Origin of the sequence: Shewanella livingstonensis (genome assembly GCF_003855395.1) — a bacterium.
In the GTDB taxonomy this organism is placed as follows: domain Bacteria; phylum Pseudomonadota; class Gammaproteobacteria; order Enterobacterales; family Shewanellaceae; genus Shewanella; species Shewanella livingstonensis.
In genome coordinates this window covers 687,672-803,014 of sequence record NZ_CP034015.1, presented here as the reverse complement: position 1 = coordinate 803,014, position 115,343 = coordinate 687,672, and the positions used below count along the sequence as shown (strand labels likewise).

At 41.2% G+C, this 115,343-nt stretch carries 97 protein-coding genes, 1 other RNA gene and 1 pseudogene (1 of these 99 only partly in view); 30 read left to right on the top strand and 69 right to left on the bottom strand.

The features are described from left to right. Positions 1-34: 34 nt before the first annotated feature. Positions 35-1,342 carry a polyamine export protein PaeA gene (gene paeA / locus EGC82_RS03580; protein WP_124729539.1) on the bottom strand — a complete coding sequence of 436 codons (1,308 nt, stop codon included), beginning with the start codon at positions 1,340-1,342 and terminating at the stop codon, positions 35-37. A gap of 366 nt (positions 1,343-1,708) precedes the next feature. On the opposite strand from paeA, the gene EGC82_RS03575 reads away from it, so the two are divergent. The 4 genes from EGC82_RS03575 to EGC82_RS03560 all read left to right on the top strand — a co-directional run bounded on the left by EGC82_RS03575 (position 1,709) and on the right by EGC82_RS03560 (position 9,868). Further along, positions 1,709-3,232 (top strand): YifB family Mg chelatase-like AAA ATPase, encoded by a 1,524-nt coding sequence (locus EGC82_RS03575; protein WP_124729538.1) that lies wholly within the window; start codon positions 1,709-1,711, stop codon positions 3,230-3,232. A 79-nt stretch (positions 3,233-3,311) separates the two neighbouring features. Further along, a complete protein-coding gene (locus EGC82_RS03570) occupies positions 3,312-4,208 on the top strand; it encodes an acyltransferase (protein ID WP_124729537.1) in 897 nt (298 codons plus the stop codon). A gap of 6 nt (positions 4,209-4,214) precedes the next feature. Then, positions 4,215-5,129 (top strand): acyltransferase, encoded by a 915-nt coding sequence (locus EGC82_RS03565; protein WP_124729536.1) that lies wholly within the window; start codon positions 4,215-4,217, stop codon positions 5,127-5,129. A gap of 275 nt (positions 5,130-5,404) precedes the next feature. Then, the gene (locus EGC82_RS03560; protein WP_124729535.1) at positions 5,405-9,868 is read left to right on the top strand and encodes an EAL domain-containing protein; all 4,464 of its coding nucleotides are present in this window, start codon (positions 5,405-5,407) and stop codon (positions 9,866-9,868) included. 56 nt (positions 9,869-9,924) lie between these two features. Here EGC82_RS03560 and EGC82_RS03555 read toward each other — a convergent pair whose 3' ends face one another. Next, entirely contained in the window at positions 9,925-11,016 is a 1,092-nt protein-coding gene (locus EGC82_RS03555) for a branched-chain amino acid aminotransferase (RefSeq protein WP_124729534.1), read from the bottom strand. A 256-nt stretch (positions 11,017-11,272) separates the two neighbouring features. Beyond that, positions 11,273-11,626, bottom strand: a complete 354-nt coding sequence (locus EGC82_RS03550) for a RidA family protein (protein ID WP_124729533.1) — start codon at positions 11,624-11,626, stop codon at positions 11,273-11,275. Positions 11,627-11,798: 172 nt separating this feature from the next. Here EGC82_RS03550 and EGC82_RS03545 point away from each other — a divergent pair, with 172 nt between their 5' ends. Beyond that, positions 11,799-12,020 carry a cell division protein ZapB gene (locus EGC82_RS03545; protein ID WP_124729532.1) on the top strand — a complete coding sequence of 74 codons (222 nt, stop codon included), beginning with the start codon at positions 11,799-11,801 and terminating at the stop codon, positions 12,018-12,020. Here the strand turns inward: EGC82_RS03545 and EGC82_RS03540 are convergent. From EGC82_RS03540 to EGC82_RS03510, 7 genes are all read right to left on the bottom strand, one after another. Continuing rightward, positions 12,017-12,229, bottom strand: coding sequence for a DUF1107 domain-containing protein (locus EGC82_RS03540; protein ID WP_124732548.1), 213 nt, complete (start codon positions 12,227-12,229; stop codon positions 12,017-12,019). The two genes, EGC82_RS03545 and EGC82_RS03540, sit on opposite strands and share 4 nt — an antisense overlap. 499 nt (positions 12,230-12,728) lie before the next feature. Continuing rightward, positions 12,729-13,346, bottom strand: coding sequence for a thiol:disulfide interchange protein DsbA/DsbL (locus EGC82_RS03535; protein WP_124729531.1), 618 nt, complete (start codon positions 13,344-13,346; stop codon positions 12,729-12,731). A 130-nt stretch (positions 13,347-13,476) separates the two neighbouring features. Next, positions 13,477-14,478: a serine/threonine protein kinase gene (locus EGC82_RS03530; protein ID WP_124729530.1), complete on the bottom strand. Its 1,002-nt coding sequence runs from the start codon at positions 14,476-14,478 to the stop codon at positions 13,477-13,479. A 10-nt stretch (positions 14,479-14,488) separates the two neighbouring features. Further along, the gene (locus EGC82_RS03525; RefSeq protein ID WP_124729529.1) at positions 14,489-14,791 is read right to left on the bottom strand and encodes a DUF3630 family protein; all 303 of its coding nucleotides are present in this window, start codon (positions 14,789-14,791) and stop codon (positions 14,489-14,491) included. A 26-nt stretch (positions 14,792-14,817) separates the two neighbouring features. After that, positions 14,818-16,299: a protein adenylyltransferase SelO gene (locus EGC82_RS03520; protein ID WP_124729528.1), complete on the bottom strand. Its 1,482-nt coding sequence runs from the start codon at positions 16,297-16,299 to the stop codon at positions 14,818-14,820. Then, positions 16,289-16,621 (bottom strand): hypothetical protein, encoded by a 333-nt coding sequence (locus EGC82_RS03515; protein WP_124729527.1) that lies wholly within the window; start codon positions 16,619-16,621, stop codon positions 16,289-16,291. The genes EGC82_RS03520 and EGC82_RS03515 overlap by 11 nt, the downstream gene beginning before the upstream one ends. A 107-nt stretch (positions 16,622-16,728) precedes the next feature. Beyond that, the gene (locus EGC82_RS03510; RefSeq protein ID WP_124729526.1) at positions 16,729-17,688 is read right to left on the bottom strand and encodes a hypothetical protein; all 960 of its coding nucleotides are present in this window, start codon (positions 17,686-17,688) and stop codon (positions 16,729-16,731) included. Positions 17,689-18,046: 358 nt separating this feature from the next. On the opposite strand from EGC82_RS03510, the gene EGC82_RS03505 reads away from it, so the two are divergent. From EGC82_RS03505 to EGC82_RS03495, 3 genes are all read left to right on the top strand, one after another. Continuing rightward, positions 18,047-18,439 carry a nitrous oxide-stimulated promoter family protein gene (locus tag EGC82_RS03505; RefSeq protein WP_124729525.1) on the top strand — a complete coding sequence of 131 codons (393 nt, stop codon included), beginning with the start codon at positions 18,047-18,049 and terminating at the stop codon, positions 18,437-18,439. A gap of 64 nt (positions 18,440-18,503) precedes the next feature. Beyond that, positions 18,504-19,439, top strand: a complete 936-nt coding sequence (locus EGC82_RS03500; RefSeq protein WP_124729524.1) for a hypothetical protein — start codon at positions 18,504-18,506, stop codon at positions 19,437-19,439. 153 nt (positions 19,440-19,592) lie between these two features. Continuing rightward, positions 19,593-20,174, top strand: coding sequence for a lipid-binding SYLF domain-containing protein (locus EGC82_RS03495; protein WP_124729523.1), 582 nt, complete (start codon positions 19,593-19,595; stop codon positions 20,172-20,174). Between the two features lie 787 nt (positions 20,175-20,961). Here EGC82_RS03495 and EGC82_RS03490 read toward each other — a convergent pair. From EGC82_RS03490 to EGC82_RS03475, 4 genes are all read right to left on the bottom strand, one after another. Then, on the bottom strand, positions 20,962-22,206 hold the full coding sequence (locus EGC82_RS03490; protein ID WP_124729522.1) for a hypothetical protein: 1,245 nt from the start codon (positions 22,204-22,206) through the stop codon (positions 20,962-20,964). Between the two features lie 657 nt (positions 22,207-22,863). Further along, positions 22,864-23,466 carry a hypothetical protein gene (locus EGC82_RS03485; protein WP_208646923.1) on the bottom strand — a complete coding sequence of 201 codons (603 nt, stop codon included), beginning with the start codon at positions 23,464-23,466 and terminating at the stop codon, positions 22,864-22,866. 194 nt (positions 23,467-23,660) lie between these two features. After that, positions 23,661-25,976: a YgiQ family radical SAM protein gene (locus EGC82_RS03480; protein WP_124729521.1), complete on the bottom strand. Its 2,316-nt coding sequence runs from the start codon at positions 25,974-25,976 to the stop codon at positions 23,661-23,663. Positions 25,977-26,178: 202 nt separating this feature from the next. Beyond that, positions 26,179-26,574 carry an MAPEG family protein gene (locus tag EGC82_RS03475; protein WP_124729520.1) on the bottom strand — a complete coding sequence of 132 codons (396 nt, stop codon included), beginning with the start codon at positions 26,572-26,574 and terminating at the stop codon, positions 26,179-26,181. A 164-nt stretch (positions 26,575-26,738) separates the two neighbouring features. On the opposite strand from EGC82_RS03475, the gene EGC82_RS03470 reads away from it, so the two are divergent. The 3 genes from EGC82_RS03470 (at position 26,739) to EGC82_RS03460 (ending at position 32,244) form a co-directional block, all read left to right on the top strand. Continuing rightward, a complete protein-coding gene (locus EGC82_RS03470) occupies positions 26,739-27,959 on the top strand; it encodes a threonine/serine exporter family protein (protein ID WP_124729519.1) in 1,221 nt (406 codons plus the stop codon). Positions 27,960-28,204: 245 nt separating this feature from the next. Next, positions 28,205-29,878 (top strand): ShlB/FhaC/HecB family hemolysin secretion/activation protein, encoded by a 1,674-nt coding sequence (locus EGC82_RS03465; protein ID WP_124729518.1) that lies wholly within the window; start codon positions 28,205-28,207, stop codon positions 29,876-29,878. A 212-nt stretch (positions 29,879-30,090) separates the two neighbouring features. Next, on the top strand, positions 30,091-32,244 hold the full coding sequence (locus EGC82_RS03460) for a TonB-dependent receptor (RefSeq protein WP_124729517.1): 2,154 nt from the start codon (positions 30,091-30,093) through the stop codon (positions 32,242-32,244). A gap of 90 nt (positions 32,245-32,334) precedes the next feature. On the opposite strand, the gene EGC82_RS03455 is transcribed toward EGC82_RS03460, so the two are convergent. The 6 genes from EGC82_RS03455 to EGC82_RS03430 form a co-directional block, all read right to left on the bottom strand. Beyond that, positions 32,335-34,470: a TonB-dependent siderophore receptor gene (locus EGC82_RS03455; RefSeq protein WP_124729516.1), complete on the bottom strand. Its 2,136-nt coding sequence runs from the start codon at positions 34,468-34,470 to the stop codon at positions 32,335-32,337. Between the two features lie 655 nt (positions 34,471-35,125). Further along, complete coding sequence (locus tag EGC82_RS03450) at positions 35,126-36,073, bottom strand: hypothetical protein (protein ID WP_124729515.1); 948 nt, start codon at positions 36,071-36,073, stop codon at positions 35,126-35,128. A 67-nt stretch (positions 36,074-36,140) separates the two neighbouring features. Next, complete coding sequence (locus EGC82_RS03445) at positions 36,141-36,656, bottom strand: helix-turn-helix domain-containing protein (RefSeq protein WP_124729514.1); 516 nt, start codon at positions 36,654-36,656, stop codon at positions 36,141-36,143. A gap of 167 nt (positions 36,657-36,823) precedes the next feature. After that, positions 36,824-37,159, bottom strand: coding sequence for a hypothetical protein (locus EGC82_RS03440; RefSeq protein ID WP_124729513.1), 336 nt, complete (start codon positions 37,157-37,159; stop codon positions 36,824-36,826). Beyond that, entirely contained in the window at positions 37,153-37,464 is a 312-nt protein-coding gene (locus tag EGC82_RS03435; protein WP_124729512.1) for a hypothetical protein, read from the bottom strand. The genes EGC82_RS03440 and EGC82_RS03435 overlap by 7 nt, the downstream gene beginning before the upstream one ends. Positions 37,465-37,661: 197 nt before the next feature. After that, positions 37,662-38,288, bottom strand: coding sequence for a recombinase family protein (locus tag EGC82_RS03430; protein ID WP_124729511.1), 627 nt, complete (start codon positions 38,286-38,288; stop codon positions 37,662-37,664). A 315-nt stretch (positions 38,289-38,603) separates the two neighbouring features. Between EGC82_RS03430 and EGC82_RS03425 the strand changes: the two genes are divergently transcribed. After that, positions 38,604-39,443: a hypothetical protein gene (locus tag EGC82_RS03425; RefSeq protein WP_124729510.1), complete on the top strand. Its 840-nt coding sequence runs from the start codon at positions 38,604-38,606 to the stop codon at positions 39,441-39,443. Positions 39,444-39,538: 95 nt separating this feature from the next. Here the strand turns inward: EGC82_RS03425 and EGC82_RS03420 are convergent, their stop codons facing one another. From EGC82_RS03420 to rsmI, 4 genes and pseudogenes are all read right to left on the bottom strand, one after another. After that, entirely contained in the window at positions 39,539-40,756 is a 1,218-nt protein-coding gene (locus EGC82_RS03420; RefSeq protein WP_164839083.1) for a tyrosine-type recombinase/integrase, read from the bottom strand. 72 nt (positions 40,757-40,828) lie between these two features. Beyond that, positions 40,829-40,975 (bottom strand): annotated as a pseudogene (locus tag EGC82_RS21830) (hypothetical protein); the annotation flags it as partial. Between the two features lie 38 nt (positions 40,976-41,013). After that, positions 41,014-41,369: RNase P RNA component class A (gene rnpB, locus EGC82_RS03415), an RNA gene on the bottom strand. 54 nt (positions 41,370-41,423) lie between these two features. After that, positions 41,424-42,266 (bottom strand): 16S rRNA (cytidine(1402)-2'-O)-methyltransferase, encoded by an 843-nt coding sequence (gene rsmI / locus EGC82_RS03410; protein ID WP_124729508.1) that lies wholly within the window; start codon positions 42,264-42,266, stop codon positions 41,424-41,426. Between the two features lie 89 nt (positions 42,267-42,355). Between rsmI and EGC82_RS03405 the strand changes: the two genes are divergently transcribed. The 4 genes from EGC82_RS03405 to EGC82_RS03390 all read left to right on the top strand — a co-directional run bounded on the left by EGC82_RS03405 (position 42,356) and on the right by EGC82_RS03390 (position 45,794). Beyond that, entirely contained in the window at positions 42,356-44,179 is a 1,824-nt protein-coding gene (locus tag EGC82_RS03405) for a penicillin-binding protein activator (protein WP_124729507.1), read from the top strand. Next, positions 44,179-44,505 carry a YraN family protein gene (locus tag EGC82_RS03400; protein WP_124732546.1) on the top strand — a complete coding sequence of 109 codons (327 nt, stop codon included), beginning with the start codon at positions 44,179-44,181 and terminating at the stop codon, positions 44,503-44,505. The genes EGC82_RS03405 and EGC82_RS03400 overlap by 1 nt, the downstream gene beginning before the upstream one ends. A gap of 129 nt (positions 44,506-44,634) precedes the next feature. Beyond that, complete coding sequence (locus tag EGC82_RS03395; RefSeq protein WP_124729506.1) at positions 44,635-45,228, top strand: phosphoheptose isomerase; 594 nt, start codon at positions 44,635-44,637, stop codon at positions 45,226-45,228. After that, positions 45,225-45,794, top strand: coding sequence for a BON domain-containing protein (locus tag EGC82_RS03390; protein WP_124729505.1), 570 nt, complete (start codon positions 45,225-45,227; stop codon positions 45,792-45,794). Before EGC82_RS03395 ends, EGC82_RS03390 begins: the two co-directional genes overlap by 4 nt. A gap of 36 nt (positions 45,795-45,830) precedes the next feature. Here EGC82_RS03390 and EGC82_RS03385 read toward each other — a convergent pair whose 3' ends face one another. Further along, entirely contained in the window at positions 45,831-46,706 is an 876-nt protein-coding gene (locus EGC82_RS03385; RefSeq protein WP_124729504.1) for a DMT family transporter, read from the bottom strand. Between the two features lie 141 nt (positions 46,707-46,847). Between EGC82_RS03385 and EGC82_RS03380 the strand changes: the two genes are divergently transcribed. Beyond that, positions 46,848-47,717 carry a LysR substrate-binding domain-containing protein gene (locus EGC82_RS03380; protein ID WP_124729503.1) on the top strand — a complete coding sequence of 290 codons (870 nt, stop codon included), beginning with the start codon at positions 46,848-46,850 and terminating at the stop codon, positions 47,715-47,717. Between the two features lie 40 nt (positions 47,718-47,757). On the opposite strand, the gene trpS is transcribed toward EGC82_RS03380, so the two are convergent. From trpS to rpe, 3 genes are read right to left on the bottom strand one after another with little or no spacing between them, the layout of a single operon-like run. Further along, on the bottom strand, positions 47,758-48,756 hold the full coding sequence (gene trpS / locus EGC82_RS03375) for a tryptophan--tRNA ligase (RefSeq protein WP_124729502.1): 999 nt from the start codon (positions 48,754-48,756) through the stop codon (positions 47,758-47,760). A 40-nt stretch (positions 48,757-48,796) separates the two neighbouring features. Next, positions 48,797-49,483: a phosphoglycolate phosphatase gene (locus EGC82_RS03370; RefSeq protein WP_124729501.1), complete on the bottom strand. Its 687-nt coding sequence runs from the start codon at positions 49,481-49,483 to the stop codon at positions 48,797-48,799. A gap of 29 nt (positions 49,484-49,512) precedes the next feature. After that, complete coding sequence (gene rpe / locus EGC82_RS03365; RefSeq protein WP_124729500.1) at positions 49,513-50,184, bottom strand: ribulose-phosphate 3-epimerase; 672 nt, start codon at positions 50,182-50,184, stop codon at positions 49,513-49,515. 268 nt (positions 50,185-50,452) lie between these two features. On the opposite strand from rpe, the gene EGC82_RS03360 reads away from it, so the two are divergent. Both EGC82_RS03360 and EGC82_RS03355 read left to right on the top strand, forming a co-directional pair. Then, on the top strand, positions 50,453-50,830 hold the full coding sequence (locus tag EGC82_RS03360; protein WP_124729499.1) for a hypothetical protein: 378 nt from the start codon (positions 50,453-50,455) through the stop codon (positions 50,828-50,830). Continuing rightward, on the top strand, positions 50,830-51,009 hold the full coding sequence (locus EGC82_RS03355; protein ID WP_124729498.1) for a DUF2970 domain-containing protein: 180 nt from the start codon (positions 50,830-50,832) through the stop codon (positions 51,007-51,009). Before EGC82_RS03360 ends, EGC82_RS03355 begins: the two co-directional genes overlap by 1 nt. 24 nt (positions 51,010-51,033) lie before the next feature. Here the strand turns inward: EGC82_RS03355 and EGC82_RS03350 are convergent, their stop codons facing one another. From EGC82_RS03350 to EGC82_RS03310, 9 genes are all read right to left on the bottom strand, one after another. Next, the gene (locus EGC82_RS03350; protein WP_124729497.1) at positions 51,034-51,870 is read right to left on the bottom strand and encodes a Dam family site-specific DNA-(adenine-N6)-methyltransferase; all 837 of its coding nucleotides are present in this window, start codon (positions 51,868-51,870) and stop codon (positions 51,034-51,036) included. 132 nt (positions 51,871-52,002) lie between these two features. Beyond that, entirely contained in the window at positions 52,003-53,406 is a 1,404-nt protein-coding gene (locus EGC82_RS03345; RefSeq protein ID WP_124729496.1) for an ATP-binding protein, read from the bottom strand. A gap of 50 nt (positions 53,407-53,456) precedes the next feature. Beyond that, a complete protein-coding gene (aroB, locus tag EGC82_RS03340; RefSeq protein WP_124729495.1) occupies positions 53,457-54,533 on the bottom strand; it encodes a 3-dehydroquinate synthase in 1,077 nt (358 codons plus the stop codon). Positions 54,534-54,541: 8 nt separating this feature from the next. After that, the gene (gene aroK, locus EGC82_RS03335; protein WP_124729494.1) at positions 54,542-55,057 is read right to left on the bottom strand and encodes a shikimate kinase AroK; all 516 of its coding nucleotides are present in this window, start codon (positions 55,055-55,057) and stop codon (positions 54,542-54,544) included. Positions 55,058-55,504: 447 nt separating this feature from the next. Further along, positions 55,505-57,553 carry a type IV pilus secretin PilQ gene (locus EGC82_RS03330; protein WP_124729493.1) on the bottom strand — a complete coding sequence of 683 codons (2,049 nt, stop codon included), beginning with the start codon at positions 57,551-57,553 and terminating at the stop codon, positions 55,505-55,507. Positions 57,554-57,574: 21 nt separating this feature from the next. Then, a complete protein-coding gene (locus EGC82_RS03325) occupies positions 57,575-58,093 on the bottom strand; it encodes a pilus assembly protein PilP (RefSeq protein ID WP_124729492.1) in 519 nt (172 codons plus the stop codon). After that, a complete protein-coding gene (locus EGC82_RS03320) occupies positions 58,093-58,710 on the bottom strand; it encodes a type IV pilus inner membrane component PilO (RefSeq protein WP_124729491.1) in 618 nt (205 codons plus the stop codon). The genes EGC82_RS03325 and EGC82_RS03320 overlap by 1 nt, the downstream gene beginning before the upstream one ends. After that, the gene (locus tag EGC82_RS03315) at positions 58,707-59,291 is read right to left on the bottom strand and encodes a PilN domain-containing protein (RefSeq protein WP_124729490.1); all 585 of its coding nucleotides are present in this window, start codon (positions 59,289-59,291) and stop codon (positions 58,707-58,709) included. Before EGC82_RS03315 ends, EGC82_RS03320 begins: the two co-directional genes overlap by 4 nt. Beyond that, entirely contained in the window at positions 59,279-60,358 is a 1,080-nt protein-coding gene (locus tag EGC82_RS03310; RefSeq protein ID WP_124729489.1) for a pilus assembly protein PilM, read from the bottom strand. The genes EGC82_RS03315 and EGC82_RS03310 overlap by 13 nt, the downstream gene beginning before the upstream one ends. A gap of 186 nt (positions 60,359-60,544) precedes the next feature. Here EGC82_RS03310 and EGC82_RS03305 point away from each other — a divergent pair, with 186 nt between their 5' ends. Next, positions 60,545-63,130, top strand: a complete 2,586-nt coding sequence (locus EGC82_RS03305; protein WP_124729488.1) for a penicillin-binding protein 1A — start codon at positions 60,545-60,547, stop codon at positions 63,128-63,130. A gap of 77 nt (positions 63,131-63,207) precedes the next feature. On the opposite strand, the gene yjjG is transcribed toward EGC82_RS03305, so the two are convergent. From yjjG to EGC82_RS03290, 3 genes are all read right to left on the bottom strand, one after another. Further along, positions 63,208-63,918 carry a pyrimidine 5'-nucleotidase gene (gene yjjG / locus EGC82_RS03300; RefSeq protein ID WP_124729487.1) on the bottom strand — a complete coding sequence of 237 codons (711 nt, stop codon included), beginning with the start codon at positions 63,916-63,918 and terminating at the stop codon, positions 63,208-63,210. A 143-nt stretch (positions 63,919-64,061) separates the two neighbouring features. Beyond that, positions 64,062-65,132, bottom strand: coding sequence for a phosphotransferase enzyme family protein (locus tag EGC82_RS03295; protein ID WP_124729486.1), 1,071 nt, complete (start codon positions 65,130-65,132; stop codon positions 64,062-64,064). A gap of 76 nt (positions 65,133-65,208) precedes the next feature. Then, the gene (locus EGC82_RS03290; protein ID WP_124729485.1) at positions 65,209-66,495 is read right to left on the bottom strand and encodes a DUF805 domain-containing protein; all 1,287 of its coding nucleotides are present in this window, start codon (positions 66,493-66,495) and stop codon (positions 65,209-65,211) included. Positions 66,496-66,857: 362 nt separating this feature from the next. On the opposite strand from EGC82_RS03290, the gene gmk reads away from it, so the two are divergent. The 3 genes from gmk to spoT are packed head-to-tail and all read left to right on the top strand — an operon-like array spanning position 66,858 to position 69,942. Beyond that, a complete protein-coding gene (gene gmk, locus EGC82_RS03285; RefSeq protein WP_124729484.1) occupies positions 66,858-67,481 on the top strand; it encodes a guanylate kinase in 624 nt (207 codons plus the stop codon). 60 nt (positions 67,482-67,541) lie between these two features. Beyond that, positions 67,542-67,820, top strand: a complete 279-nt coding sequence (rpoZ, locus tag EGC82_RS03280; protein ID WP_011635854.1) for a DNA-directed RNA polymerase subunit omega — start codon at positions 67,542-67,544, stop codon at positions 67,818-67,820. A 13-nt stretch (positions 67,821-67,833) separates the two neighbouring features. Further along, positions 67,834-69,942, top strand: a complete 2,109-nt coding sequence (gene spoT, locus EGC82_RS03275; RefSeq protein ID WP_124729483.1) for a bifunctional GTP diphosphokinase/guanosine-3',5'-bis pyrophosphate 3'-pyrophosphohydrolase — start codon at positions 67,834-67,836, stop codon at positions 69,940-69,942. A gap of 52 nt (positions 69,943-69,994) precedes the next feature. Here the strand turns inward: spoT and EGC82_RS03270 are convergent, their stop codons facing one another. From EGC82_RS03270 to EGC82_RS21700, 3 genes are all read right to left on the bottom strand, one after another. Continuing rightward, positions 69,995-70,801 (bottom strand): hypothetical protein, encoded by an 807-nt coding sequence (locus tag EGC82_RS03270; protein WP_124729482.1) that lies wholly within the window; start codon positions 70,799-70,801, stop codon positions 69,995-69,997. Continuing rightward, positions 70,798-71,811, bottom strand: a complete 1,014-nt coding sequence (locus EGC82_RS03265) for a hypothetical protein (protein WP_244212527.1) — start codon at positions 71,809-71,811, stop codon at positions 70,798-70,800. Before EGC82_RS03265 ends, EGC82_RS03270 begins: the two co-directional genes overlap by 4 nt. A gap of 63 nt (positions 71,812-71,874) precedes the next feature. Beyond that, complete coding sequence (locus EGC82_RS21700; protein WP_279630021.1) at positions 71,875-72,006, bottom strand: hypothetical protein; 132 nt, start codon at positions 72,004-72,006, stop codon at positions 71,875-71,877. 252 nt (positions 72,007-72,258) lie between these two features. Here EGC82_RS21700 and EGC82_RS03260 point away from each other — a divergent pair, with 252 nt between their 5' ends. Then, positions 72,259-72,642: a RidA family protein gene (locus EGC82_RS03260; RefSeq protein WP_124729481.1), complete on the top strand. Its 384-nt coding sequence runs from the start codon at positions 72,259-72,261 to the stop codon at positions 72,640-72,642. Between the two features lie 72 nt (positions 72,643-72,714). Here the strand turns inward: EGC82_RS03260 and exeM are convergent, their stop codons facing one another. Continuing rightward, complete coding sequence (gene exeM, locus EGC82_RS03255; RefSeq protein ID WP_124729480.1) at positions 72,715-75,330, bottom strand: extracellular exonuclease ExeM; 2,616 nt, start codon at positions 75,328-75,330, stop codon at positions 72,715-72,717. Positions 75,331-75,909: 579 nt separating this feature from the next. Between exeM and EGC82_RS03250 the strand changes: the two genes are divergently transcribed. Beyond that, positions 75,910-77,349, top strand: a complete 1,440-nt coding sequence (locus EGC82_RS03250) for a methyl-accepting chemotaxis protein (RefSeq protein WP_124729479.1) — start codon at positions 75,910-75,912, stop codon at positions 77,347-77,349. Positions 77,350-77,538: 189 nt separating this feature from the next. On the opposite strand, the gene EGC82_RS03245 is transcribed toward EGC82_RS03250, so the two are convergent. Together EGC82_RS03245 and pmbA are read right to left on the bottom strand one after the other, a co-directional pair. Next, positions 77,539-78,906, bottom strand: a complete 1,368-nt coding sequence (locus EGC82_RS03245; RefSeq protein ID WP_124729478.1) for a hypothetical protein — start codon at positions 78,904-78,906, stop codon at positions 77,539-77,541. Positions 78,907-79,098: 192 nt separating this feature from the next. Then, a complete protein-coding gene (pmbA, locus tag EGC82_RS03240) occupies positions 79,099-80,478 on the bottom strand; it encodes a metalloprotease PmbA (protein WP_124729477.1) in 1,380 nt (459 codons plus the stop codon). A gap of 159 nt (positions 80,479-80,637) precedes the next feature. Between pmbA and yjgA the strand changes: the two genes are divergently transcribed. From yjgA to EGC82_RS03220, 4 genes are all read left to right on the top strand, one after another. Continuing rightward, positions 80,638-81,171: a ribosome biogenesis factor YjgA gene (yjgA, locus tag EGC82_RS03235; protein ID WP_124729476.1), complete on the top strand. Its 534-nt coding sequence runs from the start codon at positions 80,638-80,640 to the stop codon at positions 81,169-81,171. A gap of 28 nt (positions 81,172-81,199) precedes the next feature. Continuing rightward, a complete protein-coding gene (locus EGC82_RS03230; RefSeq protein WP_124729475.1) occupies positions 81,200-83,680 on the top strand; it encodes an Ig-like domain-containing protein in 2,481 nt (826 codons plus the stop codon). Between the two features lie 271 nt (positions 83,681-83,951). Then, on the top strand, positions 83,952-84,353 hold the full coding sequence (locus EGC82_RS03225; protein ID WP_124729474.1) for a YajG family lipoprotein: 402 nt from the start codon (positions 83,952-83,954) through the stop codon (positions 84,351-84,353). 279 nt (positions 84,354-84,632) lie between these two features. After that, complete coding sequence (locus tag EGC82_RS03220) at positions 84,633-85,523, top strand: LysR family transcriptional regulator (RefSeq protein WP_208646922.1); 891 nt, start codon at positions 84,633-84,635, stop codon at positions 85,521-85,523. Between the two features lie 38 nt (positions 85,524-85,561). On the opposite strand, the gene EGC82_RS03215 is transcribed toward EGC82_RS03220, so the two are convergent. Next, a complete protein-coding gene (locus tag EGC82_RS03215; protein WP_208646921.1) occupies positions 85,562-86,143 on the bottom strand; it encodes an aspartyl/asparaginyl beta-hydroxylase domain-containing protein in 582 nt (193 codons plus the stop codon). A 475-nt stretch (positions 86,144-86,618) separates the two neighbouring features. Between EGC82_RS03215 and EGC82_RS03210 the strand changes: the two genes are divergently transcribed. Then, positions 86,619-87,131 (top strand): hypothetical protein, encoded by a 513-nt coding sequence (locus tag EGC82_RS03210; protein WP_124729473.1) that lies wholly within the window; start codon positions 86,619-86,621, stop codon positions 87,129-87,131. A 188-nt stretch (positions 87,132-87,319) separates the two neighbouring features. Here the strand turns inward: EGC82_RS03210 and EGC82_RS03205 are convergent, their stop codons facing one another. The 22 genes from EGC82_RS03205 to EGC82_RS03100 form a co-directional block, all read right to left on the bottom strand. Further along, positions 87,320-88,465, bottom strand: coding sequence for an ABC transporter permease (locus tag EGC82_RS03205; protein ID WP_124729472.1), 1,146 nt, complete (start codon positions 88,463-88,465; stop codon positions 87,320-87,322). After that, positions 88,462-89,634, bottom strand: coding sequence for an ABC transporter permease (locus tag EGC82_RS03200; protein ID WP_124729471.1), 1,173 nt, complete (start codon positions 89,632-89,634; stop codon positions 88,462-88,464). Before EGC82_RS03200 ends, EGC82_RS03205 begins: the two co-directional genes overlap by 4 nt. Positions 89,635-89,646: 12 nt before the next feature. Then, positions 89,647-90,636, bottom strand: coding sequence for an HlyD family secretion protein (locus EGC82_RS03195; protein WP_124729470.1), 990 nt, complete (start codon positions 90,634-90,636; stop codon positions 89,647-89,649). Beyond that, positions 90,626-92,065 (bottom strand): TolC family protein, encoded by a 1,440-nt coding sequence (locus tag EGC82_RS03190; RefSeq protein ID WP_124729469.1) that lies wholly within the window; start codon positions 92,063-92,065, stop codon positions 90,626-90,628. The genes EGC82_RS03195 and EGC82_RS03190 overlap by 11 nt, the downstream gene beginning before the upstream one ends. A 221-nt stretch (positions 92,066-92,286) precedes the next feature. Further along, positions 92,287-93,735, bottom strand: coding sequence for a metalloprotease TldD (gene tldD / locus EGC82_RS03185; RefSeq protein WP_124729468.1), 1,449 nt, complete (start codon positions 93,733-93,735; stop codon positions 92,287-92,289). Positions 93,736-93,800: 65 nt separating this feature from the next. Continuing rightward, complete coding sequence (locus tag EGC82_RS03180) at positions 93,801-94,631, bottom strand: carbon-nitrogen hydrolase family protein (protein WP_124729467.1); 831 nt, start codon at positions 94,629-94,631, stop codon at positions 93,801-93,803. Beyond that, a complete protein-coding gene (locus EGC82_RS03175; protein WP_124729466.1) occupies positions 94,555-98,841 on the bottom strand; it encodes a YhdP family protein in 4,287 nt (1,428 codons plus the stop codon). Before EGC82_RS03175 ends, EGC82_RS03180 begins: the two co-directional genes overlap by 77 nt. Beyond that, the gene (rng, locus tag EGC82_RS03170) at positions 98,841-100,331 is read right to left on the bottom strand and encodes a ribonuclease G (RefSeq protein WP_124729465.1); all 1,491 of its coding nucleotides are present in this window, start codon (positions 100,329-100,331) and stop codon (positions 98,841-98,843) included. The genes EGC82_RS03175 and rng overlap by 1 nt, the downstream gene beginning before the upstream one ends. Before the next feature lie 82 nt (positions 100,332-100,413). After that, entirely contained in the window at positions 100,414-101,001 is a 588-nt protein-coding gene (locus tag EGC82_RS03165; RefSeq protein ID WP_124729464.1) for a Maf family protein, read from the bottom strand. 56 nt (positions 101,002-101,057) lie between these two features. Next, the gene (mreD, locus tag EGC82_RS03160) at positions 101,058-101,549 is read right to left on the bottom strand and encodes a rod shape-determining protein MreD (RefSeq protein WP_124729463.1); all 492 of its coding nucleotides are present in this window, start codon (positions 101,547-101,549) and stop codon (positions 101,058-101,060) included. Next, positions 101,546-102,544 carry a rod shape-determining protein MreC gene (mreC, locus tag EGC82_RS03155; protein WP_124729462.1) on the bottom strand — a complete coding sequence of 333 codons (999 nt, stop codon included), beginning with the start codon at positions 102,542-102,544 and terminating at the stop codon, positions 101,546-101,548. Before mreC ends, mreD begins: the two co-directional genes overlap by 4 nt. Before the next feature lie 63 nt (positions 102,545-102,607). After that, positions 102,608-103,657 carry a rod shape-determining protein gene (locus tag EGC82_RS03150; protein ID WP_124729461.1) on the bottom strand — a complete coding sequence of 350 codons (1,050 nt, stop codon included), beginning with the start codon at positions 103,655-103,657 and terminating at the stop codon, positions 102,608-102,610. Positions 103,658-103,850: 193 nt separating this feature from the next. Further along, the gene (locus tag EGC82_RS03145; RefSeq protein ID WP_124729460.1) at positions 103,851-108,767 is read right to left on the bottom strand and encodes a DUF6701 domain-containing protein; all 4,917 of its coding nucleotides are present in this window, start codon (positions 108,765-108,767) and stop codon (positions 103,851-103,853) included. Positions 108,768-108,807: 40 nt separating this feature from the next. Further along, positions 108,808-109,263: an MSHA biogenesis protein MshP gene (locus tag EGC82_RS03140; protein ID WP_124729459.1), complete on the bottom strand. Its 456-nt coding sequence runs from the start codon at positions 109,261-109,263 to the stop codon at positions 108,808-108,810. After that, positions 109,253-110,080: a PilW family protein gene (locus tag EGC82_RS03135; RefSeq protein ID WP_124729458.1), complete on the bottom strand. Its 828-nt coding sequence runs from the start codon at positions 110,078-110,080 to the stop codon at positions 109,253-109,255. The genes EGC82_RS03140 and EGC82_RS03135 overlap by 11 nt, the downstream gene beginning before the upstream one ends. After that, a complete protein-coding gene (locus EGC82_RS03130) occupies positions 110,080-110,610 on the bottom strand; it encodes a type IV pilus modification PilV family protein (protein ID WP_124729457.1) in 531 nt (176 codons plus the stop codon). The genes EGC82_RS03135 and EGC82_RS03130 overlap by 1 nt, the downstream gene beginning before the upstream one ends. Further along, positions 110,600-111,079 (bottom strand): type II secretion system protein, encoded by a 480-nt coding sequence (locus tag EGC82_RS03125; protein ID WP_124729456.1) that lies wholly within the window; start codon positions 111,077-111,079, stop codon positions 110,600-110,602. The genes EGC82_RS03130 and EGC82_RS03125 overlap by 11 nt, the downstream gene beginning before the upstream one ends. 236 nt (positions 111,080-111,315) lie before the next feature. Further along, entirely contained in the window at positions 111,316-111,840 is a 525-nt protein-coding gene (locus EGC82_RS03120; RefSeq protein WP_124729455.1) for a type II secretion system protein, read from the bottom strand. A gap of 84 nt (positions 111,841-111,924) precedes the next feature. Continuing rightward, positions 111,925-112,530 carry a pilin gene (locus EGC82_RS03115; RefSeq protein WP_124729454.1) on the bottom strand — a complete coding sequence of 202 codons (606 nt, stop codon included), beginning with the start codon at positions 112,528-112,530 and terminating at the stop codon, positions 111,925-111,927. Positions 112,531-112,639: 109 nt separating this feature from the next. Beyond that, positions 112,640-113,224: an MSHA biogenesis protein MshF gene (locus EGC82_RS03110; protein WP_124729453.1), complete on the bottom strand. Its 585-nt coding sequence runs from the start codon at positions 113,222-113,224 to the stop codon at positions 112,640-112,642. 32 nt (positions 113,225-113,256) lie between these two features. Beyond that, a complete protein-coding gene (locus tag EGC82_RS03105) occupies positions 113,257-114,471 on the bottom strand; it encodes a type II secretion system F family protein (RefSeq protein ID WP_124729452.1) in 1,215 nt (404 codons plus the stop codon). A gap of 2 nt (positions 114,472-114,473) precedes the next feature. Then, a protein-coding gene (locus EGC82_RS03100; protein WP_124729451.1) for a GspE/PulE family protein crosses the window boundary here: on the bottom strand, positions 114,474-115,343 show its 3' end. 891 nt of this gene lie beyond the right edge of the window; the window shows 870 of its 1,761 coding nt (coding positions 892-1,761); its start codon lies off the right edge, out of view; the stop codon is at positions 114,474-114,476.

Sequence of the window (115,343 nt, the reverse complement as noted above, 5' to 3'; positions counted from 1 at the left end):
GCGTCCGGTTATAATAGAGGCTAGGGAAATAGACTTAAGGCAGTGGTGGCATCTCAATGTCTAAACGGGTAACCAGTAACTGGTCTACTTTATATGAATCAATATCGACCACTTCAAATTTATAGCCCGCATAATTAACAAAGTCGGTTCTCTTAGGAATTTTTCGTAGCATATACATCATAAAACCAGCAATAGTTTCGTAGTTTTGGTTATGTGGAAAAACTTCAATATTAAATGCTCGCATTACGTCAGTAATCGGCGTAACTCCATCAACTAACCAAGAGTTACCATCGCGGGCAACTATTTGTTCTTCACTTTCGTGTAATGACCACGCGCCCATCACAGCACTTTGTAAATCATTGGTCGTCACAATGCCAACAACCAAAGCATACTCGTTCATCACCACCGCAAAGTCAGAACGATTATTTTTAAAATACTCCATCGACTCAGACAAGGTTAACGTATCAGGAATAATCAAACAGTTATGGACTAATGTACTGCCCTTTAAGGTTATTTTTTCACCGTTAATCACTCTTATTAATAGCTCTTTAGCATCAACAAAGCCTTTGACGATGTCTAGTTGACCATCGCAGACGATAAACTTATTGTGTGGATTTTTAGCTATTTTTTGTTTAATTTCTTCTTCACTATCTTGCAGTAAAAAATACACTAAACTTTCACGTGCTGTCATTGCAGAGGTCACCGACACCGACTGCATTTCAAACACGTTTTCCATCATTTGTTGCTCACCTTTATCCATGACTCCAGCTTCGGTACCCGCACTCATCATGGCGTAAATATCATCGTTAGTGACTTGATCGTTACGTGCGGTAGGCACTTGTAATAGCTTAAAAATCGCATTAGCTAAACCATTAAAAATCCACACAAACGGTTTTAACACTTTGATACACAGAATAATTGGCATCACAAAAGTAACCGCGACTTGTTCTGGGATCACCATCGCAATTCGTTTTGGCATTAAATCAGCGAATAGAATAAACAACGATGTGACCGTCACAAATGAACAGACAAAACTCAACTGCAAACCCCATTCATCACCTAATAAAGGTAACAATAGTTGTTCAAAATGAGGTCTAAAGGCCGATTCACCCACAATACCGCCCATGATCGCGACCGCATTAAGCCCTATTTGTACCACGGTAAAAAAACTGCCTGGCTGAGCCTGCAATTTCAATACTTTGGCGGCACGTAAATCGCCCTCATCAGCCATTAATTGCAAGCGTATCTTTCGTGATGCCGCAAGGGCAATTTCAGACATAGAAAAAAAACAACTAATGCCGATCAGACATAAGATGATCAATAAATTATCAGAGAGGCTCATAGTTTACCTTTACCTGAATACTAGCCAAAATATCAGGAATGTATGGACATATCATTGTTGCAAAATGGGCAAATGCAAGACCTTAGCCATTTATTAATATTAAAATTAACAGGGCTAATGATTCAATACAGATAGAAATAACGCGTGATGGAATATCATTATCGTGTTTCACGGCAAAAGACCTATAAAAAATCGATCCTCGCGTACGCTTAAGCGACGGTATTCTACTCAACAACAGTGATTTAAACTAGCGTGCAAGCATAACTTTATCTGACTTATTTAGCCTAGATCACGCAAAAAAACACATCACTGCTAGACTATAACCATCTCTTAATTTGTATATTATTCAAACAAAAGGAATTGTTAATGGCAATAGCCTGTGTATTTACTCGAGCAAGTTGCGGTGTAGAAGCGCCGAGAGTGACTGTTGAAGTACATTTAAGCAATGGTTTACCGGCATTTAATCTAGTAGGACTACCAGAAACCTCAGTTAAAGAAGCCAAAGAGCGCGTTAGAAGTGCATTAATAAATGCAGGCTTTGAGTTTCCACAAAGGCGAATTACTGTCAATCTAGCACCTGCAGATTTACCTAAGCAAGGCGGCCGCTACGATTTACCGATTGCAGTAGGTATTCTGGCAGCATCAAATCAAATTCCAGCTAAAGCATTACACCAATGCGAATTTGTGGGTGAACTGGCTCTTTCTGGGCAAATTCGCCCTTGTAGCGGCTTATTACCGGCCATTATTGCGGCACGTAATGATCAACATCATTTCTTTATGCCCATCGAAAATCGCCATGAAGCAGAACTCGTTGGCTACAATCACAGTTATTTTGTCGCCCACTTACAAAACTTGGCAGCATTTCTACACGGTCAGGCACAACTGCCCTTACTCGATACCTTACCCGAGTGGATTGATGAAGAACCTCAATTGCAGTCATCACTTTGTATGAGCGATGTCATCGGCCAATATCAAGCTAAACAAGGACTGGAGATTGCGGCGGCTGGCGGGCATAACATGCTATTTATAGGTCCTCCAGGTACCGGAAAAAGCATGTTGGCCAATCGCATAATTCCGTTACTACCCAAACTTACCTACGACGAAGCCATTGAGGTAGCAGCTATTCACTCTGTTGCTGGATTACATATTAAACCACAAAATTTCCTTAACCGCCCTTTTCGCTCGCCGCATCATACTGCTTCATCGATTGCATTGATTGGCGGTGGTAGTCAACCAAAACCAGGGGAAATATCATTAGCCCATCGCGGAATATTATTTCTTGATGAAATAGCCGAGTTTCCACGGAAGGTTTTAGATTGCCTTAGGGAGCCAATAGAAACGGGTCAAGTTGAAATTTCACGCGCAGCCGCTAAATTAACGTTTTTAAGTCGATTTCAGCTCATTGCAGCAATGAATCCTAGCCCCTGTGGCGATACAGAACGGGCGCGTTCGACCCCAGATCAAATTCAACGTTATTTATCGCGTTTATCCGGACCATTTTTAGATCGTTTTGATTTGACCGTGGATGTACCTAAACTTCCTGCAGGCACCTTAACCCAACAGCACAAGCCAGGTGAGACCAGCGTTGAAATAGCTAAGCGCGTTAAACAGGCCCGCGATCAACAACTCAGCCGTGCAGGTGTATTAAATAGTGAGTTAACCCCAAAGCAACTCAAGCAAGATGGTGCGATTACTCAGCCTGATCTCGAGTTTTTAGAACAAAGCGTGGTGAGCTTAGGCTTGTCTGTTCGCAGCTTTCATCGTATTCAACGCGTATCACGAACCATAGCCGACTTGCAGCAATCACCTACTACCGAGCGTAGCCACATTGCTCAAGCACTTGGTTATCGGGCAATGGATCGATTACTGGCAAGACTGAATCAGCAATAAACGTAATTTAACCTATCGTATTGATTGAGCAAAACAGCGACTACGAGTAACATAGCCCTCCGTTTAATAGGAGAGAAAAATGTCGCTGCTTTCTAAAACCAAAGGTTCAATCGCATTCTTATGCTATTTAATTAATACCATTTTTTGGACCATCCCTATCTTGGCGTTCAGTGTTGTAAAGTTGATCCCAATTGGCATTTGCCAAAAAGGCTGTAGTTATATTCTCGATAACTGCGCAACAGCATGGATAAGCATTAATACCGTGATAGAAGCCATTTTTCATCCGATGTGCATTAACGTTACCGGCGATCAATCATTTTCTGAGCAAGAATGGTATATGGTTATTGCTAACCATCAGTCGTGGGTCGACATTCTGATTTTACAACGTGTATTTAACCGTAAAATTCCTTTTTTAAAGTTTTTTCTCAAACAAGAACTTATTTTTGTACCAATACTTGGCCTGGCTTGGTGGGCATTAGATTTTCCATTTATGCGCCGTTATAGCACGTCACAATTACGGAAAAACCCTAAATTAAAAGGTAAAGACATTGAAATTACTCGTAAAGCGTGCGAGAAATTTAAAACTAAGCCAGTGAGTATTATGAACTTTGTCGAAGGGACACGTTTTACTGCCGCTAAGCACGACAAGCAAGCGTCACCTTTTCAGCATCTTTTAAAACCCAAAGCTGGAGGAATGGCTTTTGCGCTATCGGCTATGGGTGAACATATTAATAAACTAGTGAATGTCACCATATATTATCCAGATACAGTACCAACTTATTGGCAATATATTTGTGGTGGATTGACTGAGGTTAGAGTAAATATCAAAATTACTGATATTCCTCAGGATATGCGTGGTGATTACATGAAAGATCGTGAATTTAAAATTAAATTCCAAGAACAGCTCAATCAAATCTGGCTCGATAAAGATTCGCAGCTACAAGAAATTGCCTCACAAGCAAAGCAAGAGGTGTAACAATATATGCTGTCTTTTTTACCAGGCCCAGTACTCTTTATTATCAGTCTGTTGTTATTGATCATCAATACGCTTGTATGGAGCTCATTGTTAACGATTGGCGGTGTCGCAAAATTATTACTGCCTTTTCTACCTGCTAGACGACTATTAACACGGATAATGAACCGTTTTATGTGGTCGTGGGCTACATGTAATGGCGGCATTTTATACTTAATTTCAAATATTGAATGGGACGTAAAAGGATTAGATAAGCTTGATCCTAACGGCTGGTATTTACTGGTTAGTAATCATGTTAGTGGCTTTGATATTGCTGCCCAAACATACTTATTGCGCAACCATATTCCAATGTTAAAGTTCTTTTTAAAAAAAGAACTACTGTATGTGCCAATAATGGGGTTGGGTTGCTGGGCTCTGGATATGCCATTTATGGATCGAACCAGTGCTGCTAAGCTGAAAAAAAATCCAAAGTTAAAAGGTAAAGATCTTCAAACGACTCGCAAAGCTTGCGAACGCTTTAAGCACATGCCCACATCGATTATTAATTATGTTGAAGGCAGTCGTTTTACCGAAGAAAAGCGTCTACGCCAGAATTCGCCTTATCGCCATTTACTCCGCCCTAAAGCCAGCGGCATTGCTTTTACACTCTCAGCAATGGGTGAGCAGTTTACTGGCCTATTAAATATTACATTGGTTTACCCTGAAACCTCGGAAAAAGTACTGGCTAATGTAATGCATGGACGTACCAAAAAAGTGGTAATGCGCGTTGAAACGCTACCTGTGCCGAAGGTAGATTCACAAGTTTACTTTTCAAGTCCGGAAACACGGGTCGAATTTCAGCGCTGGTTAAATCAGCTTTGGATTGAAAAAGATCAGCAAATTGATGACATAATAAAAGCTTATCAACCACAGAATCCGCATTAACGTAGTTAAATTGTCATAAAATCGACAAATGACGATTTTCTGTTGCGTTGAACGTGTAAAACTGTCAGTTTTATAAGAAAAAGAGTTTATCGCTAACTCAATTGATAAAATTAATTAACAACTAAATGTCTAAGCGTTAATTAAATACTTTTTTGTTAACATAATTAATATTTATCACAACTTTTCCAATGAAACTTTATGGGTGAAATTTGAATTTTCGTGCATTCACGCTTTTAACACACTGGCTAATTCTCGTCTTTACATTGAGTTTTTCAGTGGCGGTTTCAGCACAAAAAAATGAACCATATGACGATAGCCTGACCGAAGTAAAATTTGAGCACTTCGATACAAAAGATGGCCTTAATCAAAACTCGATCACTCGCCTGTTTATGGACAGTTCGGGAATGTTATGGATTGGCACCCAAGATGGTTTGCACAGCTATAATGGTGTTGAGTTTAGCTTATACTTAAAGCAGCAAGGAAATAGCCAGGCTATTTCAGGCAATTTTATTACTAACATTTTGCAGTCACCTGATGGTGATTTATGGGTAGGAACCAACAATAATGGCCTTAATAGGTTAAATTTAACTACTGGCCAATTTACTCAGTTTAAACAACCTCAAGGATTAACAGACCTGCAGGTCACTAACCTTGCCGTGATTGGCGATACCCTTTGGGTCGGCACACGTTCAGGCCTATTTATTGTCTCCCTAAAAACTGAAAAAATCACTCCTGTTAGTCTCGGCAACAACATCGCGCCTAATATTACCAGCATTGCCAATATCGATAATAAATACATTGTCGTTGGCACTCAATCTCATGGCACATTTGCCATTGATAGTAATACTATTATTCGGCTTGATATCCCCATTAATATGACGGTAAACCAAGTCAAATCAAGTTCAGTTTATTCAGTATGGTTAGCCATCGACAATCAAATTTGGCGCTATAATCTCGATACTCATCAAAAAGAACTGATATGGTCGAATGATGAGAGTTATGGTAACAACCGCAACATTACAGATTTTGAAGTAATTAATGCCAATCAAATTTTTGCCATTGGCACCAATACAGGTCTATTCAAACTCGACTTTATTGATGGTAAGTGGCACAGCAGGGCTTATAAACATAATCCACAAGCACTCAATACCATCAGTGCCAATACTCTACAAAGCTTAATGCTAGATCAAAATGGTACTTTATGGATTGGCACCGGATATTCGGGTATCGATAAGCTCAGCCTCAGCAATCAATACTTTAAGCACTTTTACGATTACCAAACCAATACGCCAGGCATGGCAAACATGATCCGTACTATTTTTCGGGACAAGCAGCAACGTCTGTGGATAGGTACCGATGGTGCAGGGCTAAAGTATTTGGTTCCTAATGATAACCAATACCACAATATCAATGAGTTATTTGCCAATAAATTAGCCGTGCCAGCAGAACAGTTGTCATTAATAGTGCATGACATTGTGCAAGATAAACAAGGTTTACTATGGTTTGCCACTAATGTAGGCCTGTTTACACTAGACAACAGCAACATATTGGAGCAAGTCAAACCTGAAAATGAGCAGTTTAGAGCAGATAATAAGATCCGCAGTTTAGCCTTTGACGACAAAGATCGCTTATGGATAGCCAGCTCACAAGGGTTGTATTTCATTTCTGAATATACTAACCGTATGATGGCTTACAACTTTGGTTTTCAAGCTGACTTTTCACCATTTAAATATCAAATTATTAAGCTCTATTTTAGCCAAGGTTATCTTTGGTTAGGCACCATGGGAGGGGTAGTAAGGCTCTCTGCAGAAGAGCAAAAGCTAGACTTTCTAAGTAACGATCCTGACAATCCTAACAGCCTCAGCGACAACCGAGTTAGAGATTTTTTATTAGCAGACAATGGTGACTTTTGGGTGGCCACCCATGGCGGTATAGACAAGCTAACAATAGAGTACGGTGCCTTTAAGTTTGAACGAATGGACGTTAATGCTGATGACAGCAGTAATACTGTTTACGCTATTTTAGAAGATGATAAACACGATTTGTGGCTCAGCACCAACTCTGGGATCTCACGTTTTACTCCCAGTGATCAACATTTTATTTCCTATAATAAATTCGAGGGCCTGCAAGCTAATGAGTTTAATGGTGCCGCTAAATTTAAAGAGGCTAACGGTACATTATGGTTTGGCGGTATTAGAGGACTTAACCAGTTTACCCCCTCCACTATTCCAACCCAGAGAGCCGAGAATAAACTGGCGCTGACTAAATACACTATTGGTGAAACCCAGTACCCAATTCGCGACTTAAGCCATGCACCACACATTTTCATGGCGTATGAGCAACAACTCATTAGCTTTGAAATCGGCTCGCTCAATTTTAATTACCCTGGGTTAAGCCGTTTTAGCTACTTTTTAGACGGCTTTGATAACGATTGGCGTGAGCTATCTCATGGCAACGAAATTACCTATACCAATCTGCCTCCTGGTGAATACACCTTAATGGTTCGCCATGCGCTAGGGACTAATAAATACAGTCAATACACCCTAAATATAAATGTCTCTGTTGTACCACCTATTTATATGACTCACATTGCTTATGCATTGTATGTCACCTTTGGGTTATTAATCATTATTTGGATTTTCTCTACCAGACAGAAAAAACTGGCTAAGCAACGAGAGTTTGATAGCAGTATTCGTGCCTCAGAAGAACGCCTAAAATTGGCGCTTTGGGCCTCTGGTGATGGTATGTGGGATTGGAATATTAAAGACGATAAAGTCTATCGAACCAACATAATTGAACCGATGAATTTTTCGTTAAATGATCAATTATTCATTAAAAATATCGATCCCGAAGACAAACCTCGAGTGCAAAAACTGCTTAATGACCATTTAAATGGTGAAAGCGAGTTTTTTGAAGCAGAGTACCGCGTTGAAACTAAGCCAGGAGAATGGGCCTGGGTGCTAGACCGTGGGCAAATTGTTGAACGCGATAGCAATAATATTCCGGTGCGAATGGCGGGTACCCATAAAGATATTACCAGTCGGAAGTTAACCGAAAACGAATTAAAACTGTCATCACAAGTACTATTTAGCATGAATGAAGCGGTTGTCGTTGGCGAACTCGATTACCAAATTCGCTCAGTAAACCCTGCTTTTAGCCGAATTACAGGCTTTAAACATCGTGATGTGGTTGGCAAGCATTTCTTATTTTTAACTATGGGGAAGCAGTCTCGCGAGTTTTATAATTCAGTTGAAGTCCAACTATTAAGACACAAACATTGGGCTGGTGAAACTCATATTAGAACCCGCGATCGCCGCGGGATTCTCGCATGGTTAGAGATAAACCAAGTTATTAATAATAAGGGTGAAACTAGTCACTTTGTTGCGGTTTTCACCGATATTACAGCGCGTAAAAAAGCTGAAGAAGATTTACGAGTATTAGCTAATTTTGATCCATTGACCGGATTGCCTAACCGTACCTTGTTCCAAGATCGTCTCAATCAAGCAGTGACCAAAGCGCAACGCGCCAATAGCATTGTGGCATTGTTATTTTTAGATCTTGACCGCTTTAAACATATCAATGATTCAATGGGCCATCATATTGGTGATTTACTGCTTAAAGCCGTTGCCCATCGCCTACAAAATGCGGTGCGCGATGGCGACACAGTTGCACGTCTAGGTGGTGATGAATTTACGATTATTTTAGAAGGGGTTGCTAAAACTAAAGCCGCCACTATTATTGCAGAAAAAGTGTTACATGCATTCCAAACGCCGTTTTTACTTGACGATAAAGTGCTGACGATTTCACCATCAATTGGGATCAGTTTGTATCCTGAAGATGCTCAAGACACCACATCGTTAATTAAGTATGCCGATACCGCCATGTATCATGCTAAATCTTTGGGCCGGAATAACTTCCAATTCTATACTGAACAATTAAATCAATATGCAACGCGTTATGTTCAACTAGAAGCAGGGCTTAAAAAAGCAATGCAAGAAAATGAGCTATATTTAGTTTACCAACCTAAATACGATGTCAAAACTGAAAAAATTGTCGGCCTTGAAGCCTTGATGCGCTGGGAAAGCCCAGAGCTTGGCTTTATTTCACCGGTTGAGTTTATCCCGCTTGCAGAAGAAACCGGCATCATTAATCAGATTGGTCACTGGGCAATTAATCAAGCCTGTAGCCAACTAGCACAATGGCACCAACAAGGCTTTGAGCATATATCCGTTGCGGTTAACCTTTCAGCCAGACAGTTGAAAGCCGATATTATCTCGACCATAGAAGTCGCATTAGCGGTCTCAGGACTTCCTGCAAACGCTCTAGAACTCGAATTAACAGAATCGATGATTATGGGTAACCCACAAGAGTCCGTGGCTATCTTGGCACAATTAAAAGCGCTAGGGCTTTCTATTGCCGTTGATGATTTCGGCACTGGATATTCAAGCTTAAGCTATTTGAAACGCTTCCCCATTGATACCTTGAAAATTGATCGTGAATTTGTGCGAGATATAACAGAAGATCCTGATGATGCCGCTATCACTAGCGCGATTATTACTTTAGCCCACAGTTTAGAACTTAACGTAGTAGCTGAAGGCGTTGAAACCCAAGCACAGTTGAATTTTTTACGTGAAGGTGGTTGCGATCAAGTGCAAGGTTTCTTGCTCAGCAAGCCATTAAGCGCCGCTGATTGTATGGTCTTATTAACTCAAGACAAAACTGCAATTCGTCATTTTTAAGGCAAAATAAAAGCTCCATCTAGGAGCTTCTATTACCGTACTACCGATGAGGCGAACTATAGAGCAACACGCTCAATACGCTTTACCCAACCCTCTGGGGCTGGTATGTGACCTTTTTGTAGCTCGGTGAAAACTTTATAGATACGTTGAATATTAGGTCCAACGTTGCCATCACCCACAGTGATAATACGTCCATCTTCAAAAATATATGAACTCACCGGAGACACCACCGCTGCAGTACCAAAACCACCAGCCTCAATAATTTCACCCGACTCAACATCGGCGATAAACTTATCTAACATCACCGTTTCTTGTCGCACTTCACATCCTAATAAGTCACCCAATTCAAGCATAGATTGAGACGTTATCGACTTTAAAATAGTGTCAGTAAATGTAGGAATAATTACAGTACCATCTTTCAAAATATGAAAATGGTTCATTGCGCCAACTTCTTCAATTTGAGTATTAGTCGAATCTAAATACAATACTTGTGCGGCGCCATATTCAGCCGCAGCTTTACCTGCGCGCAAAGAAGCAGCGTAGTTACCTGAAGCTTTAGATGCACCCGTACCACCAGACACTGCACGATGAAACTTCGTTGTAATTAACAAGCGAATGCCTTTATTAACCCCTGACGCATAATACGCACCAGATGGGCTTAACATGACACAAAAAGTGTATTGTTGGCTTGGGCTAACAGACAAGCGATCTTCCGTTGCAAAGATAAACGGACGAATATATAAACACGCACCATCTTGTTGCGGAAACCACAAGCGATCGACATCAATAAGGGCATTAATAGCCTTAACTTGCATCGCTTCATCGATATTTGGAATACAAACGATATCGGCAGAACGGTTCATGCGCTCAGCATTTTTGTTTAAACGGAAAGTATAGATCTCACCGTCTTCGTGCATAAAGGCTTTTGCACCTTCAAAAATAGATTGGCCATAATGCAATGTCATTGCACCAGGCGCCATTTCAAACGGACCGTAAGGCACTATGCGCGGATCGCACCATTGACCATCACGATAATCCATTAAAAACATGTGATCAGTACGAAGTCTACCAAAACCCACATCGCCTTCTGGCTTAAATGGTTCTGTGCGGCGCTCTGACGCTGATTTTAAATTATATTTTATGTCCATTGCATACCACCTTAAAAACTGAGCTTGCAGACTATGGAGGCTTGAGATTAATGTCAAGTCGAAGCCATAGATCCTCAATCAAAATACGTCAATTGAACGTAACAAGCATCAATATAATTATTCATATTGCAACAGACAAACTGTCAGTGCATGTCTTATTTTAGTCGCGAACTAATTGCAACGAAGTTACTCAACCGATGCTAATTAACTCAGGATAATCACTCTATATTCACCCACTGCGATCTGTTAATGCAGACTAACTTGTTACAGCGGCAATCACCGATATTTCAACCAGATATTCAGGCTCGGCAATGGCAGCTTGTACGCAAGCTCTTGCGGGAGCATGGCCCGCTGGCAACCAACTATCCCACACTAGATTCATAGCATCGTAATCGGCCATATTTTTAAGGTAAATGGTAGCGGACAAAATATGCTCGCGTCGACTACCAGCTTGTGCAAGCAAGCTATCGACCTCTTCAAGCATAGTGACCGTTTGGGTATTTATGTCGGTATATTTGTCTTTTGCGACTTGGCCACACAAGTAAACAGTATGATTGTGGATCACAATACTGCTCATACGGGTGCCAACATCGAGTCGGGTAATTGTCATAAAAGGTCTTTTACTGTCTTGGTTAGCTGATGAAAATAGCGCGATCCCAGATAAAGTACAATATAGTACGATTTATTGAATATATTTTAGCCACTTAGTTTTAAAGGCTATTCCTATAGGCCTTGTCACTGCTAGAATCGGGGTTCCATCCAGAAACGTATAGGACTCCCCCATGAGCCTTGAATTATTGTCCCAACTGGAAACCAAAATCCAGGCGACTCTCGAAAATATTGAGCTACTAAAAATGGAGCTTGATGAAGAGAAGCAAAAGAACGAAGCTTTGACGTTACAGCAACAAGAATTGACACAAAAAAACCAACAATTGCAGCAAGACCTAAACTCTTGGAGTGAAAAGGTCAACGGCCTTGTTGGTTTATTGAATAACGAAATCTAAATGGATTGATACTGCTGTGATTGTAATTCAATCAAGGCATTTAGTTCACTGATAGCCTGCTTAACTTTTGGCAGGCTTTTTTTCGTCTGTAAAAAGCGACCCTTATCAAACTCAAGTAACCCTAAATCTTTTACCCAAATCACTCCACTCAAAAATATCCTAGCATGCTTAACGATAAGTTTGGGTGCATAAACAGGGAACATTCTCATACGACTTTCTCCAACAAAATAACATACGCAAGGTGCGATGAAATAGCGACGGGAAGCGATGTATATGTCAAAAATGTAAATATCAAAAGCGCATATAAAACCACTATTCACTTTTTTGTTAAACACAACTTCAATGTCATCGGTTTTGACCGTTTGATAGCCAAAGAGTTCCGCTAGTAAGCTATTTTTAATTATACTGATAAATCACATAAAGATGAGTCGGCATTTTAATGCCGCTTGCCAATATTTTGACGCCATGTTAAGATCTTTAATGTTACTCAGGGTAAAAAAGAGTCATTTGACTCATCTCCGTATTGTCTTTTATAGTCATACGGTTTTTTTTTGTCTGTAATAACCTCAGCCCCAAACAACAACTTCAACCAATTAGCACTTTTAATCTAGTCTGCAAATGATGCGCAATGACCAACAGATCTTAATATTCTCAAGGCAATAAAAAAGGAGCCGAAGCTCCTTATTTATTAAACATAAACTAATTAGATTACTTTTTGTTCATTGACGTTAAGTAAAATGCGATATCAATTAATTCGTCATAAGATTTAATCGAGCTAGTTTCTACGCGGTATTTACCATTAACAACTAATGAAGGCACACCTGAAATTTTCGCGTTTTCAGTATCACGTTTCATTTTAGACATCTGCGCATTAACCATAAATGAATTAGCTGCAGCATCATAAGCTTTGGCATCTACACCGTTGGCAATAAATACTGCTCTGATATCGTCTGGGCGAGTAAATTGTTGACGCTTTTCATGGATAGCACTAAACAAAGCAGCGTCCATTTTTTTCTCAACATTAAGCTGTTGCGCAACCGCAAAAGCACGAGACATCTCAACACCCATTTCACGGCCAATAAATTCAACGTGAGCCTGATTAAATGTTACACCTTCAGGCAAAGTCGCTTCTATTTTAGGCACCACTGTTTTTGAAAAATTAAAACAGTGCGGGCAGTAGAATGAGAAGAACTCAGTAATTTCTGGCTTGGCTGTTTCTGGGCCATCATTAATCACAGTGTAATGAACACCTTCTTTATAATCGGCAGCTATGGCAGCCATAGGCGCGAGCAACAATGCTACGGCCATCAGTAATGCTTTTTTCATTTTACTTCCTTCTAAATAGGCAAAATATAAATACGCTGGCTCTATCATAGTCTAGCGTTAGCCTGTAACTCAATCGCTAGCCAATTGTATTTGTAACTAAATACGATTAGGTAGTGATTATGAAATATTGTTAATTAAAACTAGGTAAACTCAATGGTGGTTCATTCAGCGCAGAGAGCTGTTCTTTAAACGCCAGCGTTTGTTGTTCCCAGTACTTTATATCGCCAAACCATGGAAAATTCATTGGAAATGCCGGGTCTTGCCAGCGCTTGGCTAACCACGCATTATAATGCACCATTCTGAAAGCCCTTAACGGCTCAATCAGTGCTAATTGTTTAGCATCAAAATCACAAAACTCTTGATATCCCTCTAATAAAATATCAATTTGTAATAACTGTTGCTGACGATCTCCGGTTAACATCATCCATAAGTCTTGTACTGCTGGTCCCTGCTTTGCATCGTCTAGGTCAACAAAACCTGGGCCATCTGGGGTCCATAAAATATTACTCGGATGTAAGTCTCCATGTAGACGTATAGGGTTAAAAGTGTGTTGCTGCCATATTTGTTTAGCTTTATCTAATACTTGTTCTACTACCGTAAAAAAAGCCGTTTGCATGGAGCTGGAAACCATATCACTGTCACGTAAATAGCGATAAGACTCATCTCCCAAAATAGCAGGGGTCAGTGCTTCACGGTACTTAAAAGGCTGCATGGCTCCATATTGATGAATACGGCCAATAAAACGGCCAACCGATTCAAGTTGCTCAAGGTTGTCGACTTCAAATGCTCGACCACCAATAGAGGGGAAGAGTCCAAAACGATAACCCTGATATTCAAATAAGGTTTTGCCCTCTATGACAACTGGAACGGCAATGGGAATATCTTCGGCCGCTAAGGCTAAGGCGTAATCGTGTTCTTCTTGGATTTGTTCATTGCTCCAACGATGTGGTCGATAAAACTTAACCACATAGCGAATGCCTTGGTCACAACGGAACTGATACACTCTATTTTCGTAACTGTTGAGTGCTAATAAACCCGTCTCAGGGAAGATACCAATACTTTCAATAGCATCAAGAATGAGATCAGGTCTTAGTGCCTGAAAATGAAATTCTGCGCCGGTACGATTATCCATGTTTGCCTTCTTAACTCGTTTGAATATGGGGAGCGAGTAGCGTTAACAAAAACGCTAATACGTCTAACTCTGCAGCGCTATCGGTGGATATCCAACAAATATCACCATAAAATTCATAATGTAGCCATAAAGGGCTACCTTCAAAGTTCAGTAACCATTGGTGGCGATCGGCTCCCCATTGGCGCTCACGAATGTCGCAATCAAGTGCCGCCGCTAGTGGTTCTGCAAATCGTTCAAATTGCTCAAAATCCACTTCAGCTTGAATAACAATGCTTAGTGCTGCGGGATCTAATTGGGCTGACAATAATTTCATAAGTCGACTCGGATAAAATAATTTAATTAACTGCTGCAAGACATAATTAAGCCTTGTCCCCACTCTGGAGGACGTTTGGCAAAGTCTTCCATTTCGGGTTGTTCGTCAAAAGGACGACTCAACAACTGTTGGAGTTGTAATAATTTACGATTATCGCCACTTTCTTCTATATCGATAATGGCTTCTTGCGCGAGGTAATTACGTAAAATGTATTTAGGGTTAACACCATTACGATTTCCTTGCCACACATCCACATCCGCTACCTCACCCACTCGGTCTTGGTAAGCTTTATACCAAGTATCAAAGCCAGCAACATCGATCATGTCATTACGTAAAGCAGAATCTGAACGGTTCGGGTCAACTTGGCCAAAGCGGCGTAAACTATTACTGTAATCCAGCTGATTAGCTTCCAATAAAACTGTTAATTGCCCCACTAGATGTAAATCTTGCTGATCCTGTTTAACTTGAGCGGCTTCACTGAGAATATTTGAGTTACTACTCGGTTGAGGCAGCCCTAACTTAGCGCGCATCAAGCTTAAATACTGTTTCACCAATGCTGCTTGATAAGTATTAAGTGCGACAATTAAATCATTAGATTCAATAATAGGTGCGAGAGCTTGGGCTAAACGTTTCAGGTTCCAAAGTCCAACTGCGGGTTGCTGGCCAAAAGCATAACGACCCTCGTGATCAGAGTGATTACAGACAAAGCCTTCTTTAAAGGTATCTAAAAATGCAAAGGGGCCAAAATCGAAGGTATCACCGATTATCGACATGTTGTCGGTATTCATCACCCCATGAGCAAAACCAACCGACTGCCAATGGGCAATCATTTTTGCAGTCGATTGCACCACTTCATGAAACCACTGTTTATAACCTGCAGCGTCGGCTGATAAATGTGGAAAATGCTGCTGAATGGTAAAATTAACCAATTGAGTCAGTTTGCCAGTATCGCCGCGTTCGCTATGAAAAAAATATTCAAAATGGCCAAACCGAATGTGACTTTTAGCCAAGCGTACCGTTATAGCAGCAGTTTCTTGGCTTTCGCGCCATACCGGTAAATCGGAACCAATAACAGCTAAAGCACGACTGGTAGGCACATTGAGCGCAGCAAGCGCTTCAGAGACTAAAAACTCACGCACCGCAGAACGCATTACCGCCCTACCATCACCTTGACGAGAATACGGTGTTGGGCCACCACCTTTTAAGGCGACATCCCAGGCGCCATTAGGACCAATGGCTTCGCCTAATATAATTGAACGACCATCGCCTAGTCTGGGGGTGTAGCCGCCAAATTGATGACCACTATACACTTGCGCATAGTAACTGGCGCCAGGGGCGGCATAGTTAGCCGATAACTGCATCAGCAATTCATCATTAGGCTTTTGTAAACCAATTAGTTTTGCGGCGTCATCACTCCAACCAAGCCAATGAGGGTTACTAATTGGTAAAGGATAAACTTGCGAATAAAAGCCTACTAATTGTTCAAAAAAATCTTGCTTAAATTGCATTGTGCACAGCCCCAACGACTTGGCTTTTACACTGTAATTGCTGCTTATCATCAATCTGACACTGTTCACCACAAACAAACGCTTTATCTGTGGGCACTGATGATGCCTGTAGGCGTAACATTCCAGCACCTTTAGCTTGGCATTGTTCTAATGAATCGTAATAACCGGAAATATGTTCTTGTTGTGCAATGTGCGTCGGCAGCGGTGTTTGGTCTGCCACATAAAATAAGGTCCATTCAGGAGTGCGAATACACCCGCTAAGTAAAGCTAGCGTAGCGGTTATCAGCAATATTTTGCACAATGTGCGAGTGATTAATGTCATTTTCAACCTTGAAATCATTGGATCTGAAGCAACAAAAAAGCGAACCAAGGTTCGCTTTCCTTTTGAATATCATACCTGATATCCATGCAACAGTATTGATTAGCCTGTTAGCTCACTTTAGCTTTAGCTTTTTCGATTCGTTTTATTCGCCCTTCATACCCAGTAACCGTTCCGTCGGTTAATTGGTATTCAAGCGCTTGCTGGCACACCTTCACAGCCTCATCAAACTGACCCACATCATTTAGTAAGGTTGATAACGGCATAAATGCTGGCGACTTAATTTCGTCAGTACTTTTTTGAGTCATATATTGCTGATGTAATGCACGATAAACCTCTAAATAGGTCAACTGTAAAGCGGCGCCATATTGGCAATAATTATTCTGCTTGCGCATTTTGTAGCAATGATTAATCACATTGACTAAGCCATCGTGCTGACTTGTAAGCTCGCTGGCGTTGTTGGCAGCGTTAACTTGTTGTATAAAGCTCTCACTTGCCCAGTCGCCTTCGACGCTATCTAAATTCAAGGGCTGCCCTTGATAACTGAACACTTCAGCCGTTACATTCTCAATCGCTTTGATCTTAACTTCAACCTGACTAACAGCATCAGCCTTATTCACTAAATCAGCCTTACTGATATCAATAGTGGCTTGGATATCATCTGGCGCACGCTCTGGCTCGGTAATCTCATCAATTTGCAGGCTATCGGCTTGTTGAGGTTTAGGCGTATCAATCGGTTCTGCAGGTATTTTAACGGTTTCGACAGGTTCAATAATGGACTCAACTGACACCTTAGGCTCATCTACCAACACGATTGGGTCGAGCTTATCGACATCAACACTATGAGCAGCGGTTGTATCCACATTGGTATCGATGATGGTATGCGGCTCAGCGTCGGTCTTAGTAGTATCGTCTGCGGTTATCGATGAAGATTGAACGACCTCAGTCGATGATGGATCTCCCGTGGTATTACGATCGGTTTTATCAAGCTCTTGTTTTGCCACCGCTTGAGTACGTCTGTATAGATACAGAGCGATTGCAACCAATATGACAATTAAAATTAACTTCATTAGGCTTCCACCTTGCTGATGATGTGCCGTAACACACGATTTTATCTCACTCACAATGGTATTCATTATGAGGCAATGTAACAGTTTTAATGCTAGCGCTGTTTTTTTTAAGCACCAACCATTATTATTTCAATGTACACTATAAAATCAACTATTTAACTATATTAATCTGTAACAAGTCATAGATCATCCCCAATTTAGCTGCTGTTTCAACCTTTTTTGCGATCTTAACCTCATAAGAAGTTGATTTTGCGGCTAAGGTCAAAGTTAAATAAGCTGAGTTTGTCAGCTCTTATTATCACGCTTACACTACCAATATCCGACTATTTTACTAAGGTATTAAATCAGGGATAACACTATGGCTGAGGCAGAATTATTAAGGGGTCAATTACTCTATGAGTTTCGAACAATGCAAGCTATGGTTGAAATCTATTGTAAAGCGCACCACCCACTCAAACCTTCCAAAGGTGTATGTCAACAATGTAGTGAGTTTTTAAGCTATGCCAATACTCGCTTAGATCGTTGCCCCTACGGCCAAGAAAAACCAACATGTAATAAATGCCCAGTGCATTGTTATAAGCCTCATATGAAGCAAAAAGCACGCGAAATTATGATGTTTGCTGGACCAAGAATGTTGTTACCACATCCCATTATGGCGATTAAGCATTTACTTGCCGAGCGTAAACCCGCACCGGGCTTACCACCAGAAAAAGTATCCAATAGACATTTACGTAAAGCTGAGCAAGGTTAACAATCGTAAACTACTTGCTTAGCTGAAAGTAGGTTAGTATTCACTGTCGTCAAAGAGAGTGAAAATGAACCAATTTAATGATTTATTTATTCAAACATACTGGTGGCTTTCCTTACTTGGAGGTATCCATTGCCTTGGGGTAGGCCTGTATGTTCATTATATTTACCAAAGCAACACTCGCAGCCATAGCCTGCTAGCTGGGATATTTTTACTGATCGGCTGTTATTTCTTAACCGGGTTACTGACTCAAGAAACCACACCTATTCCAATCCATTTAACCCTAACGCTATTCATTCCTATCTATTTTTTACTCATGCCCATGCTGTATTTATACTGTAAAAGCAGCCTAACTGAACAAGACTATCAACCATTATTAATCAAACATTTTGGCTGTGCTATTTTGGTTACCTTAGTCACCAGTTCAGCCATATTATTTCATATCAGTATTGATCCCAAAAGCTCAAACAATACCATTGCATCACTCGCTGAATTAAACAGTATCAGCCTGCTGGCTGTGATCTTACCGATATTATTAATGCTACAAACCATAAGTTATTTCTGGGCGATTTACCGCTTATTGTCTCACTATCGGCCACAATATTTGGCGAGTAGACAGCCTAACTTACAAGTCATTCGTTTTCGTTGGTTAAGCGTATTAACTATTGGTATTTTGATTAATTGGGTATTGCGAATTGTATTAGTCTATTTACCGTTTTACCTAGGTGACTCAGTGCCTTTGTTAATTCAAGCAGTAACACGGTTAAGCTTATTGCTCACAGTATATGTGTTTGCTTTATATGGTATTCAGCAAGTGACGCGATCAGCCTATTTGCGTGGCATACTCAACTCCACCAGCAACGCTGCCACGCCAACTGAATCGACAACTAATCAGTTACTAGATGATGATGAAATAACCTATCTACATCAGTTAATGGCAGAGCAAGATGAGCAAGATACCGCTGATCATTCTGCCAAAAATAGCGCTGACAAAAAAAATTAGTGCAGCCAATACTGCTGTAAGTATCACTTTACAACCTTGTGCTACGGTATATTGGCTTAAGCCGAGTATAAATGTTTATTAACGCACGTCATTTAAGGGTTATGCTACTCTATGGCCAGTTTTATCATGACAATATAGTCACCGAGGTTATTTATGAAACGTTCAATTAGCTTAGTTTTTTCTAGTTTTATCGTGTTATTAAGCTTTGCGTTTTCAGCTCCTAGTTTTGCTGACGAAGAAGCTTATAGCGACGCCATTACCAATTTTAAAAAGGCCAATGAAAGTCGGCATTTATTTCAAACAGCTTATGGTTATGCCATATTCCCTAGCGTAGCTAAAGGCGGTATCGGTATTGGTGCGGCGTACGGAAATGGTCGTGTATTCCAAAGTGATACTTATATGGGTGATTCTACATTAACCCAACTCTCGATCGGTTTTCAGCTAGGTGGACAAGCCTATAGCGAAATTATCTTCTTTAAAGATGCCAAAGCATATAATGACTTCACCAGCGGCAGCTTTGAATTTAGTGCTCAGGCGTCAGCAGTAGCGATTAATCTTGGTGCTAATGCGCAAGTCGGTACCACAGGTAATTCAGCCGGTGCAGGACAAGCAGGCAGTAATCATGCCGCTGCAGCAGCCTATATTAATGGTATGGCGATATTTACCGCCGCTAAAGGTGGCTTAATGTTTGAAGCCGCTCTTGCAGGTCAGTCGTTTACTTTTGATGGTAAGTAACCACTGCGAGTCTTAACACTCGTTAAGTACATAACATTCAGGCTGCCATTGGCAGCCTGAATTCTTTGGAATAATTGGTTTTTTAACGCAGAATCCAAATAATGGTATGCATATACACAGTGGTCAAATTAACCTTGCTGATGTATTTGTGGATAACCTTCTCGTCATCCCGGTAATGCTTTTAGCCGGGATCCAGGTTTATTCTTTTATGTTTGGTATTGATGGCCTGCGGCCACTAACGTCGTGGCGCTTCGCCCACACCAGACTAACATCGCAAGGTTCCACCCTGCACGGGCCAAATACTTTGTCATTCCGGTAATGTTTTTGAGCCGGAATCCAGCTTTTTTATACGTTGTACTTATGGCCTGCGGCCACTAACGTCGTGGCGCTTCGCCCACACCAGACCGAGAGGAAACCAACGGCTGTTCCCTCTTGGAACTCCCAGCCGCCCCGCAACATTTTCTGAAAAGCGAAAAGTCGCCATGGGGTCAGATTTAACTTTGACCTACATTTGCAGGCTGCTTCGGCCTTATTCGAAAATGCTAACGCTTCCGATAGGCCATCCATGGCCAACGAAAGCTAGCCTGACGTCCTGTCAGGCTCACGCTATTTTCTTCAACGGCCTCAAGTTCAGAGTTGAATGTAGACTTTTGCAAGCGTTACTAACTCGTTTTTGGACAACAATGAGTTAGAGCATAAGCCTTAATGCGTTCTAAAAGGAAAAGTTTTTATATCTATAAGTTTCAAGCGAGTATGCTATCGCATTGCGTATTTTGCAGGAAATTATTTATCTGGTCTTTGTTTGATTTTGAACTCTGGAAGCTATAGACAAGTCACATGGTATAGAACCATACTTTCCATGCATGATAAATCCATTGAATTTCTCTTTTAATGTAGAGATAAATTTCTTGGTATTTCCTTCTGTGCATGTTACCAACCAAGAGAACTCTTCAGCAGACATTATGCTTAACTGTATCTCACGCAGAAGTGGATCTGAATTTAAAATACTACGGATTCCATTGTTGTAAACATCACCTTCAAAGGTTTCTGAAACAACAATTACACCGAGTATTTTATTTGGTAATACTGTTTTTCCTTCGATAGTATAAATTGAATTATTCTGTTCTTTGACACTCTTAATATGTTGGCAAAGCTGTTCGGCTGCTGCGTGGATTCGTTTTATTGTTGTATTAATTCTGTTCAAAAGTGTTTCGGCATCACGTAATCTTGGTTTTGTTATTATCGACTTTTCTTGAATAAATATAGAAAAATCGCCGTAAGTTATGAGTTCATCACACAGCTCCTCAGCAGGACAAATACTTTTCATAGGGTTCATAGCATATTTGAACCCACATAAAGCTCTCGCTCCTGTTAACGCTAATGCTTTAAAATGAATCATATCCTCTAATCTTTTACCATGTCCATGAACGGCATCCTCCCCAGATGTTGAAATTTCGGATGCAAGAATATGTAGATTAAGAGGCCCCTGGTCAGAGTCCCTGTTAACAAAACATTCTTGGTCTACAGTCAAAAGAGCTGTGCAGAGAGTTTTGCAATTAACCCCCTCTGTTCTATGCAAGCGCAAAAGCTCGTCTTTTGACAATAGAGTCTTAATTTCAGCACCTTTAAAATAAGGAGGGTTGACTGTCTCATCAATTTCAATGGCGAGGATAGGTTCATTAACCTCATTGATAAAAGATAAATATTTAATACTGATTTGTGAGTCTTTAAGTTTTAATGGAGGAACAAAGTTAGAAATGATTAAATAAGGAGCATTTGCAAGATCATGCACACTAATCATCAAAGCTATAAGTTTACTATTTCTATAAAAACCTGAAATTTTAAAATCTGGATTTTCAGACTGAGTTCTTATGATATGCGATGGTAACTTACAAACAAATATAGGTTCACCTAAAAAATTTACGTCAACACCTATAAAGGTTTTTGCAAACATAAAAGTTTCTACGTTCGCAAGCCCTGCCGAGTCCTGAAATTTATTGGTGTGATTGATGTATGCGATGAATTTATCCATAAAATAACCTCCTTTATTCTTGCTTCATAAACTTTTTTACAGTAATCGATTCACTATTCCAATTTGAATGGAATATCGATCTTAACAGAGAATGAGCTACTTTCTAGTCTAAATGATAATGGGGCAAAAACGAGTTAGTTTTCTTGACTTGGAAATAGACCGATTCAACTCTGAACTTGAGGACGTTGAAGAAAATGACGTGAGCTGGCCAAGGATGGCCAGCTAGCTTTCGAGGGGAAGGGACGCCCCATCGGAAGCGTTAGCATTTTCGAGGGGAAGGGACGCCCCATCGGAAGCGTTAGCATTTTCGAATAAGACCGCAGAACACTAAAATGAAGTTTAAAGCTGGATTAATTTCCGTCGCGACTTTTTCGCTGCTGTTGTTTGGTTAAATAGCGAAAATGTTGCCGGAACGGCAGGGGTGATCCAAGAGGGGATTGCTGTTGATCCCCTTTTGGCCCGTGCAGGGTGGAACCTTGCGATTTCAATTCAAACGAAGTTTGAAAAGTCTGGTGTGGGTGAAGCGCCACGACGTTAGTGGCCGCAGGCCATAAGTACAAAAGTACATAAGTACATAAGTACAAAAGAATAAACCTGGATCCCGGCTCACGAGCATTACCGGGATGACGATTAAATTAGCCTGCGTAAGTAGACAACCTATTTATATCCCCAAGGCACTGGTGGTAATGCCACTGGTTGAGATAAATCAAACTCCACTTTAAAATCACGATTTTCGCGAATTAAACGATAAGTAAAGGTATGCGCTTCAATCATCATCTGCCATTCGTTAGTGACCGATTGCGTTAAGCCATGTTGCTTAAAATTGGCAATAGAGTCATCGTCTACAGGAAAAGTCTGCATATTGGCTGTGCCGGTATCACGGGTATCACCACCATACATTGTCACTTTGTCATCGCTGCCATCTTTATGGCGATGATCATGCTTTAAGCGCAATCCGGTGTCTGTTTGAGTTATCACCCAGGTGCGAGAGTGATCATCGCCAACATGAAATGGGATCCTGATCTGCTTATCAGTACATTCTCTCACGTGCATAATCAGTGTTTTACCACTAAAGCCATCCCCTTCACTGCCACCAGCAGTAATTTTACCTGCAAAAGCTTTACCGCAAAGAGCGCTGATAGTTTCAAAAAATTGCTGTTGTTGAACTGAATTAGCTGCATAAGCAGGATTAACCAACATAGCGCTACCACACAGCAATACACCACTGAGGTAGCCGCTAAGTCTAATTAACGTTGGCATAATGATCATTCCTTGTTTATAAACTATTAGATTATTAAATCGATAAGAAGTCATCGTATAAAACACTTATCACTATTAGATGAAGTATTAACCCAGATTACCTTGTTATGGAACGTTTAGCTGCTAGAAATAAAAACCCGCATAAACTTATGCGGGTTTTCGATTATTGCTTGCCTATTTGCTCACTTATCTACTTACTTAGCGTATTTAGATTTGGTCGCCCAAGTAGTCGCTTTAGCAGGACGCTTGTCACCTTGCGCCTTTGACTGGACAGATTGCGGCACACTCGCTTTAGCTGGTGATTTAGGTTTTTTCCCCGTAGGCTTGGCGCTGTCTTTATCTGCTTTGGTGGTACCTTTACGGTCTTCAAACTGATCAGCAGAAAAACGGGTCATCGCCTTTTGGCCACCTTGTTCTTTCGCTTTAGCAGACGGCTTTTGGCCCCATTTGACCTTAGTTTGTTCATTACGGGTTTCTGGCGGCACTAAATGATTTGGACCATTACCAATTAACGACTCTTTACCCATGGCAACTAATGCTTCACGGATCATCGGCCAGCCCATTGGGTCATGATAACGTAATAAGAATTTATGCAATTTACGCTGACGACCTTTTTTCGGTACTGTCACTTTTTCACTATCATGCTTAACGTTTTTCAGTGAGTTAAGTTCAGTATGATAAATCGTGGTTGCATTGGCCATTGGCGATGGATAAAAGTTTTGCACCTGGTCGAGCTTAAACTTCTGCCCTTTCAACCATAATGCTAAATTCACCATGTCTTCATCGGTAGTACCAGGATGCGCCGAAATAAAGTACGGAATTAAAAACTGTTCTTTACCCGCTTCTTTAGAAAACTTATCAAACAGTTCTTTAAACTTGTCATAGGTTCCCATACCTGGCTTCATCATTTTACTGAGCGGGCCTTCTTCGGTATGTTCAGGGGCAATTTTTAAATACCCACCCACATGATGCTTAGCTAACTCTCTAATATATTCAGGGTTTTCGATAGCCAAATCGTAACGAACGCCCGAAGCAATTAACACTTTTTTAATGCCAGGTACTTCACGTGCCGCTTTGTATAAATCGATGGTGTGTTTATGATCTGTGCCTAAATGGCCGCAAATAGACGGGAATACACACGACAAACGTCGGCAGGTTTTTTCCGCTTTCTCACTGGTACAACCTAAACGGTACATGTTTGCCGTTGGGCCACCCAAGTCAGAAATGACGCCGGTAAAGCCCGGCACTTTTTCTTGGATGTCTTTAATCTCTTTAATGATCGATTCTTGCGAGCGACTTTGAATAATACGTCCTTCATGCTCGGTAATCGAACAAAATGAGCAACCACCAAAACAACCACGCATGATATTGATTGAAGTCTTAATCATATCGTAGGCTGGAATTTTTTCTTGGCCATACATCGGATGCGGAATACGTTGATAAGGTAAATCGAATACCGCATCCATCTCATCGGTATTTAATGGCCATGCAGGTGGATTAACCCACACACCACGGTTAGCATCATGTGGCTGAAACAGCGCGCGTGCACAACCCGGGTTTTGCTCTTGGTGCAAAATACGTGAAGCATGAGCATACAAGTATTTGTCTTCGCTGACTTTGTTGTAAGCAGGAAGCAGCACATAGGTTTTTTCCCATGGCTTTGGACGAGGCGGTTGAACACTAATGGCTTTAGGAGCCTCGTTATCAAAAATCTTTTCGTCTGTCGGGCCAGATAAATTACTGCAACCAACATCATCAGCACCATATGGGCTCGGTAATGGCTCAATTTTATGTAATTGGTCTATTTTACGCGAATCCATGCCACGCCAACCTGGCATTGGCTCTTTACGCATTGTTGCGGTACCACGAACATCGTCAATATCGCCAATGGCTTCACCCGCAGCAATACGGCGTGCAACTTCCATTAATGGGCGCTCGGCATTACCGTAAATTAAAATGTCGGCTTTGGCGTCAAAAATCACACTGCGACGCACTTTATCTGACCAATAATCGTAATGGGCAATACGGCGTAAGCTGGCTTCAATTCCACCAATCACAACGGGTACGTCTTTAAAAGCTTCTTTACAACGTTGGGTATATACGGTTACTGCACGGTCTGGGCGTTTACCACCAATGTCACCAGCAGTATAGGCATCGTCATGACGTAACTTACGGTCAGCGGTATAGCGGTTAATCATTGAATCCATGTTGCCTGCAGTCACCCCAAAAAACAGATTTGGGCGACCTAACTGCATAAAGTCTTCTTTGCTTGACCAATCAGGCTGCGAAATAATACCCACACGATAACCTTGGGCTTCTAACATTCGGCCAATAACGGCCATACCAAAGCTGGGATGGTCAACATATGCATCACCAGTCACGACAATAATATCGCAACTATCCCAACCTAATTTATCCATCTCTTTGCGAGATGTAGGTAAAAAAGGTGCTGTTCCGTAGCATTCTGCCCAAAACTTTGGATAATTAAATAACGTTGACTCAACTTGCATGTATATGACCTACATAATTGGGGAAAATCAGCCTAGCTGATCCGATGGCAACATCAGCCTATAGCTGAATTTAACGGACGCGGAGTATAGCAGTACAGCGGCACTTAGTGTGACTAAAAAAACATCAAAAGTGAAATATTTTTATCCTTTCATACCCTTATAAAATAAGGGGTAATATTGCTATTCCCCTATAATTTCAAGCTTATAAGCCAAGAAAGAAACCCACATTAGCAACCGCTAAAATTAAGAGCACAATCCAGGTCGTTAACACGCCCCAAAAACGACCAAAATGATGACCACCTTGACCTTGATTAAGTCCAATAGCATGTAATAAACGCGCCACAATCCAAGCGGTGCCCAAACAATGTATTAAAAACTCAGGCATGCCATTAAATTCTGCTAGCGCTAATAAAATCAATACTATGGGTGCATTTTCAATTAGGTTACCATGGGCTCGAATTGCAATGGATAATCCTTGGTGGCCACCATCACCAATACCAATTTTATTTGCTCGACGAAATTTAACCACTTTATAAGATAATGCTAAAACCAACAATGCCGTTAAGCCCGCATATAAACCCGATACCATCAATGTCATGTGTTATTCCTTGAGTCGACTATATTATTGTTATTATATCAATCTTTAACATATTGATGCTATACCAACATTTTGGATCAGTTTGGCTGTAAACACACGCCTTAATCGGTTAATATTCGCGCCAAAACTAGATCAATACCCTAACATAGAGTGACTATCGCCCAGTGGATAATCAGGATTTCTTAGAAAAACGTAGATTTATTATTAAGTTAGGAAAGTACTTACATAAGTTTGGTACGCCTGCGTATCGCCTAGAATCCCATTTACAAACGGTATGCAGTACCCTCGGTATTGAAGGATACTTTTTAATATCACCCACATCGATGACGTTTGTACTGCAACACGATACTGAACAAGAATATAACCATGTCGCACGCGTTAAACCGGGTGACCTCGATTTAGGCTCGTTAGCGCGTACTTTTGAACTGGTTGAAGAACTCAGCTCTGGCCAGCGCACCTTGCAAGAAGCGTTAGAACGCTTAGAAGAAATCGCCAATAAACCCAATCCCTATGGCCACAAGTTAACCTTATTAGCCTTTGGTTCAAGTGCTGGCGCATTTGCCATGTTAATGGGTACCGGTTGGCATGACGTTTTTTGGTCAGCTATTTTTGGTTTATTGGTATACAGCTTAGTTTTTTGGGCTGAACGCTCAAAACGCATCGCAGAAATGCTCGAACCAATGGCGGCGGTTGTGTGCGCTATTTTGGCGTCGGGGATTGCGCAATTAGATCCGAGTATCAATTTACCTGTAACCATTTTATCGGGGATCATTATCTTTGTGCCTGGCCTTGCACTCACCCTCGGCTTAGCTGAACTTGCTGCCCGCGATTTAATCTCTGGTACTGCGCGCATTATGGATGCGGTGATGCAACTGTTTAAACTGTATTTTGGCGCGGTGCTTGGCATGACCATAGGCAAAGCCATATTTGGTGATGCCATTTATGTTGAACCAATACCACTACCTCGCTGGGCTATCTGGTCTGCGGTGCCGTTATTGTCTATGTCTTTGGTTATTATCTTTAAAGCACGCTTAAAAGACTCGCCTTGGGGTATTTTTGCGGGCATTGTGGCTTTTTTCTCTGCCATGTTAGGTGGCATTTATTTAGGCGAATCTATCGGTATTTTTGTCGGTGCACTAGCGGTAGGGATTTATTCCAACCTTTATGCACGTTGGATGAAAGCGCCAGTGTCAATTGCGTTATTACAAGGTATTGTTATTTTGGTTCCAGGTAGTAAAACCTATATCGGCTTAAATGCACTCATCTCTGGTGAGACCATGTTAAATCAAGCCCATTTAGGCTCACAAATATTCCTCATTTTTATGTCCTTAATTGCAGGACTCATTTTTGCTAACGTTATTGTGCCTCCCCGCCGTTCGTTGTAAGCGCTTCGCGCTATTTATGTTGAGCAGCATAAGGGTTTGGTAGATACGCCCTTATGCTGTTAACAATCTAAATACTCACATATTGTTAATGACTCAATAAAATATTTATTGAAGCTAAATGTTTGACTATTACGTTATTCAGGTATGATGTAAAACAAAGAAGCAACATAATAATTTCATCTTAGAAACAATTATCTCATTGTTGCAGGCCTCTCAAAAACATAACAATAAAAAAGGACGAAGCTATGCCAATCATATTCATGGCTGTATTTTTTTTCGTCATCCTGCTGATTTCGCCTAGTGTTTATGCAACCGCTATTAACACTGATGCGCAGTTAACAGCCAATGATGACTCTGGCACTAATGCCTCATCGACAACCAATAAACATGAGGTCGATAAGGTCGCTAATATCGTTATTGTTAGTCATCCTATTTTTGATGAATCAGCCCCAGACGCGATCTTTTTACATCGCTGGGCTAACTACTTACACATCAATACTAAAGAGTCGACCATTCTAAACAGCCTGAGCTTTGAAAAAGGCGATAAGATCACCGAAAAAGATCTTCAAGAGGCGCAACGGTTATTACGTTATGAATCTTATATTCGTGATGCCGAAATTAATATTGCCAGAAAAGACCCATTAGCAAGCGACAATGTTGAAGATGTCGTATTAGTTGAAACATGGGATAATTGGTCATTATTACCCACGGTAAGTTTAAGTAAAAACGGCGGCGACACTAAGTACTCGTTTGGTATGAAAGAAGATAACCTGTTGGGCTTAGGGGTTAAAACCAAAATAAAATATCAATCAAGTGCTGATCGTACCGGTTACAAGTTTGCCTTTGATGCCCCGATAAGGTGGGTGAAACACGGTAATGTGTCGGTTGATTTTTACGATAATAGTGATGGTCAAGCGTCTGCTATTGCCTTTAATAAGCCCTTTTATACTCTTGATACTCAAAATATGTATGCCGCGTCATGGTTGACTGATACTCGCATCGATACCATAAGACAAAATGGCCAAGACATTAATGAATTTGAACATATTATTGATTATGCGAACTTGGGTTATGGTTGGTTAGTCGACAAAGAAGTGGATCAATTACATCGTATCAGTGTCGGTATCACCCAAGACCAACATCAATTCAATAATATAGACTTGTACCCACAGACGCCGTTACCGTTTGACCGTGAGTTTGTTTACCCATGGATAAGCTACGAGTACTTGCAAGATCAATACACCGTACTCAATAACATCCACCTAATTAATAACAACGAAGACTTTAACTTAGGCTGGCATCATACGGTGAGTTTAGGGTTGGAAACCAACGACGTTGCCGATAATGCTGCTGTGGGTTATCACTTGACCATGCTAAGCACCCGCGGCTGGCAGCAAGACAACCAATTACTACTAATGAGTATCAATGGCCGGACTGATATTCAAACCGGTCAACAAGACTTTTACAATGTCGGCGTAGGTGCTGAGTTTTTTCACCAAATTAGTCCCAAATGGACCGCTTACTCCAAAGCCCGTATAGCGACTTCGCATAATAATTATCTTGACCAAACATTTGCACTTGGTGATGAGACCGGCGTGCGGGGTTATCCTAATGACTACCAGCATGGTGACAATCAATGGCTGTTCACCAGTGAGATCCGTTATTATCCTAATATCAACTTATACCAACTGGCCGAGTTAGGCTGGGCAGTATTTGCCGATATTGGCCAAGCAACGGGTGGCACCGATGACCAAAATGAAGTTAATGGCCCAATAGGCAGTGTGGGTATCGGCGCGCGAATTTACTCTTCTAAATCCAGTTACGGCAACGTAGCCCATGTTGATATTGCCGTCCCCATAACCACAGGTAATGACATCAATGCTTGGGAATTTAGGTTCCAGGTTAAAGATCATTTTTAAACAGACAGGCCGTTATGTTATAAAAATTTGAGTAGCACGACTGATCATTAACGGCTAAATGGTTTATACTCAGCGTCGAATGCTGCGACCTCAATGACCAACCAAAACTATCTCCATTTAATGCAAAAAAGTAAAAAATGTAAATAATGTGTACTTACTAATGATAATGAATATCATTACGTTTTATTCATTGTTTGTTAATCGGTATCTCTATGTTATTTAAACCTAGCCAATTGGCTATTGCGACACATTGTGCATTATTTTTATCAGTACTGCCCACAACTCATGCCAATGCCGAATCATCGCCACAAAGCCCAAACCACAACGCTTCAATGGAGCGAATGATTATTACTGGCAGCCGCTCCGCTGAACGGATAGACGAAGTTCCATCCTCGGTTACGCTCATTGATCAACAAACGCTTGCACAAGACATGCTTATTACCACTGAGCTGCAAAATTTATTGGCATTTCGCGTTCCAGGGCTTGCCCCAAGTACGGGGACATCAAGTAATTCAGGGCAAAATCTTCGTGGTCGTGCGGCATTAGTGATGATTGACGGCGTGCCTCAATCAACGCCATTACGTAATGGTCAATTAGGCATAAGCTCTATCGATGCTGGTGCCATTGAACGTATCGAAGTGATTAAAGGAGCCACCTCTATTTATGGCAATGGCGCCTCTGGTGGCATTATTAACTACATCACTAAGCGTGCCAGCAAAGACAAAGTACGCATTAATGTTGGGGTATCAAGTAAATTCAGCGCGGTAAAATTACAAGATAGTGCCGGTTATCGAGTCGATACGTCCATAGACGGTACGATTGATGATTTTAGTTATGTATTTAGCGCCATTACTGAAAAAACAGGTTTAGAGCGTGATGCTGAAGGCGATGTTATCGGATTGGTCTATGGTTTATCAGAAACTAAATCGAATAATTATTTTACTAAACTCGGCTATCAACTCGACGACGACAAGTCGATTCAACTGACTTATAACTACTACGAAGCTCAACAAGACGCAGACTTAATTGATGTTATTGGCAGTGTGAACTCTGGCGAAAAAACCTACGCCATTGAAAATACTAGCGGCATAGTAAAACCCGGTGTACCTCAAGGGCCGCGCGGTAATCATAACCTAATGTTAAAATACGTCGACCAAGAGATATTTACTAACACCCAATTAACCGTTGATGGTTATCTGCAAAAAATAGAAAATATGTTTTTCTTCTCAACTGCGTTAGCCAATCCAAGTGAAGGTTACGAAGGCGGTCAATCAATCATCAAGTCTGAAAAGAAAGGCTTACGGATTAACTTTGCTAGCCAAATTGACTGGGATAACATCGAATCAACCGTTATCTACGGCATTGATGCTCTTGAAGACGTTAGCTCACAACCTTTGGAAGACGGTCGAATTTGGGTACCAGAAATGGACATGCGCAACTTAGCGGCCTATTTGCAAACCAAGTTTGTTGTTGCTGATGATTGGGTTTTTAAAGCCGGTATTCGCCAAGATAGTGTCGACTTAAGTGTTGAAGATTATCAAACATTGAAACTATGCAGTACCGCAAGCACTTGCTCAGTACCTTTTGATGTTACAGGCGGCGAGCTTAACTATGACTCCACCACCTATAATGTTGGTTTGCGCTACAATATGAACGCGCTATTTAGCCCTTTTATTAGCTTCTCTCAAGGTGCTGACATATCAGATATCGGTCGCCTGTTACGCTCAGCCACGGTTAATGATATTGCCCTAATCCGCACTGAAGCATCTATTGTCGATAACTACGAAGTTGGCTTTTCAGGTCAGGTCGGTGATGTAAATTATGAAATTGCCGCTTATCGAAGTGAATCAGAACTCGGTACCAGTAATACTTTTGATGCAACTACAGGCGTGTATTTACCGGTTCGTGCACCGCAAAAGATTTGGGGCTACGAAGCACAACTAGACTACCGTGTACAAGATAATCTGAGTACGGGTTTAAGCTATAGTTGGATTGAAGGTAAAGACACCGAAAATGATACCTATCTTGATGGTAGTACTATATCTGCGCCTAAATTTACTGCTTATGTAAACTGGCAACCAGTTGAAGATGCGAATGTCGGCATTAATTATATGTATGTCGGTGACCGTAAACGCTTTGAGCAAGTTAATGGCCAATATGTTGGTAGCCAAGGCCCTATAGAACATTATAACGTTGTTAATCTTGCCAGTAGCTATCAGATCAATAACTGGCAATTATCACTTGGAGTAGAAAACTTACTCAATGAAGATTACTTTTCAGCAAGATCACAAGCTTATACTTACGGGGGATACAATACTAAATCTCTAGGCACCACCATTAATGTGGGCGTAAAGACTAGCTTCTAAAGCTGAAAAGTCACCATAAAAAAGGGCGTAAACAATAAATTGTTTACGCCCTTTTTTTATTCAGCAAGGCGTTACCCTGCTAGTCCAACATTAAAAGTGATGCGATACCTGCAACACCACTTCTCGTAGTGCCCCCGGGAAATGACCATTACGTTCTGAGAAACCGCTCACGGCATATTCTTTATCAAACAGGTTTTTCACATTTAACTGAAACTGGGTATCTTGCCACGTTGTGGTCCAGCTCATATCAAACACGGTATAGGGCTTAACGCGCTGTGCATCTGCACTCATTTGCTCACTGACATAGTCGGCACCCAGTGCAATAGCAGAATTCAGACTATCAATATCATAACGGGTCCACAAACCCGCTTGATGACGCGGTGCATTAACAAAATTGCTGCCATCTGCATAGGTATCGCCAATATCACCTTGAGTAACACGAGCATCGTTATAGGCGTAATTAGCCATAACAGTCCAATTCGGTGTTATATCTCCCACTAAGGTAAACTCAAGTCCTTTACTTTCAACTTCACCTAGGCTTACTAACGCAGGAATTCCGTCATCATTGCCCGTGTCAGCAGGATTATTCATGGCGACATCTTTTTTATTAATTTGATACACAGCTAGCGTGGTCATCATGCTGCCATTAAACCACTGATTTTTTATCCCTAGTTCAACTTGTTCACCCATTTCTGGGGCCAAACCGCCATCTGCACTGGTATCTTCTTGATCACCAATAGAGGTGGGGTTAAAGCTTTCAGAGTAGTTCACATAAAATGAGGTCTCTGACGAGTATTTATACACAACACCAGCACGTGGCGACACATGATCGTCGCTAAATTCAAAACCGCTCTCTTTGTCATAATCATTAAAATGATCGTAACGTAGGCCAACCAGCAGCAACCAGTTATCTGTTAGGTTTATTTGGTCTTGAGCATAAAAACCCATGCGCTCGGTTTTTTCACCATCACGATTTTGATCCGTTAAGGTGTAATCTGCTGGATCGCTTTCACCATAATTTAAATCAAAAATGTTTAGATTAGCGACACCGTCAGCCTCATAACGGGCACGCCAATAATCATAATCGCTGTTTACGTGATGGTAATCGGCTCCAAATAATAAGGTTTGCTCAATACCTGTATCTAATCGATATATAAAATCTGAAGTCACACTGACTTCTTGGTTAGCGCGATACTGTTTACGATATTCACGTTTAATGGTTTTATCATCAATATTGGCTTTACCATCACCATTAACGTCAACCCAACTTTGTGATTCGTGATATCCCTGTACACGCTCGTTATCAAGGTAACGCACTGTGGTATTAACACTTAACTCATCGCTAAAATGATGTTGTAAATCAGCTTGTAATATTGTTGCTTCAAGGTTTTGATAGTCTGACTTTTCATTAGCGTTATAGCTTGGATCAACCAAAAAGTTACCGTCATCGTCAACGGGAACGCCACGTAAACGATTACCGCCTAAATCTTGTTTAATGTAGTCAATGGTGGTGGTTAATGCAGTGTCATCGTCAAGTTGAAATAATAATCCACCTGTTAACTCGGTATTTTCAGAGTCGGCATTATTACGAAAACTGTCTTTTTGTTCATAAAAGCCACCTAAACGATAAGCAATTGAATCTGTTAAACCACCTTTAGAATCAATTGACCCGCCCATACGGTCGTTATCGCCTGTGGTTAATGTCACTTCAGTATCTTGGACAAAACTCGGCTTTTTACTGACATAATTAATCATCCCGCCAGGCTCACCACCACCGTATAACGCAGCAGCAGGACCTTTTAACACTTCAACTCGTTCAATATTAAATAACTGTGGTACACCGAAACCAGAAAAAGGGTCGCCTCTTACACCGTCATAAAACACATTACTGTCATCACGAAAACCACGAAAGGTCACCCCCGAATAACTGTAAGTGCTCACGCCCGCTATAGAGCGGTATAAGTCAGTGATTTCACGTGCAGCTTGATCAACTATCAACTGTTCATTCAACACCTGCACCGATTGCGGTAAATCCATAATATCGGTTTCAACTTTGGCACCCACAGACGTAGAAGATTCACGATAAAAGGTTTGTGCCCGCCCCATTACGGTTATTTTCTCAATCGACTCAGTCGAATCAACGTCGGTACTTTGTTCATTAGCACTCACACTCAATACAGGTAAAAGTAGGCTTAACACTCCAAGATTAATCACGTTCAAATGCATAACAACTTATTCATAGGCAACAGTAAAATTGACCGCAATATAACATCAAATGCTAATAGCAACTATTCGCGTTTGATAATTTACATTTGTGATAGTTTGTTAATGAGAAATGTTAATAAATGACGAGTTATGGTGCATATTTACACTTTATGCCGTTAATAATATGCCCATAATGTAGATAGCACTCTCTGATAGCGCATTAGGTTAGATAACACGCTCACTAATCATTGGGGATTCTAACAAAAAAAAAGGCCTCGCATTGCTGCGAGGCCTTTTCTATAAAGAGGTGAGTTGGCCGATAAGCCGACTCCTCACAGCAAAATTAGTTAGTAAATGGCGTGTTTTATAAAGCTTTAATAAACAATGTGTTCCAGTTTGTAGCACACTATGTAACACAACATAAGTTAACTTAAGCAGATTTATTTGCCAAGCGTTACTTGGTGCTTACTTGGTGTGAATTTTCAAAAAACACATCTAAAACTTTCTCACGTTCCGATACCGATAGGTCATTTTCTTCTAGGACTATCGCTTTCTAGAGGCTCGTTAGGACATCAAATATAAACTTGTATCGTGTTGGGCTGGTTTTATCTTTTAAGTGATTGAGGCGTTCCGTATGAAGCCGGACGCCTCGTTTATGAAGTGGTTTTACTTTTTATTATTTGCTAGTGGACTTGTACTTTGCATTGAATGCTCTTGTTGCTTGCATGCGTTCTTTTACCTTCATTCCGCGTAGGTTTCCAAAGTTAATAAAGCCATACCTTTTACCTGCTTGCTGAGTGCTTAACTCTTTTGACAAGTAATCACAGCTAGCTATGTTTACCGGTACACGTCTTTTAACCTCATTACTCTCTGGTTCACGCCATGAACTTAACCAATACGGGTGTTCTACTCCTTCTTCCGTAGGTAATGCCCCAAACTGTCCTTCTTCTAGCTTTATAAGCTCCGTGTATGGCTGTTTAAAGAGATAATTAGGACTCACTAATACAGCGCTTGAGCTGGTAGGGTTATCTTTCTTTAAAAGCGATTTAAGACGGTTTAAGTTTGATTCAGGCGTTTCCCTTACAATGGTGATGATATGGGCGTGGGTGATTGTTTTAGAGCCTTTACCGCCAGTCTCAAGCACAATACTTGTAGGCTCGCTCCAACCACGTTCTCTTAAGAGCTTTCCATAGGCCAAGGCTGGATTTGATGAGCTGTTAACTTTGAGTTTGGTATTGATTGAAAAACTAACGGTGCCGAATACTATCGTTGCATGATTTTCTTTGATTTGAGCTATATCTTGCAGGACTAAAAAGGCTGTTTCTAAATCTCTTGAGAAGGTTCTTTTTTCTGATTTATCATGAAGCGGTATTAGTGATTCTTTATGCTTATTTACCCCCTTCTTAGAGTGAGTAAATAAGGGCTTTATAACTCTATTAAAAGCATATACTGGTTGACCGTTCATTCCGGCCGCATTTGAATACTCTACAGCCCTAGAGAGCACTGAGCATGCGGGTGATTTAGCAGTAAGAAAAACACTTTTAAAAATCGTTTTTTTTGCGCCTTTTTTTATTGCTGTTTTCAGTGCCATTTCTGATGACATTTCTAGACCGTCTTTAGCCAATTTGGTATACTCTTTCTGTACTGTATTTGTTTAGTAGCACCTCTCGCATGAGGTGCTTTTTTTTACCCTAAGATCCTAGTTTGGCCGTTCTCACTTCCAAGACCTCAACCTCAAGCATTTCCCTTACAATCAATTCTGGTAGGTCTTCATTTACATCTGGCTTATCGCCAAATTTAAAGCTTGCTCTTAGCGTGTCATTAGACAACTTTAAGCTTGAAGCTATACCGGTTAATGCTCTGGCAATTTGAACAGCCTGTTTAGTGTCAGTGGGTTTATCTGGCAACTCATCTAAGAGGCAGTGCAGCTTGTCTCTGAGCTTTGATGCTAAGGCTAAATCATCCATTAACAGTGAAGAGGCTTGCTCTCTGATTGCATTACTTGAAAGGGATACTTTTAGGGCGTTCTGATATTTATCTATCAGCTCTTGTTTCATCGAACCGGCTTTAATACCCGCTCGCTTTTGTATCGATCTGACGGTGTGATAACTCAAATCAAAATGCTTTGAGACTGCAGCCAGCGTATAGCCCGCTGCAATCATCGCTACAATCTCAGCCTGAGTATCCGGTGTGGCTCGGCTACCCAATCATTCCACCATTTGAATCATGTTGTGTTCTAGCTCTTTCCTTAAGGGCTTCTAACCCCTCAACTAAGAGATATTGAACTACGTGACGATACTTAAGGCCTGACTCTTTTGCTATGCCCTCAATCATCGGCTCAAGGCTTTTAGGGACTCTAATTTGCATGGTCATATTAATTCACCCCTAACATGGGTAACGTTACAAGCTTAGCGATATTCACTTCACGCTCAAGGTGTGCGGCATAGGTTGCCTGTGATGCGCCATGACCTCTTGCAGCAATGTTACAGCCGACTAATATCAGGCTTTCTAACGTCTTTAAATCATCTATACCGGTTGCAGCGGCAATATTCTTGATAACCTTATTCACCCCCTCATCACCATTGTTCATTTTGTCTAAAATGGTCTTTAGCGCTTGTAAATTGGCCTTTGCTGATTGCATGTCACCAGTTTCAACTGAATGAATTGCGGTATTAACTAGCTGTGAACAAAAATACATACGTTCTAACATGATTTGGTTTCCTGAACTTGTAGTGAGGTGTCTATATTTTCAAAAGCTGCAGCCATACGGTGCATACCTCCGAGGTGAGCATAGCTTTTTATTTCTTGTTTTCTTTTTTCTGCTAATGCTTTCTGATTTTCTTGGTTAGCGGTATAAAGCGCGGATAGCGGCCTAGTTTGAACCGTCTGTACCTTTGCTTCACCCTTCAATATCTTGAACAGGGTTAAATCACAGTATTGTTCTGCGACATACCTTGGCATTCCCTGATTAGCGAGCTCTTCAATCATTTCTGTTCTATCTAAGGTATTGAACATTATTAATTCCCACCTACGTATAAGGTTTTTCATTGTATTCAAGAGCTTGAGGGGTATATTTTAGCTAAAAACAAACTAAATAGCGACATGTTATGTCGCCATTTAATGTAGGTATTGAGGTGTTTTAGAGAGAGGTAATGCGTAAGTATCAGGTTTTACTCATGTATTAAATGAAGAGAAAAATTAAAATAATTTCTTTAAAATTGGCTTTTTTTGACTCTTTGCACCGTTGACACTGAACAGCCGAGTATTTCGGCAGTTTTACGAAGACTCATCGTTTGTAAATGAGTTAAAATTGCTTCGTGTAGTTTAATGTCTTTGTTTTGACCGCCCCACGTCTTGCCCTCTGCTTTGGCCTTCGCAATGCCTTGAGCCTGTCGTGTTCTTCTTGTCTCATAGTCATCTCTTGCCATACCAGCAGCTAAATCGATCATGAAGTTTGTAAGAGCTTTTTGAATAAATCCCGAGTGTTCATCATTGTTTGATAATGCGGTATGAGTTTGCGGTTGATCTGCGATTACGATAATGATCCCTTTACTGGCAATCTTGGCTTTAAGCGTTTGCCATATTTCCCAAGGTAAACGGCTAAGTCTGTCCATTTTCTCAATAAGCAGAATATCACCGTCACTAGCTTCATCTATCAGCCTATCAAGCTCTGGTCGGTCTGGGGTGCTACCTGATACGTTTTCTTGATAGAAGGTCGTAATCTTTACGCCCTTTGCTGTAGCGAATGAAATTAACTCCGGCTTAGCTCGAGAGCTATCTTGCTCTTTAGTCGATGCTCTTAAATATGCGCGAATGGTTAGGTAAGGTGTATTCAGCATGTGGTATCTCATTCAATGATTAATTGGTGTATTCATTTGGCTCTCTAGGCCGCATTCCTACATTCTACCAAGTGTATTCATTGAAGTATACTTGAATGAATGTAAATATTTTATCATCTCTATATTCATTCCCAATTTAATTTGTAGAGGGTTACAGACTAATGGGTAATTGTTATAACTTGAATTGCTTGGTAAGTTCATAAAGATTAGATAGAAAATCTACAACCAGATTTATTGGAAGTGAATCAAAGTTATTTTTTAGTAAAAGTAACGCACGACTATTCCGAAACGGCTCAATTATAATATGAGTTTAAAATGAAAACAGACGATACAAAAGACTTACTGAAAATATCTATTGTCCAAGTAGATTCTTATCAAGTAGATCTAGGGAAAATGATTTGTGATTGTGGGGCGAAAAGAAATCGTGAAGCGATTCCTGATTTTTCTTGGATGTGCATTCATATGGCTAAAGCCATCGCTTCACATTTTGCACTGCTAAAAAGCACACTAAAAGATTATAAAGCATATTATTCCGCAATCTCTCAACATGCACAATCAGGCACTAGTGAAAATATGTCAAACCTAAGCGGTAAATGGGTTTACAGAAGTAAAAAATTAACGGCTACCATTTTTACATCTTTCTCCGGTGCAGGTAATCATAACAGTGATTTCATTCGAGTTATTGTAAGAGGTAGAGATTATACGCTGTTTAAACCAACTCTCGAATGGTGCCTGAATAGTATGATGTGCTTTCAACCGTTATCTCTAAATGAAAAGCTCGAGCTAGAATCATTCATTCTGGAGAACATAATATTAAGTGTGTATACAAAACTTGAAGAACTAACCATCCCTGACGCAACTAACTTTAAAATAAAAAAATTGAAAAGAAGTGGTCATAAAATAGTCGGGCTTTGTAAGAATAATCCTGATAGCTTTGAAGCTAAAATTCTATTTAGAGAAATAATGAAACCGGTTAGAGTTAGCTTATCCATAGCTGGTTGGGGAAATATAAAAAACTGTAAATCCGCCATGTATGACCCGATAGACAATAAATTAACTTTTAAAAATAGACTATTAGAGATATTTCGACCCCAGCTAGAGCAGTGGTGCTCCTCTTGCTGTGAAATCTACGCTCAGGAAAATCCAGAAATCTAACTATAAAAGTATGTTCAGAAAATCCAGTTGATATTGGATTGTCTGAACTTCACCTTTGTTTTACGTGATAATTACAACATATCAAATATTTTTGCTTACCAGTCAAGACAATCGATCACGCATAACATGTCTTTTAATTCAAAATCATCTATGTACTTTTTAGTGATGCCTGAACCTGAAATTGCATGTCCAACAACTCTCTGAACCATATGTAATTCATTAGTTTTAACAGATTGAGTTATGCAAGAGTGCCGCATACTGTGAAACGAGTACCGCCTATTGTTATAAGTTAGCTTCGGTATATTAAGTAAATCTAGCGAATCTCTAAATTTTGATGTTATGTAATGGTCTGTTTTAAATGAACGAAATACCTTCAAACCTTTAGAATCCTCTGGTTTAGTATTTTCTAAAAAATCTAAAAAACCTAACTCGACCAACCTATTGTGAACAGGAATCAATCTTGTCGCTGCATTTGTTTTGCCCTTTTCAATAAATAAATAATGACGATGACAATCAGTATCAAACAGAACATTTGATATCTTTAAGTTAAAAATATCTCCTCGTCTAGCACCTGAGTACGCAGCTAGTAAAATAATCCACTTATAGTCAGAGCTAGGTTGAACTTCCCAATAACCAACTACCGCAGCCATTTGCTTACGCGACAATGCTGCGTATGATAGTGTTTCAACATCAACGGATACATCTCTAGTTGGAACAACCGATATATGGTCTTTGAGCTTAGCTAAGAATTTAGAAAATAAAGACTGGTAATCCTTTAATGCCTCACCCGCTTGTTTCGAGGCAACTAAATCATGATCAGGAATACTTCTTTTTTTAGCAGCATCAATCCATACTTCCAAACGTTTTTCACGACTATAAGGTAATTGATTCAAACGAGGCATGTTGTCTATAACTGACAGCGTATCCCAAATATGAGTACTTGTTACATGTGCAATGTCTATATCACCAACAACTAAGAGTAGTTTCTGAAAACTAGCCGTTCTAGATCTCAAGGCTTCTTTAGATAAGCCATAACGGTTATTTTTATACAATTCACTTCGCCAAGTAAAATATAGCTCAAAGGATTCCGAAAGAGATATTCCTACACCTGCAACTACTGATGCTTGTTCAGGCTCCACCTTGTGAGGTATATCTAATTTAGCTAAAGCAAGAGAATGCTTCATCGCAGTCTCATTGTCTGCAGCGCTATCTTTAGAGTCATAAGTAGTCGCTCTTTTAGGTTGCCCATTTTCACCGAACTCAACAACTGTAGCAAAATGCGTTATAAATCCTTCGCTTACTTTTCTAGCCATCAATGAACTCCTTAAATCATCAAATTGACTAATAATATTATTAACAATCTTTTTCGCTACTCTAGGGGACTTGGTATGAAGACTTTGTCGAATGACAGGCGGTAGGCTTGTTGCTTCTCTTATGATCTTTGGTACGCGTAACCGTAAGTAGTAGATACCATTACGCTGGAGCGTATAGGGGATTGTTTGTGTCTCAGTTTGTAGCACAGTTTGTAACATAAAAGGCCTCACATCGCTGTGAGGCCTTCTATTTGGAAAGGTTGAGTTGGCCGATAAGCCGGGTCCTGTCGTGGACAGTTATTCATCTAGGCCTGCAATCGCTCACAGGCTCAAGCAACCTACCCGGTCCCAACGCGAGCAGCGCCATGCGGAACCCTATTTGGTCTTGCTTCGGGTAGAGTTTACCTTGCTACGGACTATTGCTAGCCGCACGGTGCGCTCTTACCGCACCCTTTCACCCTTACCATTGTTAGCCTAAGCCAATAATGGCGGTTTCCTCTCTGTTGCACTTGTCGTCGGTTCACACCGCCCAGGCGTTACCTGGTACCCCGCTCTTTGAAGCCCGGACTTTCCTCCCCGTACTTGCGTACGCGGCAACTGTCTGGCCAACTCGGCGCGGATTATAGCCTAAGCAGCGCAACAAACCAATGCCAAAGCGAGCGACTTTTTATAAATCCAGTTCTAAACCGTATTTATACAAGGCATTTTTCTTTAAACCATGGATTTGCCCAGCGATGGCTGCAGCTTTTTTAAGCGGTAATTCTTCACAAAGCAGCTTTAACGTAGCAACGGCAACTGCAGGAATGCCTTCTTCATCAGATAATGTAAAGCCGTGGCACATAATGACCATTTCGCCTTTTTGCTGATTATCATCAGCTTCAACCAGCGCTAATACCTCTGCAGCGGTGCCAGATAAGAAGGTTTCGAAAGTTTTAGTCACTTCACGTGCCATTACCACTTGCCTATCGGCGCCTAAAACGTCAACAATAGCGGCAAGGCTATAAAGAATACGGTGAGGAGATTCGTAAAATATCAATGTCCGAGGATCTTCTTTAAGCAATTCAAGTTTATCGATACGGGCTTTTTCTTTTGAGGGTAAAAAACCTTCAAAGCTAAAGCGATCCGACGGTAACCCAGATGCACTTAAGGCCGTTATCGCAGCACAAGCACCTGGTAGCGGTACGACTCTGTGGCCAGCTTGACGAACATGATTCACTAAATGGTAGCCAGGGTCAGAAATTAGCGGCGTACCAGCGTCAGAAATGAGCGCGATTGATTTACCTTCATTTAACTGTTCAACTATCCATTGTGCTCGGTCACGTTCATTGTGATCATGTAAGGCCGTTTTACGGGTTTCAATACCAAAGTGACTCAGCAGTCTTCCGCTGTGGCGAGTGTCCTCACAGGCGATCAAATCTACCTGTTGTAGCACCTCGATTGCACGAGCGCTGATGTCGCCAAAATTACCAATTGGGGTGGGAACAATATACAGCGCGACCATTTGGTCCATAATTACCTCGATAATGAATCTACCTGATACTTTCGCCAAGCGTAAGAGCAGGTTAAACTAGTAACAGCATCTTACCAGAGTGAAGCCAAGTGTTAAAAAGACTGAATACAACAAAATTCGTGTGCGCGTTGATTTTCTCTGTATTGGTGGTCGGTTGTGCCGCCAAAAAACAGCAGGAAAATATTGACGCAAGTGCATCGCTCGTTGCCGCTGAACATCCGGCTAAAATTTATTTAGCCCAGGCAACGAGTAGCAGTTTACCAGAAAAGCGTGATCGTTATTTATTACTCGCGGCTCACGCATATATAAATGACGGTAACTTTAATTCTGCGGTTAACGTACTAACGTCAATGCAGAAGTCGATGGTGAATGTTGCCTCACTGCAAGCCGAGCATATTTACTTACGCGCGCGCATTGCTGAAAAAACCAATAGCAGCCAAGCGGCATTAGATATTTTACAATACCCTCCTCATTGGCAGCTACCTCGTTGGCAAATGGCGAGTTATCACCAATTTAAAGCTAAGCTGTACAAAAATACTCAGCAGCCAATTGATCAAGTTAAGCAATTAAGCTTATTAAGTAATTACTTACCGAAATCTGAAACAACTGCAGTTAATAATGTTATTTGGAAGCTACTGCAACCTTTACACGAAGAAACTGTACAGTCGTTTATGCGTGATCAATCTAATCCGATTTTTGCAGGTTGGTTACAGTTAACCTTTATAGCGAAGCATTATGCAGTTGAGCCAACGCAGTTAGTGCGTTATTTAGGTGAGTGGCAACGCAATAATCCAAATCACCCTGCAGCAATGAAGTTACCTGCAGATTTAGAAAAAGCCCTCAACGCCAAACCGTTTAGGCCACAAAATATTGCCGTATTATTGCCATTAACAGGTCCTCGCGCAGTGGTTGCTGAACCTATTCGTCAAGGTCTGCTGTCTAGTTACCTGTCTGACTATGACGCGAATGTGTCAATTAACTTTTATGATACTCAGCAAGGTGTTGCTATAGCTTATCAACAAGCCGTTACCAAAGGTGCTGAGTTTATTATTGGACCATTGTTACCCAATGAAGTCGAAGAACTACAGAAAATAAACGATAAACAAAAGAGCACTGTGCCACAGTTGTATTTAAACCAAACAGACACTTTTGTGCCACAGCCAAACCTGTTTTATTTTTCGTTGTCTCCGGCGCAAGAAGCCAGTGATGCAGCACATAAACTGTATAGTGATGGCGTAAAGCAGCCACTTTTACTGGCAAGCAACGATCCTATTGGCAAACGCATGGCTGACAGTTTTAAACAAACTTGGTTAACGTTAACCAGTAATGATGCTGAAGTGTATTTCTATGATGCTGGTGACCAAATGAAGGTGACAGTTCAAGAAGCATTAGGCGTTAAAGATAGCCAAGCACGTATTAGCAGAATGCGAGATTTATTAGGCAGTCGCTTAGCATCAGATTTTCGTTCTCGACAAGATATTGATGCGATATACATGATTTCTGGTTCGCAAGATTTAGCCCTACTAAAACCCTTTTTAGACGTTAATTTTAGTGTGTTCTCTGAACCTGTAACCTTGTATACCACTAGCCGTAGCCGCCTTGAAAATGAGTCTGCGCAGTCGTCACAAGAGTTGAATAACTTAATGATTAGTGATGTCCCATGGTTAATGCAATCTAGTAGCGAAACACAGCTAGTATCAGAGCTCTGGAGTGGTTGGAATAACACCCAAAAACGCCTGTATGTAATGGGTTTTGATGCACTAGAATTAGTCAATCGTTTAGCGCAAATGCGCGCTTTCCCGGGATATCAATTTATGGGTCGCAGCGGTGCTTTATCAGTGAAGCCAAACGGAGTAATAGATCGTCAATTGTCTTGGGGCAAATATACCCAAGGGAAATTAACCCCATTATGATGAATCGCGGACAATTAGCTGAGCAACGTGCGCGAACTTACCTTGAACAACAAGGTCTGATGTTTGTAGAGGCTAATGTTCGATATCCATTTGGTGAAATAGATTTGATTATGCGCCAACAAGATGTGTGGGTATTTGTTGAAGTAAAATTTAGAACCTCAAATCAGTTTGGTGGCGCCATAAATGCACTCACAAGTAAGCAAATAACGCGGATAAGATTAGCCGCGGATCATTATTTACAACGACAAAAATTGAATCCACCTTGTCGCTTTGATGTCATTGCGATGAATATTGATGAAATAAATTGGCTACAAGGCTGTTTTTAAGCGGCAATTGATTACCATAACCTTGATTTATGGCATCATAGGGTCAAATTACCAAGTCTGACTGATGAGCAACGTTAAAAAGGCCAATCAGAGACATACGTAGACATAATTTAGCGTAAGGATTGTTGCATGTTAGAACGTATTAAAGATAGTTTCACCGAATCGATTCAGACTAAAATTGATGCTGCTGAAGCATTACCTGAGTCGATTGAAAAAGCTGCAGAGATGATGGTGCAATGTCTACTAGGCGGTAATAAAATTCTGTCATGTGGTAATGGCGGCAGCGCTGGTGATGCTCAACACTTCTCAGCTGAATTATTAAACCGTTATGAAATTGAACGTCCACCGCTACCTGCTATTGCATTAAGCTGTGATACGTCAACGATTACCGCTATCGCCAACGACTATAGCTACGATGAAATATTCTCGAAGCAAATTTTTGCACTGGGTCAACCAGGCGATATTTTATTGGCCATTTCAACCAGTGGTAATTCTGGCAATATTATTAAAGCCATGGAAGCAGCCTTAAGCCGCGACATGACGATTGTGGCCCTAACCGGTAAGGATGGCGGTGCAATGGCTGGCTTGATGAGCGCAGGTGATGTAGAAATCCGTGTACCGTCAAATGTCACCGCTCGCATCCAGGAAGTTCATTTACTGGTTATTCATTGTTTATGCGATAACATCGATCGCACCTTGTTCCCGCAGGATGAACAAGCATGATAAAACGGGTACTCATCATCTCAGCTCTGGCATTGTTGCAGGGGTGTGCTGGTGCCGTCATGGTTGGCGCCGTTAGCGGAGCCAAGATGGTAAATGACGAGCGTAGCATGGGTACTCAAATCAGTGATACTAATACTGATTTTGTTATTGCTAGCGCATTATCAAAACATGATGACCTGAATAATCAAACTAATATCGCAGCAATTGTGATGAACAATAATGTGTTGATGATAGGCCAGGCGCCTAATTCAATGCTACGCGATAAAGCCATTAAAGTGGTACAAGATTTACAAATTGGCGGTAAAATACATAACCAAATTCGTATTGGTACGCCAACATCATTTACCACTCGCAGCAACGACACTTGGGTTACCACCAAAGTGAAAGGCCGCATGTTAAATGAAAAATCACTCGATATTACTCGAGTGAAAGTGATTACTGAAAACGGCGAAGTCTTTTTACTTGGGCTTATTGACCGCAAGCAAGCTGATTTGGCAGTTGATATCGCGCGAAATACTGCAGGTGTTCGTAAAGTGATTAAGGTGTTTGAATACACTGAATCTTAATCCTCAGAACATGATTACTTAAAGTGATTTAAAAATTCATCCTGCATTTTGCTCGATGAATTTTTTTTGGGATCTTTTTGCTTGTATCCACGGGATAATCAGCGACGGCAACACAATAAACCCAGCCCCAACCAAACTTAAACCATCAAGCCATTCATCAAAAAACAACCAACCAAAAAAGACACAAAATAATAGTCCAGTATATTCCGCCACCACTATTTGGCTGGCTTGTGCTTGGCGATAAGCTAACGCGCAAAACCACTGATACGCCAATAAAAATACATTACTCGACACCGCAATAGCCACTAAAGACCAACTAATCGCCTCTATGCCCTGAGCCAACACCATCACCAAAACTAATGGCATACTGAGCAAATTATAAAGCATTAGCGTGACGATAGGACTTTCTGTACTGGGTAATTTACGTAGCGCTAACTGATTAATCGCAAACATAAATGCAGAGATGAGTACCGCTATTCCAAACCAGTTAATCTCACTTGGGCGTAGTAAAATAATAATGCCAATAAATCCCAAAGTAGCTGCTGACCAATGGGCGGCCGTTACGGTTTCTTTTAAAAATAAAAAGCCCATTAGCACAATCATTAACGGCGCCGAATAAAACAACGAGCTTACAGTGGCGATAGGTAGCGCAATTAAGCCCATAATTAAGCATACAGCTCCAATAGCGCCAGTATTAGCTCGCACTAAGTGCACCTTTATATGGCGACTGATTGGTTTTTTAGCGGCAAACCATAGTGGCAACAGCATTAATATTGATGTGAACTGCCTAACTAATAAAAACGTTGCCGCGCTGCTGCCCTCTGGCAGCCATTTGATAGAAACATCATACATCGCACTAAAAAGGTTTCCGACCACCAATAACATCATGCCAATCGCTATTGTAGATTTCATTGTACTTACAACCCTAGAACCAATAATGGGCTGCATCATATAGCTATCAATTAATAACGAATAATGATGTATTTAATCTATTCATGAGTTAAATTCATACATAAAGTATTTCAAGTAAATAAACTCATATTTAAGGTGTAAATGCGCAAACTACCACCACTAAGGGCATTACAAATATTTGAAGCGGCTGCAAGACATGCTCATTTCTCTCGCGCAGCAACGGAGCTGTGCATTACCCAAAGTGCGGTATCACATCAAGTGAGGCTACTTGAAGCGTATTTTGGTGAACGATTATTCAGCCGTGAAGGTAGACAGCTATGCTTAACCAGTAAAGGTAACGTGCTTTATCATGAGCTGGAACGAATATTTAATGAGCTAAATGATTTGAGTATGCAAATTACTGGCGACAGTAATGACCAACTACGTTTAGCGGTATATAGCTCATTTGCTATTAAGTGGCTTATTCCTCGCTTAAGCGACTTCCATCGGCTGCATCCACAAATTAAAATTCGCTTGGACATGATAACCGACGACCCACTGATGAGTGATAGTACTGCAGACATGTTTATCACTGGACAAAGCGGCCAACCAGGATATGTACATCGGATGTTACACCAAGAACGATTAATCCCAGTAATTAGCCCTGCGTTGTTAATAGCCGATGATTCAGCACACAGTATATTGCGTCAGTATGCTTTACTTACCGTTGATGAAGGGCCTATGGGCTTTGACTGGGAGCGCTGGTTAAACGTCAATAACATCAGTATGCCTGCTACCCAACAGCAACACGTATTTAGTCATGTATTACTAGCCATTGAAGCGGCTATTGCCGGCCAAGGCATCGCGCTGGCATCTGATTTTATGGTAGAACGAGATATTAGTAAGGGAGCACTGGTAGCGCTGGATTTACCTGCGATGTTAACGGGCTTTGAATTCAATTTTAGCTGTAAAGAACGACGGTTAAAGGAACCTGCTATCGCCGCATTTGTGCAATGGTTAACCAAAAAATAAGCCAGCAAGTTGCTGGCTTAAAAGTAAACTGAGTGACGATTTATACAATCAAACCAATTTTTTCATACACTTTTTTAATGGTGACTTCTGCACGAGCTTGAGCTTTCTCAGCCCCTTCTGCCATGACTTGGTTTAGATAGGCATTATCGGCACGATACTCTTTAAAACGAGCTTGTAATGGTTCTAACATGCCAACAACCGCTTCACCGGTAGCCACTTTTAAATGACCGTACATTTTGCCTTCAAACTCAGCTTCTAAAGAAGCGATTGACTGGCCAGTACAACCTGACATTAAACTCAGCAGATTAGATACCCCAGGTTTTTGTTCCATATCAAAACGCACAACTGGTGGCTCTTCGCTATCGGTCATGGCTTTTTTCACTTTCTTTAAAATCGCTTTAGGATCTTCAAGTAAACCAATCACATTATTACGATTGTCATCTGACTTGGACATCTTCTTAAGCGGGTCTTGCAGTGACATCACCTTAGCACCATGCTCAGGAATAAACGGTTCTGGGATAGTAAATGTGTCGCCATAAGCATTATTAAAACGGGTCGCAATATCACGGGTCAATTCTAAGTGTTGCTTTTGGTCTTGCCCAACAGGGATCTCATTGGCTTGATAAAGCAAAATATCTGCTGCCATGAGTACAGGATAACCGTATAGACCAACGTTAATGTTATTAGCATGCTTTAACGACTTATCTTTAAACTGGGTCATGCGGTTGAGTTCACCCATTTGGGTGTAGCAGTTTAGTACCCAACCTAGCTGGGTGTGCTGCGGAACTTGCGACTGAATAAACACGGTACTTTTTTTAGGGTCAACACCGCAGGCAAGATACAAAGCTAAAGTATCCAAACACGCTTCACGCAGTAACTTAGGATCTTGGCGAACCGTAATGGCATGTAAATCAACAACACAATATAGGCAATCATGGCTATCTTGCATGGCAACCCATTGACGAAGTGCACCCATATAATTACCTATGGTTAATTCGCCTGATGGCTGCGCACCGCTGAGTACTATGGGTTTGGTCATGTGTTTTATTGCTCCAGATTATCTATTTAAATTCAAATTATTAAAGTAAGTATTGCTCTATATCAGCAAAGTTTTCGCATACCGCATGGGGATGACTTAGGGCAATATCTTCGCCGTAGTTGTAACCATAGGTCAAGCCAATAGACATAATATTGGCAGCTTTAGCCGCTAAAATATCATTCTTTGAATCGCCAATCATCAGTAATTGCGACTCATCCAATTGCCACTGCTCAAGTAAATGCTGTAACGGCATTGGATCGGGCTTCATTTTTGCTAGAGAATCGCCACCAAGTACTTCGCAAAATAAACCATCGAGACCAAAAGCGCTTAATAATGGCACAGTAAAACGGTAAGGTTTATTGGTGACAATAGCCAGTTTAAAGCCTGCTTGTTTTAATTGTTGTAACGTGACTAATACTCCAGGATACAGACGGCTATGCTTTTGTAAATGCTCACCATAATGATGCATAAACTGAGGCATTGTTTGCTCAAGTAATAACTGTAGCTCTGGGTCATCTTCTGCCATGGCAGACACATAACTTAATGCTCGTTGCATTAGCACTTGAGCACCATTACCCACCCAACTGAGGACTAATGCTTCGGTCACTGGAGGATATTGGCGTTGTACTAATGTAGCATTAGTGGCCGCTGCTAAGTCAGGTACGCTATCAATTAACGTTCCATCTAAATCAAAAGCAATAGCCCGAATTTTCGACCATTTCATCATGTAAAGTCCCAATCAGTCGTGATAAAAATTTATGATACTGTTGCAAGCTCAGTACGCATTTGATCAATAACAACTTTATAATCTGGTTGATTAAAGATAGCTGAGCCAGCGACAAACATATCTGCACCCGCGGCGGCTATTTCTGCAATATTATCAACCTTTACGCCACCATCTACTTGTAAGCGAATATCAAAACCACTGGCATCAATAAGAGCACGAACTTGGCGAAGCTTGTCTAGTGTATGCGGAATAAATGACTGCCCACCAAAGCCCGGGTTAACCGACATCAATAAAATGACATCAAGTTTATCCATAACATGATCTAAATAGTGTAATGGTGTGCCTGGATTCAATACCAAGCCGGCCTTACAACCACATTCTTTAATGAGCTGCAAAGTACGGTCAACATGTTCAGAGGCTTCAGGGTGGAAAGTGATTATTGAGGCGCCTGCTTTGGCAAAATCAGGAATGATACGATCAACGGGTTTTACCATTAAATGTACATCAATATCGGCAGTAATCCCGTAATTACGCAATGCCGTACAGACCATTGGGCCAATGGTTAAATTAGGCACATAGTGATTATCCATAACGTCAAAATGAACAACATCTGAACCTGCGTCTAATACGGCTTTAACATCGTCGCCTAAACGGGCAAAATCGGCGGACAAAATTGAGGGTGCAATTAAAAATGGGCGCATAATCTTCTCTATTGGCAGATCAAAGTGACGACATTTTACCCTTTGCTAGCGCAAGCCTCTAGTCTCACAAGGGAAATAACCCCTTTCTAAGCGGAATTTAATCAGAAACTAGAGCATAAGTCGGATTTGTTATTTTTTATACAAAAACCAGTGTTCAATAACTAAGCTATTTTGCTATAATAAAAAATTGTTATCTTTATGAGCTAACAAAATATCTAATACTTGTTGTAGCATCAATCGAGTTTACACCACGGATAGGGCACACTTTATGGTTAAGCACTTACTACGCAAGCTTTCAGGTCATAATGACAAACTACTATCAGCCCCTATTTTGGCTGTGTTTGCAACGTCAGCATTGGCGCTATTGTTAAGCCAAATATTGATGACCACAGAAAGACATTCAGCCAATAGCAAAGCCTGCGTATGTAGTAGCAGCACAAACTATAATGCTAGCTTGCCAAGTAGCCACCCGACCAATCGTTGCGCAGAGCAGTCAAATGACGTTAGTTGGGGTAATTGGGTTACTGGAAATAGCCGCTCGAGCCAATTTCACTTTATTGATTTACTTGAGCTGATCCACGGCCACAAAGATAAGCCTTTAAATGATATGCCGACCTCAGGCAGTCCAAGTCAGATAAGCCGATAATGTCTATTTGGCGAGTGTTTACCAGTACTGTCGCTGCCTTCTTTGGCGTGCAGACAGAGCAAAACCGTCAAAAAGATTTTCAAACTCAATCTCCACTACCTTTTATCATAATGGGCATTATCTTAGCGATTGCTTTGGTTATTTCATTAATACTGATCGTCAGCCAGGTATTACGTTAACCACTTGCTTATGCGGCAGTATGACTACTCTTCTTCTCGATAATGATGATCATATAAGGCCATAATTTCGTCCACTTTATTACGTGAACCTCCTTTAGGGCTAATATTGCGTTGCACCGAAATCGTTGAACAAGACGCACCACGATATAGCTCTCGCGTTAACGGAATATCATGATTACTGATCAATACCGGAATATTTCGCTCGTGGGCAATCAACCGTGAGTGACGGGCTAGCAAAGCTTGATCATCTAAGCTAAACCCAGGACCTGCATAAGTAGTAAAACTGGCTGTTGTTGATAATGGCGCATAAGGTGGATCACAATAGATAACATCACCGCTGTTAGCCATATCAAAGGCTTGCTCGTAACTAATACATTTAAAGGTCGCTTGTTTTGCTTTTAATGAGAAATAACGAATTTCAGCTTCTGGAAAGTACGGTTTTTTGTACGAACCAAACGGGACATTAAAACCACCTTTGCGATTATATCGACATAACCCATTAAAGCCGTGTCGATTCATGTACAGAAAATATACCGAACGAATAAAGGGATCACTACAGAGATTAAATTCAGCACGAATACGGTAGTAAGCATCTTTGTCATTCATCTCATCAACAAACATTGCTTTTGCCGCTTGAATGTATACATCAGGCTGTTGCTGAACAATTTGGTACAGATTGATTAAATCTTGGTTAATATCACACAACAAATAATCATCAAACTGAGTATTAAGAAATACAGACCCCGCCCCTACAAAAGGCTCAATTAATCTATTTCCAGTTGGAAGGTGTTTTGCTAGCTCATCAACGAGCTTATATTTACCGCCTGCCCACTTTAGAAAGGCTCTATGCTTTTTTATCATGAATAGGAATTATGCCAGCAAAATTAAAGCTGATGATTGTACTCTGTTTAGCGATAATTATCATCGGCTAAAATCGATTAATTATATTGGTTTTTCATATTATTGACTCGGGAGCAATAGAATATGAAGGAGTTAATCTTGTCGCTTATAATCACTTAAGTCTGCCCATTTTCTAACCCAAGGGGCCGCTAATCCATATTCTTTCTGGAGACTTTTAGCTTTTGAGCTAGCTGTAGAAGCCGTTTCAAAATCACCCAGCAATATAACGTAGCGTTGCTTATAGCTCATAATATAAACTTGTGGCTCTTGTACTAGTTTAACTAAAATAGGCGTAAGTGAGTCTTTGTCATTCACACTAGCGAGTTGCAGCGTAAACCCTTTCACCTTTTGGTTAGGGGTATTATCACGCTCAACAATATCATTCGGCTTATTGACCATTTTAACTTGTGCTTTAGGTAAGTTACCTTGAAAAGATAATCCTTTTAATGATGAGTTAACCACCACATCAATATGATTATCGGCAGACATGTTCTCGATAACTTCAGTAGCCTCAAGTTCAACAAGTGAACTGTCGATAGCTATTTGCTGCTCAATGAGTAAGTTTGCTTGTTTATTAGCACTCGATTTAGTTAATACCAACTGCCTTCGAGCAAAGTAAGTCGCCAACGTATTATTTGCATAATCGATAATATATTGTTTTGCTTTAGCACGTACAGTGGACTGCTCGGCGGTTAATGTTGGGGAAGATATGGTTGAAATAGGCGGCGGCAATTGGCTACTAATCCCCCACCACAGTGCCACACTTGCCAATATGGCGACAGAAACAATTAACACTTTAACCGACAGTGACCAAGATGTCCTTTCAGTTTGTGGCGCTTCTAATGCCAACGCTAATAGTTTAACCACTTCAGCCGGTGTACCCTGTTGTTTCTCTAATTGCTTATGGATAATCTCACGCGGAATAAACGGTGTTTGCTGACTCCGAAGTAATAAGCTCTGATAAAGACCATCGCGCTCGGGTACCGATAAGGGTTCAATCGTAACAGGGAGTAATCTAGCTCGAGTGTCATCAGTTAAGTCAGCCACTAAAGTATGCCAAAATCGAGGAGTAACGGTTACAGTGACAGCCACAGGTTTACCAGCACAATGAATTTGACTCAGTAAGATGCATTCTGCCCAAATATCTTTAGGCAATAAATCAGCATCATCAATAATGATGTGCAATGGCTTTTTTAAACTGGATTGAATTCTAAGAACGGTGTCCATTAAAGGACGTTCATCATCAAAAATGGGTGCAGAAATTAGTTGGACTAGAATTTTTCGACGAATTTCAGCACTATCGGCATGTTGAGGACAAATAATTAACGCTGAATTATAGTCGTCTAACTCACTTGCTAAAGCGGCTGTCAGTGTAGACTTACCTGAACCGTTATCACCACAAATAACCAACAACTGCTCGCTATAACTAGCAATATGCTGTAAACGCTGAATCAGCGATTCTTGAGTGGGGAGTAACAATAGCCCTGGAGTCGTCAATGATTCACCACACTATCATTTATATGTAGCATCGTTACACGTAGCATAATTTATTCGCAGTTTATAACCTGTTTCAATAAGTCTTCACTCACATCACTAAAGACATCAGCTTTGCCTATTTTTGTAGGTAATACTAAGCGAATTTTACCACCTAACACTTTTTTATCGCGGCGCATATGCTTAATAAAATGTTCAAACCCCATCGACTCTGGAGCCGTTATAGGTAAATCAAACGCTTGCATCAATCGGCAAATACGCTCGACACTTTGCTCATCTAATAGATTTAGCTTATATGCTGTTTGAGCCGCAAGAACGGTACCAGCAGCAACAGCTTCACCATGTAACCAAACACCGTAGCCCATTTCAGCTTCGATAGCATGCCCAAAAGTATGCCCAAGGTTTAATAACGCTCTTACACCTTGTTCAGTTTCATCTTGTGCGACAACATCAGCTTTAATCTGGCAACATTTTGCAATGGCATAGTTTAACGCATCTATCTGAAGCGACTTTAATGCATCAACATTAGCCTCAAGCCATTGGAAAAATTCTACATCCCAAATAATACCGTACTTAATCACCTCAGCCATACCTGCTGCAAACTCGTTTGCGGGTAATGTCTGTAAGCAAAGCGTATCGATAATCACTGACTTAGGTTGATAGAATGCACCAATCATATTTTTCCCAAGTGGATGATTGACTGCCGTTTTACCACCAACAGAAGAATCAACTTGGGACAGTAATGTCGTTGGTACTTGAATAAAATCAATTCCACGCTGATAACACGCTGCCGCGAAACCAGTCATATCACCAACAACACCACCACCTAGCGCTACTAATACTGAATCTCGAGCAAAATTATGCTCAAGTAATCCTGTAAAAATATAATCTAGATGTTGTAAGTCTTTAAATTTTTCGCCATCCGGCAAAATAACGGTTTCAATGCGCGCGCAAGCGCTCATCGCTTGTTGTATCTGTTGAAGATACAACGGAGCAATGGTGTCATTTGAAACAATTAAGGCTTTTTTGTTTGTTAGGTAGCGAGCAAATAACTCGCTATCATTCATCAAATTCTGGCCAATATAAATGGGGTAACTTCTATCACCTAATTGAACCTGAATCTGCTGCATGTTATTACCTAAAAGCCAAGTTGCTCGATAATTTGGTTTGCGACGATCTTCGCGCTTTGCTCATCAGTCTTAACGATAACATCCGCAATTTCCTCATATAAAGGATTACGGATCTCCGCTAAACTTTCAAGCACTTCACGTGGATCATCTACTTGTAACAACGGACGACGTTTATCGCGCTGAGTACGCGCAACTTGTTTGTCGATTGTTGTTTCTAAGTAAACCACTATACCTCGAGCAGAAAGATAATTGCGGATATCTTTACTCTGAACAGAACCACCACCTGTCGCGAGAACGATACCTTGCCTTTCTGAAAGATCACCAATGACTTGTTCTTCACGTCTACGGAAGCCCTCCTCACCTTCGACATCAAACACCCAGGCAATATCTGCACCAGTACGTTGTTCAATCTCGTGATCTGAATCGTGGAAATCTAAATGCAGCATTTGCGCCAGATGGCGACCAATTGTGCTTTTACCTGCGCCCATAGGGCCTACCAGAAAAATATTGCGTTTTTCAGCCATTTCGTATACGTCTGAATCTTATATGAAAGAATGCCTTACCGACTTAAACTCAAGCCGACCTATAATTTAACCTTGCTCTAATGAGACTTGACGGAGGATTATCTCAGTTAAGGGCTACCGCTTGCAAGTCATCACAGCTATTTATAATGATTTTATTATGTCATTGATGTTAAAAAAGCCAAAATAAATATAATTTTTGCGATTAAGTGTTTGTTAACAAACAGACTATGACCAGAGCAACTCTATTAAATCTAATTAATGTCATTAGCGATAAACTGCCATAAAGTTATCATTATTATCACCTAAAACAGCAGTTTTATAAAATAGAGTCACGTTTATTGATAATGCATTTAATGCGATTGGTTACTATTTACTCATAAACCGCATTCATAAAAAAAGCCAGCGATTGAATAGCTGGCTTTTTATGGTTGCTATGATGCAATAAAATTAACGTTTATCAGCAACAATTTTAGGCGTAACAAAAATTAACAGCTCTTGACGCTCATTGGTATCCGTTGAGTTTCTAAATAAGAAGCCCACTAACGGAATATCACCCAACACCGGTACTTTGCTTACACGGCTAATTAAGTTCTGTTGGTAAATACCACCAAGAACAATAGTCTCGCCATTATCAACCAGCACTTGAGTACCAATACGCTGAGTATCAATAGCAACTGCTTCACCAGTTGCAGTTGCAACAGTGGTTCCTTGAGAGTCTTGTGTAATTTCAAGGTCAAGGATCACCCGGTCATCCGGAGTAATTTGCGGAGTAACACGTAACGATAACACGGCTTTCTTAAAGGTTACTGTTGTAGCACCGCTTGATGCTGACTCCACGTAAGGGATTTCAACACCTTGCTCAATGTACGCCGACTTCTGGTTAGATGTCGTAATACGAGGGCTCGCGATAATTTCACCCTTATTCTCTTGCTCTAATGCACTTAACTCCAAATCGAGAACGGTGCCATCTGCCAATCTGGCCACATGAAACGCGATACTGGTTGCAGAGCTGGCAGCTGCGGGTAGATTCACATTCAAGCGATCGTCAATGCTTGGAATGATGCCGTTAGCAATACTAGTTGCCCCTCCAATAGTACCAGATGTGCCTTTAGAGCCCTGCTGATCGGTTATACCCCAGCGAACACCAAGATCTTCACTGACATCATCTTTAACTGTCACCATACGCGCTTCAATCAACACTTGCTTAATAGGGATATCTAACACCTCAATTAAACGATGTACGTTTTCTAAAATCTCAGTAGTGTCTTTTACCAATAGCGTGTTTGTACGCTCATCAACTGCAACGCTGCCTCGGGAGGATAATAACGTTGAATCAGCAGTTTTAAGTAACTCGGCTATATCAACGGCTTTGGCATAGTTTATTTGTAAGTATTCAGAATATAGCGGCGCTAACTCTTTCACTTCTTGTCGATTTTTCAGGTCATTACTTTCACGAATGGCTAGTTCTTCACTTGGTGCCACCATTAAAATATTACCTTCAATACGCTTATCCAGGCCTTTGGTTTGTAAAATAAGATCTAATGCTTGATCCCAAGGTACATCATCTAAACGTAGGGTAATCTCACCTTCAACCGTATCACTGGTAACGAGGTTGAAGTTGTTGTAATCGGCAATAATTTGCAACACAGTACGAACTGAAATATTTTGGAAGTTTAGTGATAATGAACGACCATTATATTTTTTAGCCTCCTTGGCAACAGAGACTCGCTCAACTTTATCCACGCTAACTTTAAATACATTACCGTCTTGACGATAGTTATAGTCATAGTTACCGTCAACATCGACCAAAATACGGGCTGTCAAATCATCTTTAAATGTTTCAAAACTATTCACTGGTGTAGCAAAGTCTTGTACATCCATAACATAAAGTAAATCGTTACCAATGTCGGTGTTATAAAGTTTTATTTCAAGCTTTGAACCGACTTGCTCAACATTGGCTGCTACAGAGCGATTACTAAGATTAAATAAGATTTCCCCACCACCGGTTTTATTGCGACGAAAATCAATACCGCTAATACTATTAACAAATGGATTGTTGGCTTCTACTGGACCTGACACATCATCATTAATGGTTAATCGATAACTATTACCAACTATTTTCCCTTGATAAGGCTTAACTTTATTCATTGCAACGATGATTTGTAAGTCACCACCTTGCTGCTGGGCAGTTAACTCTTTTACGCCTACAGTGTTTACTGGGATTTTGTTTTTATTTAAATTAGAAATAGTGTCAGAGAAATTCAACATAATTTCTGCTGGGTCTGCCGATAAATCAACAGACGGTGACATTATTGATGATTCAAAAATTAACTCTAATTCTAATTGATGATCAACCATTGCATGATATTTGACGTCCATAAGACGATTAGCAGCTATCGCACTGGGTAGTAAGCCCATTAATAATACTGCGCCTAGAAACGCTCTAAAAAATAATAACTTTGTTATTACTTTTTTTATCGCGGCAGAAGATTCCATTATTCCCTCGTCCTTCGCACGTTATTTTCCTGATAATTCTAAATTGCTGGATCTTTCTGCCCAGCAACCTGAACCATCAGGGATTAATTCTATGATTTCGATAAATTGCGGCGTTACTTTAGCAATTCGGCCATGATAAAGCCCTAAATACTCACCTACACCCATGCGATAAACATTGGCATCACTAGATTCGACTAAAGCCCAAATAGTACTCTCTTCACTCAATGTTCCACGCATTCTTAAATTGTCTAGTGCGTAGGTCTCTAAACGACCTTTGCGACGTTTCAAGTCTGGTTGTAAACAATCTTTAGATGTATCAATCACCTCTTCAGTCAATTCCCTCGACGGTGGAACAAACGGACTACGCATTAATTCAGCTTGATACTCAAAATGTTCAAACTTAGGCGTTTGCTTTAATGGTGGTATACGAGCAACGTGTTGCGCCTTTGTAGTAGTAACAAATAGCTCTAAATCACTACGTTCGCCAATACAACCGCTCAATAAAAGCACCATTGATAACAATAAGAGCAAAAATTTCATTATTTTTGCCCCTTATTGGCCTGTTGCGTTAATTCTGCACCTTCTTTAAAACGATACGTTTTAGCGAGAATATCCATCGATAATCCACCGCTATCGTTCTGCTTTATAACAAAGTCATGCAGACTGACTATTCGAGGTAACTTTGCCACACCACTGACCATGTCACCGATTTTATGGTAATCACCGTCTACCGACATCTTTATTGGAAATTCAATATAAAAATCACGTTCGATTTCATCATCCCAATCAAGACTGTTAATTCGCAGACCAGCGTCAGTTGCAACAAACGTCAAATCATCTAATAAACCTGGCATTTCATTTTCAGAAGGCAGCATTTTAAGTAATTCGGCAAACTGTACTTCCATCACGTCTAACTGTTCACGATACAGTTTAAGATTAGCGGCTAAACGATATTTATTTTCAAAATCTTCACGTAATTGAATTTCTTTCTGCTGTTCAGCTTCCATCACATCAATCGAATCTGAAATAAATAAATAATAACTGGCACCAATAACACATAAGGATAAAAAACCGGCAAATACAATTTTTACCAGTTTGGGCCAACCACCAATATTTTCAAAATCGATATCGTTAAATTGATCTAGGTCGAGATTCATTTTCTCGCTCCTTGGTTCGCATCAACATTCGTAGTTTGAGACTCATCACGAATAGTGACGCGTAATTTAAAACGCTGTAATTGCCTTAATTCTTCATTTTGGGTCACAATCGATTGCATACTCGGATCGTTAAGATAGGTTGATGTTTTCACCTTTCTCATCATATTAGCGACGTTATTATTTGATTCACTACGTCCTTCTATCAATAACACACTACCTTTTTTCTCTATACTTGAGAGATAAATTCCAGGCGGCACTATTCTGACTAATTCATCTAAAACGTGAGTCGGTAAATTACGTGACTGTTGTAAGTTGAGAATTATTTCGGTTCGACGTTCAATATCTTTTTTACGTTCGGTAATTTTTCTAATTTCTGCAATTTGGGTATCAAGCAAGCTAATTTCAGATTCAAGATATGCATTTCGTTGGCGTTGATCATCAGTGACCACGTCTAGAAAACCTAGAAATAAATATACAACTAATGAAGTCACCAAAAAAACTAACGCTAAAATCCCGATAAAATCGCGTTTTTGCTTCTCTCTCGCTTCTTCACGCCAAGGTAATAAGTTTATGTTCGCCATTGAGCATAACTCCTTAGCGCAAGACCGCATGCCACCATATATTTACTCATATTAGGTTGAAGCTGACTTTTCATAACATCATCTGCATGCAAACAACCTTGGAAAGGGTCAGCAAGAATGGTATGAGTACCTAGCTCGTTAGAGAGCAGTTCAACCATTCCCTCTAACTTAGCGGTACCACCACACAACACGATATAGTCAACCTTCTCACGTCCGCTGGCAGTACAATATATCTGTAAGGTTCGTTTAATTTGCTGTAATAATTGCGTCTGAAACGGTGACAATACTTCGAACATATAATTACGAGGTAGCTGGCCTGAAACTTTAGCCCGTTCCGCCTCATCATGGGGCATCCCATAAAATGACACAATTGATTGAGTAAATAATTCTCCACCAAATGCTTGCTCACGTATAAACGTGGTATCACCATTTTCAACCACTGAGAATGTGGTCATATTGGCGCCAATATCAACCATGGCGATTGATTTGCTTTTAGCGCCATCGGGTAACTGGCCATAAATTAATTCTGCTGAGCGCCCTAAAGCATAAGCTTCTACATCAACTACTTTTACATCCAGTTCAATAGCATCGAGCGCGTCCACGCGCGAATCAATGTTTTCTGTGCGGCATGCGCTCAGTAAAACATTTACTTTAGTTGGATCGGTAATATTAGGACTAAGTCTTTCAAAATCAATACTGACTTCATCTAATGAATAAGGAATAAGATTATCAGCCTCAATTTCAATTTGAGCTTCCATTTCCTCTTCATTCAGCGCAGCATCCATATAGATAACTTTAGTCATTACAGCAGAACCAGAAACAGCAACTGCTGCAAATTTGAGAGATTTAGGCAAACCTCTTCTTATCTGTCTTAATGATTCTAGTACAGCTTCAGAATCACGAATATCATGATCGACTACAGCCCCTTTTCTAACAGGGACAGCAGCATGATTTTGAATTTTGTATCCATCCGCAGTCTTGCTCAACAATATGGCTTTTATTTCGTGGGATCCAATATCAATCCCAACCATTTGAGGTGCCTGACGCTTCCATAATTTAGAAATCATAGTCCGTCATCATAATTCTATTATTATTTTGTAAGAGATTAGCACATAATCAACTCGTTATAAGTATTTGTACAAAATGTTTCAACATTTTACAAATACTATTTAGTTATTTCATGTTTTACTTCACCAAAAACTCTCCCGCTTATATACTAACGATACTATTTGTAATTTTTCTGGAATTATCGAGTGAAGTGGTTTAAACGTTTATTAATCGCATTTTTTAGCCTATCACTACTTGGCGTTGCTGCTATCGCGGCCGCTTACTTTTATGTATTGCCTGACTTACCCGATGTTAATTCGCTAAAGACGGTACAATTACAAACTCCGCTGCGTATTTATAGCCGCGATGGCAAACTTATTTCTCAGTTTGGTGAGAAACGCCGTATACCTGTCGAGTACGATGAGGTGCCTGCTCAGTTGATTAATGCCGTGCTCGATACAGAAGACGCACGCTTTTTTGAGCACAATGGTATTGATCCTATTGGTATTATCCGTGCGGCACTTATTTTGGTGACCACAGGTAAGAAAAGTCAAGGCGCTAGTACTATTACCCAACAGGTTGCTCGTGGATTCTTCCTATCTAATGAAAAAACATATATTCGTAAAGTTAAAGAAATCTTCCTCGCACTAAAGATTGAAAAGGCATTGTCTAAGAAAGAAATTTTAGCTCTTTACTTAAATCGTTCATTTCTCGGTAACCGCGCCTATGGCGTTGGTGCGGCAGCTCAGGTTTATTATGGTAAAGAGCTTAGCCAACTTACCTTGCCTGAGATGGCAATGATTGCAGGCCTACCGCAAGCTCCATCTGCAGCTAACCCTATTAGAAATCCAGAACGAGCCATATCGCGTCGTAACTGGGTGTTAAGTCGTATGCTCGAGAAACGTAATATTACTCAAGCAGAATACCAAGAAGCGATTAATAGCATTTCTACGGCAAAATATCATGGTGCTGAAATCGATTTGTATGCTCCGTATGTTTCGGAAATGGCACGCGATTATATGATCCAGAAATACGGTGAAGAAGCAGCCTATACTAATGGTTACAATGTCTACACCACGATATCATCCGATCTCCAATTGATGGCTCAGGAATCATTACGAGATAACGTTTTTGCTTACGATCAACGCCATGGCTACCGTGGCCCTGTTACTGAATTATGGACAGATACTCCGCTAAATAATGAGGAGACGGTCACTATTCTAAAACGCACGTCTTCGATGCAGGGCATCATGCCTGCTGCTGTAATAAGTGTTAAAGACCAACAAGCACAGGTTATTGATGATGAAGGCAAGTTGATTACACTTGAATGGAAAGGCTTAAAATGGGCGCGTAAGTTTATTAGCGACAAACGCCAAAGCTTACCTCCGAAGCAAGCAAGTGACATATTGACCGCTGGTCAACAAGTGTGGATCCGCCATAACGGTAAACATTGGCAATTATCACAAATCCCTCTAGTTTCGAGTGCAACTGTGTCGCTTGAACCCCATGACGGTGCCATTAAAACTCTCGTCGGTGGATTTAGTTTTAGTCAAAGCCAGTTCAACCGAGTCACTCAGGCTAAGCGCCAATTAGGTTCCAATATTAAGCCTTTTATTTATGCTGCTGCATTAGAAAAGGATTACACCTTAGCTACGCTTATTAATAACGCACCCATCAACAAACCCGATACCCGTCAAGGCACTGCATGGCGTCCAAAGAACTCACCAGATATTTACGGTGGGCCTACTCGCTTACGTGTCGGTTTAGCGCAGTCTATTAACGTTATGTCTGTTAGAGCGATGCGATATACCGGTTTAGACGACACTATTAAAAAACTCATCCAGTTTGGTTTTGATCCCAACGATCTACCACGAAATGAATCGTTAGCCTTAGGTTCACCGTCGGTCACCCCCCTGCAAGTTGCCACGGCATTTAACAGTTTTGCTAATGGTGGCTATTTAGTAGAACCTTACTTTATCGATCACGTGACAGACTCATACGACAATATGATTGAACAAACAATTCCTTCAATAGCGTGCAGTAAGCCAGCGCCTTCTATTGAAGAAACCGCTGTTATTGATGATCCATTTGCAGCAATGGCTGAAGAATTTTCTCAGCAAGCTGTGTTGTCATCCGCAGATACATCAGACCAAGAAACGACAATAGATTCAATTACCGCCGAAGAGAACATTTGTACTAATCCAAAGGCCCATTTTGCAAAACGAGTTATTTCTGAACAAACTGCATTTTTGATTACTGAAGCATTAAAAAGTGTGATTTGGGGTGGCGGTGACTGGAGCAAAGGCACGGGTTGGAATGGTACGGCATGGCGAGCATCTAAATTAATTAGACGTCATGATATTGCCGGAAAAACAGGAACAACCAACGAATCTCGTGATACTTGGTTCAGTGGCTTTAATCCTACACTTACTGCAACCTTCTGGGTTGGGTTTGATGATCACGGCCGTCAGCTAGGTCGCTCAAGTTGGATGGCAAATGGCGATCCAGAGCAGATTTCCGGTGCTGAAGCGGGTGCGAAAACAGCAGGTCCTGGTTGGAATGACTATATGAATAAAGCACTCTCAGGTACTCCTGAAGCACCAGTTATTCCACCTAAAGGAATCGTATCTGCACGTATTGATTTAGCTACGGGTAAATTGACTCGTAAGACAGATCACACCACAGAGTTTGAATATTTTGCTGAAGGTACAGAACCTAAAGAATATGTCACTGATATACCACAAAGTGGTGATATCTTTATCGACAATGTTGCTGAAGATTTATTTCAGTAAATTTGCTAGGTTTTAACGAAAAAAAGCCATTCACTTGAATGGCTTTTTTATAACATATCATCCCAACTTAAAAGCATCTAACCTGCTAAAGGCGTATTGGGTGTCAATAATAATTGATGTAGTTCGGTTAAATTACGTACCTGATAACGTGGAGATATATTATCGCTTACTGGTTCGTCATGATGATTTAGCCAACAGGTGTCGATACCCGCATTGATGCCACCTAAAATATCAGAATGTAAGTTATCACCTACCATCAGTACTTGATGCTTTTCAGGCTCTCCCATTAAGCTAAAAGCGTGATTAAAAATAGCCACATCAGGTTTTGCTTTACCCAGTTGTTCAGAGATAACCACTGGATTAAACGCATTTTTAAAGCCAGTACGACTCAAGCGAATATTTTGTAGCTCGGTAAAACCATTAGTAATGATACCTAAGTTTACCTTGCCAGTTAATGAGTCTACTAATTCGCGAGCACCTGGTAATGGTAGACAAATATCGGCCATCGCAGTTAAAAATTGGCTGTTTAAATGTTGTGGCGTGACAGATAATTTAGTCGCCCAATGAGTAAACCGAGTTTGTTGTAAATGCGCTGCGCTAATTAATCCATTTTGGTATTCGACCCATAATGGTTTATTAACCTGCTGATAAGTTAAAAAATCTTCTGCATTAAAATCAACATTAAAGCGCGAAAACATTAATTTTAATCCAGCAAAAGCATCAAAATGAAATAGTGTTTCATCGGCATCAAATAAAATCCATTTATATTTATTGAGCACATTTGACATCAATTAAATCCTTATTTTGTTTAAATTACTCGCTAACCATAAGTTGGGGGGTGATAAACGGATATCAAGTAGATTTTTAGTCTACTACTTGCCTTTTATTGGCTAGCGATAGGCAATACCCTAAAATGGATTATCGATATTGACTAAGCATCAAATAATGGCCTTAACGCTGTTTCTTGCTGCTGTAGGCTTTGATAAATAGTTAACTGATTGATGGCGCGATCAAGATTATGGTTTTGATATTTAATCCCAAAGTAAACATCACCATTTAAATAATCCGTTAAAAATCGCACACCAAGCATTAATGGCATCACTTTAGTCCCTAGCCACAAACTGCGCTTTTCAAGTGGAGTAATAATACCAACAAGGGGTTTAATATAAGCATTAGCCGCGGCAATAATAATCTCAGGTCTAGCATGCACACTGGCTAAATGAGTTGAATCTTCCGCTTCAGGTGAACAAAAGGCACGAACCATATCACCAAAGTCATACATCAAATACCCTTTCATACAGGTATCTAAATCAATAATTGCCAGACTAGACATATCACGCTTATCAAAAAGCATATTATTGATTTTAGTATCATTATGACAAATTCTGATCGGTAGCTCGGCTTCATATTGTGCCAACATGGTCAATATGTCGCTTTGTGCCAAACACAAATCGACCCATTTTTCACAATGGACTAATCGATTTTGAGTATTATTAATTTTTGCATCTTGTAATTGAAAAATACGTTGAGGCAAATTTAAAAAATTAGGGATTACATCAATAATATCGTCCGGGGTTAAATCACTCAATGCCGCGGCAAAATGACCAAAAGCCTCGGCCGCCAGCATAGCTTGCTCGGCGCTATTAACCACTTCAATCGTATCGCTATGGGGCAAGTAATCTATGGCTCGCCAAAATCCTTGTTCACCTAAATCCAAATAAAGTGCCCCTGACACTGTGGCAATTGGGCTAACCACTTGCAATGGATATTGCTGTTGTTGACGCTTAGTCAATAAATGCTGGCTAATGGTAACGGCATTTTGAATAATAATCTTAGGATTGGTAAATATTTGGGTATTAATCCGTTGCAATACCATAGATTTAGATTTATCAGTTACCAAAAAGGTCTGATTAATATGGCCATTACCCAGTGGATGAAGCGAACTCTGATCGCGGCTAAATCCAAACTGAGATAACACATTTGTGTGGATAAAATTAACCAATCTAACACTCCAAACTCATGTTCATCAAAGCAGAAGACAAGCAAAAAATTCCTTTTCTGGTTGTCTGTCTAAATAGCTATTGGCTTAGTATCATTTCAAATTGAGGGTTTTGCATCAGCGTTGCCTGGCTACCCTTTAAGTTAAATTCATAACCGCATAGCTTAAAGCTGCCTCGAAGCGCGACATGATTCACAATGGCATCTTTATCTAATGGCGTAAATCTAGCCTCGCTGGCACCATCTTTTAGCAGATCAACGGTTATTGGCCGATAACGACTACCATCATTAAATTCAAGATTGGTACAGGTTTTATCACCTATTGCGGTAGCTAAACGCCACACATTCTGTACATCGCCGCTATCACCTAACCAACGTACAATCAGGATATTGCCTTCTAACGCTAACCAAAATCCGTCTGGAAGTTTTATCATCTGTCGAGTGCTAGTTTGTTGTTGGTGGCTCATACCATCGGCATGTTCCGTTTGTTCGGTTTCGTCACTCGAAAAAACATTAACCAATGCAAAAATCACATAAACAACCAAACAGACAGCAATAATAGCCGCAGTGATTTTGCCGATTAAAATAAGCTTTTGCTGATGTAGCTTTGCGATATTAAACCAAGATTTAGCCAGCTCAGTAATCGACCCAGATTGCAGCGCATCTTGATCGACATAAAGAGGCTGATTATTGCGAGCTGACGTTGTTGACAATGATATGATTTGTTCATCAGTAACATCATATTCATGATCTATGTGGGCATCAGTTTGAACGAAACGAGTCTGTGGTAGAGCATCATCATTTAATTGATGTATATTGCTTGCGCCAGAATGTGGATCAGTAGAGCTGGTAAGAACCGCTTCATCATCGGTCATTTCTGTCGATAAAAATCGGTTTTCTGCCTTAGCATGAACAGGCGCAACCTGTCCTTTCATTACCGGCTCTTGTCGATTATATACTGCGCCCGGAGAGGAGGTTAGCACCATACTGGGCCCATTATATCCTTGCAGGTAATTAATGGTATTTTTAGCAGGTAGAAATGCCAAGTAGCCACCACATGCTAGGCCGAATAAAAACACACCACCTAGCGCACCTAAGGGCGCCATAAAGTAAGTCAGCACACCAAAGATCAGTACTGGAACGACACAGATCATCATCAATTTTTTCGATTTATTGGCGTCATTTAAGCGACGGACCGCAGACAAACCAACAATAGGCATGACCGCTAGCGTCACAATCCAATTAATCATACTTGCGGGAAAAACAATAGCAGCGACAGTTAGCAGCAAAAATGCTGCTAATATAATTGCCATTAACCTTACGCCTGTGTCACGACCATCTCGGCATAGTAGGGTTTTTACAGACATCAATCATTCCTATTCATTTACAAAAATATCAAAAAAAACAGCTGGCTACATCACAGAACTTGTCGGTGACTCTATACCGTTACTACAACACTAATGGATTGTTCTCATTATCAAAATCGATAACTGCCGTTAATAGCGCAAAGCCTACAGAATTTATCCTATAAAGCCATACCAAACCTAGGTTTTGCATTACTTTTTATTCACTTTTTTCAAGCCTCTGATATTAATCTTAGACCCGCTCTTATTAAACTAATTGCAATAACGAACATCAGCAATTGCTATGATTGCGCTAGCATAACCTTACAGTTAACGAGTATAATATTAAGCTTTCTTAATGAATAATCGGATGAAAAACCCTATTTATGAGCACTCGTGGAAATCTTTTTATTGTGTCAGCCCCTAGTGGCGCAGGTAAATCATCACTTATAGCAGCACTATTAAAAGATAAACCCAGCGATAAACAGGTTTCAGTGTCACATACAACCCGTGAACCTCGCCCTGGTGAAGTCGATGGCCAACATTATCATTTCGTTACCGTTGAACAATTTAAAGCATTAATTAGCCAAAATGCTTTTATAGAATGGGCTGAAGTGTTTGGTAATTTTTATGGCACTTCAAAAACGGTAATAGAGCAAACTCAAGCTAACGGTATCGACGTATTTCTTGATATCGACTGGCAAGGTGGTGAGCAAGTAAAAAAACTGATGCCAAATGCGATTGGGGTATTTATTTTACCACCATCAAAGGCTGAGCTCGAACGCCGTTTAACCGGACGAGGCCAAGACAGTCAACAAGTTATTGACTCTCGCATGGCACAGGCTGTTTCTGAAATGTCACATTACGCTCAATATGAATTTGTGATAGTAAATGACGATTTTGATAACGCACTAGCCGATTTATACGTCATTATTCACAGTCAAAGACTAACCTGTGCTAGTCAGCAGCATACCCACAATGATATGCTTGTTGATCTCTTGGCAGATTAATTGTCATAGTGTACAATTTTGCGTCATTTTTCCCCATAGATAACACTGGAGTTTCAACACATGGCTCGCGTAACTGTAGAAGACGCCGTAAATAAAATCGGCAACCGTTTTGATATGATCCTGGTTGCAGCGCGTCGTGCACGCCAAATCGCTGTCCAAGGTAAAGAACCTATGGTTGATGAGATGAATGATAAACCAACGGTTGTCGCATTGCGTGAAATCGAATTAGGTTTAGTCACCTCAAACACTTTAGATGCTGATGAGCGCCAAACTGTCCGTGAACGTGAAGCAGCTGAAATTGCCGCTGTCGCAGCCATTGCAGAAGGCCGCGTTTTATAAGGAGTAGCGCCACTTGTATCTGTTTGAAGGTCTAAAAGAGTCAGCATCCAGCTATCTAGAGCCGGATCAAGTAGAGTTACTCAAGCAGGCCTATTTGGTTGCGCGTGATGCCCACGAAGGGCAAATGCGCACAAGTGGCGAGCCTTACATTACCCATCCTGTTGCGGTTAGCCGCATCTTGGCAGACATGCGTCTCGATCACGAGTCGCTCATGGCTGCCTTGCTTCATGACACCATCGAAGATACACCCGTTACCAAAGAAGAACTCACAGAGTTATTTGGTGTGGCGGTTGCAGAACTGGTGGAAGGTGTTTCAAAACTTGATAAAATCAAGTTTCGTGACAGAAAAGAAGCACAAGCGGAAAATTTCCGTAAAATGATGATGGCAATGACTCAAGATATTCGAGTTATCCTGATCAAATTGGCGGACCGAACTCACAATATGCGCACACTGGGCTCACTTCGCCCTGATAAACGCCGTCGTATTGCTCGCGAAACCTTAGAAATCTACGCCCCAATTGCCAACCGATTAGGTATTCATAATATCAAAATCGAACTTGAAGACTTAGGTTTTCAAGCTTATTATCCTATGCGACACAGGGTGATCCGCGACGTCGTAAAAGCGGCGCGAGGCAACCGTAAAGAACTCATCAATAGCATCGAAGTTGCCATCGAAACACGCCTTGAAGAAGCAGGAATACCGACAAAAGTTAAAGGCCGTGAAAAGAATCTCTACTCGATTTATCGAAAAATGCGCAGCAAAGAGCTGCAATTTCAAGAGGTCATGGATATCTATGCATTTCGTGTCGTCGTTGACTCTATCGATACCTGTTATCGTGTTTTAGGTGCTATGCACGGACTATATAAGCCGCGTCCTGGACGATTTAAAGATTATATCGCTATTCCAAAAGCCAATGGCTATCAATCACTGCACACGTCATTATTTGGGCCTCATGCGGTTCCTGTTGAAGTACAAATTCGTACTGAAGAAATGGACCAAATGGCAGACAAAGGTGTCGCCGCACATTGGATGTATAAAAATAATACCGACGCCGGTCAGCAAAATACCACTCAAGTGCGGGCTCATAAATGGATGCAAAGCTTGTTAGAATTACAGCAAAGCGCCAGCAGTTCATTTGAATTTGTCGAAAATGTTAAAACAGAGCTTTTTCCTGAAGAAATTTATGTGTTTACCCCAGAAGGCCGTATTTTAGAATTGCCTGTCAATGCCACCGCGGTCGACTTTGCCTACGAAGTGCATACCGATGTAGGCAATACCTGTGTTGGAGCAAGAGTTAATCGAAAAGCTTATCCTCTCAGCCAGCCACTGATATCGGGGCAAACGGTTGAAATTATTACTGCCAAAGGCGCTAGGCCTAATGCAGCGTGGTTAAACTTTGTGGTCACCGGTAAAGCTCGAGGTAAAATTCGTCAGGTATTGAAAAGCCTTAAAGGTGATAACGCTATTGCACTAGGTAAGCGTTTATTAAATCATGCCTTAGGCGATACCAAGCTTGAGACAATTCCAGCAGATCTACTCGAAAAAGTGATTAAAGAAACCAAACATAATTCACTCGACGCATTACTTGCCGATATTGGCTTAGGTAATGCTATGAGTATTGTGATAGCTCAGCGCTTATTAGGTCAGCAGCTCGCGCCGCACGACCATAATAAAGAAACATCACAAATGCCAATTCGTGGTGCTGAAGGTATGCTGGTTACCTATGCTAATTGTTGTCGTCCTATCCCTGGAGATGCGGTAATAGCCCACGTGAGTCCTGGCAAAGGTTTAGTCGTCCACATGGAAAGCTGTGCCAATATTCGTGGTTATCAAGGTGAACCAGACAAGTACATTTCAGTGCACTGGGACAACGTAGAAGGTGCTGAATACCAAGCCAATCTTCGTGTTGAAATTGTAAATCATCAAGGTGCTCTCGCGAAAATTACGTCGATTATTGCCTCTGCAGGTTCCAATATTCATAACCTCAGTACCGAAGAACGTGATGGCCGTGTGTATTTGATTAATTTACGTATTTCAGTTAAAGATCGTGTTCATCTTGCAAACGTTATGCGCAGAATACGTGTTTTACCTGAAGTGCTACGTACCTCACGCAATAGATAGAAATGATATGAGATGTGCAAAATTGGCATCTCAGGAATATCCACATCAAAATTTAAACGTTACTTTCCAATAAGTTTTGCGGCGGCTCATCCACATAATCAGTTAATGACACCCTCTCCATCACTCGTTGTTGGGTTTGATTGGCCGCCTTACGCCACTTTTTATGCTTGTCAGAACGATCAACTTGATGATTAAAACGTACCACTAAATAATGTCTTTCATCTAAACCTAAACAATACATGTCGGTGCGACTGCGTGAATGAGGTTTTACGAGTTGATGAAATACCCATTCAATACCATTTATTTTTACCGTAGTAGCATCGGGAATTTTTGGGTAACCACCATTGTTTATGGCTGCTTCTAATTGAATAGCCATTACCTCATCTGAAAGAGTTTTATGTTTACTCATTTCTTGCCTTATCCTAGTATTACTACCTTTAGCTTTCTCACCAGGCTCAGGGTGATTATAATATTCATCATATTCTCTATTGAGCGATGCGCCAAGCGCTTGCTTATCTAGAGCATTTATCCCTTCAGGGTTTTTTTTTATTCTAAATACACTGCTTAACATGCCATACTCACTGCTGGGCAGAATACCAATAATGGGTAAATACATCCAAACTCGAGAATAGATATGCACATAAGTTTCATGGGTGTGAATCTCTTGCTTCGTATTAAACCAATGCCTATTTCTATATGGATAATTAACCTCTTTAGGTAACTGTCGAGCAACTATGTTACTGATAGGGATAGTTACTTTCAACAGCTTATCTTCTAAAATAAACCGCTCAGTGACTAGCTGAGTAAAGTCTGCACCGCCAACAAAACCTCGCCATAACGCTATGAGTAATTTCTTCATAATAGTTGATTCATTTGTTCTGCTTGATTGATATATTTTTTAACATATGCAGCTCGCTTATCATCACCTAGCATCACTAGCTGCTGGTGATAGGTTTTTACCCCTAAAAATGGCAAGGTATGCGGACTTACACCTGGCGAGCCTAGCAATGCTCTGGCAAATTTTAACGACCGCGCAAAACTACTTTTTGACAGATCATTTTGACCGGCAATATTGGGCACCACATCAAACGGATTATTTCGTGGTTCATGAGTTTTTAACCCAACTAATTTAGCGGCTTGTTGTAACTCTGCCACATTAGCACCACTACCATGAATAGCTAGCTCTTGACCCGTTAACGATCCTTGGTAGTTAACTCGATAATATTGCAACGCAGATAAAAATATAATCGCCCCTTGGCTGTGGGCGACCCATTTAACCTTTTTACCCAATTGCTGATTTTGTTTCAGCACTGCCGCCAAATGCTGGGCGTTGTGAGAAGTATTACTCTGACTTTTATCAAAAGTGCATTCAATGAGATCCCGCACAGCTTTATCACTGGGATTATGAAATAGAGTATAAGATTTAATTGCATCATTTTGATAGGCTGTATCTAAATGGGTACCCATAAGCCACTGCGCTTTAGTAAATTCATTTAACATACCATTAACTGCTGCATGGCCAGTATTCACTTGAGTAGTAGGCTTTGCGTCCCCCCATTCGGTAGCTAGTTTTATAATTTCATCTTCCGTTTTTACCCCATCGTATTTCGCTCCTGAGCCAATTCTTTCTACTCGATATAACATGGTGCGCTCATCTGTATGGCAATCTTTCTTACCATATAATTGTTGAACAAATAATATATCGGTGACTTGCACTTGGCCGTTATCGGCTATTTTGTAGTCAATAAAATAATGATAATTACGGAAGGGAATATTGGTACAGCGCATATGCCTAAATGGATTGCGGCTTTGTTTTACTGACGAGGCTGCTGTTGGGTGCAGGCTAATAAATTGAATCTCTTTAATCACCTGCTATCGGTCATAATCATTAAGGCTTTGCAGCATGACAAATGCTTGATAGGCAAATTCAACTTATTGGTAATTAAAGTCAACCGGTAGCCGTCGTCCACGCTCTAATGCTGTTTGATGGTCTAAACCCATTAAACTATGAGGGGAACTCGGTTGTAATGCATTTTTATTTGTACCGCTATTCTTCCATGTCATGCTAGTCATCCTTGATATATAAATTGTGTATCATAAAATGGATTGTCTATTTTATATATAGCGACAAATGACTGGTTTTATTAAAGTAAGTAATACTTGATGATAATGAGTTAACAATAAGCTCATGTATATCAATTTAGGTCTGATGTTAGTCATTGTATTTAAACTGTTTAAGGTGGCTTGCTCAAACAGCGCTAAGTAGATATATTAACTAGTAATTTTTACCAATCAACACAATAAAGAGAACACAACATGGCTGAAAAAATTATCATCGCAACAGATAAAGCGCCACAGGCTATTGGTACTTATTCTCAAGCAGTTAAAGTCGGCAGTACCGTTTATCTTTCAGGTCAGATTCCGTTAGACCCAAAAACCATGACCATGGTAAGCGATGAGTTTTCTGCGCAAGTCGTGCAAGTATTTGAAAATTTAACTGCGGTGTGTGAGGCCGCGGGCGGAAAAATGAGTGACATCGTTAAGTTGAATATCTTCTTAACCGATTTATCTCATTTTGCAACTGTAAACGAAATAATGAGTCGTTACTTTCAACAACCTTATCCAGCTCGTGCCGCTATTGGCGTCAAAGAGTTGCCAAAAGGGTCATTGGTTGAAATGGACGGAATAATGGAAATTTAACTGCAACCAACAATATGTTTAAAAGGCGCCTAGGGCGCCTTTTTGATTTTGTATCATTAAATCACGCGATAACTAGCTACGACGGCGTAAACCTAACGCACCTAATAACATCAACGCGAAGTAACCTAAACTACCACCATCACTGTTTTTTACTGGCTCAACTGGATCCGGTAAAGGAGTCACGACCGGTGCAGGATAGCTTAATGCAATGATCACAGGATCATGATCAGAAGCAGAGAATGGCCCCTCTGACTTAATTAGATCACCTGTGTACTTGCTGCCATATTCAAATAAGTTAGACTCAACAGAGTTGATGTGCCAATCGTCAATATCCACTAACTTAGCTGCTAAACTTGCATTACCTAAAGCATGGTCTAAGTTACCTAACTCGCCGCTATAGCTATATGAGTAAGTTGACGCGCCGTGTGCTTGAGTATTTAAGTTAATTAAGCCATACCCTTTATCAATTACACTACCTTCGCGCTCGTACACTTTACCGTTTAAGGTAGTCCAAGATGCGGTGCGGATAACATGATCAGTATTTGATGCGTCATAATCAGTTAATACTGCAACTGGATCTTCTTTGCCATAAGCATTTAAGTCACCTATAACCAGTACATCACCGTCAACATCTTTTATTGACTCACCTAATACTTTGGCCGCTGATACGCGGAACGCGTTACACTTACCTTGTAAATCTGTCGGCTCAGCATCTTCATTAAATTCAGCCCAGTCTTCAATACAACCTGAACCTTTCGATTTCAGGTGATTAACAACGATGGTTAGTTTTTCATCATTAATGCTAAAGCTTTGCACTAAGCTGTGACGTTGGAACTTGTCATAACTAGGGCTTGATTCAACCACGCCATCTTTCTCGCGAGTGGTTGCAGCTTCAGCAGCATGCTGCTCTGGTGTAGCAATAACAGATGCAGCACCGTTTAGAGTGATACGTGCTGGACGATATAACATGCCTACAGTAATGGCATCAGTGCCTATGTATTTACCTTCATACTTATCTGCATCTGTAATTTCAACAAAGCGATATGCTTGATCATCGGTTAATTCAGCATTAAGTGCGTCAACCAAGTTTTGTAAAGCACTTAACTCACCAAAGCCATTGTTAGCAATTTCCATTAAGCCAACAACATCAGCATTCATGGCCACCAACGCATTCACAATTTTAGTACGTTGTAATACCATTTCATCTTCGGTTAATGCACCGCGGTTGCTGTTTGATGGGTTAGCATCGCCGCCAACAGCGTCATTAAAGAAGTTCAATACGTTAAAGCTAGCAACACGAATATCACCCATCTCAGCCACAGTAGGCGCATCGGTACGATCATTGACGCGGATAAAATCACCGGCAGTAATCGTATTCGTCGCTAAAAGACGGTATGCGTTGTAGCTATAACCAATAACACCTTCTATATTGGTTAATTGGTCACCAACACGGATATAACCTGTTTCAGCATTAAAATCTGGGAAATAAGGGACTTCGCCGTTTTTAGCTTTATTGTCAGATTCAACAAATAGTTGGTTTACCGCATTGGCTTCACTTAATGCCACTGACTCAGCAGAGTTTGGTTCAAACATTTGTGTCGGCTTCATTAATGGCGCTTTATGAGACAACATCATGTTGTTACGATATGAATCATAATCGAAACTAAAAGTACGAGAGATTTTCATCTCACTACCAGCATCTAGCTTCACTTTCATGCCTTCTACGCGCTCTAACGCTTGTGCTAGTGTTTCACCATCGGCAACATAAAATGCAGTTGCAGCAGGTACTTCACCTAATGCGCCAACTTCAAATTTCTGATCGTCTTTAATATCAATCTGAGTTGAGCCGTAATACTCGTTAACTTTACCTTGCACACACACTTCAGCACCTGGCTGAATCGAGTCTGGCGCCGCTTCATTCATGAATACAAAAATACCATCAGAGGTATAAGGTGAGTTATCACCTTGCATGTCTTGAATAAAGAAACCTTTGTATAAACTGTCGCTTCTAGAAGTAACAATACCTTTAACTGTTACTTCGTTAGCCGATGTAAAACTGCCAGCAGCAATTAATGGGCTAGAGTCACCAGCACCTTGTATATCATAAATGTTTGTTAGCGTTGCACCGTTACAGGTAAATGTAGATGGCTCTGGCGCAACTGCTGCATCAAGTGAACCTAAACCGTTAAAAGTATCTTTTTCTAATTCAACCCACTGGGTAGCATCATAGGTAGGGTTAGCGGTTAAGTTATCTAAATTACGTTGGAATGTCGCATCTAGTCCCCAACCGCTTGGCGTAGGAATCTCACCAATCACATCAACTAATACACCATCTTTTAATAGGCCTACTGCGTCACCACCATTAAAATACAGGTTGCCGGTCATTGAGTCCGTACCCGTTGGTAAGGTAATCGCCGCACTTGGGTGCAAAATCACTTTGACAGCTTTAGCCGCTATTGAATCGGTTAACTCAACCATATCCAATGCTGTCGTATCACCGTCTTTGTAACGTACTAATTTATAACCTGTTAAATTAACTGCAACATCACTGTTGTTATAAATTTCAATCGCTTTATTGTTTGAGCTGCCTTCAACGTATTCACTAATCAATACATCTGCATTTGCCATCATTGGCAATGCTGCAGCTACTGCAAGTGAAACCGCCGTTAGTTTAGTCAGTCCTTTCATTTTTTAACCCCATACTTTGTAATAAAAATGCTATTTTTTTGTAATATGCGGCTGGATTGTCCCAAAGTTCGATGACATAAAAAAGAACATTGATCACATTAACCAATGAAAAAAATTTGCTATATGATTGATTAACAAGTAATTTCGTTTTAATTAGGAAACGATGATTAATAATATTAAAAATACTTCAACTAAAACAACACCTAAAACAAAAACAAAATAATCAAAAGCTAAGACTTTAAACGAAAAGTTTTGTAACACTTATATTAAATAAAATGACAAAAGTGACAACATTCTGCTTCTGATTATTGTTTATGTCATCAAATCATCTTAAAAATGTAAGTTTTTATCCCACTATTGCGTTAGCATTGGCCGCTAACACTCGCTTCACGCTAAATAAGCCATACATAAAAACAAATAAATCACTTCAGCTATTCGAGTTATTGTCGATATTGATAGTGATTCAATGTCATGTTGGTCACAAAAAAGTACTGTTGAGCTAACTATTTAGTATCAAAATAGCAAAAGCTCATCTAGTATTTGAATTTATTGCATTTACAGGTTTAGGGTACTAAAACCATGAAAGAAGTTGATTTCAGAAATATCGATAAACTTTTCATTAAAATGTCCATAAACGATAAGTTTTGGACTATTTTCGGACTGTTCCTGATCATTTTATCTAGTGTGTCGATTAGTAGTTACTTTAATAAAATTGAACATATTGAACAACAATCATTACATATTTTAGAACAAAAAACCGCCGCTACCGTGCAAGCACTTGATGCGACCAGCCAGCTAGAACAAGCTGCAAACTTAGGCTTGCAAGTGTCAAATCGTTCGCAAACCAGTTCACGCCAACAAGATACTATTACTGCTGTATATCTATTAGATGGCCAGTACTACACGCTAAGTGAATCCGTTGCTGGCCAAGAAGCTAATGCTAAGCAAGCAGCATTAATGTCACTATTACTATCATTTTTATGGGTATTACCGTTTGCATTAGTGATTTACTGGACGGCAACTTTCCTTGGTGGTGCACTTTGGGTGTTGTGGGATACCACTGAAAAAATTGCTAAAGGCGATTTAACCTCTCGTTTAGGTTTCCATCCTGGCCGTGATGAATTCGGTACCATTGGTTGCGCACTCGATAAAGCCATGGACACATTAACCGAACTTGTTGTTGCAGTGAAGAAAAGTGCCGAAACATTACAAACAACATCGAGCTCATTTGCCAGTGATGCAGTGCAAAGCGCTGAACAAATTGATTTACAATATGCTTCACTTGACTCGGTGGCTACAGCAATGGAAGAAATGACGGCATCAGCTGCCGAAGTGTCTAATATTGCCCGTAATTCAACTCAACGTGTTGAACAAGACTCAGAGTATACACGTCAGAGTTATGACCGTGCTAAGCGTGCGATTAATGAAATTAAGCAGTTATCGACCTACATTGAACAAACGTCAAATTCGGTTAATACCTTAAAAATTAATGCGACTAATATTAATGAAGTGATCACCACCATTAATGCTATTTCAGATCAAACCAACTTACTGGCATTAAACGCGGCAATTGAAGCAGCACGTGCAGGTGAAATGGGCCGTGGTTTTGCGGTGGTTGCAGACGAAGTAAGAACCCTTGCGGGTCGTACTCAAGCAGCAACGGTTGAAATTCATAAAATGATCGAGCTACTACAAAGTGAAACGCTTAACATTGACAGTATTACTCAAGATACCGTCAAGCAAGCGCAAACCAGTAGCGATTTAATTACTAATATTGGCACCGATATTAATGCGATTTCAGAATCATCACGTTCAATTATGGACATGAGTTTTCAAATTTCTACCTCGTCAGAAGAGCAAAGTGCAGTGGCCAATGACATTGCAAAAGAGCTAACGGACATAAGACAGAAATCGAATATGATTAGAGGCTTATCGCAACAGTCTTCAAGTGGTGTTAAAGATCTTGCAAAAGCATCAACTGATTTAGGTAAAATTCTAAGCCAATACCGTACTAATTAAACCTTAAGTTACCAGCAACAAAACGACGTGTTATTAACGACCTCGTCGTTTTGTTGGTATCTACGCTAACTTCAATAAGCTATTTTTTAATATAAAAAAGCCGATATCGATGATATCGGCTTTTTTGATGACTGTTTTATTGGTTATGAACAATTGCGTTTCAGCGCTTGTTACTCAAAAAGACCAGCCTTACTGCAGCGAAGTTAGTCGATGGCCTAAAGAACTACTACTGTCTGGTGTCAGCACGAAAGTATAGTTACTGTCACCATCAAAGCTGATTGAATCTGACTGATAAACTAACGTTTGTGTGCCATTATCAGCTTCGTAAACAATGTTAATTTCATAATCATCTTCAGGCAGTGTCAGGCTGAGTTGTTCGACAAAATCTAAATCCGTTAAGGTGTATTCGGCGGTTTCAATGGTTTCAGAAGCGCGGACGAAATACACGGTTAAGTCATCATAATCGTAAGACAAATTCACTACATCTACTTTATACTCAAAAGCACGAGGTCGTAAGTCTTGCTCGATCACCATACCTTTAACTGAACTGTCTTCTTGCTGATAAATAAGTAAAGACTTTACTTCATCTTGGTTAAACGTCACGAGTAAGTTATCGAACAACTTGGTTTTAGTGGTCGCATCTTTAGCAGTAATGCCATAATCATTAAACGATATAGATTGATAAGCCGTTACTGTGAAGGGTGAAATCCCATATAAGTATTGTGTTTCTTGCTTACTAACCACATCAATATCAATACTTTGAGTTTCTAAACCATTAAACACCCGGTAATCGGCCGTTGCTTCTAACGCGGCATAAGTGACTGGGGTCGTGGTTGAATCAACACTGTCGATAGTGACGTTAATGTCACCTGAGCCAAAGCTATTACGAATGATCAGCTTATAGGCAGTTTCAGAGGTTAAGCTCATGCTCCCTGTAGTGTAGATAACCGTCTTAGTTCCTGTTTTAGTTAAATAGACAATGTAGTCATCGGTATCAAATATCTGCTCCGCGGTATGGCTGCTATAAGGCACATTACCTAGCATCACAGCATCATCAATGGTTTGGGTATCAAGTGATATATAGGTATCAAAACTACCTTCATCGGTCGCAACGTTTGCTACCAATACTTCCATTTTACTGTAGTCATTATCATCATCAGCATTTAACTCGTCCATTTCATCACGTGAGTAATTAATATCCAGTAATTCGGGATCGTGATAATCACCATAAAGCACAAAAAGATGATTTGAATCAATCGCTAAATCAATGGTGTCACTGTAAACCGTGACGGTTTCGCTAGCGGCATCTTGACCATAAATATCAAGACCGGTACTGCCAGTACTATAAGCATAACGCGGCATAGCATCAGCAAAATCGACAGCGGTATACGAATAATCGTCCAACACTAACGAAGTTGATGTGCTATTAGGTGATGCATTATAAAACTGCACATAAGCGACATCACTACTGCTTTCTTCACTGTCTGAGCCACAGCCTAATAACAAGGCTCCCATTGCAGACAACATCATCAATCGACTTATTTTTTTGTTAAACATATTTACTCCATTAACTATTTAGTTACATTTTCAGTAGTTATGACAATCCTTGCCCGTAAACAACTGTCAAGAAAAGTAAAGTAAAGTGATAAAGCGTAAACAGCCCAATTAAAGCCGAAAAAAAAGCCCTTTATCAATGAGATAAAAGACTTTAATCTTTAAAAAATAAATGCATATATCAAAACAGAGTGATTAGTTACCCGCGATTTTCATCTCGCTAAGCAAAATACCACCAGTACGGATTGATGAGCGTAAATCACGATCTTTACCCACACCTTGGATACCCTTAAACATATCTTTTAAATTACCCGCGATGGTAATTTCTTCAACCGGGTATAACACTACGCCGTTTTCAACATAGAAGCCTGCCGCACCGCGAGAGTAATCACCAGTAACACCATTAACACCTTGGCCCATCACTTCAGTCACAATTAAGCCGGTATTCATGGTTTTAACTAAATCGTCAAACGTTTGGTTTGTATGGCTCAAGGTCCAGTTATAAATACCACCTGCATGGCCTGTGTTGGTCATCGATAGCTTACGAGCAGAGTAACTGGTCAATAAATACGTCTCGAGTTGACCACGGTCAATAATACGGCGGTCTTGGGTTGCTACACCTTCACTGTCGTAATTAGCACTAGCCAGTGCACCAATCAAATGTGGCTGCTCTTCAATGTTAAACCAGTCTGGGAATATTTGGGTGTTCAATGCTTCCATTAAGAAGCTCGACTTACGATAAATACTGCTACCGCTAATCGCACCAATTAAATGACCCATTAGGCCGGTAGCAATTTCTGGCGCAAATAACACCGGCATTTTCGCCGTGGCAATTTTACGTGCATCTAAACGACTTAAGGTTTTATTGGCGGCTTGCAAACCTACGGCTTCAGGTGACAGTAAATCTTGATACTTACGTGCAACGGTATAGTCATAGTCACGCTGCAAGTTACCGTCAGACTCTTCGCCTATCACTACACAACTTAAGCTGTAGCGTGAGCTACAATATCCGTTAAGAAACCCATGGCTATTACCATAAACTCTAGCGGCAGTATGAGCATTTGCACTCGCACCGTCTGAATTACGGATACGGCTATCAACCGACAAACTGGCTTCTTCAGCACGAATAGCCAACTGAGCAAGCTCTTCTGCATCGATATCTTGTGGATGATATAAGCCTAAATCACGAATATCTTGTGCCATTAAAGCGGGATCAGCCAGGCCACTAAATGGGTCTTCTGAGGTATATTTTGCAATACCATCTGCTGCTCTTACGGCTTCACGGATAGCCTCTGGGCTTAAATCTGAGGTTGAAGAGTTACCTTTGCGGCCATCACGGTAAATAGTAATACCTAATGCACCGTCTTTATTAAACTCTACGGTTTCAACTTCTTTTTCACGGGTAGAAACCGACAAACCTTGCTGCTTACTAATAGCCACTTCAGCGGCCGAAGTGCCTAACACTTTTGCATATTCTAACGCGACAGCGACAGCGTCTTTTAACGCCGATAATTCAGAATCAATTCTAGGTGTTGGTTCACTTGCGCTAGGCGCTGGAGAAGAATGAGAAGCCACAAATTTACTCTTTGATTAGTCTAATTGACGCTAGCATATCAAATTCAAATGGCGATTGATAACAGAGCATTTATATCGCGAGCTATCATCAATAAATTCTGCATATTCTAGGCCAAATAAATGCTATAATTAATGCATATTGACTTGAGGTTTATGACTATGAAAATTGTTGGCGATTCAGAGCTATTTCAGCAGCCCTATGATAATGATGACAACTATGTCAGCAGAACAGGTGTTAAAAAAGAAAGTGAGGATGCTCAAGCACTTGGCATGCGTTTGATTGCCCTGAGCAAAACTCAATTAGACAAAATGGGTTTAGATGAGTTTCTATATGATGCAATTCTAAAAACAAAACTAATTAAACAAAAAACCGAAGCCTATCGCCGCCATATGCAATATATTGGTAAATTGATGCGCGGATTTGAGCATGAACCTATTGAAGCCGCACTCGATAAAGTGTTGAACAAAAACAATAATGAAGCCGCTCAGATACAAATTTTTGAAAAAATGCGTGAGCGTTTATTGGCTAATGGCGATGATGAGGTTCAAGTGTTACTGGATCTACATCCGCAACTTGATCGTCAAAAAATGCGTCAATTGATCCGCCAAACTAATAAAGAATTGGCTAAAGGTACTGAATCAAAATCATCAAAAGAATTGTTTAAGTATTTGCGCGCTGAAATAAAAGACTAAACCGTTTAATAGAATAAGGATGTTACTAATGCGGCTAAAAAAGATGACTCGCACACTATGGTTATTATTGACTTCAGTGTTGTTATTGACAGGTTGTAACGGTGCTGCGGATGGCACCGATACTGACACATCAAATGACAGTTATAGTATTGCTGTCAGCTATCAAAATGTTATCAACGGCCAATGTGATGTTAGTACTGACTCACTGATTTTTGATATCGATGGTAGTTTTTGTGCTGTAGCTCATCTCAAATTAGGTAATGCCAATGTCAGTGGGGCATTGATTACATTTAGCACCAGCAATGCCACTACCACACCAGCTACCGCATTAACATTATCTACTGGCCTTGCCAGCACGATGGTCATATCAAGCAGCACTGATGCCGGCATCCTTAGCGCAACTTATTCGCCAAGTGATGCTGATTCAGTTAGCGTAAGTCGTAATTACCAATTTAAAGAGTACACCACGAGTATCCCTGTCGAAGCCGTTAAATTAACCGCCTCGATAAGCGATGTAACAGGTCCGATTACTCGCTTTAATATTGATAAAACAGTTCAGCTCAATGCATTGCTTACTGACAGCAATAATCAAGCTATTGCTAACCAAATTGTGACATTCAATGCCGGCAGTGCTACGTTAACACCAGCAACTGCACTGACAAAACCTTCGGGTATTGCTTCGCTCAACTACACGCCGTCCGAGGCTGAGTTAGGTGCCAGTCTGTTAACCGTCACCACAGAATATCAAGGTAGTACAATCACCAGCAGCAGCGCGTTTGAAATATCGGCGTCTGACGATATTGCTACCAATGATAACGTTAAGATGGGCTCGTATAATGCTAATGGTGAGTTTGTTGAAAGTGAATTGGCGACAACGCTAATCGCAACAACTGATGGCAGTTATAGCATTAGCGCCGGTGGCACATTTGGGATTACAGCTACGTTGGTTAGCGAAAACACCGATGGCACATTAACACGCTTGCAAAGCCCAACCAGCATCAGCTTTAGTTCTGACTGTTCTACCAATGATAACGCCACACTTGATTCACCTGTCACTAGCTTATCAGGCTCCGCTAGCTCAACCTTTTCAGATGTCAGTTGTAGTGGCAACAGTGAACGTAATGACACCATTATCGCGACAGCTACTGTTAATGGCACTAGTTTAAATGCAAGTTTACCTTTTACCTTAGCCCGTCAAACGTTATCTAATGTGAGCTTTGTGTCAGCAGACCCAAGCCAAATCCGTATCAAAGGTTCAGGTGGTACTGGTTCAACTGAATCCTCGTTAGTGACTTTTTTGGTGACTAGTGCAAATGGTCAACCGGCAGCACAACAAACGGTTAATTTTAGCTTAGACACCAGTGTAGGCGGTTTACAATTTGCTAATGCTAAAGTGACGGATAACAGTATTACTAATTCCCAGGGATTAGTGAGTGTGCGAGTGCAAGCTGGCACGATTCCAACCCCTGTAAGAGTGGTCGCATCAACCACCGACGCCGACACAAATACCACTATTACCAGCCAATCAGAACAGTTGACCATTAATACTGGCTTGCCACAACAACTTGGATTTAGCATCTCAGCATCGACATCTAACCCTGAAGCTGGCGATTACAATGGCGAAGCAGTCACCATGACCGTTTATGCATCAGACAGTTTTGCTAACCCTGCTCCAGACGACACCACGATTAACTTTACTGCAGAAGGTGGTCAAATTGAGCCATCTTGTACCATTGTAAGTGGAACATGTTCGGTCACCTGGACCTCAACATTGCCGAGGGTGAGCGATCACCGCATCACGATTTTAGCGTATGCCTTAGGCCACGAAACCTTCTTCGATATCAATGGCAACAATGTATTTGACGATGCTGATGGCGGCGTAGTTAACGGCTGTTTAAGCGGTACAATGTCAGTAGCATGTAGTGGTAATGGCATGGATGTAGAAACTTATCATGACGGTGGTTTTGTTGACTTACCTGACGCTTATAGAGATGACAACGAATCTGGCGTCCATGATTCAGCTGAACCGTACTTTAATATTCTAGCTAGCAATACATACCAATTAGCTGACGGTAACTTTAACGGCCCACAGTGCCAAGGGGCATTATGTGATAACACGGCTATGAGCACTTATATCCGTAAAGCATTAGTATTAACAATGTCGGGCTCTAATGCTAATTTTGTGGTTAGACAAGATGGTAACTTAATTAGTAATTACGACACTGATGTTCAGCCTATTGCACTAGATGAAACAGCAAAATTTGATGTGGTACTCACTGATAGCGCCAATCAAATATTACCTTCAGGCACAACGTTAACCGTTGCTAGCACTGAAGGCGAACTGCAATTCACTGGTTATACCGTACCCAACAAGAGCTCACCAGGAGGAACATCAACCTCATTTACCTTGAAAAATAATGGTACACCTGGCATAAGCCAAGTCACACTCACAACAACTACGCCTAAAGGTGTGGTGACTGAACTAAAGTTTTATGTGACCTTATCGTAAACTAAAATGACTATCCTTAAAGCCTGCTACTTATGCAGGCTTTTTTATACTTGGCATTAACAAATATGTTGATACAATAAGAGATGCAATACGGTACTTAACTGATAACATTTTGAAGTAAAAGCTATTTTTATTAACAAGCCTTATATATATGGTTTATGTAGTATTCAATATCATCCGTTTCGATACCATCAATGGCATATGTAAACAGGGCTAGTTTACTCTCACGAGGGACCTACTTACGACTCTCGACGCATACTAAGGAATAATAATGCGCAAAACTTCTATACTTCTTACCTTAACCGCAGGCGTACTTCTTACTGCTTGTGCCGCTAAACCACCTATCGTTGCACAAAACAAAACCGTGGTCGTCAATGATCAGACTATCGTTTTTGGCGGCATATACGATAAAGAAAAAAACAAACTACAATTAATCGCTAACGGTGATGCGATCATGCAAGGTCGATTCCCACCAATGACACCAACTCAGCACCTTAATGCCAAATTTAAAGGCATGGCAGTTAAAGGCGATTGCTATTTCGGTTCAGTATTAGGTGATCAAGGCGGTAGCTTTGGCGTTGTAGCCAGTATTATCCAATCTGCAAAATCAAGCACTGCTGATAAGTGCGACATCTTTATTGATGGCACTAAGCTAGAAACTCTGTACTTCTAATCAGATAAATCAATAAGCCCTAGCCCTGCTTACTTCCTCGTTGACCAGTATTGTAATGGCATTGCACTTCGATGGTGCAAAGCTGATAGCTTTAAGCACTAAAGTCATTCAACCGCTAAACACCTAACTATCTAAGCATTTGTTTAAAATAGGCTTTTAAGTATGGTTTATTCTTTGCAACTGCAATAGTCATAACGTCAAGCTCACTAACACTAAGTCGAATATGAGTAACGACAGCAACTCCGCTAAATGACTTGATGAGTCCTTGTTGAGAACAAAATGATTCCATTACACACCTCTATGCGCGGTCTACGTTGCTTTTGCGTCGCAGCTGAATGCTTAAGCTTTAAAGAAACTGCTAAAAAACTGTATTTAACGCCTTCTGCGGTAAGCCATCAAATTAAACAGCTTGAAGAAACATTAAACCAAAGTTTGTTTATCCGTCAAACTCGCTCGATTGCATTAACTGAAGTTGGCGTACGCTTTTATCAAGCAATAGAGCCGGTAATGCAGCAGTTAGTGAACACGGTTAGCGAATTTAATCAATCCGACAGAATGCTCGAAGTCAGCATTTCAATGCCTGAGTTTTTCGCCAGCGAACTGTTTATGCCGAAACTGATTGGTTGGTCGTCAAAATATCCCAACATCAACCTTAAGCTTGAAACTATTAAGTCGCGTAATGATATTATAAAACACACCGATGTATCGATTATGCTGTCAGGAAAACAACAAGCTAGTGATGATGTATATGACTTATTTCCAATCACTTATATCCCCGCTTGTAACGCGCAGCTCCACTCAGAACTATCATCACAAGGTTTTAAGGCATTAACTAAGGTGCCATTGATATTACATAAAGCGCGACCTTACGCTTGGCATCAATGGGCCGAAAATGTCGGGTTTGATACGTTTCAGCCTAAGCAGATAATCCAATTAGATAGTATGTTTAGTGTCGCTCGTGCAGCAGAGCAGGGACTTGGTGTTGCATTAATTCCACTGCCTATCAGCCAAGCGTGGTTTGATAACAAAGCCCTTACTCCACTTTTTCCCAAGCCACTTTATAGCCATGACCGCTATTACCTCACCCGCTACACCAATGAACAACAACGCCCCGAAGTGCAATTACTAATAGACTGGATCCTTAAAAGTTTTCACGATGAAAGCCATTAATAATGATAGTGATAATGACTTTATTATATAATTTATTCTCATTTCAGTAACTGTTTAGCATATTGCCGAACGGCGTCTGGCACCATATCTTCCGTGAAGGAACAGATACCCGGCCGAAGAAAATCTAACATTAATGTGCCACGATATTGATCTGAATCATTCCAAGCTTCATGTTCAGCCGTATCATCAAATATTAAACATTTACCTTCCTCCCAATAACGGGTTTCACCAGCAACACGAAGTCCGCAGTCAGGTGGCACCACTAATCCAAGATGTAAACGATATACACTATTGGCCCAACCAACATGTGGTGTTATATGGGTATGCGGTGCAAGCAGTGAAAAACCAGCGAGGGAAACACCACCGATATTTTCAAGGAGTTTCGCTGTCTGAGGACATTTAACACATGCACCTTCAACACGATTTCCAAGCGCATATAAGCCAAAGACACTCCAGCCTTGACCATGCATTTGTTGTTGAACCCATGGGTCAAACGAGTTATTTGGTAGGGCAAGAAATTCATCCCGAATAACTTCCCAATTAGCTTCAAGCTCTTTCACAAAAGAAAATTTAGAGGCTTCAATAAACATGATCATTAATCCTAAATAGACTATTAGCATTATCAACCACACACTGCGGCTGAAAAGTCAGTCATCATTACTAATAGTTTCTGGTCATCCTTGATTCAGTATCAGTTATAATCTTACATACTCTATCTTATTGATGTAATGACATTAAAATTTTAAATAATGCAAATACAGATAAGTAAAAAGAGACTTTACATCATATCAATATGGCTTACACACTCTCAGTATTCAACCCCTTGATATCGTTGAAGGCTGTTTATCAAAAGATGTGTGAGTTGCCAAGGCTTAATAAAAATGATGCTGATTTAAGCAATTCGTTGGATGACCATGTCATGAAACACAACGATGTAATGGCCGCAGGCCATAAATTAAACCAAATTATCACAACATCTCCATAAGTGAGTTTTTTTAATCCATTAATGCGTTTTTTATCGTTTGTCGGCTTTAACTCTTTTCTCTAAAGTTCATTTGTAGCGCGGCGTTACACACACTTTACAGGAGCGACATCATGAGAAAGAATATCGTTAATGGCCTAATGAGTGCCACATTAGTACTGACAGCATCAACCAATGTTATGGCTGACGAGCAAGGCCAACACATCAATAGTCATGCCTACAAAATGGTATTAATTGAAGATGTACCAGGTGTTAACGCATTGCAATCTGGTGATATTCAACAAGGACTTACAGCAACACTGTCAGCCAGTAAATATAGCGTGGATGATTACTCTCGCAATGTAAACCTATGTGCTGGTTACGTGCAATTATCTGATATGAAAAACGCTGCAAAAGCTTGTGATGCCGCAGTGAGAAGTGCCCATACTCAGGTCGCTATTCCATCAATGACCGTTCGGGCTTATGCCTATAATAATAGAGGCATAATGAAGTTGTTAAATAATGACAAACTCGGTGCTTTAGCTGACTTTAAATATGCGGCAAAAGTTGATGACAGTGGTATTTATCAGCATAACGTTGACCGTTTACAAGCATCGTTAACCAACGTACAAAACGGAATGATGTAATTGGACCCAGACCAAAAAAACCACACGATTTACTGTCTCCGTCAAAGAGGCACCTCCTTAAATATCTTGTTAAAAATACAATAATAGACAGGTAAATCAATATAATACCTGTCTATTATTATTGAATCCAAGTGCCAAAAATGGTGATATTTTCCTTAAGTATAAAGCAGCGCTGAGTCGGTCCACATTTAAGATATAAGCTTAAAATCTTTTTGTTTACGCGCTATAGCCACTATAGCCATGGTGACAAAAACCGCGAACAAGCCCCAAAGCTGTAGCCAATTAGGCATTACCGCCAACCAACCTGCGCCGAGTTGATTTAACTCTAGCATGCCCATAATTGCCGGAACAGCCGGAATAACTTGCGATGCAAAAACTAATGGCTGTGGAATTAATGCAATCGGCCACACAAAACCTGACACGAATAAAATCGGCATCGATATCAATAAATATAATTGGGTTGGAAATTCTCGACGGCTAAATAAACTGCTGAGATAAATACCTAATGATCCTGTTGCTAATAAAAAGGGCGCCATAAATAAACCCACTTCAGCCACTGTGGCAAGTACACTAACGTTGTACCAATAAAAACAAGCACCTAAGTAGAAACTACTAAATAGTGCATAAATCATCATAAACACACTGAGCCTTGCCAGTACCAAGGTTACTGGACGTACTTGTTGCCAATAGCCTGGCTTACGCCATTGGCCTGCCCCTAAAATACCCGTGCCAATTAATAAGGTTTGATGCAGAATTAATAAAAATAAACCCGGCACGACATACGGTGTGTAACCTAAACTAGGGTTAAAAGCGGGAACTGAATTAATATTAATAGAATTAACTGCTTGTTGAGCTACTTGCGGGTTTTGTCCACGGGCCAGCAACCCAATTAATTGCACTTGTTTGCTAGCATCTATACCAGCAGAGACTAAACCTTCAGCAACTGCAGAATAAATTAAAAAGTAACTCGCATCGCCACCGTAGCTTAAGGTTGAACCTTTTCCCAATAACAAATCGCGTCTAAAATTAGCCGGAATAACCAGTAAACCATGTGCTTTACCTTGATCAATCCATGTTTGCGCTTCATCAATGCTATTTACATTAGCAAGTATTTTTATCTTGGCACTGGCATCGGCATGACGAGTAACTAAACGACTCAGTGACGAATTATCATGATCAACTACGACTACCTGTTGTTCTGTCGGCACCTGATACAAGTAAGGTAACGGATACAGTACTGAGTAAAATAAAACTCCGCCGAATAACGTCATTACAATCGCTTTATCGGCCAAGATAGCTTTGCACTCCGCAACGATTAACTGCCAGAAGTTCATTCATTTACCTCCAGATTAATCTGCTTGGTCTTTGTAACCTGTGGCGGTATTTTTTGAGCATGACGTCCCAATATATAAAGCAAAGGAACTAACAGCAAAAAGCCCCAATACGAGCTAATTTGCAGTAATACATGTGGTAAGCCAACACCGTAGCTCACCACACTGACATGTGAATCGATATAATGACTTGATGGCATCACTAGCCGCCACCACTGCGCCAATAAGGGCATATCATTTACTGGAAAGGTTATTCCCATAAACGCGAATGCCGGGGCAAACAATGCAGTACAAAAACTCACCACCCGCGCACTGTCACGCATCACCATAAAAATAAACAACACTAACAACCACAATGCGCTGAGCATAACAACCTGCGCCAATACCAATAGCCATAATGAACCAGCAATAGGCAAGCCTAAATAATGATATAACCACATTAGAATAAAACCACCATGAACTAGCATAATGGGGCTATAAAACACTATTTTCACCCACACTGTTGACCAAAAATTTTTGGCTAGATAATTGCGTTCACCCTGAGGAATCAGCTCTGTATTGACGCTATTAACAAAAACCAGCATCGACAGTAGCTGCCATAGTGCAACCAATATGGGCGGAACCAGAAAGCCAACGTAGTTGTTATTGCGGTTAAATAACGCCGTTGTTTGATTACTAATAGGCGTTAAACTCACATCGACAGTGGCTTTATTTGCGCCTTTAAGTAATAAATTGACTTCACCAATATGCGTTAATCCCTCACCGAGACTGAGTTGCAGCTGGCTAGATAATAACTTACCTACCAACAGGAATTGGCTGTTATAGCGAATATCTATCGTGGGTTGTTTGGAGGTTACTAGATCTTTTTTAAGCTGATAAGGCAAAACAACTAAACCATAGACTTCGACTTTACGCATCGCTTCAATGGCCGAGGCTTCATTAGCATACGATCGCGGTGCAATCACGGCGTTAGCCGATAACTGCCGCGTTAGCATGCGGCTAATTTGGCTATTGTCTAAGTCAACTACCGCAACCGGAAGCTGTCTTGGCAAACCTGCACTAAACAACCACCAAAGCGCAAGTACACCCATAAGCGGAATATAACTCACTAAGGCTAGTTGCCAGGGCGAATGCCATAACGTTTTCCATTCACGCTGAAATAAATGCCTCATCAGCAAGCCTTATTAATGTTCGCTAGGCTTATCGGCGCGAAATAACACCGACATCCCAACGCGTAAATCGGCAATCGGTTGCTTAGGTGTTAATTCAACTTCAAAGGTCCGCATATCAAAATCATGACCACTTTCAGTCGAGCGCCAAGTCGCAAAGTTACCCATAACACTAATGTGCGAAACCGTAAATTCGACTTGTTGCTGCAATGCTGGAATATCTAACATAACGCTTTGATCTTGTTTAAATTGCAATAATTGATCTTCTCTAACTTGTAATACTGCCCACGCATCACTCATATCAATAATGCTGACCACCGGAAAACCACTCGGGGCTAACTCACCGGCTTGCAATAACACTTCACTCACCTCAGCTTTTTTAGGTGAACGCATTTGGCTGTCAGCTAAAATGGCACTAACCTCGTTAACGGCGCCTTCTGCCATTCGCGTTTTGCCTGCCGCTGCCGCTTTGGTTTCAACGCGCGCACCTTCATTAGTCATTTGATACATAGCATAAGCAGCTTGCTCGGTATATTTAGCAGCTTGCCATTGGGTATAAGCTTCATCGCGCTTTTGCCTTGCAACGACACCTTCATCAAATAAATTTTCAATTCGTTGATAAGTTTTTAGACTAAGCTCTGTCGCAGCCTTGGCTTTTAACCATTGCTCTTTGGTCGCGGTGACTTGTTGTTGTCTTGCGCCATTATTAGCTTGCAGCTGCATAGCGGTTGCCGCTTCCAGGCCGCCTTGAGCCTGCAATAACTTGGCATCGAGTTCTGGACTGCTAATAGCAAATAAAATATCGCCCATATTGACTTGATCGCCTTTACGCACTAAAACTTGCTCAACCCGTCCTGGCACCTTAGAAGAAATGTTATATTCACGAGCTTCTATTTGCCCTTGCAGCACTGTCGGTTGAGGCGTAAAAGCCAACATGACTCCGTAGCCTAATAATACGATAAGTAACACAAATGCGATGACCGCGATGATCTTGTTAGCCCGCATAAGCAGCCCCTTGAAGTTGAGTTCGGTTAATAAATTCATCTACTTGACCACTAATGGCCATCACTTTGGCGTAGGCTTGCATATAGCGATATTTAGCGCCTAACTGCTGAGTTTTAACCGCTGTTAAGCTTAACTCCGCATCGATCCGATCAATTGAAGTGGATAGGCCTTGATTAAAAGATAACTCTCGCAAACGCAAATTTTCGGTCGCAAGTGCTAATGATACATCCAGCGCATCGGCCTCTTCTTTGGCTTGCAACATTTGCCGATAACTTTGATCGATCAACAAACTTAAATCCTGTTTAGTTTGGGCTTTAGTGTAACGCGCTTGCAGTAAGGCACTTTTAGCCGCTTGTACTTTACCACTACGACCATCACGGCTAATCAACGGTATGCTCATACCCACACCTACCATCCAGTCGGGCTCCACTTGAGAGAATAAGCTGTCATCTTCATACAAGGTGTAGTTGCCATATAAATACACTGTAGGGTAGTAACTGCCCTTTTCTAAGTCGACTAAACCATTGGCTTGAGCTTCTTTAGCTTCGAGTAGTTTTAACGCCGGATGCTGCGTTAATGTCAGCTGGCTAAGGCGTGGCAATGAAGGTTGTTGTTCGAGTAAAAACAGTGCTGAAATAGGATCAACTGAGGGGATGTGTAACATTCGCGCTAAAGCAATTTCGGTCATTTCATATTGACGCTTAGTTTTACCCCAGTTTACTTTGGCATTTTCTAACGCGACCTGGGCATTCAATCGTTCAACTTTGGCTATTTGACCTTGTTGCTCTAATTTTTGTGCATGGCTCACATGCAAAGTTAACGAGTCCACCAGCTGCTTTTGAGTGTCGACTAATGTTTTCGTTACCGATACAGCATAGTAACGATCAACTAACTGAAGAAATAACTCACGCCGAGCTAAGGCAAACTCTTGTTCCCGCTCAGAGACTTGTGCAGCATGGATCCCTTGGGCAGCAGTAATTTTACCGCCAGTATAAATTGGCCACATAGCTTGTAAACTGGCACGAAATACATCTTGTTCGGTAAACGGGGTAACAAAAAGAGAGCCTGGGATACTCGCTAACGCAGTACCAAGAGCTGGGGGTAATGTGCTGCTATCAAGTACTGCAAGTGGGTTTAAATCACGTAAATCAAGTTCGATAGGTTTTTCGAGGCGAGTATAGCTGCCAGCAATATTAAGTGATGGGTAATTTAACGCATCGCCTGCATCTTCTTCCGCTTTGGCACGGTTAACAAGCTGGGCTTTAGCTTGCAACTGATCGCTCACTTGCGCTAATTGCTGCCAAGCATGACTAAACGTAACCGGCTCAGCCGAAACATTAATATGAACCAAAAGAACACTGCAACACAGCGCCAAGCTCACTCTCAATCGTCTCTGACCATGTATACTGATATGACGCTTTGCAACCATAAACACCTCTAGAGTTAATACTCTAATTTATTGCCAGATTATAACGTAAATACGTTATTTTCACAGCCACATAGCTTATTAAAGTAAATAACTCATTCTGTAACATGGCATTAACCAGCAATACTGGTGTGATACTCGCCACGACAACTCATTAAGTAATACTCTCCTGATTAGAATATACACTCAGCAAGTCGTCATATACTGATAATAAGCGTTTAGCGTTACGCTGTGCCACCGACCGTTAGACGATCGATTTTCAATGTCGGCTGACCGACACCAACAGGCACACTTTGTCCGTCTTTACCACACACGCCAACGCCTTTATCTAGGGCTAAATCATTACCTACCATTGAAATTAATCCCATGGCTTCTGGGCCATTACCAATTAAAGTGGCACCTTTAATTGCTTGAGTCACTTCGCCATCTTCAATCAAGTACGCTTCAGATGCTGAAAACACAAACTTGCCTGAAGTAATATCGACCTGTCCGCCACCAAAGTTTGGTGCGTAAATGCCTTTTTTAACTGATTTAATAATATCAGCAGGATTAGATTCGCCAGCTTCCATGTAGGTATTAGTCATGCGCGGCATAGGTAAATGCGCATAAGATTCACGGCGACCGTTACCCGTAGGCAGTTGGCCCATTAAGCGGGCATTTAGCTTATCTTGCATGTAGCCTTTTAAAATACCGTTCTCAATTAGGGTGGTTTTTTGAGTTGGTACACCTTCATCATCGATACTTAATGAACCACGACGATTTTCTAAAGTGCCATCATCTACGATGGTCACTAAAGTCGAGGTGACTTGTTGGCCCATTTTACCGCTAAATGCACTGCTGCCTTTGCGATTAAAGTCACCCTCTAAGCCATGACCAACGGCTTCGTGCAATAACACACCTGGCCAACCATTACCTAGCACTACGGTCATTTCACCAGCAGGTGCATCAATAGCCTTAACATTAACTTGAGCTTGGCGCACCGCTTCACGGGCAAATTCAAAACTCTGTGGTAAACCAGTCTCATCTGTGGCTAAAAAAGCACTGTAATCATGACGACCACCGCCACCAGCACTGCCGCGCTCACGCTTGCCATTATCTTCTAAAATGACACTACAGTTAAAACGCACTAATGGACGAATATCTGCAGCTAATGTCCCGTCACTGGCGGCAATCAATATTTCTTCATGCACGCCAGATAAACTCACCACAACCTGAATAATACGGCTATCTAAACTACGAATATAAGCATCGGCTTGCTTTAACAAATCGATTTTCTTTACTTCATCCATAGCCGCTATTGGGTCGGCACTGTCATACAGTTTATGAGCCGTTTGACGTTTAAAGGCTTGCACCTTGTGCTGCTCACCGGCACTTGCTATGCCGCGGGCAGCTTTGGCTGCAGCATCAAGAGCTGCAGGAGTAATTTCGTCAGCATAAGCAAAGCCGGTTTTTTCGCCGCTAATAGCACGCACCCCCACACCACGCTCAATGTGGAAACTGCCTTCTTTAACAATGCCATCTTCTAACACCCAAGACTCATGGCGGCTACCTTGGAAATACAGGTCTGAAAAATCGATATTGTGTTGATGAATGGTGTTTAAGTAACCTTGGAGTCCATCTAAGGTTAATCCATCTTGCAATAAACTCTGCTCTACTTGGGTTAAAAATGGCATTAAAATTCTCTTTATTAATAGGTAACGCGTACTGCGAATTCAGTGTTAGTTTGATCCATCCAGTGTTATTTCAACTGTGGTTCCATAAATCGATTATGGCCGATCACCGGCATTTGCTGCCGAATACGGCGTAATTCGGTTAAATCGACTTGAGCTTGCACCCAACCACATTCGGCGGCTTTTTTGGCAATAACTCGGCCCCATGGGTCGACAATCATACTGTGACCCCATGTTTCTCGACTACCCTCATTATGTTGTCCCCATTGGCCTGCGCCCAATAAATAACATTGAGTTTCAATGGCTCGCGCTTGTAATAGCACTTGCCAATGCGCTTCACCTGTGACTTTGGTAAATGCAGAAGGTAGGGCAATATAATCTGCTCCTGCCAAGCGTAAAGCCCTAAACAGGTCGCCAAAGCGAATATCATAACAAATAGCTAAACCGACTTTGCCAAAAGGCGTATCAATCACACTAATATGATCGCCAGGATGAAAAGTATCACTTTCGCGATAAGTTTTGGTGCCGTCAGCCACATCAACATCGAATAAATGCAGTTTATCGTAATGACCTAGGGTGACGCCATGATCATCAAAAAAATAACAACGACTGAAGACTCTACCATCATCAGCACGCATAGGAATGGTGCCAGCAATAAAATACACTTGGTACTTTTTAGCCATCGACGCTAAGGCGTTTTTAAGCTCACCTTGATGCCGACTACCAGCATATTCAAGCTGTAGGCTTTCATGGCCGCCAAATAATAAACAGCACTCAGGTAGCACCACTAATTGTGGTTCATTAGCTTCTCGGGGTAAGTCTTTAAGCTGCGAGTCGACAAAGGCGAGATTGGCTTTGACATCGCGACTGCTTTGACATTGTAACAAGCTGATTTGCATCTCTAACTCCTTGTAGCATAACGATATTAGTTAATGGATTAATCAAAGGTAGCCTGATTGATTCAACATCAATGTCGGCAACTGATAATGGACCATCATAAAGTGGATTATCGATAAGCAGAATAACCTGAGTTAATGGCATGCTTTTTTGGCTATTTGTTCTAGCGTGTGCGCTTTTATTATCACGCTTAACATCTGCCGCAGCTTTATTCATTTTAGCTTTAGCCTCAACTGTAGCATTGGCTTTAGTACCAAGGTGAGTTTCTACGCTGGTTTCATCTGCCTGCGGTAAAATAGCCTGAGGAATTTCGATTTCTTTACTCTTACGCTCAAGCTCTTCTAATTGCGGATTATCCATAGTACCAGTGACTCGAAAACGAATTTCAGAGATAACTTCGATAACCGGTTCTAACACTTTAGTCAGGGCAAATGCCCCTAAACCTAAGGTCCACGCGCTAGTGCTTAATAACACCACGGTGGGCACACTAGAGGCGAGTTGCGGCACAAAACGGATATCGTAATTTAAGCTTTGAGTGGTTAAGTCGGTGTAACCGCGCACTCGCATATTACCGGCAATAGCATCCATTTCAGAATCAGTGGTTTTAACCACACCATTATCAATCGTAAGGTTGCCATTAAAGGTATTAAAGTATAAGCCTTCGCCGAATACATCCGAAAAATCTAACGATAACTTACGCAATAATGAATCTAAACTAAATAACGAAAACACGCGCGCACCTTTATCGCTTATTTCCGATAAATGGCCTTTACCTAAAGCAAATGCTAGTTGTCCGTTAAGGGTATCGAGGGTGAAGTGATAAGGCGCACCTTGCCAGGATAACTGACCGGAGAGATCCAGTGGCGCATCTTCAAGTCCTGGATTGATATTTAATATCGCCGATAAGTCATCAAACTTTTCAGCCTGTAATTTCACATCAAATAAGGTGTTATCGATACCATTTTCAACAGACCATAGACCATTAGCTTGTAATGCTACCGTGGGTTTGGTGAGAGAGATAGTTTGAAATTGGTAGCCTTGCTCATGAGGTAGGCCTTGCAGTACCAAATGGCCTAACGATAATTTACTCACGCTAAAATCATCAACATCTATCGCTAAAGTGGGTAGATATTGCAACATGGACGTAGAGGTCAAATCAACACTTTCAGTGGTACTCACCGTGGGAAATAAATGCAACTTTTTAGCCACGACTTTAATACCTTGATCGTGCCAGTTAGGATAAAAATCGATACGACCTTCAAACTGTTGCGACTGAGCATCAAAGCGCCATACATGTTCGGTTGGCTGGGCATCAAAGTGTAACTTATCAAATGATTGCCCCAAGACATTTAATTGACCGATATCGGCATGAATACCGGCTAATGGCGGAAATGCTGGTGTGGCAATAGCCGCTTCAACCGAAGAGGCAATATTGGTTGATGTCTCCGCGCCAGGCTGTTCTGCAACTGATAAGATACGATCTCGTATCAATGAGGTGACCACTTCAGGTTCCCTTGTCGCACTAAAGCGGTTAATCAATGGTAGCCATTGTGCTAAGTCGACTTTAGGCAGATCTAAATGTATGTGTCCTTGTTGTTTTTTTAATTTGTCTCCCAGCCTAAAGTGGCGACCAATCATCACATCATAAAAGGCAAGTTGACTGCCATTATCGGCATTAAAACCACCCCAAAACTCTACATCATTACCCAGCTTGATGCTTAGTGATGATTGCTTATTATCACCAATAAGATCTGCACTTAGCTTTCTCGGTTCGGTAGCAGATTTTTGATAAGGCATGGGTAAATTCAATGACGTTCCTACAAGATCGGAGTTTACAGAAACTTGTAAACTGTAGCCACTTGGGTCAAAAACCATGCTGACTCCACCACTCCAGTCAATGTTTCCATGGTACGTTTCAGTCAACGGATTATGTAAACTGGCAGGTAGCGCATCAAGATCCCAGCGCCCTTTCATAGCAACATTCAATGCCACATTGTTGTTACGTTTGCCTGTATTCAAGCTAAACGTTAAAGGCTGTTGGAATAATTGAGCCGTAATATTTTTGCCTTCAATCACTTGATTCACAAAGCTCACTTGCCCTGTTACTCCCTGTAAATCTAAACCGGGAGAGTCAATAAATACTGGATTATTATCAAATGTGACGAGACCTTTAATGAGTTGCTCTCCTCCTTCATATAAGGGAATAGACAGATCTAATGTGGTATTAATTTGCTGTTGAATTTGCACCACATCTAACGTTGCCCCTACAGAGTCACGTAATGACGAGGCATTAATTACGTTCGTGGCAGCTTGGGCATCTGTGGTGATATCGGCTTCAACTCTTAATAAAGACTCTTTACCCAAATGCGGAATAGAGACCCTTGCACCATCAACCACAACCTTATCCAGTTTGCCCTGATCAATGTGCAAATTCATCATCGAATTTTCAAACAAAGCAGACAGAGTCAAATCGCTCACTGCTGGCCAATTAGATTGAAACTTAAAATTGCCACTATCAAGAGTAAAAGCGGCCTGAAATACTCCGCTATTATCTTGATAAGGATAAGCACCTACTTCGCCATGCCACACCACCTGCGCATCATTCACTTGCCCAGCGACTAGCCCCTCATTAAGATAGTCGATTAACTTGGGACTCATCGCCATCAAAGGGAAATAACGTCCAAGTTGAGCCACATCATTAATGCTTAAGTGAGCGGCTAACCCCATATGAGTTTGATCAATAAACTCAAGGTTCAAGCCAGCTTGCAAATCCAAATCGTCATTACTCAATTCAATGTTAGGTACAGTTAAGCGCTGCTGCTTAACATCATATTGGCCCTTCATAGCGCTGCCATGAAACGTTAGCGGTTGACTAATGTCACGGCTAAAATCGAGCTTATATTCTTGCTCGGGCAAGCTAAATTCAAGTTGATTATTCGCCCAGATTAATTGAGCGTCGATAGGGCTTATACCCGGTATAGACTGATATGGTTGCCACTGTAATTGTTGTACCTCAACGTTGGCGATAAGCGGTTTTTCTGCGGGCTTATACAGCCGAATAGGACCAATTTGACCTTGAGGATTAAGCTGCTGCCAACTACGTACTTGTTGCATCCCTAAACCCGGCACCAGCGGCAACATAGGCTTAAGTAATGTGGGAATAATTTGACTTGCATAACCAAAAAAATCACCTTCACGAGTGCCAATAGCTAATGTGAGTAACGGCCACGTTTGATCATTGGTCGATAAATCTAAATCGTGGCTGTCGATTTTCCAACCATCGGGTTGTGGGGTCCATTGTAGTGAACCAGAGTTGATAGCAAACTTTTGCTGGCTATCGGTATCGCGCCATTGTAACCAGCTAGGTTTAAAAACTAATATTCCATCACTAATTTGGCGATGTGCAAACGTCATCCACGCATCAAGGTTTATAACGCCCTGAAACTCAATATTGTCGCTGTCGGTTTGCACGCTATGTTGTCTGGATGCCCACTCACCTAAGTCTAGTGAGTCAGCAGTAACGTAAAGTTGGCCCGCTACGGTATCTGGCAGATAGCCATCACCAGTAAGATCAATACGTAACGTTAACTGTTCTTGCTGCGACTGAAGTTGATCAACATGGATCATGCCTTGTGCTTGGTGTTGATTCGCACTGTTTTGCCATACGAGGTTATCGATAAAAATTGGTCGATAATCATGTTGTTTACTCACCAGTTGTAATGACGCATCGGTAATTGAAAAATGGCCTAACTGCTCTAACAACAAACCATATAACCAGTCAAGATTAGCTTTATCGGTCGCTTTAGTGTGCTCATCAGTCGCGGCTAACTCATCTAGGTTTAGCGCTACCTTAACACCATCAAATACCACGGTTTCTACCTGTGGACTTAAGGTGAAAAGTGATTGCCAAAAATCGAGTTTAATATGCACATTTTCGCTGATGACGGTGATGGGCAGATTATCTTGTGGCGGTAAGACTAAATTCTTAACGGTCAGTGCAGGGCCAAAAGCTTGCCATTCGGCACTGAGCTCATCCATCTGCACATGCAGTTGATACTCGTTTTGAAGATAACCAATTAACTCAGTACGGACTTCAGGAACATGAGGCAATAAACCACGAATAAGGCTCACAACTAATGCAAATAGCACCAGTGTAATAGCCAAAATTTGCCAGAATATTCTGTTAATAGTAACCGCCTGAGTTGTCGACACTACATCATCACCACATCATATTTACTTTGAATATATAACGGTTCATTTTGTAAACGAATACGCTTACCAATGTAGACTTCTAATTCTGCCAGCAAGTGCGATTCATCACCGCTAAAACTCATATACACAGTCGGTGAGCAATACAGTAAAAACTCATCGGCTTTATAAGCTCTGTCTAAACGAATAATTTCTCGAAAAATTTCATATGACACAGTTTCAATGGTTTTCATGGTGCCAGTTCCTTTGCAAGACGGGCACTCACCACACACTACATGCTCTAAACTTTCGCGAGTACGTTTACGGGTCATTTCCACTAAACCTAAGCCCGAAAAACCACTGACACTGGTTTTGACGCGATCTAATGCCAATGCTGCATTTAAGCTTTCTAACACTCGTGCTTGGTGTTCCTTACTAAGCATATCAATAAAATCGATAATAATAATCCCACCCAAATTGCGTAAACGCAGTTGTCTGGCAATGGCTTGAGTGGCTTCAAGATTGGTATTAAATATGGTTTCTTCTAAATTACGATGACCAACAAACGCACCAGTATTAATATCAACGGTAGTCATGGCTTCGGTTTGGTCAATAATTAAGTAACCGCCAGACTTAAGCTCCACTTTACGGCCTAAAGCCCGTTGAACTTCATTTTCGACATCGTACAATTCAAAGATAGGTGCAGGGCCAGCATAATGCTCAATCTTTTCAGCAATTTCCGGCATAAATTCTTGCGCAAATTGTTGCAATTCTGCATACGTGCGGCGTGAGTCTACTTGAATATGATCGAGCTCAGTGCCAACAAAATCGCGAATGATCCGTACAGGTAATGCCAAGTCTTGATACAGTAATATAACCCCTTTACGCTTACGTCTTTCGCTGACCTTAGCCCATACGCGGCGTAAGAATGCCGCATCTTGAGCGAGTTCATCTTCGCCGACATTTTCAGCTGCGGTGCGGATAATAAAGCCACCGTCATCATCAACATAAGGTAAGGTGATATTTTTAAGGCGTTGGCGCTCTTCTTCAAGTTCAATACGTTGCGATACGCCAACATGGCTAGAGCCAGGCATAAACACTAAGTAACGAGATGGTAAGGTAATGTCGGTCGTTAGGCGGGCGCCTTTGGTGCCGAGTGGGTCTTTAACCACTTGTACCATAATATCTTGGCCCTGGCGCACTAGCTCAGCAATATCACGCACCACAAAATTGCCTTTTTCAACATCGGCAACACATTCGGTATGAGGAACAATATCGGAAGCATGTAAGAAAGCGGCTTTATCGAGGCCAATATCAACAAATGCGGCTTGCATGCCAGGGAGCACACGGCTAATTTTACCTTTATAAATATTGCCGACCAAACCTCGCTTCATACGACGTTCAATATGCACTTCTTGTAAAACACCATGCTCGACTAATGCAACACGCGCTTCAGTTGGCGTGACATTAATGAGTAGTTCTGTGCCTTTTTTACGTTGTGCTTTTATGTTCATAAGCCACCAGTATTCGGGTCATGCTCCAATCGTAATGTTGACAGCAGTTGCACCACCGTAGATGACCGATTAAAGCAAAAAGTTAAGTTTGCTGCATCATGCAGGCTAATAATTCACGTGTTTCAACTAGCGGTAAACCAACGACGGCAGAATAACTGCCATTAATAGATTGAACAAAACAACCACCTAAGGCTTGTATCCCATACGCGCCAGCTTTGTCCATGGGTTCACCTGATGCCACATAAGCGTCTATGTCGGCAGGAGATAACTCACAAAAGCTCACTTGGGTACGACATAATCGGCTAAAGGTGTGTTCACCATCGGTTAACGCCACCGCAGTCATCACTTCATGAGTTTGACCGGATAATAATGTCAGCATTCGCTTAGCATCATCTTGGTCTATTGGTTTACCGAGTATTAGATTATTCAACACCACTATTGTATCTGAACCCAGTACTTTAGGAGCCATCATATGAGCACTAAGTACTAAGCCTGCTTGGGCTTTTTCAACGGCTAAACGACACACGTATTGCTCTGCTGTTTCCGTTAATAAAGGTGTTTCATCGATATCGGGGGCAACGAGCTGGAATGAGAAGTCTGCCTGACTAAAGCCTGCTTGAGCCAGTAATTCTTTTCTTCTAGGTGATGTTGAAGCCAGTACCCATTCCATCAATCATTTACTCTTGTTAGTGTACATTAAAACAATACTTACATTATTGCGTTACATTAACGTACTTTATAATGACGGCGCATATTACGTAGTATCCAAAACACCCACCACCAAATAAATAAACTCGAAATAGCGGGTAAAAACATCTCAACGTTAAACGGGGTTGCACCAACCACCACAAACTGCACCCAAAATATCACTACATGATAAATACAGATAAAACAGGCTACTAACAGTGATTGTTGCCAACGTGGATAATTACGTAAGCGCTGACACAGCAACACGACAATATAAATTACCAAAGACAATGCTAATGAACGGATACCTAAATGGGCCCCTAATAGCACATCAAGCATTACCCCCAGCAACCAGGCGGTGAGAATACTGTAACGATGCGGCAATGCCATCGCCCAATATATCATCACCAACAGTAGCCAGTCAGGTCGCCATGCTTCTACGACTTGAGGTAATGGCATAATCTGAAACATCATACCGATAAATAAAGTCAGCCATACCACTAAGCGACCATTAGCAATGTGCGCACTCATTGGTTTACCTCGCTTATTATTGGCGTAGTAGTCTCTTGTGAAGCCGGTTTTTGAGGTGGCAATGCATTGTCTGCTGCTTGATTTGGTATTGATTCAGAAGCGTTTGTAGCAGAAGCCGCAGCAGCGTTATTAGCAGCCTCTTGTATCAACCCTTGTACGTCCGCTGGGAGCGTAAAAGGTTTCGTTTCATCAGGCCAAATAAGTAACACGTAACGGATACGGTCAAGTGCAGCTAGAGGCTGGGCATTAATTACTGCATAGCTCTGGCCATCATCACGCGATACGCTAATAACTCGGGCGACGGGATACCCTTCTGGAAAACGATTACCCAACCCTGAAGTGACCAATAAATCGCCCACTATAATATCGGTACTCTTAGCAACATGACGTAATTCAATTTGGTCAATATCACCGGTGCCATTGGCAATGGCACGTACATCATTACGGGTAACTCGCACCGGAATACCATGAGTAACATCTGACACCATCAATACCCGGCTGGTAAACTCGCTCACTTCAATTACCTGGCCAACAACCCCTTTAGCATCAACCACAGGCTGGCCGACATAAATACCGGTTTGCGAGCCATGATTTAATACTACAAACTGTCGAAAAGGATCGCTGGCGACTTCCATCACTTCAGCTACCATTTTACGAGAATCCATGTGCACAGGAGAACCAAGTAATGCACGTAAACGCTCATTTTCTTGGCGCACATGTTCAAAACGCTGTAAACGTTCTGACATAACCAGTTGTTGACGTAACAGTTCTTTGTTTTGCAGTTCAAGCATATTGCGGGTTGCAAATGCTTCGGCAGACCAGTCAAGCATCATACCTGGCACATTGGCTAAAAACTGAAGAGGGCTTAACACCGAAGATAAAGACTGGCGAATAGGATCAAGGCGATGATTAGTCATCAGTAATGCCACCGACAAAATAATTGCCAGTGTCAATCTGAATTGACTCGATACACCACGAACGAAAATTGGTTTCATAAATTTTTCGCAACTTTGTTAACCCATAAAATGCCATTAACAAAGCCGCTCATCAGATGATAATTAGTTCTCTTCAGAGAACAAATCACCACCATGCATATCAATCATTTCAAGGGCTTTACCGCCGCCACGAGCAACACAAGTCAGAGGATCGTCAGCGACCATCACCGGGATACCGGTTTCTTGCATTAATAAACGGTCTAAATCACGCAATAATGCGCCACCGCCAGTTAATACCATACCTCTTTCAGAAATATCTGAAGCGAGCTCTGGTGGCGACTGCTCAAGGGCAACCATTACCGCACTCACAATGCCAGAAAGCGGCTCTTGTAATGCTTCTAAAATTTCGTTGCTGTTTAAAGTGAAGCTTCTCGGTACACCTTCTGCAAGGTTACGACCACGAACTTCAATTTCAAGCACTTCATCACCAGGGTAGGCGGTACCAATAGTATGCTTAATACGCTCAGCCGTTGCTTCACCAATTAAACTACCGTAGTTACGGCGAACATAATTGATAATTGCATCGTCAAACTTATCACCACCAATACGAACTGATGAAGAGTACACCACACCGTTTAACGAAATAATCGCCACTTCAGTTGTGCCGCCACCAATATCGACCATCATAGAGCCAGTAGCTTCTGATACCGGTAAACCAGCACCAATCGCTGCGGCCATTGGTTCTTCAATAAGGTAAACTTCACGAGCACCTGCACCCATCGCTGATTCGCGAATAGCGCGACGTTCAACTTGAGTTGCACCGACTGGCACACATACAAGTACGCGAGGACTAGGACGAAAGAAACTGTTGTTGTGCACTTGCTTAATGAAGTGCTGAAGCATTTTTTCGGTTACATAGAAATCGGCAATAACACCGTCTTTCATTGGACGAATAGCTTGAATATTACCAGGCGTTCGGCCTAGCATTTGTTTTGCTTCTCTACCGACGGCAGCAACTGACTTTGGACCGTTGCTATTGCGTTCGCCGCGAATGGCAACCACTGATGGTTCGTTCAACACGATGCCTTCATCGCGAACATAAATAAGAGTATTTGCCGTACCTAAATCGATCGATAGGTCGTTAGAAAAAATGCCGCGCAGCTTTTTGAACATGTATCAGGCCTGTATTCTGTGGAGTCAGAAGAAAGAAAAATCAGCTAACTTTATCAATGACACCCCCATTCTACAATACCGAACAGGTTAACAATTGCTAATCTAGCGTTTTTTTTTATAAAAGCTATTAAAAAATCACCATTCGCGCAGTTTTAAATCAAAAAAGCCCAAAACTGACGTTTTATCATTCACATTATTGACCTACCTCACGCCAATAAATGATCCGATCATGGCCTCGGTAGCGACCAAAGAACGCACTTGCTCTTGGGTCATAGAGCTGAGCAGGACTTGCTTGGTCCCAATTCCAATACCACTTAAGCCAATTCTCGACTTGTAGCGGTGCAGTCACTTGACCTCGATATGCTACAGAACCGGTGTTTTGCCATAATAAGGGGAGTTGACCACTACTCATCAGAATGTTCACGGTACTGTTGCCATCACTGCGGGTAACCGTTTGACCAGAAGTTAATAATGGTGTGTATATTTCGCTGCCATCAAGCGGATCGATAACTTGAGTACAGCTATCACTAATGTTCGTTACCCAAGTACTACCATTCCAATATTGGGCATACGTTGGCATGCGCAGTATTTCATTTTCAGGGCCATAAGTATTGTCCATCACCACTCTGCCATGACGAAAATCCTGAGTCGACAACAGTTTCGCGTTGCAGTTACTATTATCAGCACAAATAGCACTGCTGTTGGCTCGCATATCTGGTGATGCAATAAACGACCAGTCACCATCATTATCAAAAGCTTGCACACCAATAGCTAACTGACTAAATGGTCCATCCACACTTGGGGCCACTGTACGGCTAAAATGAGCTTGATAAGATAATCCTACGTTTGCTTCACCCAACGCCCAAGACCCAGCATTAATAGGTAGAGTGCTTAATCTGCCACTCAAATCTACACCATTGTTCATGTTTTCACCCACAAGGTTTGCAGTACCTTTAGCAAAAGCACCTTGATAATTTTTGGTGATATAAGTACCGGTATTAAATGCGCTCAAAGTCAACGTCAGGCCAAAAGGTTGATCCATATAAGTAAAGCTACCGCAAGATGGCAACACACTTGAACTACTCACAACAAATCGGTCTGGCACAAAGCGACCCATGGAAGGTGATACTGCAAGTGGAATATTATAAAAGCTCGACCCTAAATACGGGACTGGCGGGTTAGCAGTAAGTTTAAAAACTCCCACTTCGGTTACCGACTGAGACACGGTATTACTGTTAGTGGTTTGCGCAACATGATTGTATAACGATGATCCCACTGCACCTAACACACCTCCGGCTGGAGCAACCAATTGATGGCCTAACTCAATTTTTTCATGGGCGTAATTAGGGGTATTTACATTATCGCAGTAATTTGTATCACCATCCGCTTGCCATGCTTTACCTTGAATAATTAACTCAAATGACTCGCCAGCTTTTTTATATGGATCATTTTTAGACCACTGGGCAGCATCATCTTTGGGGGTAACACATAAACCTACCGGAAAGCTCACAAACTGATCTGATCCCAACATGATTAAACCAGCTTCATCGCCAGTACCGGTATATTTCGCATCAAGCTGCACTTTGCCCGCATCGGGGTAATTAACGTTAATACTGGCTTTACCTGTTACATCAAAAGCCAACGCAATGGAGGTCGCGGCCGAACTTTGCTTGCTTACAGTCGTATTATTAACAGTAACCGACTGACCACTTATTGGCGTAACAGGCTCAATATAGCTACTCCAAAAACTAACATTTTTTGTGGTATCGGCAAAGGTAGGAACGCATTGCAAAGTACTATCCGATTTTTTCACTGCGCTAATCGATATATTGCCTGTTGGTTTGTTAGCCAGCTTATCCGGCACATCAAAGATAAAACCGCTGTCTGCAAACACTAAACCACAGTTAGCCTCGCTTGCGGCACCACCATTAACACGGCATAAGGTTTTACTGAATGCTTTAGTACTGGGTGTAGACCCTGTAACACCTAAAGTAACTGTACCTGGGGTATTACGTCTTAATTGTAAATCTGATTTTTGTCCACCAGTAAAGGTAACAGTATTACCACCAACCCAACCACCACCTGCGGTTATTGTTGCTGGGCTTAAAATAGCTGTCACCGTATCAGGCACCGTTATACTGCAATCTGCATTAGCACACGCTTTTATCGACAACGTTTTTGGAGTACACGTTAATCCTTGGCCTGAATATGAATATTCAAAATGATCGATTTGTACACCTATTGGATTCGAGTCAAGAGCACAAATTTCTATATTATCAATTTCATGATTGTTGGTTGACCCACCTGTTGAACCTGTTAGTGATAACAAAAAGTTTTCTGGAATAGCCTTTTGCTCTATCTGAGATGCAGCATCAAACGCTGGGATAAGTTCAACAAAACCACTTCCAGTATTGCGCTCGACCTTAACTATTGATTGATTAGCGACCAATGAGTCTACGGTAATACGATAACGGTGCGCTGGCTTTGTATTATCATTATTATTATCAACAGTGGGTGACAAACAATTACCACTCGTGTTAGTACTTCCATTACTGCATGTGCCACGTAAATAACGATAACCTGAAGTGCCAGAGCCTGAACCACGAATAGACACCGACTGGCGACGCCGTCCAGGGCCATTAGGTCCACCTTCGGCCGAAAAGTTACCGTATTCATCAATACCAAAACCCAGCCAACCACCCGCAAATCCATTCACATTAGAGCGAGCACCATACCCCATTGGACCACCAGCTGCGCCAGGCTGTGGAGTAATTGAGGCATCTGACAGTACAAAGGCAATACCATCAGCGCTGTTCCCGCCATAGGCATAATGATCAAATTCGATTTCGACTTTATTGTTTTTTGCGGGGAAAAGCCTTTGATAAGTTGTTGAAGTAGCCTGATTTTTCTGCGCCTCTGTTTGCCTTAAACGGAAAATTTTATCCGTAGAGGTACTTAGATTAACAATTGCAGGTGTAAAATTACCTGAACTGCGCGCAACAACCCAATCACTGCCTAAATCTGTACGATCGAAATTATCAGTAAAACACTGACGGACGGGCTTGAGCTTTTCTAGTGCAACAAAACTGTAATTTTCTCGAGTATGTCTACGATCACTATCTCTAAAAGTGTCTTCATCATCGACCATGCTGACCGTTGTGTTCGTTAACTGACAGCGGCGTAACCATCCACCATCACCACCACGACGACTGTTTTTACTGGCAACTAACATAGGAATATTGGTAAAACCTAGCAAACTAGTAGTATCAGAGCATTGATCTGCAACACTTTTTGTACCATTATCATCAAACGTTTGCCCTTGGCCAAAATGATAATTGACATTAGTTTCATTTAATATGAGCGCACCGCTACCTGATTTTACTGACAAATAGGCAATTTTCTCACTTTTAAGACTATTATTGTCTAGTTTACCTGTTTCGCACTGACCCGAATTATTGCGCACCTCAGAGGCATCCATCGCTAACTCGATACCACTTGCCGTAAATTGAGAAGTACTGGTTAGCCAACAGTCATTATTTTGAGTCTGCAGCTGGTTAAGCACCACATTTTGAGTACTGGGCAAGGTTACTGCTAAATATTGATTATTTGAGCCAATCAACGCCTTATTTTGCAACACACTGCCTGCAATTAATTGCGTCCCGTTACTTAAATCATAAGTGCCTGATGTCACTGCAATCCAATGAACCTCGGGCATAGGCTTTGATGCCACAGAGTTTCCAGCTGAAGAAGGTGATTCTTTTTGTGTCCACTTAAAACCTGTATTACTAATATCACTAATAAAAACTGCAGCAGGACCATCGTCATTCGTATCAGTTTCTGAAATTGTTGCCATAACAAAAACTAACGGCGTTACACCTGAGAGAAACGGTTTATCAAATATCACCGATGTTGATGTCTGCGCTGCCACACCAAATTGCATATGAAAAGGCCTCTGAGGTGCAACAGACGTACAACCAACGGATCCAATTATGTTACTGGCACCTAATGTTACAGCTCCGGTATTAGTAAACATACCACCACAACCAGTACCAATGCCTTTTAGCGTAGTGAACTCTCCGGTGAGAATGTAAGAAAATGCAAAAAACTTACCGATTAGATCCGCGCTTGCACCTACAGATGTGTAGCTCAATGCATTCCAGGTAATAGTGCTGTTAGCAGTAACATTCTTTAATACTATTTTAGTGCTCGCACCAAAGGCAATGAAGGTATCACTATTGATAAGCCAGTGACCATCTACGCCTTCGCCATCAAGGGTGATGGTTATGCCTGCGGTAGTCGTAAGAGCCGTTGCATGATAGACGCCCTTTTTGAGCGTAGTACTTGAGGTCATCGACGCTGGAAGTTGATTTCCCAAGGGTGCTATCATCGCGGCAAGCTCAGCTTGCACCACCGCAAGCTTTAACGTTTGATCATCTATGGGCTCCTTGGGCTCGTTAGTAAACAGCTCAATATTATTCTCTGAAATCACACCACCAACACTTGCACCTGCGGCGAGCGTCACGCTGGTCCCGGCTCTAGCATTACCTATCACTTTCGCATCTACGCCAAGCGATACAGCACCAGTTCCAGCCTGAATGTTGCCACTAATGTCGACATTAGCGCCCAATGTTAAGGCGGTTCCAGCGGTAGCATTACCACCAACTATTGCATCCGCGCCAAGATCTGCAGATGCGGCGGCTCCGGATCTGAGGTTACCGGAAATAACGGCCTTCGTACCGACGAGTATCGCGGCACCGGCCGTTAGGTCGCCACCAACCATAATATTGCCATCTATCGTATTCGCACCGAGCGTAGCGGCATCTCCAGTTGTAAGATGACCGCCAATGGTTGAATCCGCGCCAATAGTTCCGGCGTCACGGGCTTCAATATAGCCTCCAACTTTTGCCGATGCGCCGAGCGTTACTGCAGCACCGGCAACAATATAACCGCTTACACTTGTACTTGCACCGAGTGTTGCGGCGGCTTTTACCTGAATATTACCACCAACTATTGAACTTGCGCCCATTGTAATAGCGGCACCAGAATAGATCGTCAGGTTATCTAGAGGGGGCTCTAACTGCGGCGGCAGATCAGCTTGTGCACTAGACACACAAAAAACGCTCAGAAGAGTAAAAATATATTTAAGTAACTTAATTCCCACGGGCTTCTACCTCCACTTGGCGACTCACTCGCAAACATGTTGAACTGTTAGCATTGCCACCACAATTACCGGTTTCACAAACCGCTAAACTGTTAATTCTATATTGAGCAACACTGTCCACCGTTGCAGTATTGCAGGTAACCGACACAGTGCAGTTATGAAACCCATTTAATCCGCTTGGCGGCGTCCATGTAGGGCTAACATTAGTACAATTAGCTACTGAACCTAGCAGCGGAAATAACTCAGAAAGGGCCGCATCTGCACCGCTATTGGCACTAAATAATGCCCGAGTCCCCCACACTTCCATGTTCACCGACTCATCGGCATCACCGACAATACGGATTAAACTCGCCGCAAGTAAAAACATCACCGTGAGTACAAACACACCAATGATTAGTGCACTACCTTGTTGAGAATGTTGGGTTAATTTCAGCTTAGGGAACATTCATCACCTGCACTTGATGTTGATATTGAAACGTTTCGCCATTAACGCTAAATAGTGGCTGTAAATGCACTATTGCATTAGTCACCAACGTCGATGGAGTCAAGATCACCGCGGGATTAACCGCTAAGGCATTGGTGACATTTTGTGCCATTAACACCCCATTACCCATCGTAGCGGGCGTAGGCTGATCGACCTTATAACCATAGTTTTGGTATAGGCGCAGCTCAGCATTACTGGCATTGTTAACAAAACAGTAGCTCAATGGACTATCAGAAACGTATAAGCGTTTTAGCGGCGACGCCTCAGTAAAGCGGACGGTTTGAGTTAAGGTTATCGTCAGTTTATCACCAGATTCAGCAACACTTTGTACAATAAATCGTTTAGCGGTAGTCCCTTGCGGATTATAAATTTCGCTATTGATTAAAGGATAAATTAACACTGATTGAGCTGCATTAATGGGACGAATACTTTTAATCGCGGTTAAAGTATTTTGCGCAGATTGTGGCATAAATGGCGCATCAAGATACGATGTGCTGGCTGCAATAGGCAACAACTCCAAACACTGAAAACTACCATCGATTGCGGTTAACGTTCGCATACTGTTGGGCACCGCACGGCGAATATCGCGGGTCATCCGTTCAATGCCAAAACGGCTTTGACTGAGCACTTGATCAACAGCACTAGATTCAACAAAAATGCGGGTGCCAAAAATAACAAAACTACTTAACCCAACAACAATAATCCCTAAGATTAGAATAACCGTAACCATTTCAATTAAAGTGAAACCAGCAGATTTACCTTGGTTGCTAAGTGACATTAGTAATTACTCCTTACCGCTTGGTAAGTGATCACTTCACCGGCAGGTGTTGTCACATCGACAGTGATTAACTTTTTTGCTTGAGTCGCAGGATCAAGATATTCAACTGACACGTTCAACTGATAACGAGGATAGGCTTGGGCATAAGTTTGGCTTGAGTTGAGCATGTTTTGTGTTTCATCTAACCCATCATAATCATCAACATCATTAAAATCGTCGCGGCTTTCACCATCCTTGCCAAGAGCCGCTGAACAAACAATGCCTGTTGGAGCATTGCATGCGGGAACACCACCATTGGAATTAGTATTTTGATCATAGCGCTTACCCCAAATCTCATTCATGACTGAATGGGCTAACTCAGCAGAACGAACCCTATGTAGAGTTGCAGCGGCTCTATCTGCTTGGGGAAATAGCATGCTAGTGAGCATCACTATCGCAATGCCGATCACCATCATACCAATGACAAGTTCGATTAAGGTAAAACCACGAGTAGATGCTAATAAACAATGAAATTGAGTTTTACGGAGCATAAATATACCCCTCTGACTCAACCGCAATGGCTAAGGTTTCGTCTGCTACGACATTAAAACAATGACCTGCACACGCCGGAGATAACATGCGACCTAAGCTGTCAAAGGTAATCGAAAACACTTGGCTAGCATTACTGGTTAAGGCGATGTGGGCATTGCCACTGAAGGTTTGTTGTTGCTCTATACGTACCTGGTTTGTACATAAGCTAGCAGCTCTTGCGCTAAAATGAAGTAAAGTATAACCGCTTGATGTGACATCAATTTGATAACACTGATCGGTATTTTGCATCGCTTTAAGCTGAACTTGGCGTAATTCACTGATAAATTCACTGCGTAAACTATAGGCACTAAAAGATGAATCAGACATCAAACGCGGTAATACCGCCACAGCAATAATACCAATCAAAATCATGGTGGTAACCAATTCAACCAAGGTAAAGCCAAGCTGAACATTGCGTTGTTGACTCACGGTAATGATTTCCTCATTTGACTCAATGAATACTCCGACACCTAACAAAGCTAAACCATAATAATGTCATAGACTTATACTTGAAGATTTAGTATGGCAAAAACAACCAAGATTGTCTGCTTTTTGTTAAGATGATATCACTTTATAGTTAACCCTATTAATTAGAATCTATTGTTTTATGCATTGTAAACACTCAAAAAAAAACCTGCCTAAGCAGGTTTTTTAATGAAATCAAATTAGCAAGCTGATGCTGCTGGCATAGCGCTATAAACAGGGATAGATGTTGCTGTTGCTGCAGTGTAAGTGAAAGTACAAGTTGATGGTGCCCCTGCTTGCCAAAAGCTGCCTGTTGCTGCATCAAAAACCCAATCAGTCGTGATTGCTGCCGCACCAGGATCTGTACCTGCTGAAACGCTTAAATCAATTGCATTTTTAAAGTTATCTAAAGTAGCAGTCAAATAACCATAATCAGTTTTTACTTTAACGCTAGAAGCTACTACAGGAGGAGTTGCAGCTGAGTCAGCTGCAACACTCGATAAAATAACGTCGGCTCCAATAGCTTTTTCTTGACCCGCTAAAGCCGCTTTTGAATATACTAATGTGTTTGCACCTTGAATAGCAGCTTTTAAACCACTTAGCGCAGAAACACGAGCATCACCTTGCAAGTTAATAAACTTCGGCGCTGCCGTAACCGCTAAAATACCCAGAATAATGATCACAACCACTAATTCGATTAATGTAAAACCTTGTTGTTTTTGCATATTAAATAGCCTCTATAAAAATAAATCAATTGTCTTCACTATAACTATAAATATTAATATAACTAGGAAAAGTGATAAACCAAATTAGTTGTTAGTAAATGATACGACCTGACCCGTACCTGCATTGTATGTAACGCCTTTAGCACCGACGGTATCTAAATCCGGAGCAGGAGCTGCAACACCCGAAGTTTGATTAAGTACTAAAGTAGCAACCTGATGATAAACACACAAATCAAGACCTGTGACCGTTTGTCCATCAATACTAGTAGACGAACCACCAACACCATTTTGCATTCTTACGGTATAACGGTGTTTACGAGCATCTTCATTAAAAAGAACATTTCTAGGTGCATTTTGTAACACTGAATCAAATACTTCCTGACATGTTTCATTGGTCATTGAAGTTGCATCAGTATTGGTTGTACCGGTAGGAAAACCAAAGCGCGTATCTAATGACACATTAGTGCCGTCTAAAATAACATTGCTATTACGTCGGCCATCCACTTCCCATTGTGCACGCACAAAACTCACCGCGGTGGCTAAACCACCTGCCACGCCATCTACACTTGCGTCTTCGGCATCATCAGTTACATTCAAAAAACGCGGGATCGCCGTAGCGGCTAATAAACCGAGGATGACAATAACAATGACCAACTCGATCAATGAAAAACCTTGTTGTTTCAATTTCATAATATCTCACTCTTCTCTATAGCGCCTACAACAGGAAATAATACTGGTTAAACTATAACTTGACTAATATTAGCAGCTTATTAAAAATTTAACACTAATGGTACAAATTTTATCCGGCATTTATTAAAAAAATAACTCTACCCGTTTGCAGTTGATAACTTAAACTGGCCTTGCTACCTGAATAATAGCGACAAATGTTGTCGTCTGGTTGATAATCTACCGTAATATTTAATTCTTGAACATTAGTCGCCAATAACTGCCCCCAGAGACGTTCGCAACCTTGAACATTATTAGTGGCAATAATGGGCCAACCTTGGTCAGACAACGAAATCCAATTATCGGTTCCCACTAAATCAGCATCTGCATCGCCATTGATAACCTCAGAACTCATTGAGGCATCTGTAGATGTTGTATCGTGATCACTTGTTTCACTTGATGCCTCATTCGATACCATGTTGTGCCAAGATAACTGCATCTGATGCGGCCGACCAGACGCTAACCATTGACTGCGCACCATCGCTAAGACATTTAAAAAACGATTATGTTCAAACTCTAAACTTCGGCCGCCTATATTAGAAGTGGTATTCAAGTAACGTACCCCAAAAATGGCCAGCAACACTAATACCACAGCAATAGCAATAACTCGTCCATAAACTTTAAGCAGATCATCATCTGCTTTTTGCTGGCTCAGCATATCGATATCCAATCAGTAGTTTTCATTATGCGTTAACCGCCTTTGACTACATTAAGCATATCCCACATAGGAAGATAAATACCTAGCGCTAATATCAATACAATGCCAGCGACAAACGCGATAAGAATAGGTTCTAATTTAGCCGTCAGATTTTTTAAATCGTAATCAACCTCACCTTCATAAAAATCAGCAGCATCATTTAATAGTTGATCTATTTGGCCCGTCTCTTCGCCCACTGCCACCATTTGCAATACTAATGGAGTAAACAATTGGCTGCTATTAGAAACCCTTAGCATTGATTCGCCTGATTCAATGCCATGGCGCATACCAACAATTTTATCATGCATATAAGCGTTATCAACCGCATCGGCTACCAAACTTAATGCTTGGGTCATGGGAACACCCGCACTAAGCATCATTGAAAAACAGCGACAGTAACGTGAAAGAGTTGAACGCTCAATAATGGAGCCAATAACCGGAATATGCAGTTTCCATAAATCCCATTGCTTCTCGCCCTTATCTGAATGATGCCAATACCGGATGCCAACAACTACGCCAATGAATAGCACTATCATGTGAGGCCAAAAATTTACAAACAAATTAGAGGTGCCAATTAATATTTTTGTCGCCCATGGTAATTCCGCACCAAAACGAGAGAACATGTCGGCAAACTTAGGGATCACCATAATATTTAAAATAACCATCGCGATGGTTATAGCAATAAGCACAAACATCGGATAACGCATGGCGGCTTTAATCCGCCGACGGGTTTCTTGTTCTCGTTCAATATAACCAGACAACTGAATAAAGGCGTCTTCCAATTTACCGGTATTTTCGCCCACATGGATCATCGAGACAAATAACGAATCAAATATATCCTGATGCTGATTCATGGCAGAAGATAGCGGTCGACCTGAAGTAAGTTGAACAGAAATATCATCCAAAGCTTTTTTCATGCGGTCTGAATGAGTGGTTTCAGATAAGCCAGCAATGGCCCTTAAAATAGGGATACCTGAACGTGTCAGTGAATACATTTGTCGACTAAAAATTTGTAATTCTTCCAACGACACTTTGCTTTGAAACAAACTCATTGAAAAAGGTTGCTTCGTTTTTACCTCACGTAATTCTAATGGAATAATCCCGCGAGAAAGCAAGGCATCCGCCGCAGCGCTTTCATTAACAGACTCAAGTTGTGAACTGACAGCCTGTCCTTGTGAATTACGTCCGCGATATTGGTATATTGGCATCGTTATGCCCCAACATCTTGCTGGCTAATAACATCTTCCGACAATGCCACTTTAGACTCGCTGACATCTTCAACCAGTTTTGACACTTCTTCTAGTGTGGTCGTGCCAAGGAATAAGTACTCCATAGCAGAATGCGCCAATGGGATAAAATTAGGACTGCGCAGCGCCGCTCGGGCAAAATCTTGTGGATTACCAGTTCGCATGGCATCAATCATGTTCTCATCGAGTTCGAGTATTTCAAAAATACCGATACGACCACGATAGCCAGAGCCATTACAGGTTTGGCAACCACGGCCCACTTTAAAGGTGGCACTACTAATATCTTTTTTAGTCACACTCGCAAGCCAACTGCGTTCAGCCGCTGTGGGTTGATAATCTACCGCACAATTATGACAAACACGCCGCACAAGACGTTGAGCGATAATAACGCGCAAGGCACTGGCCACTAAATAACTGGCAGCGCCCATATCGAGTAATCGCAATGCACTGGTAACAGCATCATTTGTATGTAACGTTGATAACACAAAATGGCCCGTTAATGCACCTCGTAAACCAATTTCGACGGTTTCTCGATCACGCATCTCACCAACCATGATAATGTCGGGATCTTGACGAAGGGTGGTACGCAGTACGTTAGAAAAGTCTAAGCCAATCTTGTGATTAACTTGGACTTGGTTAATGCGGGGCAATTGATATTCCACCGGGTCTTCTACTGTAATAATTTTTCTGTCGGCGGTGTTAAGCTCACTTAAAATACCGTACAGCGTGGTCGTTTTACCACTACCTGTTGGCCCTGTAACTAACAACATACCGTGAGGCCGTTTAATCTGTTTACGAATACGCGCCACAATGTGCGGTGGCATACCGGTTTC

Excerpts from the sequence above, each read along its gene's own strand:
- paeA (WP_124729539.1), bottom strand. The coding sequence starts at position 1,342 with ATGAGCCTCTCTGATAATTTATTGATCATCTTATGTCTGATCGGCATT.
- EGC82_RS03575 (WP_124729538.1), top strand. The coding sequence starts at position 1,709 with ATGGCAATAGCCTGTGTATTTACTCGAGCAAGTTGCGGTGTAGAAGCG.
- EGC82_RS03570 (WP_124729537.1), top strand. The coding sequence starts at position 3,312 with ATGTCGCTGCTTTCTAAAACCAAAGGTTCAATCGCATTCTTATGCTAT.
- EGC82_RS03565 (WP_124729536.1), top strand. The coding sequence starts at position 4,215 with ATGCTGTCTTTTTTACCAGGCCCAGTACTCTTTATTATCAGTCTGTTG.
- EGC82_RS03555 (WP_124729534.1), bottom strand. The coding sequence starts at position 11,016 with ATGGACATAAAATATAATTTAAAATCAGCGTCAGAGCGCCGCACAGAA.
- EGC82_RS03550 (WP_124729533.1), bottom strand. The coding sequence starts at position 11,626 with ATGACAATTACCCGACTCGATGTTGGCACCCGTATGAGCAGTATTGTG.
- EGC82_RS03545 (WP_124729532.1), top strand. The coding sequence starts at position 11,799 with ATGAGCCTTGAATTATTGTCCCAACTGGAAACCAAAATCCAGGCGACT.
- EGC82_RS03540 (WP_124732548.1), bottom strand. The coding sequence starts at position 12,229 with ATGAGAATGTTCCCTGTTTATGCACCCAAACTTATCGTTAAGCATGCT.
- EGC82_RS03535 (WP_124729531.1), bottom strand. The coding sequence starts at position 13,346 with ATGAAAAAAGCATTACTGATGGCCGTAGCATTGTTGCTCGCGCCTATG.
- EGC82_RS03530 (WP_124729530.1), bottom strand. The coding sequence starts at position 14,478 with ATGGATAATCGTACCGGCGCAGAATTTCATTTTCAGGCACTAAGACCT.
- EGC82_RS03525 (WP_124729529.1), bottom strand. The coding sequence starts at position 14,791 with ATGAAATTATTGTCAGCCCAATTAGATCCCGCAGCACTAAGCATTGTT.
- EGC82_RS03520 (WP_124729528.1), bottom strand. The coding sequence starts at position 16,299 with ATGCAATTTAAGCAAGATTTTTTTGAACAATTAGTAGGCTTTTATTCG.
- EGC82_RS03515 (WP_124729527.1), bottom strand. The coding sequence starts at position 16,621 with ATGACATTAATCACTCGCACATTGTGCAAAATATTGCTGATAACCGCT.
- EGC82_RS03510 (WP_124729526.1), bottom strand. The coding sequence starts at position 17,688 with ATGAAGTTAATTTTAATTGTCATATTGGTTGCAATCGCTCTGTATCTA.
- EGC82_RS03505 (WP_124729525.1), top strand. The coding sequence starts at position 18,047 with ATGGCTGAGGCAGAATTATTAAGGGGTCAATTACTCTATGAGTTTCGA.
- EGC82_RS03500 (WP_124729524.1), top strand. The coding sequence starts at position 18,504 with ATGAACCAATTTAATGATTTATTTATTCAAACATACTGGTGGCTTTCC.
- EGC82_RS03495 (WP_124729523.1), top strand. The coding sequence starts at position 19,593 with ATGAAACGTTCAATTAGCTTAGTTTTTTCTAGTTTTATCGTGTTATTA.
- EGC82_RS03490 (WP_124729522.1), bottom strand. The coding sequence starts at position 22,206 with ATGGATAAATTCATCGCATACATCAATCACACCAATAAATTTCAGGAC.
- EGC82_RS03485 (WP_208646923.1), bottom strand. The coding sequence starts at position 23,466 with ATGCCAACGTTAATTAGACTTAGCGGCTACCTCAGTGGTGTATTGCTG.
- EGC82_RS03480 (WP_124729521.1), bottom strand. The coding sequence starts at position 25,976 with ATGCAAGTTGAGTCAACGTTATTTAATTATCCAAAGTTTTGGGCAGAA.
- EGC82_RS03475 (WP_124729520.1), bottom strand. The coding sequence starts at position 26,574 with ATGACATTGATGGTATCGGGTTTATATGCGGGCTTAACGGCATTGTTG.
- EGC82_RS03465 (WP_124729518.1), top strand. The coding sequence starts at position 28,205 with ATGCCAATCATATTCATGGCTGTATTTTTTTTCGTCATCCTGCTGATT.
- EGC82_RS03460 (WP_124729517.1), top strand. The coding sequence starts at position 30,091 with ATGTTATTTAAACCTAGCCAATTGGCTATTGCGACACATTGTGCATTA.
- EGC82_RS03455 (WP_124729516.1), bottom strand. The coding sequence starts at position 34,470 with ATGCATTTGAACGTGATTAATCTTGGAGTGTTAAGCCTACTTTTACCT.
- EGC82_RS03440 (WP_124729513.1), bottom strand. The coding sequence starts at position 37,159 with ATGTTAGAACGTATGTATTTTTGTTCACAGCTAGTTAATACCGCAATT.
- EGC82_RS03435 (WP_124729512.1), bottom strand. The coding sequence starts at position 37,464 with ATGTTCAATACCTTAGATAGAACAGAAATGATTGAAGAGCTCGCTAAT.
- EGC82_RS03430 (WP_124729511.1), bottom strand. The coding sequence starts at position 38,288 with ATGCTGAATACACCTTACCTAACCATTCGCGCATATTTAAGAGCATCG.
- EGC82_RS03425 (WP_124729510.1), top strand. The coding sequence starts at position 38,604 with ATGAAAACAGACGATACAAAAGACTTACTGAAAATATCTATTGTCCAA.
- EGC82_RS03420 (WP_164839083.1), bottom strand. The coding sequence starts at position 40,756 with ATGGCTAGAAAAGTAAGCGAAGGATTTATAACGCATTTTGCTACAGTT.
- rsmI (WP_124729508.1), bottom strand. The coding sequence starts at position 42,266 with ATGGACCAAATGGTCGCGCTGTATATTGTTCCCACCCCAATTGGTAAT.
- EGC82_RS03400 (WP_124732546.1), top strand. The coding sequence starts at position 44,179 with ATGAATCGCGGACAATTAGCTGAGCAACGTGCGCGAACTTACCTTGAA.
- EGC82_RS03395 (WP_124729506.1), top strand. The coding sequence starts at position 44,635 with ATGTTAGAACGTATTAAAGATAGTTTCACCGAATCGATTCAGACTAAA.
- EGC82_RS03390 (WP_124729505.1), top strand. The coding sequence starts at position 45,225 with ATGATAAAACGGGTACTCATCATCTCAGCTCTGGCATTGTTGCAGGGG.
- EGC82_RS03385 (WP_124729504.1), bottom strand. The coding sequence starts at position 46,706 with ATGAAATCTACAATAGCGATTGGCATGATGTTATTGGTGGTCGGAAAC.
- EGC82_RS03380 (WP_124729503.1), top strand. The coding sequence starts at position 46,848 with ATGCGCAAACTACCACCACTAAGGGCATTACAAATATTTGAAGCGGCT.
- trpS (WP_124729502.1), bottom strand. The coding sequence starts at position 48,756 with ATGACCAAACCCATAGTACTCAGCGGTGCGCAGCCATCAGGCGAATTA.
- EGC82_RS03370 (WP_124729501.1), bottom strand. The coding sequence starts at position 49,483 with ATGATGAAATGGTCGAAAATTCGGGCTATTGCTTTTGATTTAGATGGA.
- rpe (WP_124729500.1), bottom strand. The coding sequence starts at position 50,184 with ATGCGCCCATTTTTAATTGCACCCTCAATTTTGTCCGCCGATTTTGCC.
- EGC82_RS03360 (WP_124729499.1), top strand. The coding sequence starts at position 50,453 with ATGGTTAAGCACTTACTACGCAAGCTTTCAGGTCATAATGACAAACTA.
- EGC82_RS03355 (WP_124729498.1), top strand. The coding sequence starts at position 50,830 with ATGTCTATTTGGCGAGTGTTTACCAGTACTGTCGCTGCCTTCTTTGGC.
- EGC82_RS03350 (WP_124729497.1), bottom strand. The coding sequence starts at position 51,870 with ATGATAAAAAAGCATAGAGCCTTTCTAAAGTGGGCAGGCGGTAAATAT.
- aroB (WP_124729495.1), bottom strand. The coding sequence starts at position 54,533 with ATGCAGCAGATTCAGGTTCAATTAGGTGATAGAAGTTACCCCATTTAT.
- aroK (WP_124729494.1), bottom strand. The coding sequence starts at position 55,057 with ATGGCTGAAAAACGCAATATTTTTCTGGTAGGCCCTATGGGCGCAGGT.
- EGC82_RS03330 (WP_124729493.1), bottom strand. The coding sequence starts at position 57,553 with ATGGAATCTTCTGCCGCGATAAAAAAAGTAATAACAAAGTTATTATTT.
- EGC82_RS03325 (WP_124729492.1), bottom strand. The coding sequence starts at position 58,093 with ATGAAATTTTTGCTCTTATTGTTATCAATGGTGCTTTTATTGAGCGGT.
- EGC82_RS03320 (WP_124729491.1), bottom strand. The coding sequence starts at position 58,710 with ATGAATCTCGACCTAGATCAATTTAACGATATCGATTTTGAAAATATT.
- EGC82_RS03315 (WP_124729490.1), bottom strand. The coding sequence starts at position 59,291 with ATGGCGAACATAAACTTATTACCTTGGCGTGAAGAAGCGAGAGAGAAG.
- EGC82_RS03310 (WP_124729489.1), bottom strand. The coding sequence starts at position 60,358 with ATGATTTCTAAATTATGGAAGCGTCAGGCACCTCAAATGGTTGGGATT.
- yjjG (WP_124729487.1), bottom strand. The coding sequence starts at position 63,918 with ATGTCAAATGTGCTCAATAAATATAAATGGATTTTATTTGATGCCGAT.
- EGC82_RS03290 (WP_124729485.1), bottom strand. The coding sequence starts at position 66,495 with ATGTCTGTAAAAACCCTACTATGCCGAGATGGTCGTGACACAGGCGTA.
- gmk (WP_124729484.1), top strand. The coding sequence starts at position 66,858 with ATGAGCACTCGTGGAAATCTTTTTATTGTGTCAGCCCCTAGTGGCGCA.
- rpoZ (WP_011635854.1), top strand. The coding sequence starts at position 67,542 with ATGGCTCGCGTAACTGTAGAAGACGCCGTAAATAAAATCGGCAACCGT.
- EGC82_RS03270 (WP_124729482.1), bottom strand. The coding sequence starts at position 70,801 with ATGAAGAAATTACTCATAGCGTTATGGCGAGGTTTTGTTGGCGGTGCA.
- EGC82_RS21700 (WP_279630021.1), bottom strand. The coding sequence starts at position 72,006 with ATGACATGGAAGAATAGCGGTACAAATAAAAATGCATTACAACCGAGT.
- EGC82_RS03260 (WP_124729481.1), top strand. The coding sequence starts at position 72,259 with ATGGCTGAAAAAATTATCATCGCAACAGATAAAGCGCCACAGGCTATT.
- exeM (WP_124729480.1), bottom strand. The coding sequence starts at position 75,330 with ATGAAAGGACTGACTAAACTAACGGCGGTTTCACTTGCAGTAGCTGCA.
- EGC82_RS03250 (WP_124729479.1), top strand. The coding sequence starts at position 75,910 with ATGAAAGAAGTTGATTTCAGAAATATCGATAAACTTTTCATTAAAATG.
- EGC82_RS03245 (WP_124729478.1), bottom strand. The coding sequence starts at position 78,906 with ATGTTTAACAAAAAAATAAGTCGATTGATGATGTTGTCTGCAATGGGA.
- yjgA (WP_124729476.1), top strand. The coding sequence starts at position 80,638 with ATGAAAATTGTTGGCGATTCAGAGCTATTTCAGCAGCCCTATGATAAT.
- EGC82_RS03230 (WP_124729475.1), top strand. The coding sequence starts at position 81,200 with ATGCGGCTAAAAAAGATGACTCGCACACTATGGTTATTATTGACTTCA.
- EGC82_RS03225 (WP_124729474.1), top strand. The coding sequence starts at position 83,952 with ATGCGCAAAACTTCTATACTTCTTACCTTAACCGCAGGCGTACTTCTT.
- EGC82_RS03220 (WP_208646922.1), top strand. The coding sequence starts at position 84,633 with ATGATTCCATTACACACCTCTATGCGCGGTCTACGTTGCTTTTGCGTC.
- EGC82_RS03215 (WP_208646921.1), bottom strand. The coding sequence starts at position 86,143 with ATGCTAATAGTCTATTTAGGATTAATGATCATGTTTATTGAAGCCTCT.
- EGC82_RS03210 (WP_124729473.1), top strand. The coding sequence starts at position 86,619 with ATGAGAAAGAATATCGTTAATGGCCTAATGAGTGCCACATTAGTACTG.
- EGC82_RS03205 (WP_124729472.1), bottom strand. The coding sequence starts at position 88,465 with ATGAACTTCTGGCAGTTAATCGTTGCGGAGTGCAAAGCTATCTTGGCC.
- EGC82_RS03200 (WP_124729471.1), bottom strand. The coding sequence starts at position 89,634 with ATGAGGCATTTATTTCAGCGTGAATGGAAAACGTTATGGCATTCGCCC.
- EGC82_RS03195 (WP_124729470.1), bottom strand. The coding sequence starts at position 90,636 with ATGCGGGCTAACAAGATCATCGCGGTCATCGCATTTGTGTTACTTATC.
- EGC82_RS03190 (WP_124729469.1), bottom strand. The coding sequence starts at position 92,065 with ATGGTTGCAAAGCGTCATATCAGTATACATGGTCAGAGACGATTGAGA.
- tldD (WP_124729468.1), bottom strand. The coding sequence starts at position 93,735 with ATGCCATTTTTAACCCAAGTAGAGCAGAGTTTATTGCAAGATGGATTA.
- EGC82_RS03180 (WP_124729467.1), bottom strand. The coding sequence starts at position 94,631 with ATGCAAATCAGCTTGTTACAATGTCAAAGCAGTCGCGATGTCAAAGCC.
- rng (WP_124729465.1), bottom strand. The coding sequence starts at position 100,331 with ATGAACATAAAAGCACAACGTAAAAAAGGCACAGAACTACTCATTAAT.
- EGC82_RS03165 (WP_124729464.1), bottom strand. The coding sequence starts at position 101,001 with ATGGAATGGGTACTGGCTTCAACATCACCTAGAAGAAAAGAATTACTG.
- mreD (WP_124729463.1), bottom strand. The coding sequence starts at position 101,549 with ATGAGTGCGCACATTGCTAATGGTCGCTTAGTGGTATGGCTGACTTTA.
- mreC (WP_124729462.1), bottom strand. The coding sequence starts at position 102,544 with ATGAAACCAATTTTCGTTCGTGGTGTATCGAGTCAATTCAGATTGACA.
- EGC82_RS03150 (WP_124729461.1), bottom strand. The coding sequence starts at position 103,657 with ATGTTCAAAAAGCTGCGCGGCATTTTTTCTAACGACCTATCGATCGAT.
- EGC82_RS03140 (WP_124729459.1), bottom strand. The coding sequence starts at position 109,263 with ATGTTCCCTAAGCTGAAATTAACCCAACATTCTCAACAAGGTAGTGCA.
- EGC82_RS03135 (WP_124729458.1), bottom strand. The coding sequence starts at position 110,080 with ATGTCACTTAGCAACCAAGGTAAATCTGCTGGTTTCACTTTAATTGAA.
- EGC82_RS03130 (WP_124729457.1), bottom strand. The coding sequence starts at position 110,610 with ATGCTCCGTAAAACTCAATTTCATTGTTTATTAGCATCTACTCGTGGT.
- EGC82_RS03120 (WP_124729455.1), bottom strand. The coding sequence starts at position 111,840 with ATGCAAAAACAACAAGGTTTTACATTAATCGAATTAGTGGTTGTGATC.
- EGC82_RS03115 (WP_124729454.1), bottom strand. The coding sequence starts at position 112,530 with ATGAAATTGAAACAACAAGGTTTTTCATTGATCGAGTTGGTCATTGTT.
- EGC82_RS03110 (WP_124729453.1), bottom strand. The coding sequence starts at position 113,224 with ATGCTGAGCCAGCAAAAAGCAGATGATGATCTGCTTAAAGTTTATGGA.
- EGC82_RS03105 (WP_124729452.1), bottom strand. The coding sequence starts at position 114,471 with ATGCCAATATACCAATATCGCGGACGTAATTCACAAGGACAGGCTGTC.